Raw genomic sequence first — 115,343 nt, 5'->3', positions numbered from 1 at the left:
TATATACCATTTGTACCATCAAATATTAAAATGCCAGAAATGACAGTATATTCTTTAATTTTAGGTGTAATTTTTGCTGTTATATTTGCTTCGGCAAATACATATTTGGGTCTTAAAGTAGGACTTACAATATCTTCAGGAATACCAGGGGCTATACTTTCAATAGCCATATTTAAAACTTTATTTAAAAGAAATAATATATTAGAAGCAAATTTAACATCTGCACTTTCTGCATCGGGTCAGTCAATAGCAGCAGGTATTATATTTATATTACCAGCGGTTATTTTATTTGGTATGGATCTTTCTATATTAACTATAGTTATAATTACTATAATAGCTGCTTTAATGGGATGCTATTTCATTACACCAATAAGGAGGTATTTAGTTGTAGAAGAGCATGGAAAGTTAATATATCCTGAGGCTATGGCACAGTCAGAAGTTTTAGTTATAGGTACTGAGGGCGGAAAGGGATTAAAATATGTTTTAATGGGTTTGTTTTCTGGTTTTATTTATAAATTGCTTTCAGGAGGATTTGGTTTCTGGAAGGAGAAGGCTAATTATATAATACATTCATACCAGAACACTATGATAGGTGCTGATACATTGATTTCGCTTCTTGGTCTTGGATTCATTATCGGTATAAAAAGTTCTTCTATAATGTTTGCAGGCGGTATTATGTCATGGCTTGTATTTATACCATTAATAAAATATTTTGGATCAGATATTAATATGACGGCACAGGAAGTATGGAGCAGCTATATCGTTTATATTGGTGCAGGAGCTTTGGCTATGGGAGGTTTTATATCATTAGGCAAATCTATACCTACTATTATAAGCTCATTGTATAAATCAATAAAAAATATAAATAATAATTCATCTAATATTGATAGAATAAATAGGGATGCTCCTATTACAATTATTCTATTGTCGGCATTGATTGGTTTTGCAGGAACATGCCTTATTCCAAGTATAAATGGCGGTATATTAGGAGGATTATTAGCTGTAGTATTTTGCTTCTTTTTTGCTGTTGTATCTGCAAGTATAGTAGGTATTGTAGGTGCAAGCAATAATCCAGTTTCAGGCATGACTATAGCAGCACTTCTAATAGCGGCATCCTTATTCAAACTTACTGGACATATAGGAGATGATGGAATAAGAACTGCACTTTTGGTTTGCGGTGTTGTATCAATTTCTACTTCAGCATCAGGGGGCACAACTCAGTCATTAAAATCTACGTTTATAATAGGCGGTACACCAAAAAATATTCAATTAGGTGTAGTTATATCTTTGATTACGGCATCATTTGCTTCAGGTGCAACCCTCATTCTTATGCATAATGTTTACGGACTTGGAACTGAGTCTGTACCTGCTCCTCAGGGCGTATTAATGAAGCTTATAGCTGAAGGTATAATGTCCTCTCAGCTTCCTTGGACTCTAGTAGTGATAGGGGCTTTTATAGCCGTATTTTGCTCTATGACAGGATTGCCTGTTCTTGCTGTTGCTTTAGGTTTGTATTTAAATATAACATTAACAGCATCAATATTTATAGGTGCTTTAATTAGACAAGTTGTTGAATATAAATTTAGAAATGATAATAATTCAAATGAAAAAGCTATAAAGAAAGGAATATTATTATCATCTGGCTTGGTTGCAGGCGATTCTATAACTGGAGTAATTATTGCTGTAATGGCTGCTTTTAATATACATATTAATTTTGCTGAAAATTTATTTGGTTTTGGAAATTTAGCGGCATTTATTATGTATATTTTATTTTCTATATTAATGTATTTATATATTGTAAAAAGATCAAAAGAGAATAGATATGAGTAATATAAATAAATATAATGATAATTTTGTTATGTATGTTCCAAAAATAATACATGATAATTGGAAAATAAATGATGAAGGAAAAGTTTTATTAATATTGGATAAACATAATATAATTACAAAATTTTCTTCTTGGATGTTAAACAAGGATATAAATAAAGATATAGAATTTGATGAACTTTCCACATCTGCTTGGCTTAATATAGACGGGGAAAGAAGTATATTAGAGATAGCCTTATTGCAAAAATATAATACAGATGACTCTTTTGATGATGCACTTACAAGGCTTGTTTATTTTATGAATTATATTTACAAGAATAAATGGATAGCATATAAAAAGATAAAAAATATGGATAATATTGATATTATTAATATAATAGATAAAATATAACTGTATTTATTATTTTTGAATCTTTATATGTTGTTTTTATTATGATATTAATGTATATTAACTGATACGTATATATTTTGGGAGATTTTTAATGGTATATAACAGCATACTTGATTTAATAGGAAACACTCCTATTTTAAGATTAAAAAACATAGAATCAAAATTTGGTTTGAAAAGTAAAATAGAACTTTACGGAAAAGTTGAAAAGAATAATCCAGCTGGTTCTATAAAAGACAGAGCCGTTAAGCAAATTATATTGGATTTGTTTAAAGATGGTAAATTAAAAGCAGGTTCTACAATAATAGAACCTACATCAGGCAATACAGGTATAGCTATGGCTGCTATAGGAAGATATTTAAAATTCAATGTTATAATAGTAATGCCTTCTTCTATGTCTGAAGAGAGAAGGAAATTAATAAGAGATTATGGTGCCATATTAGAATTAGTTGATGGAGGCATGAGTGCTGCTGTGGAAAGGGCTAATCAATTAAATAAAAAAATTCCTGATTCTATTATTCCTGGACAATTTGTAAATTCATCCAATGTTATGGCACATTATCTTACAACAGCTGTAGAGATATTTAAAGATATTCCTAATCTTGATTATGTTTTTTCTGGTATTGGTACAGGCGGCACTATAACAGGAATAGGTCAGTATGTAAGAGATAATAATAAAAAGACTAAAGTTATAGGTGTTCAGCCAGAATCTTCTCCTTTGCTTACAAAAGGAAAAGCAGCAGCTCATAAGATACAAGGAATAGGACCTAATTTTGTTCCTGAAATTTTGGATTTGAGTGTTGTAAGTGAGATAATGGATGTATCAGATGATAATGCTATTAATACAGCAAGAGAGATATGTTTTAATGAGGGCTTGCTTGTTGGAATATCATCAGGAGCCAGTGTATATGCTGCTGTAGATTTTTCTAAAAAACTGGAAAGATCAGAAGAAAATATTAAACTTCTTTGTATTTTACCAGATACAGGAGAAAGATATTCTTGGAATTAATTTATTATTGGATATAATTATGAAATTAAAAACTTTTAGCGAATTGCCAAATCAGAAAGATATTAAAGAAATAATTAAGCTTGTCAGAGATTATGTTTTCCCAAATTTTTTTAGGGAATCTGAAAACAAAGATATGGTGAAAAAAAGCATAGCAAGACTTTATATGAAAGTGGTTACAGATGATTCTGCATTGCTTGATTTTATAGAGCAGCTAGATGATATTGCCGTAAGTTTGGAAAGAGATTTAGAGTTCTTTTTTCAATCAGACCCTGCATCAAAATCTTATGATGAAATAGTATTAACATATCCTGGTTTTAGGGCTATATTTAATTATAGAATAGCACATATATTTTACAATCAAAAAGAGTATTTAATAGCAAGAACAATATCTGAATTTGCACATTCAAAAACAGGTATAGATATTCACCCTGGGGCATCTATAGGAGATTACTTTTTTATAGATCATGGAACAGGTATTGTTATAGGAGAAACTACTGTAATAGGACATCATGTTAAAATGTATCAGGGTGTTACATTAGGTGCTTTATCTTTAACTAATGGAAGAAGTTTAGAGGGGCAGAAAAGGCATCCTACTGTTTGTGATTATGTTACAATATATGCTAATGCTTCAATATTCGGCGGAAATACGGTTATAGGAGAAAATGCTATTATAGGTGCTAACTGTATAGTATTGGAATCTGTTGAAGAGAATAAAAAAATAACTCTATAGTTTAAAGTATTTTTTATATTTAAGAATAAGAAAGGAGAAGAAATATTAACTTCTCCTTTTTGTTATTTAAAATTATATTATTTTATAATAAATATGATTTATTTGATTGAAATAATTATTAACATAATATAATATTATGTTAATAAAGTTATGTTAATAATATAATAAAGGAATTTTTTATGTCTTCAGTTATAACTTTTGGTGAAATAATGTTAAGATTATCACCGCCTTCAAATTTAAGATTTGTTCAGACTGATTCTTATGATGCTAGATTCGGAGGCGGAGAAGCTAATGTTTCTTTTGCGTTATCAAATTTTGGTATAGATACTTCATTTGTTACAAAACTTCCTAATAATGATATAGGGCAGGCTTGTATTAATGAGCTTAGAAGGTATGGAGTTGATGTTTCAAATATAATTTTGGGAGGAGATAGAATAGGGATATATTTCTTGGAAAAAGGTGCAAGTCAGAGGGGATCTAAAGTAATATATGACAGAGCTAATTCTTCTATATCAAAGTCCAGCAAAGAAGATTTTGATTGGGATAAAATTTTTAATAATGCTAAATGGTTTCATTTGACAGGTATAACTCCTGCACTTGGAAAAAATGTTGCTGAAATTTGTATTGATGCTTGTAAGAAGGCTAAAGAAAAAGGTTTGACTATAAGTTTGGATTTAAATTTCAGAAAAAAATTATGGACATCCAAAGAAGCCAATGAAACTATGAGTAAATTGATGCCTTATGTTGATATATGTGTTGCTAATGAAGAAGATGCTGATAAGGTTTTTGGAATAAAGGCAAAGGATTCAAATATTATAGAGGGAAAATTATCGCATGAAGGATATAAAGATGTGGCAAGAGAGATTGTAAAAAGATTCAATGTAAAAAAAGTAGGAATTACTTTAAGGGGTTCTATTTCTGCAAGTGAGAATTTATGGTCATGCATGCTTTATAACGGCGATGAATATTTTTTTTCAAAGGAATATTTAATAAAGATAGTTGATAGGGTAGGCGGAGGAGATAGTTTTGCTGCTGGTTTGATATATTCATTTTTGAATGGAAAGGATGACAGAGAGGCATTAGAGTTTGCTGCTGCCTCAAGCTGTTTGAAGCATTCTATAGAAGGTGATTTTAATGTTGTAACTGTTGATGAAGTTATGACTGTTTATAATGGTGATGCTTCAGGACGAATACAAAGATAATTAAGTTTATAATTTTTTATTTGGTGTTGTAAAATGATTTTTAATTTAAATAAAACGTATATAAAAGTACTAAAGAAACAAAATATTTTAATACTTGGTGCTGCTTTAAGAAGCGGAGTAAGTATTGCCAATGTTATATATGATATTAATACTTCTATGAATATTAATATAAAATATGCATTGAGCGATAGTAAAAGTGAAAGCGAACTTCAAGAGAGTATAAATGCATTAAAAGATAAAAAAGTAAAGATTTTTTTTGGCAAGCAGGAATTATCTATTTTGGATGATATTACTCTTATAATAATTTCTCCTGGAGTACCGCGTACTATTCCAATAGTTGCTGAGGCTGAGAGACGCGGAATAAAAATTATAGGTGAAATTGAGTTTGCATATAACCTTCTTCCTAATAGAAATTATATAGCTGTAACTGGTACAGACGGAAAAACTACAACAGTTACTCTTATTCATAAAATAATAAGTTCATACAAAAAGGCTAAACTTTTAGGGAATGTAGGAAATACATTTACTAAAGAGATTGAAAATATAGAGGAAGGTGAAGATGTTGTATTAGAGCTTTCAAGTTTTCAATTAGAAACAGTTGAAAAATTTCATGCACATATAGGTGTTATACTAAATATTGCTGAAGATCATCTTGACAGATATAACAGTATAGAAGATTATTTCAATGCCAAAAAAAATATAAGTGTTAATCAAAATAAAAATGATTTTCTTATACTTAATTATGATAATATATACACCAATATATATTATAATGAACTGCTTAATAACTGCAAGATGAAGCTTTTAACATTTTCTATAAAAAGTAAATTTGCGGATATTTATTATAATGAAGAGGATGAATATATATATTATAATAATGAGAAGCTATTTTCTATAAAAGATAGGAAGATATTAGGTAAGCATAATGTAGCAAATATATTAGCTGCTGTGCTTGTATGTTTGAAAGATGGAATACCTATTGAGCATATAGAGAATACTGTTAATAATTTCAATGGAATAGAGCATAGATTAGAATTAGTTTCTGTTATAAATGGGGTGAAATATATTAATGATTCTAAAGCCACATCAATGAATGCTGTTATGAGTGCTTTGAAGTCTTTTGATAAAGATATTATACTTATAATGGGAGGACGTAATAAAAATATAGATTTTACTTCTTTAAATAATATTATGGAAAACAGACTTAAAAAACTTATACTTATTGGTGAGGCTGCTGAGTCGCTTGATTCTATGCTGCATTTTGAAAATAAGATTATAGTAAAAGATTTCACTGATGCTTTTAATTATGCTTCTGCTATATCTATAGACGGTGATACTGTGCTTCTTTCACCTGGATGTGCCAGTTTTGATATGTTCAAAAATTATGAGGAAAGAGGGAAGTTTTTTAAGAGTTTAGTATATAAGCTAAATAATATTTCTTAAAAATTATTGTATTTTTGTATTTGAATATTTTTTAAAATTATTATAGAATTGTAGACTAATAAAAATAAAAAATGTTTAAGTAAAAATATGGCTAGAAGTATTATAAACATAGTAAATATATCCAAGAGATTTGTTCATAAGGTTTTGCTTGATAATGTAAATTTGCTTATAGAAGAAAAATCTAAAATAGGCATGATAGGACGCAATGGTGCGGGTAAAACTACGCTTTTAAAAATTCTTATGGGGCTTGAGGAGCCTGATGACGGAGAGATAATACTTTCTGATGATGTAAGAATAGGTTATTTGCGTCAGCAGGGTGATTTTGATGAAAATGAAAAAGTTATAGATTATCTTGTAAGAGTTACAGGAAAAGAGTCTTGGAAATGTTCTAAAATAGCCAGCAGATTCGGAATAGATCATATAAAAGTTAATTACAATTTAGGAAGTTTGTCAAGCGGTTATAGAATGAGGGTTAAGCTTTCTGAGATGATGCTTTATGAACCAAATTTTTTGATATTAGATGAGCCTTCAAACTTTTTAGATTTAAATACATTGATAGATTTAGAGAATTTTTTGATGGATTATAACGGAGGATTTTTAATAGTTTCGCATGATAGGGAGTTTTTAAAAACAACATGCGAAAAAACTATAGAAATGGAAAATGGAAAAATAACATATTTTCCGGGTAATATAGAAGATTATTTTGAGTACAAAGAAGAAAAAGAATATACAATAAAGAAATATAATAAAAATATCGAAGAGAGAAAAGCACATTTAGAAAGATTTGTTGAGAGATTCAGATATAAAGCTACAAAGGCAAAAGCTGTTCAGTCGCGTATAAAGCAGATAGAAAAATTAAAGACTATAGAGATAAATCATCCTTCCAAAAATGTTAGAATTAAACTGCCTGAAGTACCTGAAAAAAAAGGTTTTGCTCTTATTTCTGATGATTTGGCTGTAGGATATGGTGAAAAAATAGTTGCAGAAAGCGGACGTATTGAGATACCTAGAGGAAGCAGAGTAGCTGTTCTTGGGCAGAATGGAGAAGGTAAAACTACTTTTTTAAGGACTATAGCAGGAAGACTGGAGCCTGTATCTGGAAGCTATAATTATTCATACGGCATAAAAATAGCATATTTCGGAGAGGATACATATAAGAATATTACAGCGAATGATACTGTATTGTCATATTTAAAAAAGAATGCTAAACAGGGGCTTCTCAGTCAGGAATTGTTAACACTTTTAGGAAGTTTTTTATTTTCTGGGGAGGATGTTAATAAGGATGTTAAAGTTTTAAGCGGAGGAGAGATGGCTAGGCTTTCGCTTCTTGCAGCTATAACTCAATGTGCTGATGTACTTATTTTGGATGAACCTACAAACCATTTAGATTTTGAAACTGTTGAGGCACTTGCTTCTTCTCTCAGAGATTACGGCGGAACAATATTTTTTACTTCGCATGACAGGACTTTTGCCAGTATGCTTGCCAATTCCATTATAGAAGTGAAAGATAAGAAACTTTCACTTTATCCTTCAGATTATGAGGCTTATGTTTATAGGGTTAGGCTTGATGCTTTGGAAGAGGAGGAAAGAGAGTTAAAATATCAGGAGAATAATAAAGAGGCTGTAAATAAGGATAATAATTCAAATAGCAATGAGGAAAAAAATAGTTATGAAGAGAGAAAAAAGATGAGAAATAAACTCTCTAAATGTGAGGCTTTACTTAAGAAGCATGAACAGCAGATTGAAGATTATAAAAAGGAAGAGGCTGAAATATTAAAGTTTTTTGAAACTTCATCAGGATATGATGATGAAAAAAGCAGGAGGCTGCTTGAGGTTAAGAAGTTAATTGAGGATACTGAGAATGAATGGCTTTTAACTAATGAAGAAATAGATAGTATAAAGTCTGCATTATAAATACTTTTATAAAGGGAGAAAAGTAATGAGAATTTTTAAAAATGCCAAAATTTATTCTATGGATAAAGATGATAACATTTATGAAGCTGTTGCTGTTGATAATGGCAGAATAGCTTTTGCAGGAAGTAATGAAGAGGTATTAAAAAAGTATGCCGATGCAGAAGAGATAATAGATTTAGAAGGCAGAACTGTTATACCGGGATTTAATGACAGCAATGTAAATTTTGTTTCTTATGCACGTTTTAATACTATGCTTGATTTAAGCGGATGCAAGTCTATAAGAGAAGTAATAGAAATTTCACAAGCAGCTGAAAGATATAATGATTGGATTATAGGAAGAGGATGGAATCAGGATTATTTTGAAGATAAGAGAATGCTTAATAAATATGATTTGGATAATATTTCCAGAGAATATCCTGTTGCTTTTAGAAGATGCTGCGGAGAGATGATAGTGGCAAATAGTAAGGCTCTTGAGATATGCGGAATTACAAGTGATATGCAAAGCGATACTATAGATTTTGATAATGGCTTAATAAGTTCAAAAGCTATGACTTTAATTTTAGCTAAGATTAAATCATTTGAAATTGATACATTAAAGTCTTTAATACTTGATACTCAGGAAATATTTTTCAAAATGGGTATTACTTCTGTTCAGACAGATGATTTGAGAAGTTTGCCTGATTTAGATTATAGAAAAATTATAGATGCATATCAGAAACTTCATAGAGAAAAGAAATTAAAAATAAGAGTATGCGAGCAGGCACAGTTTATCAGTAAAGAAGATATTGATGATTTTAGACAGTATTATTACTATCAGTATATAGATGATGATAGATTTAAAGTAGGGCATATTAAATTGATAATAGACGGAGGCATAGGCTCAAGAACTGCTCTTTTGAGGGAGGATTACAATGATTCAAAAGGTTTCAGAGGCGTTACACAATATAAGCAGGATGAACTTGATGAGTTAGTTGAATATGCAAACAGTTTAGATTATTCTCTGGCAATACAGGCTACTGGAGATGGTGCTATTGATATGGCATTAAAATCTATAGAAAAAATAAAAGATACTAAAGATTTTAAATATAGAAGAAATGGATTAGTACATTGCCAGATTACAGATAAAGAGTTATTTGAAAGAATGAAAGAATTGAATGTAGGTATATATTATCAGCCTGTATTTCTTAATTATGATATGCATGTTGTTGAAAATAGGGTAGGTTATGATAAGGCTTCTACGAGTTATGCTTATAAAACAGCTATGGATATGGGAGTTAATATAGGATTTGGTTCTGCTGGTCCTGTTGATAGTATTAATGTTATGGAGGGTATACATTGTGCTGTTAATAGGGAAGATTTAAAAGGATGGCCTGAAGGAGGATGGATGCCTCAGGAAAAACTCACTGTAAAAGAGGCAGTTTATTTATATACTATGGGAAGTGCTTATATGTCTTTTGAGGATGGTGTTAAAGGAAGTATTGAAGAAGATAAACTTGCTGATTTTATAGTTTTAGATAGGGATATATTTGAGGTTGACACTAAGGAAATAAAAGATATTAAGGTGTTAAAGACTATAGTTGATGGGGATATAGTTTACAGTATATAGTTATTATACTGAGATACTAAAAAAGGATTTGGATATATATCTGAATCCTTTTTTATTTAACAAATATGTTTTATAAATTTATTAGACTTATTTCAAAACTCATTTTATTTATAATTGTTGGAACTACTACATATTTATTTTGCTGCCAAAGTATGAACATCCGCCAAATGACTGCATATTTATATATAAAAAATAATTAACTATACAACATATAAAATATTATGTTTGTAATTAATCTTGTAGAGTAGCTCTAATATATTATATTTATTTAGCTATTTCATAGCAATTATCATATTCTATATCATTTTCTTTTAATATATTTATTAAATTATCTTTCAAATTGGTTTCACTTTCCCAAGACATACCGCATCCTGCAGATATTTCACTTGGTATAGATATTATTTTTCCAAGTATTTCATTAGTTTTTGACATAATATCTTTAAAAGCTTTTTCTGCTCTCATAACATCTGTTATAGTATTGAAAGTTATAACTAATTTTTTTTCTTTATTCTCTTCTTTTTTTATATTGCTGTTTTCAGAGGTATTTTTTGTAATATTTTTATTATTAGAGTTTTTTTCAAATCCGATAATAGCTGCTCCTATAGCACCTGCATACTGACCTCTGCTGTCTGTAATAACTTTACCGCCTAAAGTTTTTTCTAATGTTTTAACTAAATAATCGAATACGCATAATCCTCCTGTAAGAAAATAAGTATCATCTTTAAACTTTCCGCAAAGTGAAGCAACTTTATTTGCAACAGAATTTACTATAGCATAAGCAATCTCGCTTTTTTGTTTTCCGCTTGATTTAAGACTTATAACTTCAGTTTCTGCAAATACTGTACACATTGAGCTTATAATAACATCTGTTTCCTTACATTTTTCTGCTTCTTCTAGAAGGCTAGGTATAGAACATCCTAAAGAATTAGACATTAACTCTATAAATCTTCCAGTACCTGCAGAACATTTATCATTCATAATAAAATTATCAACTTTTCCATTTTTTATGCTTATTATTTTAGTATCCTGTCCGCCTATATCTATTAAAGTGCCATTCAAATTATTAAATAAAAAATTAGCACCCTTAGCATGACATGTAATTTCTGTTACAGTCTTATTAGCATACTCTATTGATACTCTTCCATATCCTGTACCCACAAAGTATGAATCTTCTATATTTATATTTTTCTCTTTCAGCATATCCAAAATTTTTGAAGCTGCCTCAATTCCAGACCATCCTGTAGGAATCATAAATAGTTCTCTTAAATCATTAATATTATCATCATAAACTGCAACCTTTGAAGCTGTTGAGCCTATATCTATACCAATATAATACATTTTAATTTCCTTTAATTTTAATTTATTTTATAAAAATTTTTTACTAATTTGTTTTACTGCATTAATACCTTTTTCAATTTCTTCTTCAGTATTAAAATAAGAAAAGCTAAATCTTACAATACCCTGTTTAACTGTATTCAATGATTCATGCATAAGAGGGGCACAATGTCCGCCTGATCTAGTAGCTATATTATATTCATTTGCAAGTATGTCAGAAATCTTTGCCGAATCTATTTCCCCAATATTTAAAGCAACTATTGATGTTCTATTTTTCGTATTATAATTACCATAGAGCTTTATATTTTCTATATCTTTAATTCCATTATAAAAATAATCTGCCAAATCTTTTTCACGTTTTCGTATTTTTTCAACAGTTTCATTTTCTATAAATTCTAATGCCGCATTAAGTCCAGCTATAGAATGACTATTTAAAGTACCTGCTTCAAGTCTTGTTGGCATATTTTCAGGCTGTGTTTTAGAATATGTTTTTATACCAGAGCCTCCGCTTTTCAATGGCTTTATTTTAATATCTTTTTTTATACATAATCCTCCAGTACCTTGAGGTCCCATTAAACCTTTATGTCCTGTAAAGCATACTATATCAATATTGCTTTTCTTCATATCAATATCTATTGAACCTGCACTTTGTGATGCATCCAAAATAAATAATATATTATGTTTGGAGCATAAACTTCCTATAAAATCTATATCTAAAACATCTCCTATTACATTAGAGGCATGAGTGCATACAATAGCCTTAGTATTTGATTTTATGCTCTTTTCTATATCTGAATAATTTATTTCACCTTTTATATTTGCTTTTATTATAGTTAGTTCTGCACCAAGTTCCTGCATCTCATAAAGCGGTCTTAATACGCTGTTATGTTCCAAAGAAGTTGTTATAATATGAGTATCTTTATGATTTTCTATTGTTCCTTTAATCGCAGTATTTAATGCTTCTGTGGAATTGCTTGTAAAGGCAGCATAATTAGGGCTGTAGCCATTAAAAAGTTTAACAATTCTTTCTCTTGTATCTAATATGACTCTTTCACTATTTAAAGATGATTCATAAGACCCTCTTGAAGCATTTGCAAAACTATTTATGGCATTGAAAACTGCTTTAGCAACAGTTTCTGGCTTTTTTAATGTTGTTGCTGCATTATCAAAGTATATCATATTCCTTCCTATTATTGCTAATAAAAATTGTTCGCTTTAATTATACAGCTAATAATTTCCGTATGCTCACAATTTTCATATTGTTATTGCTAATAAAAATTGTTCGCTTTAAATATATCGCTAATAAATTTACCGTATGCTCATAGTTTTATCTTTATTCCAATTATAATTAAAGCTATAATTTTATTTGTGTTAATAAATACAGTTTCATTTTTTATCTAATAAATGAATTATTAAAAGTTTACAATTTTTATGATTATTATTGCTAAAACTAACTTATTTAAAATATAAAGTATTTTTAATAATTTGAGTTTATAACCTAGTTATAATATAATTATAACTAAAGCTATAAACTCATAATTTATATTATTTAATTACAGCATTTCAACAAATGCTTCTAATCTAGTTCTAATTTGAGGAGCATCGCTATTAGAATAATTTGTTTCTATAGCCAAATATGATTTTCCGCATCCTTCTACAGTACGTCTTACTTTTTCTGTTTCTATAGCGTAAGTATGACATGCTGTGAGTGTAACATCTATAACACCATCAACTTTATATTCATCTATATATCTTTTTATTCTTTCCATCCTCCCGTCATTATTAACCATAATAGAACAAGGGATATTTAAATATCTTTCAGCAATGGCTTCTATTGGGTCTTTATTTTCATCAACTAGCATTTCATGATTTTTTGTTCCTGAACAATTTTCTATACATACAACAGAACCGCCTATTTCTTCTATTTGTTTTATTACTTTATTTACAACACCTCCAGTAGGACATCCTGTTATCAATATTCTAGGAGTATCTTCAGTAAATGGAGTTTCTCCTCTTTCATATTTTGCTTTTGTATCTGCAATAGCTTTTTTAATTTCTTCAAAGAATTCTTTTTTATCAAATTTAAAGCTTGATGAACTCATAACATCATGCAGTTCTGTTCCTTTAACAGGAGAAGGTACTAATTTAGCAAGAGAGAAAAATTCTTTCATAAGAGTTCTCTCTTCATTGAATAATTTTATAGCATCTCTTAATTTTTCTTCTGTTATTTTTACATTAAACTTTTCTTCTAATTTTTTTATAAGTATATTTAATTCATTTTTCCAAAGCTCAAAGGAATAATAATTTTTTGTATGAGGCAATTGCATAACATGAGTATCTTTTACTTCTCCCAAAAGTTCATACATCTTTTTCTTTCCGTCGCATGTAGTTTCTCCTACTATTAAATCAGAGAAATACATATAGGGACATTTATCTGTTATAGCAAAACCGTAGCTTGATTTTATTAACGGACATAAGTTTTTAGGCAGATATTTTTCAGCTTCAGGTATAGTTTCATCACTTGTAGAACATAATGATACAGATACTGCATTAGCAGCATATATTAATTCTTTTGGCGTATAGGTACAAAAAGTCCCTACTACGTTTCTTCCCTTATCTTTTTCTGCTTTCATAGCAAGAAAACCTTTTTTACGTGCATCGGCAAATGTTTCAAAAATTTCTGGTAAAGCGTTATTGGACATTGCATTACTCCCTAAAATATATTTGTTTTATAAAAATAGAAATGAAATTCTATATCCTATAGAATGAATATTATATTATATGTCTTGTATATTTTTTAGATAGATATGAAATGGATACTATCAATTTGTTTACAGCAAAATTAGTAATCATAACCGAAATTATAATAAAAATGTAATTATTTGTCAATTAAATAATTTATTTTTCTAAAAAAAATATAGCTATAACATTTCAATAAATGCTTCTAACCTAGTTCTAAGCTGAGGAGCATCACTGTTAGAATAATTAGTTTCTATATTTAAATATGATTTTCCGCATTCTTCTACAGTACGTCTTACTTTTTCTGTTTCTACAGCATAAGTATGACATGCAGTAAGTGTAACTTCTATAACCCCATCTATATTATATTCTTCTATATATTTTTTTATTACATCCATTCTGCCGTCATTAGGACTCATAACTGAACAAGGTATATTAATATATTTTTCAGCAATGGCTTCTATTGGATCTTTATCTTCATCAACAAGCATTTCAAAATTTTTACTTCCTAAACAGCTTTCAAAACAAACAACACTTCCACCCACTTCTTCAATCTGTCTTATAACTTTATCAACAAGTCCTCCAGTAGGACATCCTGTTATTAATATTCTAGGTTTATTTTTATCAGATTCTTTTTGTTCGCTTTGCAAATATGTTTCTTTTATACTCTTTACTAATTGTTTTATTTCATTTATGTATGCTATTCTGTTAAATTTATAATTAGATGAATGCAAAGCCTCATGCATTTCACTTCCTCTTATAGGGGAAGGATTAAGTTTTCCTAATTCATATAATTCTTTTATTGCCCTTCTTTCTTCGTTAAATAGTTTTATAGAATCTCTTAATTTTTCTTCTGTTATTTTTATATTAAATTCTTTTTCTAGTCTTTTTATAAGTTCTGATATTTCATTTTTCCAAAGTTCCAAAGCATATTCATTTTTTGAATGAGGCAGCTGCATAACATGAGTATTTTTTATTTCTCCTAAAAGCTCATACATCTTTTTCTTTCCATCACATGTGGTTTCTCCTACTATTAAATCAGAGAAATACATATAAGGGCATTTATCTGTTATAGCAAAACCATAGCTTGATTTTATTAACGGACATAAGTTTTTAGGCAGATATTTTTCCGCTTCGGGTATAGTTTCTTCATTTGTGGAGCATAATGATACTGATATGGCATCAGCAGCATATATTACTTCTTTCGGCGTATAGGTGCAAAAACTTCCTACTACATTTCTTCCCTTATCTTTTTCTTCTTTCATAGTAAGAAAACCTTTTTTACGTGCATCTGTAAATGTTTCAAAAATTTCTGGTAAATTCTTATTAGACATTGTATTACTCCCTGAATATATTTGTTTTATAAAAATAGAACTCTATATATTATAGAGTTCTATTTTTGAATTCTATATTTTTAGATATATGCTATTATTTTTAATTAGCATAAGTCTTTTATTATTTCAGTTTTTAATATCTCCATATTCCCCAAACATCCAATCCGCCTCCAAATGCATTATTTATATTAAAATCAGCATTTTTTCTTGCTATATATTGTCCTTCAGCATAAGCTGTTAATCCAAATGTTAAATTTTCGATTAAAGTAAGCTGTAACTCTCCTTCCATACCATAATGCAGATTATAAATTCCATCAGTTTTATATATACTTCCTTCAAACATTAATCTAGGCATTACATAAAAGTATATAGCACCTAATTTTGACTCAAATTTGGCTGGCAATAGTACATAGAATCTCATACTGTCTGTAGCCCTTTCCGTTTGTTCAGTATCACTATATAGATAATTTATTAAAGTATCTTCTACATATCCTGCATCTATAGTAGCCCATCTAGCTCCTATACCATAATAGAAAGCAACTTTGGCAGGTATGCTGATTTGAACTGGATAATTATCAAATCTCGTAAGCATTATATCTCCATACAAAGAACCTCCTATAACCATAGGTGCTATATTAGTACCTCCTACAGGATTTGTAACGGTAGAAAGCTGAATTCCATAATGGAGCGATATTGTAAATTCATCCAGTAATCCGCTTCTAAACATAAATGAAAACTTAGGAGTTGTGCTTATAGATGCTTTTCCTCCATAGTAGTTAGGGTCTGACAATGAGAATGAAACAGGGAGAGATAGTCTATATCTGTCATTAGCGAACCCAAATGAAAAAGAATGGCTATGTGATATAGGATTACCTCCTTTTGTAATATCATTATATAAATTAAATTGATAACCAAAAGCGAACATTCCATAACTTAAGCCTACAAAACCTTTAGGCAAAAATGCTAGTTTTCTTTTTCCATCTGTTCCTATTGTTTTATTATCAACTATATGTGTTAAATCTAATAATGATACTCCCAATTTAAAAGGGGTATTATGATTCATAAGCGGAGCAAAGTCATATATTGTACTAACTCTGTCTGTACCAAATCTTGTTGATGTTACTCCTTCTATTAAGTTATGCATATTATCTTTATCTACAATATCATCTATAGCAAATACAAAAGAATTTAACAGCAGCAATAAACAAATAATTTTTTTCATTTCTTCTCCACTTATTATTTTTTATATAAAAATATATTTTTCAGGATAGTTTATAGTAGAAATACTATTTTTTCAAGTGTTTATTAAATCATGTATTATATATTTTTACATTAATTAAAATTTTTTTCTTCCGATAAATCTAGCAATGATAAAAGATTTTTTATATTTTATAATAATAATATTTTCTAAAACTGTAATTGATCTATTTCAATTATTCGGCAGTATTATAATATTCGGATTTGTTTTATATGTATTATCTTCTATTACGAGAAGAATATTTGCTAAAACATTAGGTTCAAAAATAGAGGTTTATATTACAGGATGGATAGGAACTCCTATACATGAACTTTCACATGCATTATTCTGTTTATTATTCAGACATAAAATCAATGATATTAAACTTTTCAATACCAAATCTGATACTATAGGATATGTTTTGCATAGCTATGATTCAAGAAGTTGGTATCAGCAGATAGGAAATTTTTTTATAGGAGTAGGTCCTATTATTGTAGGAACATTAATAGTATATTTGCTTTTCCTATTATTAGCACCAGAATTAAAAGAGAATGTATTTGCAATGCCTAGTATAAAATATAAACAGGTATTTAATTCAGAGATTTTGTCTATTGTATACTACACTATATCAAGTATTTTTATATATACATATAATATTTTTGTTAATATAATAAAAAATATTATTGTAAACTCTTCATTTAAAAGCATAACATTTTGGATATTTTTATATTTTTCAATAGCAATAGCATCTCACATGGAATTAAGTCCTGCAGATATTTCTCATGCTTGGAAGGGTATAATAGTTATTTTTGCTGTTTCATTAATATTTAATACATTTTTAATAATTATGAAAGTATTTTTTAAATTTGATATTCCAAGTTCATTTTATGTATTTATCAATAGGATTCTTACTACTTATAACATGCTTTTGATATTTTCATGTATTATATCATTATTTAATGTAATAGTATCATATATAATTCTGACGCCTATTAATGTAATAAGAAATGGAAGTTTTATTAATCCATTCAGTAATTAAAATGATTTAAATAAAGAGTAGGGGATTATTTATTATTTTTTCCAAATTTATTTTTTACAAAACTTGTTAATATATTCAATTTATCAGCTGTAGCTTCTTTAGATGCTTCTAAGTTCTGACTTTCTATTTCTTCATAAACTTCTTTTCTAAAGATTTTTACATTTTTAGGGGCATTGATTCCAAGTTTAATTTGATCTCCCCGTATATCAACAAGCATTATTTCTATATTATCACCAATTACTATGCTTTGATTTATTTTTCTAGAAAGTACAAGCATTTTATGAACTCCTTTCATGCGTATTATTTTCAGATTCTTCGGATAATATGAAATGTCTTGTGGTGTATTTATCTCCAGAAACAGTACATTGTTTTGCTTTATGATTTTTTATATTAAAAACTACGGGTGCTATTAGATTAGCACTCATAGTTTTAAAATCATCATTTGGTATGCTGACTATTGTTAATAGGTATAAGTCTTCATGGTTTTCTATACCTAAATATTTTATATCATCATCATGCACATCAGGTTCATAATCTTTAAATACCAGAAATGGATCTATAAGAATAAAACATATATTTTTGTCATCTTTGGATTGAAGAATCTTAAAAGTACCTTCTTCATCCATATTAACAAGATAAAACTCATCATAGTCTTCAAAGGCTAGTATAGTTCCATTTAGATGATAAAGAGAATCATCTGAAACCTCAACTTTTCCTAATATCCTAGATTCTATTTCAGGCATAAATTATTTCCTTTATATATTATAAAATTAATTATCTTTTAAGCATTAAACTATAAACTTATTATCTTAAATAGTCCATAAGAGTTCTGCCTAATATTCTTCCAGCAGTTTGTAATGAAGCATTATGAGCATACTGCCACATATTAAAGTTAACAATTTCTTCAGCATAATCTATATTTTCATTTTTAGCTAAAGCCTCTTGAATGGATAATTTTTGATTTTCAAAGCTGGTATAACCCATATCAAGTCTTGTTACTTTAGAAGAAGCATTAGCCTGTATAGTTGCAACATTATCCAAAGAACTATCTATATAACCTAAAGCCTCACTTCCTATAGCTCTTACATCATCATTAAGCATAGCATCTCTTAAATATATTAAAGTTTCAAATACACTTTTACCAGTTACTAAAGCACTAGGTTCATAGTTATTTTCAGGATTATTTGCTGATCCTACTCTAACCAAACCTATATCCTGTAATACTGTTCCTCCTGCTAAATCCTGTAAAAGTATTTTATGAGGTGTTCCTGTTTTTAATTGTATAACTTTAGCACCGCCTCTTAAATCTCCTATAGTTGCACTTACATTTCCATTAGCATCATTTATTCTTTGAACTATAGCTTCAATATTATCGCCTTGTTTAATATTGATAACCATATCATCTATCATAATATCCTGATTTTCAGCAGCTATATATGTAGAAGCATCTGTAGTAGATATAATTTCCATATCAGTTCCCCAGAATGCATAATTACCCGGAGTTGCTACATTAATAACCTGTCCGTTTTCTACTTCTCTGTTTTGAGCATTGCCGTCGCCTTCATATATAACAGATCTTATTATTGAGCGTCCTGCTTTTTCATCATATCCGTAAAGAGCTCTGAATGGGGCAGTTTTAGTGCTTGTACCAGAAAATACAAATTCTCCCTTACTTTGAGTTTTGGAGATGTCATATATTCTTTCTATCATCTCTTCAACTTCCATAGCCATTTTAGCTCTGTCATCGGCACCGTAAGTACTGTTTGCACCTTGTACTGCTAAATCCCTTGCTCTATTTAAAGCTTCAGTTATTCCAGACATAGAATCATGAGCAACGCTTAATTTTTCTTTTCCATCAACTATATTGTTTTGATATCTATCAACGGATGACATTCTAGTTCTGTAATAGATAGAATTAATAGTTGATGTAACATTCTGGTGAGGGTACTGCACCCTTTGACCAGTAGATAATCTAGTTTGAGAAGCTTCCATCTCACTATAGTTTCTTTTTATTGTACTAACTGTTCTATTAAATTGGGCTTGTTCAGTAACTCTCATTTTTTATCTCCTGTTTTTAATATAGAAGTGATTATTATATCGTTATCATTCTCGTAATAATCTAAAATCTTTTTATAATTTTTTTATTTATATAATTATTTTATTATTAAAGATACATATTAATTATCGGAATGTATAAGCATAAAAAACATTATGATTAAATTTTATTTATTTACCGTTAATATTTACACGGAGTATTAATATTATGATAATTATTAAAGAAAGTATAAAAATTGATGAAGTAAAAAATATGCTTGGAAATTTTTTTACAGATATGGTTAAAGGAGTTGTTGATATTAGAAAAAAGGAACTGGCATTGGATGCGGAGCTTCATAGCGATTTGGAATCTTTATTAATAGAGAATGGTTCTTTGCAAAATGACCTATGGGGCATTAATATTTATCCTAATTTAGATGGCGAAGATTTTTTGGAATTTGATTCTTTAATAAATATACGTCCTTCAGATAATAATAAAAGCAGATATGTAGAAGATGATGATATTAGAAAAGAAATAATTAATATAGTAAATAATTTAATAATTAGATGATTATATAAAGGTAGATTTATGAATTATATGCATAAAGATTTATCAAAAGGAAGATGGAAAACTTTAAGTCTTGCAGAACAAATGGCAAATATTGGAAGCGAAGTTTATAGAGCAATAAAATTTAAAAATAAAAATAATTTAGAATATTCTATAAATTCAGCCTACAGAGCATTGGAATTGATAGATATAACAATAGAGGCACAGTATAAAAAACACAGCATAAAAGAGTTTACAAGATTAAGAGAAGTATTATGCGATTATTTGCTTGGAGATAATGAATATAATACAGATGAAAGAATTATGAAATATTTTGATAATTTTGCATATATTCTTGCCAGCAGAAAAGGAAAATAGTTTGAAATAATTATAATTTTATTGTATAATATACAAAAATTAGGGGAGCTTTAAAAGGCTGAGAGTAAGTTTTAATTCATCTGAATAACTTAGACCCTTATAACCTGTTGGATAATGCCAGTGTAGGGAAATATTTTTTTAAGTTTTCTAATATTATATTCATTTTTTATTTTTATACACTCATTATTTTCATTAAGGTTTCTCTAAATTATAATCTATATTTAAGGAAATTTTTATGAACTCAGAAAACGTTTTAAATAATACTAAATTATATACCAAATCATCTTATTTAAAGTTTATTGTATTTAGTTTTATAGGCGTATTTGTATTATTTATACCTATTCAAATAGGGAATGTTAAATCCATACCAATAGATCATTTGGTAAGTTTTATAAGAAAGATTCCTTTTGTTGATCCCTATTATGGTATTTTAATAACTATGTTTGGGGGTATATATCCTTTTATTAGTAAGTCTTGGAATAAGAATAAAACAGAAATATTTTTTTCATTTATAAAATTATTTTCTATTCCTTTTATTATAATGGCTTATTTCGGATTAGGACCTTCTGATTTTCATAAACCTAATATGCTTCTTTTTTCTTATAATCTTCTTACTCAAATAGCATTAATTAATAGTGTAGGTTTTATATTTTTATCATTTTTAGTAGATTACGGACTTATGTCATTTGCTGGTATATTTATGCGTTGTATAATGAAGCCTATATGGAAAACTTCAGGCAGGTCTTCTTTAGATGCTATAGCTTCATTTGTAGGCAGTTATTCTATTGCTCTTTTGATGACAAGCAAAGTTTATAAAAAAGGTTATTATTCAAAAAAAGAAGCCTGCATAATAGCCACTGGATTTTCTACTGTATCTACAACATTTATGATAGTAGTTGCTAAAATGTTTGGGGTTATGGATAAATGGAATATATATTTTTTTGGTACTATGTTAATTACATTTTTGGTAACTGCTATAACTGTAAGGCTTTATCCTTTAAGAAGCAAACCTAATAATGGATATATGGATAAAGAAGTTAAAGAAGAGCCTGTATATAAAGGCGGAAATATTTTTAAGCTTGCTTTAAATGAGGCTGCTGATACTGCTAGTCATGCGGATAATTTTTTCAGCAGTGTTATTAAAAACTTAAAAGAGGGGCTTATGGTTTCTATTTCAGTTATGCCTAATTTTATGGCTATAACTTTTATTGGACTTTTAATAGTTAATTATACGCCTATATTTGATGTTATAAGTTATATATTTCTTCCTATTACAAAATTATTAGGTTTAGGAGATGAGGCTTATATAGTGGCAAAGGCTTGTTCTGTTACATTAGTAGAGATGTCATGCTCTTCTAGTATTGTAATGTATGCTAGTCAATTTGCTAAGTCTGTTGTCGCTGTAGTTTGTGTTGCTGAGATTTTATATTTTGCTGCTCCTATACCAGTGATGCTTGCTGTGGGAATACCAATAAGTATAAAAGATATGATGATAATATGGGTTGAGAGAATAGTGCTTGCTTTATTATTTGCTGTGCCTTTTGCTTATTTCTTTTTAAGTTAATAAAATAATGGGAGTTTTTTATTTATGAAATGTTATATTATAGATGCTTTTGCTGATAGTGTTTTTAATGGTAATCCTACTGCTGTTTGTATATTAGATAAAGAAATTTCACATGAACTTATGCAGAATATTGCTTCTGAGAATAATATTTCAGAAACTGTATTTACTATAAAAAATAATAAAGATAATAATTATGATGTTTATTGGTTTACTCCAGAATGTGAAATAGATTTCTGCGGACATGCCGTACTTGCTGTAGGATATGCTATATTAAATTTTGCTGAAAAAGGTTCTAATGAAGTTAGACTGAACACTAAAGAGGGTATATTAACTATTAAAAAAAATGCTGATTTATATGAAATGGATACTCCGAAATATAATTTAAAACCTATAAATATTACAGATGATATAATAGAAGCTATAGGAGGTATTAAACCTATTGAAGCATATATGGGACGTGATATAGTATGCGTATTAGAAGATGAAAATCAGGTAATTAATGCAAAAGTAAATTTAGAAAAAATAAAGCAGTTAGACGGATTATTATTTCATATTACTTCTATTGTGAAAGATAAATCTAATATCAATTATGATTGTGTAACTAGAACTTTCGCTCCGAAATTAGATGTTGATGAGGTTGATGTATGCGGTTCTGGGCATTGTCATATTATACCTTTATTATCTTCTAAATTAAATAAATATTATTTTGAGGCATTTCAATATTCTAAAAGAACTGGAGTATTATACTGCAATATAAAAGATAATAAACTTACTATATCAGGCAAAGCATGTTTATATTGTATTTCAGAGTTATTTGTTTAGTAAAATAATTAGTAAAAATAAAATAAAAGAATAAAAAATAATTAAGAATAAAATTATAAGGAGAGAATATATGAGTACATTAAAAGATGAAATATTTAAAGCAATTACTGATATGAAATCTAAAAACCCATTAGTTCATAATATAACAAATTTCGTAGTTATGCAGATTACTGCTAATGCCTTGCTTGCTGTTGGGGCTTCTCCAGTTATGACATTTGAAAAAGAAGAGTTTGAAGATATGCTTTCTATTGCTTCCTCACTTGTTATTAATATAGGTACTTTAACTAAAAGTTCTATAGAGGCTATGCATAGTGCATGCGAGATAGCAAATAAAAAAAATGTGCCTTTTGTACTTGACCCTGTAGGAGCAGGAGCAACAAAATTAAGAACTAAAACAGCTGTAGATATAATGAAAAATTATAATCCCAAAGTAGTAAGAGGTAATGCTTCAGAGATAATGGTTCTTGCTGGTGAAAGTATAAAAACTAAAGGAGTAGACAGCACGGCAAATGTTAATATGGCATTAGAAGCTGGCAGACATTTAGCTAAAGAGTATAATACGGTTGTAAGCATAAGCGGAGAAACAGATATTATAACAGATGGAAATAGAGTTTTATATGTAAATGGAGGTTCTCCTTTAATGCCTCTTAATACTGGTATGGGCTGTACTTCTACTGCAATTACTGCTGCTATGCTTGCGGTGTCCGAACCTTTAATTGCTGCTTCTTCTGCTATGTGCATAATGGCTGAGGCAGGTGAAGAGGCTTCAAAAAAGGCAGATGCTCCTGCTAGCTTTGCTGTTTCATTTATTGATGAGCTTTATAAACTTAATATTAATAATGCTTCTAATAGGGTAAAAGAGTAATAATTATATAATTTTGTATTATGCAAAAATTTCTTTTTAGTATATAATCTATAAATACATTTTTATAATTTAAAAAAGGATTATATAAAAAATGAATATTAATAGGCTAAACAGAGTTATTAAATCAATGAAAGATAAAAATATCTATCAATTTGTAATAACTGATAGAATGTCCATATATTATCTTACAGGTATTAATATACATTCAGGTGAGAGATTTTTAGGGCTCTATATTAATCAGGATAATGAGATTCATCTTATTAACAATCAGCTTTTTCCTTTAAATAATGATGATATAGATATTTTATACTATTCTGATACAGAAAGTGCTGTAAAAAAATTATCGAAATTTGTTCATAAAGATAAAAATATAGGTATAGATAAATCAATGACATCTAATTTCTTATTAGAGATGATAGAGATTGATATTGCTGAAAATTACATAAATGCTTCGCCTTGCATAGATTATGTCAGAATGCAGAAAGATGAGGAAGAGATAAAAAAGATGATTAAGGCTTCAGAGATTAATGATAAAAGCATGAATGATATTATTAATTTTGCTGAAGTAGGTATGAAAGAGATTGATGTTTTAGAAGAGTTAAAACTTACATATAGAAGAAACGGAGCTGATGATTCTCTTTTTTCATTTGAGCCTATTATAGCATTCAGAGAAAATGCTGCTAATCCTCATTATTCTACAGGAAATACAATAATAGAAAATAACGGATGCTTGGTTATAGATATGGGATGCATATATGATGGCTATTGTTCTGATATGACTAGAACTATATTTTTTGGCAATCCTGATGAAGAGTTTAAAAAAATATATGATATAGTTAAAACTGCAAATGAAAGAGCTATTAATAAAGTTAGTGAAAAAGTTAAATTTTCTGATATAGATAATGAGGCACGTTCTTATATAACAGAAAACGGATATGGTGAATATTTTACTCATAGAACTGGACATTGTATAGGTATGGATGTACATGAATATGGGGATGTAAGTTCTATTCATCATGCCCAATTAAAAGAGGGTATGATATTTTCAATAGAGCCTGGAATTTACTGTCATAATAAAAAAATAGGTGTTAGAATAGAAGATTTAATACTTGTAACTAAAGACGGACATGAAAATTTGAATAGCTTTACAAAAGAAATGATAATAAAATAATATTGATATGAAATTAACATAATAAAAATCTTTATTTGACTTTAATTAAAATTTACAATATATTTGTTATATAGTATATTAGTAAGGTTTTTTATATGTCGTATGACTCTATTGATAAATTACAATTGGCTTTAGCAAATACTACTTTTAAAAATAGAAAAGATAGTAAAAAAGCTGCTGGCAGAGCTTTAGGTACATTTGTTGAAATTATAACATACTATTTTTTAAAACTTATTGGTTTGCAACATAATATATGTATAGAATATAAAATACCAGAATATGCCAATATGAATATTACCCATAATGTAGAGTTTACATTGCATGGTTCTGAATTAGTTTATGAGTATAAATATAATTTGGAAAAATTACCTATAAAAGCAAATAAAATTTTTAATGACAATAAAAATATTTTAAAAATTAATAATGTTAATCTAATAGATAAAAATAATATTATATATAATGCTAAAAGACTATGTTATGATGATAAATTTATTTATAATGCTTATGTAAATACAGATGAGCAATTTATAAAAATATATAAATTAGTAAATAGACCATTTGCTATGTTTGAGTGTAAAAGAGTTGGAGTAGAGGCAGGTAATAAAAAAGGTCCTCAAACAATAGAGAAAGCAAAGCAAGGTGCTTATGTATCGAGAGTTGTTTCTTCTTTTCAAAAAATAAGAAATTATGATGGAACTCTTTTAGGTGTTTTATCTAATAATAATAGCGGCTTTAGTTTATTTAATTATTATGATAAACTGGATGAAATTATATCTACTTCTAAATTAGAATTATTAAAAGATTTCATATTGACAATTGGTATTGTAAGCAATCATGGTAATTGGTTCATTAGTGATAATCCAAATAAAGAGTTAAAAATTTTATCGCAATCTTATGATTATTTATTATTTTTAACAGACAATGGAATAACACAATTTATAGAAACTTTATTACTGAGTAATAAAAAAGAATATGATGATATAAAGTATGCTTTTAAAGAAAGCTATTCTCCTAGTATTAAAAATGTGAATATATTTACTAAGTCAAAAATATATTTAAAAGCGGATATTGCTTTAAATAAATATTTTTATAATTATTTTGAAAATATAAAAAAATGGTTCAATGTAATATCTCCTAAGGGTTTAGATTTAGATTCTATTATTGTTAATATAAAAAAATTATTAGAAAAAGATTGGAAAGAGGTTTATAAATGAGTGCTGGAAGAAATGTAAATTCTCAATCTCAGGATTGGTGTACCCCATTAAAATATGTAAAAGCTATAGTTGAAATGTTTGATGGCAACATAGAACTGGATCCATGTTCCAATAAGTATTCTATAGTAAATGCTAAGACAGAATTTATGCTTCCGTCAGACGGATTAAGTAAATTATGGAATTATAGAACAATATATGTAAATCCTCCATATGGAGCAGATAGAGTAAGGAAAACTACAATAAAAGATTGGATTAAAAAGAGTTATGAATCTTATATAGAATTTGGTTCAGAAATTTTATTATTAGTTCCTGTTGCTACAAATACTTCTCATTGGAAAAATTATATTTTTGGAAAAGCAGTTTCTATATGTTTTTTATATGATACAAGATTAAAATTTATAATAAATGGTAATGATAATAATAAAGGTGCTCCAATGTCTTGCTGCTTTATTTATTATGGAAAAAATATTGACAAATTTCAAAATATATTTATGAAATTTGGAGCAGTTGTAGATATTAGTAATTTAATAAATAAAGATATAGGATATTATAGAGAAGTATATCAAGAAACTTTTTTAATTCAATAAAATACTTAAAAATCTTTATTTGACTTTAATTAAAATTTACATTATTATTAATATTTGTATTATAATATTTTTTATTTATAAAAGGGTTAATCATTATGGAAAAATATACTGTAGAAGAATCTATGGAATTAATTACACGCGGTATAAGCGAAGTTATAGGACTTGAAGAGATAAAAGAAAAATTAAAAAATGGAAAACAATTAACAGTAAAAGCAGGTTTTGACCCTACAGCACCTGATATACATTTGGGACATACTGTACTTTTAAGAAAGATGCGACACTTTCAATTATTAGGTCATAAGGTTGTATTTTTGATAGGAGATTTTACAGGAAGAATAGGTGACCCTTCTGGAAAAACTAAGACAAGACCAAGACTTACTTTAGAGGATGTTTTAAAAAATGCTGAAACTTATAAACAGCAGGTATTTAAAATTTTAGACCCTGAAAAAACGATAGTTGAATTTAATTCAAAATGGCTTGAAAAAATGAGTTTTGCCGATGTATTGGGATTGACTTCAAGATATACGGTAGCACAGATGATAGAAAGGGATGATTTTGCTAAGAGATATAAAAATGGTCAGCCTATAAGTATGATGGAATTTCTTTATCCATTGGCTCAAGGCTATGATTCTGTTGCCTTAGAATGCGATGTTGAGCTTGGAGGAAATGATCAAAAGTTTAATTTGCTTGTTGGAAGAACTTTAATGAAAGAGTATGGATTATCACCTCAGGCAGTTATTACTGTGCCGTTATTAGAAGGTTTAGACGGTGTTGAGAAGATGAGTAAATCTCTTGGTAATTATATAGGAATATATGACAGTGCTAAAGATATGTACGGTAAGGCTATGAGCATACCAGATAATTTAATATCTAAATATATGGAGCTTCTCACTGATATACCTATAGAGAATATTAAAGATTATGTTAAGTCTATGGAAAATGGTGAAAACCCTAGAAACATAAAGGGTATATTAGCTAAAGAGATAGTAAAAATATACCATGGAGAAGATGAGGCTAATAATGCTGAGGAAGAGTTTAAAAGGATATTTAGTTCTAAAGGACTTCCTGATGAAATTGAAGAGGTAGCAGTTAAAAAGGATGATAATATTTTAAATATATTATCTGTTTGCATGTCTTCTGAAAGCAAATCTAATTTGAAAAGACTTGTTTCTCAAGGCAGTGTTAGTTTAGATAATGAAAAGATCAGCGATATAAATTCTGTAATTTCAAAAGAAGGTATTTTAAAAGTTGGCAAACGCAATTTCTTTAAAATAAAATTTTCTTAAAATAAAAATGATAATTGAGTTTTAGAGGATATAATGCGAATCTTAATATTATTATTTACATTATTTATATTAAATGTGTGTTTATATGCACAGGATACTAATATAAATACTAATATGGTAAATAATAATATTCCAGCAAGTGAAAATGCAATAATGCAGATAAATAGATTTGATGCCAGAAGAAATCCAGTATCATTTATTAATTTGGTAAATTTTACTCCTTTCTATGTTCTTAGAGAATATGCTAGAGTCAATAACATAGAAATATATCCTTATGATACAGAGGCAACTTTAAGGGCAAGAATTATAGAAAGACAGGTTAATGTTAAAGCAGAGATGGTATCAGGCAGCGAGCAAGTAAAGGAGGTAGCAAGAACAACTATTAATAGGGGAGGAGCTCAAGTTGAATTGATAGGAGCAGATTTTGTAGAGCGTTATGAGATAAAAGAAGCAGATGAGGAACTTATATCGCTGTACGGCAATGTTACTATGCGTATGTATAATAACACTTTAATTGCTGATAAGGTTGTTTATAGTTTAAAAACAGGTGAGGTTTTTGCGGCTGGAAATTTGACTGTAAATGCAGGTGAAAGTACTCTTACTGGCGAATGGTTCATGCTCAATAGAGATGATAAAAAGGGAGTTCTATTCGGAGGCGGTACTAAGTTTCAGGTATTTACAGTTAAAGGCGATATAATTAAATTTAATGATGAAAGATTTTTTGCTGAAAACAGCAGCGTTAGCTTTTCACGTTTAACACCAGTAGCCCATGATTTTTTAACAAGCCGTGTTTATTTATGGGATACTAAAAAAATGATGATATTTAACAGTATTTACAGAGTAGGCAGACAGCCTGTATTTTATTTTCCTTTGTTTATGCAAAACTATATGGGTACAGGTATTATATCTTCATTTGGGGAATCCTTAAGAGAAGGCGTATATATGCAGAACTCTAAAATATTTGATATATATGGTGTTCAGCATAAAATAAGATTTGATGCTTATCAGAAATTAGGTTTTTTAATAGGCGACGAGATAAGATATACAAGCCAATATAATGATTTTGCTTTAGATGCCATGTTTGCTTTGGGAAGGCAGTATTATTTGCTGGATTCATATATCACTTCCAGCATAGGATATGGAACTAGATATGTTAACTATTTTGCAAACGGGCAGTCAGGTAAATTTGTACCTAGATATAAATTTGAATATGATCATACTCTGCAATTATACAGCAGTGAAAATATTAATAGTTATGTTACTGGTAAGTTAAATTTAAATAGTGATTTATATTTTAAATCGGATTTTTATAATCAAAGAGGACGTTTTGATATATTGACGTTTTTCACTTCAGTTACTGGTAATTTGCAGGATATTGGAGATTCTTATCCTGAAAGTTATATAGAAAATTCTGTTTATATAAATAATAATATATACGGTGTAAATTTAAAAGCAGGTGCTGAATGGGATTTGGAAGCTGTAAGAAATATATCGGTTGATGTTAATACAAATTTTGATTATTATATGCCTAAACCCTATAAACTTGTTCTGCCGTCTATTGAAGCGAGCTACAGTTCAGTATTCGGAGATGAAACTTCTTATTATTTCCCAGATCTTAGATTAAATTATGATTTAAGAGCCAGCTATAATCATACTATTAATTATAAAACATCTGAAGGTATTGCTTTTTATAATAATCCTATGTTAGATGATCAATTAAATGATAAGCTTGCAGAAAGAGATTATTTAGATTTATACGGCGGATTATCAAGAACTTTTACTAATGATTTTTTGAGATTTGTACCTAGCGTTAATATAGAATATTCTTATCAAAATAGTATTGATCCTTCAGCAGAAGATTTAATTTATGATAAGGATAATACATATTTAGGATTGGGGGCAGGCGTAAACTTTTCTATGTTTTTGCCTTATAATATTTTACCTTATAACTTTACTCATTATTTTGAACCTATTGTAAGATGGGATACAACTTATAGTTTAGGATACAGATTTAAAGAAAAATATATTGATACAGATTCTCTTAATTCTCAAAATGGGGAATTTAATTCTCATAATTTAACCACAAAATTGACTGTAGGAGGTACAGGATATAGTTTATTTTTCCTTCCAGATTTAAATCTCAATTTGGAATCATTCATAAGAACAGGATACGATTTCAGACCTACATATAACCCTGAAACTCAGCTTTATGAAGTGGAGTTTTCTACAAACAATATGCTTACCACAGAGGTTGGTTCTTCAGCTAGGCTTTATTATAATCAGTCTTATATATCTTATGATATTTCCAGAAACATGCTTGGTACGAATTTAACACTTAATCGTATTACTTCATACTTTCATTTTCCTATACCTCTTGGAAAAATAACAGATTGGATACTTATAAAAAATAATAGGAAGCCTTTTTTTGATGGTGTTATTAATGATTTTAATTTGTATTTTGGTTTTGCTTTTACGCATGATTTTATCAATTATAAATATAATACAGCGGCATTTACATTTGGTATAGAGTTGCAGGTAATAGATCAATGGAAATTTAGAATAGCTACTACAAGTGCTAATGAAAAGGCTTACAGATATATAAAATCTTATGCTGAGAGAGAGAATGAAACATGGGTAAATCCGTTTTGGGATATTATAGACTCATTTAATTTCAAAAATTCTCAGAAAAGAACAGAGAGTTTATTTAAGCTGCAGTCTATAGAGGCTAGTATTTGGCATGAATTAGACGGATGGCAAATAATGGCTAGTTTTGCTGTAAGACCTTCTACTCTCCCTTCAGATATTACCAGCGGTTCAGTTAAAGGAATTTATTGGAACAAGGAGTTTTGGATTGAATTTACTCTTACAGACTTTCCAGGTGTTGGTTTGCCTAGAAAAGAATATGATCTTAACAGTACAATTACTGATTTACAGGATAGTGCTGCAACTACTGTTACACCATAATAAATAGTATTTAATAGGATTATTTTATGAAAAAAATTTTGTTTGCAATTTTATTTTTTTACTCTTTTATATATGCACAGCAGATTGAAGATACTAATGAAACATTTATAAATATTAATAATGACAGAGGAATAAGTGTATTATATGATGCTATAGATAACAATGATATTGAGTATATAAAGGAACTTATAACAAATAATATAGACTTAAATGTTAGGCTTCCTGATAATTATGATAATAATTTGTCTGGGGCTACTCCTCTCTTATATTCTATATATAAAAATAATTTAGATATAACAAGGCTTTTAATAGAAAACGGAGCTAATTTAAATATTAAAGATTTTAAAACTTGGAACAGTATAATGTATGCTGCTGCTTTTTCTGATATTAATACACTTTCTTTGATAGTAGAAAAAGATGAAACTTTGATTGAATCTAAAACAGAATTTGATGTTAATGCTCTTCATATAGCAAGCGATCATAATAATCTTGATGCGATAATGTATTTATGCACTAATTCTAATATAGATATAAATGAAAGGGATATAGACGGATGGACTTCACTTTATCATGCTGCCAATTCTAAAAGTATGGAGGCATATAATCTGCTTATAAGATTGGGGGCTGATACTAATATAGGAGATAATAATGATGTTTTACCTTCAGAAGTTTTAGCTAAAAAATTAGAGAATGAAGCTAATCAGATTAGAGAAATTGACAGGGATTTATTAAAAGCTATAGAGGATAATAATATTAAAGGCATGAGAGATTTAATACGTTCTGGTGCTAATATAAATACAAAAGACGGATACGGATTAAGTGCTTTGCATTTTGCAATAAAAAATAATAATCCTGATGCTGTTAGACTTCTTCTTGCAAATAGAGATATAAATTTAGAAGCAGAACTTCCTGAAGGATACTTTACTCATTTAGTTAATGATCAGGCAGATGCCATCTATATAGGTAAATCCACTCCTCTTTTATATGCCATATTTAAAAGCAGCGGCAATAATGATATAGTAAATATGCTTATAAGAAAAGGGGCAAATGTAAATGCTAGGGATGAAGAAGGGTGGAGTACTTTTTTATATGCTGCTTCTTTTGGAAATCCTGATATACTTAGAAGGCTTTTATCTAAGAATAGAAGACTAATAAATACAAAGACCAAAAATAATTCCACAGCTTTGCAGATGGCTGTTGTTTACGATAATTTAGAAAATATTAAATATTTAGTAGAGAGATTAAAAATAGATATAGATGCACAGGATGATGACGGATGGACTGCTTTGTATTATGCTGCAGCAAATAATAAGAAGGATGCATATAAACTTCTTCTAAAATTGGGTGCTGATAAAAGTATTACAAATAATGACGGATTAAAACCTGCTGATGTTTTGAAATAAATCATATTTTTTATATTGTCATTAATCAATTATAGCTGTATAATTATGTTTACTGGAGGAATTAAGGTTTATTATGAAAAAAATATTATATGCTGTTATATTAATTATTTGTTTTAGTATAAATATATTTGCTCTTACTTCAAAGGAAGAGGAATTTTTTAATGCCATAAAAGAAAATCAATATGAAGCACAATTAAAAAATCTTTTAAGATATAAAATTGATTTAAATGCTACAAATGAGAGAGGATTAACTCCGCTTTTGTATGCTATTGAATGCGGTAATGAGAGGGCTATAAGAGTATTGCTTGAGTATAAAGATGTTAATATAGAATATAAACTTCCTAATGAATATGCAGATTATCCAAATATAAATAAATACGAAGGCGACAGCTTTAATATAGGAGGAGCTACTCCTTTAATGTTTGCTATATTCAAAGCTAATTCAAAAATAGTTAAGCAGCTTATAGATAAAGGGGCTGATGTTAAAGCTAGGGATAATGAAGGAACTTCTGTATTTTTGTATGCATGCAGTTTTGGTAATGGCAATATTATAAGAATGCTTCTTGTAAAAGATAGAACTTTAGTTAATGACAAAACTCCTAATGACAATATTAATGGACTTCATTATGCAGCTTCTCTTAATAATTTAGAAAATATAAATTTTTTAGTTAAAAATGTTAATATGAATATTAATGACAGAGATATAAACGGATGTACTGCTTTATATTATGCCGCTTATCATGGAAAAATAGAGGCTTACAATCTTCTTATTAAACTTGGTGCTAATAAGGATATAGGAGATAATTACGGAGTAAAACCAGAATATGTTTTATCAGGAGGAAGTTCTACTGTTGATTTAGGTGATAATTCTGATAACAATAATGATAATTCATTTACAAATACTTATGAAGAAAATATGCTTATTGTTAAAACTATTCAAGCATCAGATATTAATACTTTAAGAAATATAATGATGTATTCTAATTTTAATATGAACTCTGTGATTATAGCTTATGAAACTCCTCTCACTTACGCTATACATCTTGGTAAAGACGATATGGTTAATGAACTTTTAAAATATAGAATTGATAATACTAATATTATAAATATAGAAACTTCTTTTATGCCTGCATACGAAGTATATTTTGATGAAAGCAGGGCAGAGTTTACAGGCAATGTATATTTGGGAGATGCAAGTCCTTTGCAGTATGCAATATTCAAATGCAATACTAATATAATAAATACTCTTTTAAAATACGGAGCAGATATAAGCAGAAAAGATAGTTTAGGAAATAATGCTTTAATGTATGCATCCAGCTATGCAAATGCTGAAGTTATTGATACGCTTTTAAATTACAGCAGCAATTCTTATAGAGTTGTTGATATATATGGTGATACTCCTTTACATAATGCCGCATTATTAGGAAATACTAATACTTTGACTGCGCTTATGAATAGAACTCCTATAAATATAAATGCTCAGAATATTGACGGTAATACTCCTTTGCATTTGGCTGTAAAAAATCATAACAGTAATACATACAGATTTTTACTGTTAAAAGGTGCCGATTATACTATAAAAAATTATGACGGCAAAACAGCTTCTGATTTATTATATGAAGATGGTATAGAGAGTATAGAAAGTATTACAAATTCATTTAATAATAATACTATTCCTTATAATGATACTGAACAAAATAATGATGCCAATTCATATAATTTTAACAATAATGAATTTAATGAGGTTAGAGTTGCCTTTGCTGATGATTTAATATACGAGTATAGCGATGAGGGCAGTTTGGATGATGATTATGTAGAACCTGATACGGATGATGATTATTCTGAAATTTATGAGGCAAACAAATCTATTTTTGATGCTATATACAATGATAATATAGCTGGTATATTAAAAGCAGTTTCAAATGGTGTTAATATAAATTCTAAAAATAAAGAAGGTTTTACTCCTTTGCTTTATGCTATTAACTATGATAAACTTGAAGCTGTAAAAGCACTTCTAAGTTTCAGCAATATTGACATAGAAATGCCTTTAAATAATTATTCTAATACTTATTCTCTGAAAGGAAAAAATTTCAGCGGAGAAGTATTATTTAATGGAACAACTCCATTGCAGTATGCCGTATATAAAGGAAATACTAATGCTGTAAACTTGCTTATAGAAAACGGAGCGGATACAAGAAAAAAAGATTATAACGGATACAGCAGTTTATTTTATGCTTCAGCTTTTTGTAATCCTGATATGATACACTTTTTACTTACAAAAGATGCTAGTTTAACTAGAGAAAAATCATTAAGCGGAAGAACTGTCATCCATTATGCTGCTATGTACGGAAATGATGAGGCTATATCATATTATTTATCTAATACCTTTTTGAGTATTAATGCTCAGGATAATGACGGCAATACTCCTTTGCATTATGCTATAGAAAAAGGCTATAATAGTACTGTAAATTTACTTGTAAGACGCGGAGCAAAAATGGATATAGAAAATAATGCAGGCATAACAGCATCAGATTTATTAAAGCAGTAAATGTTTGATATGTATTATAATTGTTTTGTTTTTTGATAATCACATATAATTATATATTATATATCTGTAAATTAATTATATTGTGAAATTGAAATATATTACATCTTGTATATACTATATAGTAGTATGAAAAATCATAATATTTGAAGGAGTTTTGAAATGAAGCCAGAAAAAAGTAATCTTTTTACACCTTTAAAAATAGGTAATCTTGAAATAAAAAACCGTGTAGTAATGCCTCCAATGTGTATGTACAGTGCTGAGGACGGATATGTTAATGATTGGCATATTCAGCATTATTCTACAAGAGCTATAGGAGGAACAGGACTTATTATTGTTGAAGCTACTGGAGTACTTCCTTATGTAAGTTCTATTACTGATAATGACTTAGCTATATGGGATGATAAATATATTGATGGTTTAAGCAAACTTGTTAAAGCTATTAAAGATAATGGAGCTGCTGCTGCTATACAGATTAACCATGCTGGAAGAAAATGTGAATCTGTAAAAATTGATAAAATATATGCTCCTAGTGCTATAGCATTTAATGATAAATACAGAACGCCAGTTGAAATGACTAAAGATGATATTAATGAAGTTGTTGATGCATTTGTTAAAGCATTTGTTAGAGCTAAAAAAGCTGGTTTTGATATGATAGAAGTTCATGCTGCTCATGGTTATTTGATTTCTACTTTCTTATCACCATTATCAAATAAAAGAACTGATGAATACGGAAAAAACAGGGCTAAAATATTAGAAGATATTTTAAGAAAAGGAAAAGAAGCTGTAGGCAAAGATTATCCTATACAGATAAGAATATCATCTTATGACTGGAAAGAAGGCGGAAATACTGTAAAAGATTTTGCTGATATGTTAAAACCTTTAGAAGATGAAGGATTATTTGATGCTATCAATGTTAGTACAGGTGCTGTTACTGCTGACGGTAAAATTATTCCTTATGACGGATATCAAGTTCCTTTCTGCAGAGAATTAAAACTATATATGAAAGTTCCTTGCATAGGCGGAGGACTTATATATGATCCTAAAATGGCTAATATGATGGTAAGAAACGGAGCTGCTGATGCTATTTATATAGGAAGAGAAATGTTAAGAAATCCTTATTGGGCATTGCAGGCTGCTAGAACTTTAGGTATAGATGTTCCATTCCCTAAACAATATGAAATGGCTAAAAGATAATTAAATATATTTTATTAGCATATTCAAGCCTAATTATGCATTATTTGTATAATTGGGCTTTTTTATTGTCTTGTTAATAATAGAAATAATAATATATTATTTCTATTATATATAGATATGAAAAAATTATTTATTATATTTGTTTTATTTATTGGTATATATTCTGTCATATATACATTTACTCAGGATGAAAATGATTTGCTTATGGCTGCTGAAACTTCAAATGTTGTTATGGTTAGAAGGATATTAAATGAAAAAAATGTTAATGTTGATATATGCGATAAGTACGGAGTAACTCCTTTAATGCATGCTGTACTTAATAGAAATATATATATACTGGAGTTATTATTAAAAAATAATGCTAATCCTGATATGAAAAATGACAGCGGTAAGACGTCTTTGATGTATGCATGCCAGTTGGAGGAGTATGATATAATAGAGATGCTTTTATGGTATAAGGCTGATATTAATATAACAGATAATTATAAATCTACAGCTTTAATGTATTCTGCAAACAGCAGTGCTGATATTATAAAACTGCTTTTAGAATATGGTGCTGATATTAATGCACAAAACTTGGATGGTAAAACTGCTTTAATGTATAATGTTTTAAATAGTGCAGATGCTGATATGATTAATACATTTATTGATTTAGGAGCTGATATTAATATTCAGGATATTCATGGTTATACTGCTTTAATGTATGCTGCTATTTTAGATTATAGAAATTTTGCAGAGATATTTATAAAAAGCGGTGCGGATGTTAATAAAAGAAATAATTATAATAAAACAGCATTAACCATGGCAGAAGAGAATAAAAATTATAAAATGGCTGAGATTTTAATAAAAAATGGAGCGGTGAGATAAATTTTATAATATTGACAATTTTTATTCTTAATACTAAAATTATAATATAAAAAGTTATATAACTAGGAGGAAAATCGCATGAAAGATGTTGTTATAGCAATAGATATTGGAGGAACTTCTATGAAGGGGGCAGTTATAGAAGAAAGCGGAAATATTTTATATAAAGATAATTATGATGTAAATCCTAGTTATAATACTCAAGAGCATAAAGAAGCTATATCGTGGTTTGTAGAAAAATTAAAAAATAATATACCAGATGGATATAAAGCCGTAGGTTTAGGTATAGATTGTCCTGGTGTTATGAATAGAGATACTTTACATATTGGAGGAGCTGAAAATATACCTGGTCTTAAAGGATTAAAATTTTCTGATATAGGCGATAGATTTAATCTTCCTACACAAACTGCTAATGATGCTAGTATGGCGGCATTAGGAGAGGCTAAATATGGTACGGGAAAGGAAAGAGATTATCAGTCTGTAATGCTTGTTACTTTAGGTACTGGGGTAGGAGGAGGATTAGTTCTTAATGGAAAATTATTTACTGGTTCTTTAGGAGGTGCTGGAGAAATCGGACATGTATCTGTAGTACCTGATGGAGATAAATGCAACTGCGGTTCAAGCGGATGTATTGAGCGTTATGCATCTGCTACTGGTTTTATTGCTATGGCTAAACAAAAGATACATAAAGGCGTTATTCCTACATCTTTAACTTATGAAAAATTGGACACTGGAAAAGCTAAGGCTTTATTTGATGCGGCTAAAGAGGGTGATATTCTTGCTAAAGAAACTATTGCTGAATGCTCATATTATTTAGGCATGTCTATAGCACAGGCTTTGAATATGCTTGATTTGGATTTAGTTCTTATAGGAGGGGGATTATGCAGGGATTTTGATATGATGATAGAGCATATTAAAAGAGGTGTTAGAAATTACGGACTTAGAATGATGGTTAATAATGTTGAAATAAAACCTGCTTCTTTGGGTAATGATGCAGGTGTTTTTGGATGTGCAGCTTTATTTTTTAAATGATAAAATAAGAATTAATAGCCTATACTATTTTAGTATAGGCTTTTATTTTATATTTGTTTTTATTAATCCCACCAAAAATACCAAACACTTGATTTTAATAATGTACCTGCTAATTTTCCAATATCATAATTTTCGCTATATTGATCAACCCTATCCAAACAAAAATAATAATGCTCTATAGCAAGTTCTCTAGCTTCTTTTTCTGTTTGAGGCTGTTTTTCTACAAAAAGCTCCCAAGTATCATAACCTACTACCGCAGGATAGGCATTATATTTTTTATACCAATATTTGAAAATAGCGGCTTGAGTTTCAGGGTTAGGGCAGTCATTGAATCCGCCCATAGGTATATAGCATGCCAATTCATAAGGATTTGTAGTAGGAATTTTTGCTAATATTAAATCAACAGTTTTTTCTATTTTAGAATCATAATAAGATTTATAATCATAATAAGAACCAAAACTATCAAATACTTCAAAATCTTCTGCTATAGGAGCATTGAATGATTTTTTTATTTCTTCGATATACTCTTTATCATCATAAATATCTTCAATATTCTGATTTAAATATTGTTTATAATCTATTTCTTTGGATTTTTCTATATATTCTGAAATGAATTTTCTTGAATCTTCAATTTCGCAGTCATTATCTTCCAAAAAAAAATATAACTGTTCACTTAATGTATCTGTAGGTATTATAATTAGAGGAGTATATCCTTCTTTTTTCCCTTTTTCCAAATTTTCTTTATACCAATTCATTATTTTACTATCATCTTCAAGTCCGCCTTCAAGTATTTCATAATCGCATTTTAAAAAATCTGTTATAAATTTTATGTCTTCATTCATACGTTTTCTCCAAGATATTTTGATTATTTAATAATATATATTAAATTGTCAATTATTTCTAGTTATAAGATTATTTGAGAATATGGTGAAATTTAATTTATAGTTTTTGAGTATATATGAATTATTAATAATGCTTTTTATTTTTTTTGGTAATTTTTATCATTTTATAATATTTTCTACTTGACAAAAAGTATTATATAGTATATTGTTAGAATATACAAACATGAATAAAAGGAGTTATATGATGAGCTTAATTAATAAGAAACTTGTAGATTTTAAAGTAGAAGCATATCAAAACGGAGAGTTTAAAACAGTTGAAACAAAAAATGTATTAGGTAAATGGAGTGTATTCTTTTTCTATCCTGCAGACTTTACATTTGTATGTCCTACAGAATTAGCTGATTTAGGAACAGTTTATGATGAATTAAAGAAAATTAATTGTGAAGTATATTCAGTTTCTGAAGATACACACTTTGTACATAAAGCTTGGGCTGATGCTACTGAAACAATTAAAAATCTTAAATATACAATGCTAGGAGATCCAACAGGAGTATTAGCTAGATTTTTTGAAGTATATGTAGAAGAAGAAGGAAAAGCATTACGCGGCAGTTTCATTGTAAATCCAGAAGGATTAATTAAAGCTTATGAAGTACATGATATGGGTATTGGAAGAGATGCTAATGAATTATTACGTAAAGTACAGGCTGCTCAATATGTAGCTGAACATGGCGGTGAAGTTTGTCCTGCTAAATGGAAACCAGGTGCTAAAACATTAAAACCAGGAATTGATTTAGTTGGTAAACTATAAATTATAATACCATAAATTAAAAGGGCATATAATTAATTTTATATGTCCTTTTTTTGTTATATATTATATTTTTTAATTATACAAATGATAAAAAATTTTCGGATAGATTCCTTTGTATTTAGAGTAACTATCTATGATTATTTTTTTAATGGATAAATGAAAATGTTACATTTATAATTTTAAATAATTTTCATATATAATCTTATCAAGTAGTTTTAAAACAAGTCTAATATTTTAATTTTTAATAATTATACCGTAATATAATTTTATTTTTTGGGTTTAAATATTAATGATATAGAGTTTACACAATGCCTTGTATTTTTATCTGTAAGATGTTCTCCTTGAAATACATGCCCCAAATGTCCTCCGCAGTTGTTGCATGTGATTTCTATTCTATATCCGTCTGCATCTAAAGAACGTCTTACAGCCCCTTTTATCTCATCATCAAAACTAGGCCATCCGCAATGAGATTTAAACTTATCTTCTGAACGGTATAACTCAGCACCGCATTGTTTGCAGCAATAAATACCTTCTTCAAAAAAGTCATTATACTCTCCTGTAAATGGATATTCTGTTCCTTTAAATATAATAACATTTTTTTCTTCTTCTGTAAGTTCTCTTTTTTCCATAATATATTCTTAATCTCCTTTTTATTTGATTTAAAATTATAAAAAACTATTTATAATATTTTTTATTTTATCATTTGAAATTTCTTTTATATTTATAATATCTTTAGGTTTATCAATATTTGAGTATATTTCTTTTTCAAATATTCCTACATCATGCCAATTATTATTTTTATATCCTGCATTATGATAAGTTCCTATAAGATTAAAGCCTAATGAATAATGCAGTTTTTCACTTTTATCATTTGGTATTGTAACTTTAGAATATATATTTTTTATTCCTTGATACTTTAAAATTTCTATAATTATAAAGCATAATTTTTTTCCTATGCCTTTAGAAGTGTTTGAATTATCTATATATACTGACAGTTCAGCATTCCAGTTATATGCCTCTCTATCCATAAACTTATTAGCATAAGCATATCCTATTATTTTATTTTTATCGTTTTCATCTTCGCATACTAAATACGGATATTTTTGAGTTATATTTTCTATTCTTTTTTTGAACTCTTCTTCTGTTGGAAGTTTGTATTCAAATGTTACAGATGTTTCAATATATTGGGAATATATTTTTAATATTGACAAAGTATCTTCAGTATTCGCTAATCTTACTTTCATTTTATTCCATCCCATAATAATATTATATATAATTTATTCTAGTTTTCAATATTTAAATAGGTTATAGTATTGACTTTTTTTTATTATATGATACCATCTATTAAACCGATTATATTGGTAAACTTTTCCATAATAGCAAAACGTTCTTAAATTATTCATCCTTTTATAGAATATAAAAAAGACGTTGTTACTTTAATTTTTAAGTAATCAAAGCATTATGATTTTTATAATACTAATGTTTTTTAATAATGTATGAAATTTATGGATAGGGTGCCGTAGTCGGTACTCTATTTTTATTTTAAAGGATATGATTATGTCATTACCAGTTATGAAAGACCTTTTAGAGGCAGGCGTACATTTCGGACACCCAACTAGAAAATGGGATCCTAGAATGAAACCATTTATTTTCCAAGAGAGAAATGATATCTATATCATTGACCTTATGAAAACTTTAACTTATGTTAAAAAAGCTTATGATGCTGTTAAAGAAATGGCTAGAAACGGAGGAAATGTTCTTTTTGTAGGAACTAAAAAACAAGCTTCGCAAAGTATAAAAGAAGCTGCTGAAAAATGCGATATGTACTATGTTAATAATCGCTGGCTTGGCGGTATGCTTACAAATTTTGCTACTATCAAAAAAAGTATTGCTAGACTTAAAAGAATAGAAAAAGAAGAAGTTGACGGCACATTCGATAAATTACCTAAAAAAGAGGTTATTTTACTTCTTAAAGAAAAAGAAAGATTAGAGAAAAACTTTGCTGGCATAAAAGATATGGAAAACTTACCAGATATGCTTTTTGTAATAGATCCAATGCAGGAAGCTATTGCTGTAAGCGAGGCTAGAAAACTAGGAATACCTGTAGTTGCTGTAGTAGATACTAATTGTAACCCAGAAGTAATTGATCACCCAATACCAGGTAATGATGATGCTATCAGAGCTATTAGTTTATTTGCAGGTGTTGTTGCTTCTGCTGTTATAGAAGGACAAAATGAGGCTGGAAAAGAAACATTATCTAAAACAGAAGCATCTTCTGAAATAGCCGAAGAAGTTTATGATAACAGTGCTACAGAGGCTGCTGAAGCTATTGCTGAACAGTATGGTGTTTCTGAGGAAGATGATAATTAATTATTAAAAATAATATAAAAAATAATATAAAGGATAAATTTAATGGCAAATATTAGTATGGACACTATCAAAGAACTTAGAGAGCGTACAGGCGTTGGTATAATGGATTGTAAAAAGGCTCTTCAGGAAACTGATGGTGATATGGATAAGGCTATTCGCCTTCTTAAAGAAAAAGGTGCGGCTGTTGCTGCTAAAAAAAATGAACGTACAGTTAAAGAAGGTTCTATAGGTTTTTGTGTTAATGATGACAGAACTAAAGCTGCTTGTATAGAACTTCAATGCGAAACAGATTTCGTTGCTAAAAATGAATTATTTATTAATTTAGCTAAAGCTATATCTAATACTGCTATGGGACTTGATGAAGTTTCTGTAGATGCACTTTTAAATGCTAAAGGTCCTAATGGGGATACTATTCAAGGTATGATTAATGAAGGCATACAGAAATGGGGTGAAAAAACAGTACTTGCTGAAGCTAAAGTTATGAAAACAGATGGTTTCTTTGGTACTTATGCTCACTTCAATAATAAACTTGTTGCTGTGGTTGAATTCGATGTTAAGCCTAAAGGAAAATGTATTGAAATAGCAGATCAAATTGCTATGCATGTTGCTAGTGAAAAACCTTTAGCATTAAACAGAGAGGGCATAGATCCTAATGCTGTAAAAGAACAAAAAGAAATATTTGAAAAGCAAGTAAGAGAAGCTGGAAAACCAGAAAATATGATAGAAAAGATAGTTGATGGTAAAATGAGTTCTTGGTATTCTGAGTCCGTTCTTATAGACCAAAAATTATTTACTGACAATAAAATCTCTATTAAAAGTTTAATAGATAAAATTTCTAAAGAATCTGGTTCTAATGCTAGTATCAAAAACTTTGTAATAATTTCTTTAGGTTTATAATAAAATAATATTTGATATGCTTTTATCTAAAAAAGGTTATGATAATAAATATCATAACCTTTTTTATAATAGAGTATAATAAATGAGCTAATCTTAACTTACATTAATCGCTGAATGATATAACACCTTCAATGATAGCTTCAAATCTTTCTGGTTCTATGATCATTACAGTATCATCAATTTTTAAGTTAGGGGCAAAATCACCTATACTTATTAAGAATGAGTGAGCACTCTTATATACTCTTGCATATTCCATAAATTGATCCACTGTTTCCTGTCGCATAGGATATCCTGAAGTATCTAAAGCAAATGTACTCTTATATGACTGTCCTTCAGAACCAAATTTCTTAATAGTAACAAAGAATACCAATGTATCAGATTTCTTAGTATGATCTGTAACTACATATCCATTCAATGTTAATATTCTATAGAAATATTTTTCCAAATATTCTATAATATCCATTTCCAAAGCAGTTCTGAATGCATTGTTGGCAATAATAGAACTATATGTTTTTAATTTTTGATCAACATCCAAATATATATTTCTAACAGACTTAATTATTTCCCATTGTTTTACAGCAGCCTCAAACTGTTTATTTTTAACTAAAGTTTCTGCATATCTGTATCTTTCATCTACAACTTTTTCATTTGGTACATTTTCTTTGTTCAATACCTGTCCGTAATACTCTCTTGCTTTAGTATAATTTCCAAGCTCATAATATGAATTGGCAAGATTTAAGGATATAGCATCCTTATCTGATATTTCATTACTGTCATAAGCAATTTCCAATTCTTTAATGGCATTTTGGAAATCCCTGCTTGCTGATAATATTTCACCAAGCAATAGGTGATACTGAGCATTAGAAGAATCTAAAGCAATAGCCTTTTCTATATTCTGCTGAGCAGCATGGTATGAACGTATTTTATAGAAACAATATGCCAACATATATAATAACTGCGGATTGCTGTCATTATGTGCTACGGCTAATGAAAGGTATTTTTGAGCCTGCACCCATTCTCCGTATTGATAGCATACGCTTCCTGCTTTAAATAGAGAGTCGTAATCATTATCTCTTATTTTTGTTATCATATCATATTCATCTATTGCTTTTTTGGTATTTCCTGTCTGTTCATATATCTTTGCTAAAAATTCTCTTACAGTTAACTCTGTTAATTCTTTAGAGAAATATGCTCCATCTATCATATTCTGCAGTGCCGCCATAGCGAGTATATATTGCTGCTGTTTATAATACATATTAGCACTCATCCATAATATATTAGTATCTTTCTTATATTTAGGGTCTAAAGTATTAATCTCTCTCATGGCTACATCATAATTTTCTTCATTATAAGCCTGAACAATTTTTTTGAGTTTTATAGGGTATGACCCGCTTTTTATAACATAGTTAGTTGCAAAACCTAATAAAACTATTAGCACTAATATTACAATTAATGAAGCTTCCACGATTCTTTTCCCTTTTTATTATTCATAATATATAACTGGACTTCCAGTTTCTTCTGATTCAGTTAAAGCATCTTTGATTTTTTTCATCAAATTGTCTTTTATAACATAAACAGACATTTTATTTGATTTATTATTTGAAAAATCAAATCCGCTTACAGCCATAGATATATTAATATCCATGCTTTCACCATTATATTCAAAGTTATAATTTTTTAATGCCTTATAATATCTTTTAGTAGCTTTCCAAGATTCCTCTTCATTAGCATATATCATAGAGTATATAATATTTTCTTTAACTAAACACTGATTTTCACCTATTCTGGCATTTTTCTTTATTGCTTTAATAAGTTCCTCTTGAATCTTATTGTATCCTTCCTCTCCAAAATCTTCAATTATTGATTCATAATTTGATATTTTGAATGCTATTACTCCGATAGCATGCTTATATCTTTGAGAAAATGCTATAATATTTTTTATAGTATTAGAAAATATTTCATATTCTGAATTTTTTACTTTTGTAACTTGATAATTATTCTCATCTTCTTCATCATCTAATATTTCATCTTCTATACTATATCCCAAATTATATAATATAGTTTTATACATGAATATAATCAATTTTTTCATACTGTATGCTAACTGTATTGATATGAAAAATAATCCTACAGATAGTATAGAAGTATAAAAACTATAATCCTTTTTATATAAAAGTTTTTGTATTTCTGGTACATAACTAAGTGATAGTATTATTATTAATGATGTAACTATAAAGAAAAGCAAATTTTCTATAGTTTTACTCAAAGAACTATATGTTTTTGTAGGCTGCATTAATACTATTATAAAAGCATATAATATAGATATTCCAATCCATATCCATACCCATACATCAAGAGCATACAATAAATACACCATAAAATTTTGCTGATTTGATGATATAAGAAGTATATAAATAGGTATAATAACAGCACTGTATATTAATGTACTTATCATAGCAGCAAAAAAGCCGTATATATATGATTTTGATAAGTTTATTTGTTTAGCTTCCATATAATTACCTAATTTTTATGCCATATTGTATTATCATACTTAGGAGCAGCTTGTCCAAATACTTTCATAATCTTTTCTAGCTCTAATCTATTGGAGTATAGAACATATTCCAGCCCTTTTCTGCCTTTACTTATAGCCGCAATAAAACTTTCTTCTGTTACGCAAACAGCATTAGCTCCCAATGTATAATATTTAAAGGCATCAGCTCCATATCTAGGGGATTCTGCAAGTATGGTTATTTGCATTTTATGATTATTATGCAAATTAAACGCCACTCTATTTATAGTATCGGCAACTTTTTCTATACCTTTTAATGCATACTTGTTATTATTTGAAAAATATATACTATTTGCATGAGATGAATTAGCATTATGAATATCATTATCGCTTGATATGCCTTTTATTATTACTGGTATATCTATTTGTTTTATCATTTTAGATAATTCTTTTTCACTTTTTATATATACTTTATTTAAATAGTTCAAATTATAGCAATATGAGAAATCTATACCTACAGCACATGCACCGTTTTTTTCAGCTTCTCTTAATCTCTGAGATAACACTTCCTGAGGATTATTAGCATCAAGCATTATTATTCCTCTTTTATTTCCTTTAATAGTTCTTATAGATAATTCAAACAATTCTTCATTATTAAAGTCATTCAATATAGTTAATACCTCGCAGTTTGAGGCTGTATCCATTAATATTTCATAATATTCTCTTATATCTATAATTCCGTCTATCACTTCTTTCAAATTATGAATGGTATCTATTATTATAGGCTGGGATACATGCATATTAAATAGAGTAGTTTCTAAATTTACATCTTTTTCTTCATGTATAATACTTGGAGTAAAGCAATAATTGGATAATCCTGTTTTTTCATCAGCATTAATTTTGAATATATATCCTGCATCATGTTTGGATGCAAGTTTTTCCTGAGCAATTCTTTTAATTTCTTCTATTGTTATATTTTTTTCATCGGTAAGCCTAAAATGAACAGCACTCATAGCTTTATTTGCTATTGCTATTGCTTCGTCCCTTGTACTTCCTACAGTTATAATATTTCCAGCTTTTTCCAAGTTATTAGTAGGCGTAACTAATATATCTCCTGCTTTCGTTTTTATGAATACCTCTTTAACGCCTTCTATTTTTTTGGCATTTTCAACACCGTCTATAGATTCTATTATGCCGGTTCCAGGAAGAAATGCTTTTTCTACAGAAACTTTATTCCATTTTGGTTTTAAATCGCTTGGAGGGTTGCCTAGTGCTATCTCTATTGCATTTTTTATCAAATTTACACCAGTAGAAAGAGGGTAGGTATATGCACTCATAAATCCGCCTGAAAGTCTAGCAGCAATTTCTCCAACCATAGCACCATTTTTAGTTACTTTTATATCACCTTTTGCAGCACCAATCTTTAAATTCAGTGCTTTTATTCCATGCTTCATTACATTTACAGCATCTTCTATCTTTTCTTTTTCCAAAGCAGAAGGCATAATATGTCCTGTTTCTATAAAAAATGGAGGAAATTCTATTATCCTGTCAGCAACACCAGTAACATGTATTTCATCATTATATATAAGCATATCAATAGAAAGCTCAGGTCCGTCCATAAACTCTTCTATTATAACCTCTCCAGAAGGCGATGCACTTTTTGCTCTATTGAAAGCTGCTAATATATCATTTTCATTAGCTACTTTCATTACTCCTCTTGCCCCCATATTATCAGCAGGTTTAACAACAACAGGCTTATTTAAATGCTTATATGCCTCCATAGCCTCTTCATAATTCCATACTGGGAAAAAATCAGGCTGCGGAACATTATTTTTCTTAAATCTCTCACGCATTCTAATCTTATTTGAAGCAGCATAAGCATCTTCAAATCTGTTTCCAGGTAAACCTAAAGCATTTGCAACAGCAGCAACAGTTGTAGAAGCATCAGTTCCTACAGTAATAACTCCATGAATTTCCATTTTTTTGCTTAAATCTCTGGCAGCCCTAACACTACCATCAACATCTCTAGTGGATACAACCATTGGATGATCTGCTATTTTCATTCCATGTGCATCTTTATTATAATCAAAAACTATCGTATAGAGTCCCATTTCCTGTGCGATTTGTATAGCTGGAACCTGCAATAGTCCAGCTCCTATTATTATTATACGTTTGCCTTTCATCGAATATTGCCTTTTTATTTAGTTTAAAATATTCCTTAATAGTGTTATTAGTATCGAAATTTAAATACTAAACTAAAGAACTTTATGTTTTTATATAATTGACAATTTTTACTATATAAATAAAATATTATAAATAATTTTATTTTGGAGATTCTAATGGAAATAGAAGGTAAAAAAGAAGAATGCAGTTTTGATAATTTTATGGCACTGGATATTAGAACTGGTACCATAATAGAAGCAGAGGATTTTCCTAAGGCTAAAAGACCTGCGTATAAATTAAAAATTGATTTCGGACAATTAGGTATTAAAGTATCATCAGCTCAGATTACTAAATTGTATAAGAAAGAAGATTTAATAGGAAGGCGTATAATAGCCGTTGTTAATTTTCCAAAAAAACAAATAGCTAACTTTTTTTCCGAATGCTTAGTATTGGGGGCTGTTAAAGACAATGGAGAAGTAGTATTATTGACCACAAAAGAAGAATGTGAAAATGGTGTATCTATAGGTTAAATTATTTATTGAAAAATATTTATAATTTATATATAATCGGTTACATATATTCTAAATTATAGAGGTTTTTTATGGAACTAAATTATAAAAAAATAGCAGAGGATATAATAGCTAATGTTGGAAAAGACAATATAACATCAGCTAGCTTCTGTGCTACAAGATTAAGATTGATGGTTAATAACAGAGATAGTATTAAAGATGCTGATATTGAAAAAATAGAAGGCGTTACGGGTGTTTTTTATAATGCAGGACAGTATCAGATAGTATTAGGTAAAAATGTTAAGCCTGTTTATGATGAAATTATAAAACTTGGAGTTACAGCTCTGTAAATTTATCTATCTATAATAATTAAAGTTTAATGAATATCTATTATTTGTTAAACTTTAATTATTAAATTCTAACTCTTCAAATGAATCCTTATCAAGAAGCTCATAATGATAGCCTTGTTCTGTTAGGAATAATTGTCTTTTATGTGCAAAATCTTCTTCTTTAGTATCAGTAGTGATAATAGAAAAGAAGTAGCTTTTATTTTCACCTTTTTTAGGACGCAGAACTCTTCCAAGTCTTTGGGCTTCTTCCTGTCTTGAACCGAATGTTCCAGAAATTTGTATTAAGACATTGGCATCAGGTAAATCTACAGCTAAATTAGCAACTTTGCTTACTATAAGAGTTGTAATTTTCCCAGTTTTAAATTTTTTATATATTATATCTCTTTCACTTTGAGGCGTCTTACCAGTGATTATTGTATATCCTGTTCTATTTTTCATCTCATCAAGCTGATCCAAATACTGACCTATAATAAGTATATTTTTACCTTTGAGTTTTTCTATTATTTTTTTTACTATAGTATATTTCAGTACATTTTCACTTGCTATTCTAAACTTTACCTTATCGCTTGATACAACATAATCGGATCTGTGGCTGTCATCTAAAGGTATCCTTATATCATAACAATATGCTTCAGCAATAAATTTTTTTTCTTCTAATTCACGCCATGGTATATCAAATTTTTTAGGACCTATTAAGCAAAATACATCTTTTTCAAGTCCGTCTTCTCGTACAAGAGTTGCTGTAAGTCCGAGTCTTCTCATACTCTGAATTTCACTTGTAAGTTTAATTATAGGTGCAGGAAGTAAATGCACTTCATCGTATATAATAAGTCCCCAATTATGCTGGAAGAATAATTCAAAATGAACAAAAGGGGATTCTTTATTCTTCCTATATGTGAGAATTTTATATGTTGCTATAGTTATAGGCTTTATTTCTTTGCTTAATCCATTATATTCGCCTATATCTTCAGGAGGAATATCTGTTTTATCCAATATTTCATCCCTCCATTGTCGGCATGCTGTAACTCCTGTAACTATAATAAGTGTTTTAGTTTGAGTTTTATGCATTGCAGCAATACCTACAACAGTTTTACCAGTACCGCATGGTAGTGCTATTACACCAGCACCTCCTTCTGGTTTTCCGTCAGCATAGAATGCCTCTACGGAGTTTTTTTGATAATCTCTTAAAGCAAATTCATCTCCGCTTGAAGCTAATTTTTCTCTTAAATTAAAGTGATATGGTTCTCCTGTTTTATAGCCTGCCAAATCCTGTACTGGATATCCTATATTTATAAGTGCTAATTTTATATGACCTCTGTATGTAGGGTCTATCTCTAATTTGTTTTCATTAACCTCTGATTTTATATATTTTATCATGGCTTTATAATGAAGTATTTCATCTATAATATTTTTATCTTCACTTATTAAATAATATCTTTCATCTTCCTTTATTATTTTAATTCTTCCGTATTTTTCTATACTTGATTCTATCTGTTTAATTATATTTTTTGGTATTTCATAAGATGTATATTTTTTTAAAAAACCTATTATTTGTTCGGAAGTGTAATTTAAACTTGCGGCATTCCATAAGGATACTAATGTTATTCTATAAGTATGTATATACTCAGGGCTTTTTACAAGTTCTGCAAATACCAACATAAAATTTCTGATTTCTTCAAAATATTTTGTGCTGACATCCAAAAGAATAGTACCATCGCCCTGAACTATGAGCGGAGCATTTTTATCCAATTTTTTTTCCTTAATAATAATTATTTTTATTAATTAATAAATATTATTTTCTATAAGAGTTATAGTTTCTTTAAATTTATTCAAATATTGAGTATCATTTGTATTCTGACTCATCCATGTTTTTAGCACATTTACTGATTTTGTTTTATCATTTTGAGCAAGATAAACATCAGATAATGTTAAAGCAGCCTCTGGGACAAGATAGCTTTTAGGATATGCTTTTATAAAATTTTCTAAAGTAGAGGCAGCCTGAGTATAATTAGTTAAATCTATTTGAGTATTAGCTAAGTTGTATATTGCACTTTCCTGTAAATAGAACCCTCTTGAATTGGCAACTTCCTGATAGTATTTTTCTGCTTCTTTAAAATTTTCTACATCATAATATATACAACCCAATGCATAAGCACTTCTTAATTTTAGATTTTTGCCTTTTGCAGCATTATATACTTTTTGGAATCTTGTAGTTATATCTATTACTAATCCTGGGTTATTTAATTGTTCTTCTGGCAATTGTGAATTTTGATATACATTGTATAATGCTAATGCTGATTCAAATTCTATATTAGTTTTTTCATCCTGACTTTCTATATTCATTCTATATACTAGAATACCCGCTATTATTACAATAATCAATATAAAAGCCGATATAAATATTATTCTATTGTTGTAGATATATGTAATTATTAATTCAGCATTTTTCTGCATTTTACTCATAATATCCTCTTGAATTAAGAAATTATTTTTTAATAGTCAATTATAATAATTAAAGCAAAAAAAATCAAGTGTTTATTCAAGGATATAATTAATTTTTACTCTTGTTTATTATATCAAGTTATGATATAATGAAACAAGTTAATTTTAATAGGTGCAAACTTTATGGCGTCTCAGAAAATAAATGCAGAAAAAGAAGTTTTAGCTGTAAGAATATCAGCGGAATATAGTGATTTAGATAAGTATATTTATATGGTATTTTTTATAGACAAGTTTTACGGCAAACTTATAGATATTGCTTTTGTTATATCGGCTGACCATAAATTATTAAAATTTTTAAACTCATATACTGATTTATTAGAATTATATAAGCATATAGAGATGTATAATAAGATTAACTCTGTAAGCGGATCTTATTATGATAAATTTAAAGAAGCTATAAATAATATTTTGTCAGAAGATAGAAGCATTAATAATATTATTCTATATCATAATAATAATAATATAATTTCTATTATAGATATGTTTTCTAGTGCAATGAACAGATTTATGGATTTTCATATAGGAACATTTGATATAGTACGCAGTATAATAAGTATAGATGATCTTAATTTAACTATAGAAAATCTGCATAAAGAATTAGAAAATATGTCAAGTCATGCATCTGTAAGCGGTTCTGAAAATAATAATATAAGCGGAGAAAATAAAGAAGAGAAGCCTGTACCAAATTATAAACTTATAAATGCATCGTTCATAGTTGATCCTATAGCTGGAAAATCTATTAATGATATACAGCCCGGTGATAAGGTTATTGTAAGCATAAACTCCAATACAGTTGAAGAAAATATTATATATCTTGAGCTTAATGGGAAGCAGGATAAATATTCAAAGTATTTAGTTCCTGCTGAGGTTTTAGAAAAGCATATTGAGGAGAAATCCATAAAAATTTTGTTAAAATTGATAGAAGGATATTGCTGTTTAATAGAAGAGTCTGAACCTATAAAACTTAAGATATTTAATCCTAATAAAGATTTATATACAATACCTGAAAAAACTGATGAAAAAGATAGTGATAATGAAAATAAATCTTTTTTCAAAAAATTATTTCCCAAAATGGATACATTTAAATTGGCTATGATAGGGCTTGGTGCTGTAATAATAATTGTTTTTATTTCTATTGTTTATGTTTTCTTTTTCCAAACATAAATGCAGTTTTTATTATTTATTCTAAAATAAATTCATGTTTTAAGGTTTATATTATGAAAATTACTGTATATTCTGTTTTAGAAGATGAGATAGATGCTTTTAAATTAATGGAGCAAAAATATAATATTAAATTAAACTTAAATAAATATTATTTAAATATCAATAATGTAGAAGAAACTAAAGGCTATGATGCTGTATTATTTAATGCTAGAGATGAGATAACGGATAAAGTTATTGATAAACTTAAAGAATATGGTATTAAATATATGAGTACTAGGGCTGTAGGTTTTGATAATGCAGATATTAAGCATGCTAAAAAGGTTGGCATGCGAATTGCCAATGTTCCTTCATATTCTCCTAATTCTGTGAGTGAGTTTACAATACTTTCTTTACTATCTCTTATTAGACATTATAATAATTTGCTTATTAACGGCTATAATAGAAATTATGTACGCAATGGACTTATAGGCAAGGAGATTAGAAATTTAAATATAGGTGTTATAGGAAGCGGAAGAATAGGCTCTTTAACAATAAAGCATTTAAGCGGATTTTCCCCAAAAAATATATTTGTATATTCAAGAACTCAAAAAGATGAAATAAAAAATTATGCTGAGTATGTTTCATTAGATAAATTATATGCAGAAAGCGATGTTATAATATATCATGTTCCTGCTACAAAGGAAACTGATAAAATGTTATGTAAAGATGCTATAAATAAGATGAAAAAAGGAGTTTATATTATTAATGTAAGCAGAGGTGCTATAGTTAATAATGCTGATCTTCTTGATGCTATTAAAAATAAGCATATAGCTGCTGCTGCATTGGATGTTTATACTAATGAAATACTTTATGCTAATAGAAATATTAAAGATAAAGTTTTGGAAGATAGTATAATAGAAGAATTATTTAAAATGGATAATGTTATAATAACGCCTCATGCTGCTTTTTATACTGATGAAGCAATATTCAATATGGTAAGTATTTCTATTGAAAATATATTTGATTTTTATAATACTGACAAATGTAAAAATGAGATATTGTAAGGTATATAATAGGCTTGTTCCATAAGTACTTGATAGAATTACAAATACGATGTTTTACATGTTGTATAATTTATAGTTTTATGTATATAAATATGCAGTCTTTAGCATCATAAAGTTACAGAATCTAGTAGGCGTAATTATAAATAAAATTAGTTTTGAAATAAGGATATTATTTGACAGAACTTTAGAATTGATGACAATATTATATATTTTTTATATGCTTTAATTATATTATGATGGACAGTATATTATACCTATATAAAAACATTATTCATCTTCAGTTTTGCCAAAGTTGATTTTTTGAAATCTATCATACTCTTTCATAAATTTTTTTATATCAGGAATTATTATATTTCCATCACTATCAATTTTTATTGTCTTTATTTTTTTAATTTCTCTTGATGAATATTCATTATATTGAACGCCTGTTATACTCAATATATCATAAACATTATATTTGAGATTTAAAGTATTTGTTTCTTTAAATAAAACTTCTTTTTTTACTATGCTTTCTAATACCAGCATGAATTTTCCAATTATATTTTTTATTTTGAAACTATTAATACTTCTCATAATATTATATATTCTCATAGAAAAAAACTTTATAGAGTATTCTCTCAATGCTCTGTCCGTTTTTACTAATTCCAACATATCTTCTCTTTTTAATATTTTAATTATTGTATCTTCTAATGCTATTGCTGTAGTTAATAATAAATCATTATTTTTATTAGAACCATATCCGCTGAACACTTCATTATCTGAACATATAATTCTTGTAATTTGTTTAGAGTTAAATATGCTGTATATTCCTATTTTTCCAGACATAACCATATATAGTTTTTCTGTAGTTTCCAGTTCTGTAAATATACAAGTTCCTTTATCTAATTTGTATATACCTTCTATTACAAGACATGCTGTATTTGATGGTTTTATTTTTGATATAATCTTTTTTAACTCTTCAGTTTCTCCATTTTCTTCTATGTACTTATTATATAATTTTAATGCTGCATCATCAAATCCATTATTCTTATATATTTCTGCCATCTCTAATATTGTATTTTCTTTTTTACAGTTTATATTTTTTTCTTTACTAAAGATAAAATAGTATTGATTGAGCCATAGCTCCATTAATGTTGATATATGATTATATATTTTTTCCATTATATTTACATTGTCAATTTTATCTAATTCAGCTATATTTATTTCTATAGCCTCGCTATCTTCTTCTGCTTTTGAAGTTGCAAAATATGGTGCATTTATAGCAGAATTAACCAGACCTATAATATCTCCATTTTTATGATGTATGTCGTAATCTTCAGTAAAATAATTATATGATATTATGCTTCCTTTAGTAATTATATAAAAATAATTTTTTGCTTCCTGTCCGTCAATAAATATTATAGATGATTTTTTAAATTGAACTTTATTATAATTTATCATTTTTAATCCTAAAATAAATCTTTTTCTATTTTGTCAGAGTTTCTTTTTTTATATCTGTCATATTCTTTAAAGAAATTCTTCACATTACCTATTATAATATTTTTTTCATTTGTAATGTTAATGCTTTTTATTTTTTTTATTTCTCTTTCAACATAATCACTATCATTTATAAAAACCATACTCAATATATCATCTATTGTGTATATTAATGATATATAATTTGTTCTTTTAAATAATAGTTCTAATTTTACTAAGCCTTCTATAACTGTAAAAATTTTTAATATTATATTACTAGTATTTATAGCCTTTATTCTTAATATTGTATTGTATGTTCTAGCAGACATCATTTTTATAAGATATACTCTTATAGATTTATCAATATGTATCATACTTTCAAATTCTTTTTTATCTACAACTTTTATAATAGAGTCTTCAATAGCCATAACTGTTGTAGATACTAATTTTTTACCGAATATATCCTTATATCCAAAAATATCATTTTCAGAATATATTACTCTAGTTATAATTCTGCCGTTAAAGTAACTATATACACCAACAGCACCAGATTTAATAATATAAATATGCTCGCTTAAAGAAGTTTCAGCAAATATACAGCTTCCTTTTTTATAATTGAAAACACCTTTAGATATTTCTTTAGGCTCTTCTATTTTTTTTATTTTTCCTATGCTTTTTTCTATATGTTTATTATTTTCACAAATTTTTAAAACAGCATCATCAAATCCTGCATCCTTATATGCTTTTGCCAATTCTTCTATATTGACTTTAGAAGAGGTATCAATTTTTGCATACTTTGATAAGAAATAATAATATTTTTTTGCCCATATTTCCATTATGTCTATGAGATGCTTATATATTTTATTTAATATTACAGAATTATCAATTTTTTCTATTTCTTTAACATCAATTTCGAATGCTTCTACATCTTCTATTACTTTTGCTGTGGAGAAATACGGCTCATTTAGAACAGCACTTATTATACCTATAATATCACCTTTTTTATTTTCATGTTGAAAATTATCTGCAAAATAACTTTCAAACAGAACCTTTCCATTTTTTATAATATAAAATTTATCATTTGGATATTGATCTGATATAAATAGAATAGAATTTTTCTTTAAAGTTACTTCTTTATAGTTCAGCATTTTATATACCTTAAAAATAGATATTGATTTTTTTTAAATATTAATGTAATATTATTAATTGTTAAATATATAGCGGATAACATTTTTTAACTCCTAACTGTAAAAAACATATATTAATTATATAACAATTAATATTATATGTTAATAATTTTTACAAAAAAACTATTATAGACATATTTTTTATTTAGTAAATTTACAAATCTAAGTTTATTTTTTTATACATATAATACTATTTGTAGAAATTATAAATTAATGTTTTTTATTTGCAGAAAATAATACAGCTGATTTATAATACCATAGCCATATATATTGATTTTTTCACATTCTAGTATATCTTAATAATAAATAAAATTAGTTTTGAAACAAGTATAATTTTTGATTATATACATAGTTTAAAATTACTGTAGATAATTGTTAAAATAGTTTTGCAATAAGTATAATTTAATTGTTACAAGTGAAGTGGTTTTTATATACAATAATTTTTTCATGTAATGCACGGTAAATAAAGTTTAATACATAGACAAAATTATTATTACACCAATTCATTATAATAAAAAATAAATTAAGTGTGTGGTAAGTTGCAATAATTTTAAAAAACACTTGGGTGGCTATTTTAAACTAAAAAGAAAAAATCACAAATGATGTTTAAAGCCTAAAGGAGAGGGAATGTAAGTAAATTAAAAATTCTTTAATTTACTATTAATAATATAATACTAATACAATTTACTTGGTTTTCAAACAAATGCATTTTTTATTCCAAAATATATTAACTATAAGCCAATATACAATCTCATTATAGTTTTTCTATTTCTTCTATACTTAATCCTGTTAATTCGCTTATGAGGTTTAAATCCATATTTTTATTTTTCATTCCTTTGGCTATTGCAATTTGCTCATCTTTTTTACCCTTTTCTATACCTTTTTCCATACCTTTTTCCATACCTTGTTTAAATCCTTCTTCTCTTTCATACTGAAACATTACAGCTTGTCCGTAAAGAAAAGTATCTCTTTCATTATAGGCTTCCATCTCTTTTTCATCGGCTACAAATCTTTTATATTTATCTATTACTTTTGACATGATATTATTACCTCCTATAAGTTTTTCAATATCTTTTTCTAAATCTTTTGTAGTGAAAAAATCTATCCAAGATAAAAGTTTATTTTTATTGTATTCATCTATGCTAGTATTCTTTAGTATATCTTTAAATCTTTTTATTTCTATAAAATGCATTTGAAATACATCTAATCTAAGATTATGATTATTAATATCAGTAGGAGTAAAACATTTGTGTTCTCGCTTTATATCAGTTTCGCTTCCCATATTTAGATTAAAATTTATGAAACTAATACTAATCATCTGACTTACATTTATATAGTCTTCATTCTCTTTTAAATCTAAAACTATATTTTTAGCTATATAATATAAAATTCTTTTTACAAAATTATTATTTCCTACCAGCTGTATCTCAATAATTATTTTTTTACCGTCTTTTGTTTTTGCTTTAACATCAAGGATTGATTCTTTTAAATTCTCATTTTCAGGCAAGTTATATGGATTAATAATTTCAAGGTTGCTTACAGATTCAAAACCAGCATTATTTAAAACAGCATTAACAATATTTTCTAATATATCCTCGTCGCCTTCTTTGCCGATTAGATACCGCATAAATAAATCATTAAGTCTGTTAATCTCTTTCATAATTTAATTATAACAGAACTTGATTTAAAGTAAATGGTATTTTACGCACGGTGAATAGTATTTTTATATTAAATAAAATTCTCATCATAAATATTCACTCATAATAAAAACTAATTAAGCGTGCGGTTAGTTAGTAATAAATTAAAAAAACGCTTGGGCGGGCAGTTAAAATAACAAAGCCGATTAAAAAATAAAAAATGTATAAAAATAACAAATTAAGATTAAAAATATAGAGGGTGGGAAAATGAAAATAAATTTTAAAATTTAATTACATACCACCCCCTTAAAATCTTGTTATTTAAAATTAATACTATTGTTAACGCATGTTTAAATAAATTTCATATGTAATTTTAATTTGTATGATAAACTTGTTTCAAAAGTACTTGAAAAATTATTTAATTTTTATAATTTTTTACATGTTATGTAAATTATTATTTTAATATATAAATATCAGTCTTTAGTATCATAAAGTTACAGAATCTAGTAGTCGTAATTATAAATAAAATTAGTTTTTAATATATCCATTAATTCCTGCTTTTTTGGTTTTTAAGCAATGTATTTTAGGGAGTTTGTTATATTTTTATTGCATATGAATCTGTAAAAAATGAGGTAGAGTTCATTTGCAAACAAATCAAATTCACTATTATTTTTTATATTAAATTTATTATTATCTTTGACTTTTTTGCTTATACCCTCTTGATTATTTTGACAATACCACTTTGTCAATTTTGTCAATACCCTGCGAATATTTTTCTTTTTTCGATGTTATTATTTTTTATTTCATAGTATATTTTTATGTAACCGTTCTCTTTTAATTGAGATACAATAAAGCTCGGTAAAGCAGGGATCATTATGTTTTTTATTATTCATTATTACTATGCCTTAAAAAACTTTATACTATACTAAAATTTTATAATATTTTATAAGTTTGAAATATTATCTTATAATCACTTATATTTTTTGTTTTATATAAAGAGTACTTGTTGTTAATATTATTTTAAAAGTAATTAAAGTATTTTTAATGCTAATAAAAATATTAAAGATAAAGTTTTGGAATATAGTATAATTATTTAAAATGTATTATGTTATAATAACGCCTAATGCCGAATTTTATACTGATGAAGCAATATTCAATATAGTAAGTATTTCTATTGAAAATATATTTGATTTTTATAATACTGACAAATGTAAAAATGAGATATTGTAAGGTATATAATATTTATATATTTTTTTTATTTTTTGTTGACTAAGTTTTGTAAATTGTTTAAAATAATATTACAAAATAGTTTAATTTTAAGGGGTTTATTTATGAAAGGTATGAGGGTTATTTTTTCGTATATTATAGTATCATGTCTTGTATTTTTTGTATCTTTTTTCTCTTTATCATGTTCCAAAAATGTTAATGATACTGATAGAGGAATAATTGTTAATTTAAGTGTTGAGCCTAAGACTATAGATCCTAGTTTAAATGCTCAAATATACGGAGTTATTTATATATCTCATGTATTTGAAGGATTAACTATAAGGGACAGAAACAATAAAATAGTACCTGGTGTTGCTGAAAGCTGGGATATTAGTGATGACGGAAAAACATATACATTCTATCTAAGGACTAATTCTATGTGGTCAGACGGCAAGCCTGTAGTTGCTTCAGATTTTGTATACAGTTGGAGAAGACAGGTTGATCCCAAAGTTGCAAGCGAATACAGTTATCAGCATGAACCTGTAAAAAATGCTATGGCTATTACAAGAGGAGAATTGCCTGTAGATGCATTGGGAGTTAGGGCTGTTGATGATCACACATTGGTTGTAGAATTAGAAGCTCCTACAGCATATTTTTTAGAGGTAGCTGCTTTCCCTACATTTTCGCCTTTAAGAGAGGATATAATATCTGAATACGGAGATAAATGGACTTTAAGCCCAGAAACATATATAGGCAATGGTCCTTATGTTATGTCTGAAAGAAATATAGATGAAAATATAATATGGTAAAAAATGATAAATATTGGAATGCAGATGAGATAGTTGCCAATAATATAACATTTGTATTTATGCAAAATGGTGCAGCTGCTGTGGCAGGTATAAAGGACGGAACTCTGGATATGGCTTATGAGCCTCCTCAGCAGGATATTCCTACACTTTCATCTGAGGGATTAATACAAATAAAACCTTTAATAGCTACATATTATTATCCTATTAATGTAACTAATGAATATTTGAAAGATCCTAGGGTTAGAAAAGCATTATCTCTTGCGATAGATAGAAATTACATAGTTGAAAATGTTACAAAAGGAGGTCAAAAACCTGCAGGCGGATGGGTTCCTTATGAAGTTAGCGATATTGACGGAGATTTCAGAGTAAACGGGGGCAATTTCTATGATATATCTGAGGGTGGGTATTCTAATAATATTGAAATGGCTAAGCAGCTTCTTGCTGAAGCAGGATATCCTAACGGAGAGGGTTTTCCAGTTATAGAGTTTAAAACAGATCCAGGCAATCATGTCGGCATATTTGAGGCTGTTCAGCAGATGTGGAAAGAGCATCTTAATATAGATTCTACTATAACTCAGATAGATAATGCCTTACTTGGTCAGACTTTATTAGAAAAGAATTTTATGATAGGAAGGCTTTATTGGTCTGCTGACTATTCTGATCCTATGTCTATGATGAGTTTATTTACAAGCTACAATACTCAAAATAATGGAGGATACAGCAATAAAAGATATGATGATTTAATAGGACAGGCAATGTCTACTGATGACAACAACATAAGAATGAAAGCTATGCATGATGCTGAAAAAATTCTTATAGAAGAAGATATGGGAGCTATACCGCTTTATTTCTTTACAGAGCCTTTGCTTGTTAGTCCTAAATTAAAGGATGTTGTTTATAATCCTTTGGGATTTCATAAATTCTTTTATGCTTATTTAGAAAAATAATTTTAATTGATTAAGATATAGAGGCAGTATTTTTATACTGTCTCTTTTTATTTTTGGTATTAAATTATTATATATAATATCCGATTTTTAAAAATGTAAAAATAGCTTGAAAATCTTTTAATAATATTGTTAAATATATAAAAAATTTAAAATAGGCGGGTAATTGTATTAAAACTGTAAAAAAAGTTATAGTAGTTATTTTTCTTATAATAATAATGTTATTTGTAAGTTCCTGCGATACTTTTGATATGTATATAAGAAAGGCATTGGAAGGTGTCAATCTTTATGAACTTAGTGTATTCGGAGAATCACTCGGACGCGATATTAAGGTTGTTGAACTTCGCGGTTTTGATGTAAATAATTTCAGAAGCGATAGGGTTTCATATTATATTAATATGTATCAAGGTAACTGGAAACCTTATATGCAGACTATAATTGACAGGGCACAGATATATTTACCCTATATAAAAGAAGTTTTTAAAGAAAAGAATGTTCCAGAAGATTTAGTTTATCTTCCTATTATAGAAAGCAGCTTTAATCCTCAGGCTGTATCTCATGCTGGTGCTGCGGGTCTTTGGCAGTTTATGCCTATGACTGGAGCTATATATAATCTTAAGGTTAATTATTGGTCTGATGACAGATTCGACCCTGAACGTTCTACAAAGGCTGCTGCGGATCATTTAGTGAGGCTTGATAAGAATTTTAAATCTTGGGTAATTGCATTAATTGCATATAATGCAGGAGGCGGAAGAATATCAAAGGCTATTAGAGAAGTTAAAAGTAATGATTTTGAGGATTTACTTGAAGCAGGGGTACTTCCTAAAGAAACACAGGAATATATACCTAAATATGTTGCTGCTGTAATAATAGCTAAAAATCCTGAGAAATTCGGTTTTAAAGTAAATAAGCCCAAAGTTGTGTTTCCTCAAGGCGATTTAGTTTATGTTGATGATGCGGCTGATTTATCTATTATTGCAAAGATGATAGAGGTTGATATTGCCGATTTGAAGGCTTTGAATCCTCATTTGGCAAGAGGTGTAACTCCTCCTGGTATGGTTAGATATCCTTTGAGAATTCCTGAGGGCAAAGAAAAATTATTCTATGATACATTTGGGAAAATAAAACCAGAAGAAAGAGTAACATTCAGAAGGCATGAAGTAAAAATGAATGAAACACTTTCACATTTGGCTAGATTTTATAATGTGCCTATGAATGCTATAGTTGAGATAAACAAATTAAAATCAAGAAATTTAAATATAGGTCAGCAGGTTATGATTCCTATTCAGGGTCTTGATAATGCCAAGCAGGTTGATTTGGCACAGTATGAAGAGGAGCAGGAAAGAATAAGAGAGGGTAGATTTGTATATTTTGAATCTCTGCCTCCTCCTGATTATGAATATAAAGATATAATGTATCATGTTAGATCAGGCGATACTCTTTGGATTATTGCTAGAAAATTCAAAATAGATATATCAGAAATAAAAGCATGGAATAAATTAAACAGCAATGTGCTTTCTATTGGTATGGAAATATTTTTGAGAATACCTGTTAATAGATAAATAGATAAAAAATATTATTTTAATCTTTCATTAATAAGTTCTTCTAATCTATTTAAAATTTTAGTTCTTCTCTCCCATAAATATTCAACCATAGAGTCATATATTTTTATTTGATTTTGAAAAGAATTAAATAATTTATCATCTTTATTTAATTTATCTATTTCTTTTATAAGTTCTGTATTGTCTTCATCTTTTTTGAAAAACAGCAATGCATTTTTATTGACCAAATCTAGTTCTATATTTTCATCACCATTATATATAGGTATGCATCCTGCCTTGAATGCATCAAAAAGTTTTTCAGTTATATATCCGCCGCTTATAGTGTTTTCAGGGCATATATTAAATTTGAAATCTTTTAAATATTCTATTTTATTATTATTAAAATCCTTTTTTAAAGTATCATCATTATGAAATAATTTGCTTGGGCATGATATATTATCTATTTTAGAAATTTGATTATACATTTGTGTTCTTATTCCAGATTCATCATGACTGGCTACTAATGAAGCAAATTTATTTTTTTTATATTTGGCATTATTAATATCATCTATCACTTTTTTTATATTATCTTTAGTATAATTTTTATTATCTAATAATCCGTGAAAGTGATAAAATATCCAAATAGGAAAACGTACATAATTTGTATATTTATCTTCATCTAGTCTGTCAAAACTAAGTGATAAATCGACATCATTAATGCAATTATCTGAATATTCACTCCAAGTTTTGTTAATGGCATGTTTAGATACGCATTCTCCAGTATAGAAAATTTTTATTTTAGCTTTAGAATTTTCTAAAAAATATCTTTTTCCAATAGGACCAAAAAAATCTATATCAGCATTATAACTAATTTCTAAATCATTAATATAATTATTTTTTATCAGCTTATAGAAATAGTTATTAGTAAAGTCTTTCTCATTAACATCCCAGTTATTTTTTGAAAAGAAAGTTTTTTTATTTTTTATATTATTTTTATAATGATTATAATTTATCCTGTATCCTAAATCTTTTAAATAAATTGAATTGATTCTTATTTTATTTCTTATGCTTTTTATTGGTACAAGCCATACTAAATATTCTATTAAATTTTTTTTTAATAATAGTTTATTGTTCATAAAATTCAATTTTTGAACTTATCTAAACTTAAGCCGACACTTTTTAAATCGTACTCAAGCATTATTTTTACTAATTCTTTAAATGTAGTTTTAGGTTTCCATCCTAATTTTTCTTTAGCCTTAGCAGGATCTCCTAATAGCAAATCAACTTCCGCAGGTCTGTAATATCTAGGGTCTATCTCAACATATTTTTTCCAATCAAGTCCCACAAGTCCGAAAGCTTCATCAAGGAATTCACGTACAGAATGTGTTTCTCCTGTAGCTATAACATAATCATCAGCCTTTTCCTGCTGAAGCATAAGCCACATAGCCTCTACATAATCTTTTGCATATCCCCAATCCCTTTTGGAATCTAAATTTCCTAGGTATAATTTATCCTGTTCTTTATTTAATATTTTAGCAATAGCATGAGTAATCTTTTTTGTAACAAAAGTTTCACCGCGTCTTGGACTTTCATGGTTAAATAATATACCATTACATGCATACATGTCATAACTTTCTCTATAATTAACAGTAATCCAATATGAATATAATTTAGCACATGCATAAGGGCTTCTAGGATAAAAAGGTGTTTTTTCTGTCTGAGGAGTTTCAACTACTTTTCCGTATAATTCACTTGTTGATGCCTGATAGAATTTAGTTTTAATCTGTGTTTCTTTTATAGCATCAAGTATTCTAATCGTTCCAAGCCCTACAACATCAGCTGTATATTCAGGCATATCAAAACTAACCCTTACATGGCTTTGTGCGGCCAAATTATATATTTCATCAGGCTCTATTTTTTCTAATAATCTTGATAGATTGGAACTGTCTGATAAATCTCCGTAATGGAGAAACATTTTTACATCATTAATATGCGGATCTTTGTATAAATGATCTATTCTTTCAGTGTTAAAAGATGAACTTCTTCTAATGATTCCATGTATTTCATAACCTTTTTCTAATAAAAGTTCTGCTAAATATGAACCGTCTTGTCCTGTAATTCCTGTAATAAGTGCTTTTTTCATTAAATTTTCCTTATATTTTTTATTTATTATTATAATTATTTAAAAAATCATTGTACGCTATTTTTAATCCGTCTTCCAATTCTGTTTTGTATTTCCATCCCAAAGAATTTATTTTTGATACATCAAGCAGCTTTCTCATAGTGCCGTCTGGTTTAGAACTATCTAATTTTATATTGCCTTCAAATCCTATAACTTTTTTTATTAAATCTGCAAGTTCTTTAATAGTAACTTCTTTTCCAGAACCTATATTTATAAATCTTCCTATATCTTCAGCATTTTTATTTTCCATTAGATAAAGACATGCTTCTGCTAAATCATCAGAAAACATAAATTCTCTTAATGGAGTGCCGCTTCCCCAAATAACAGTTTCTTTTAAATTATTTATTTTTGCCTCATGAAAACGTCTTATAAGCATTGGTATTACATGAGCATTTTCAGGGTGATAATTATCATTTATTCCATATAGATTGCATGGCATAACAGCTATATAATTTGTATTATACTGTCTGTTATAAGCATCACATAATTCTATACCTGCAATCTTTGCCAATGCATAAGGTCTGTTTGTACTTTCCAAATATCCTGAAAGCAGATATTCTTCTTTAATAGGCTGAGGACATTCTTTAGGATATATGCAGCTTGAACCTAAAAACATTAATTTTTCTACATTGTTTTCATAAGATGCTTCTATTATATTGTTCTGTATCTGCAGATTGTAAAGAAGAAAATCAACTGGATATGTATTATTAGCATATATTCCTCCTACCTTTGCCGCTGATAAAAATACCCAATTTGGTTTTTCTTTTTTAAAAAAATCGAAAACTTCTTCTCTGTTTCTTAAATCTAATTCTGAATGAGTTTTTCTTATTATATTTGTGTAAACGTTTTTAGTAAGTACTCTGTCTATTGCACTGCCTACTAAACCTTTATGTCCAGCTATATATACTTTTTTCAAAATAATTATCCTTTTATTTTATTTATCTTTTCCTGTTATAGCTTCTACTATATTAACAAGATTAGAAATAGATCTATTAAAATAAACTAATACATCTCCATATAAATGTGCATTTAAAGCTGGTATCAATGATTTATCTACATTATCATAATGTCTTTGTCTAGCTTCATAGTAAAAGCCTTTTATTTCATGGTATTTCTGCATGGCTTCTTCATAAGTTTTTTCTTTATTTAGAGAGTAGTATTCAAGTATTAAACTTGATAAATAATCTATAAATTTCATATTATTATCAAGCATTGTTAATATGTCATGCTTCTGAGTATCATTAAATAGTGTCTTTTTTTCATTTCCTTTGATTATTGCTTTTGCCAAGTCTTTTAAATTATCCCCTAAATTTTCATAATATGTGCTTATATTAATTAATGAGGCAATATCTGCAGAATTTAATGTGTTTTTTCCAAGTAACTTAAGTAAAAATGTATGTATTTCATTATCAGTATTATCCAGCATCTTTTCATGATCTCTAATCTTATTTAATATTCTCTCGCTTGGATTATCAAATAATTGCTGTATTCTAGCTATCATTTTTTTAGCAGTTTCACCCATATAGGCAACTTCTTTTCTTACTTCTATTTCTGCAGATATAGGCATATTTAAAAGTCTGTCTACTAATACGCTTATATGTTTTTCAGAATCTTTATCTTTTATAATAATGCATACTATTTTTTCTAATTTTCCTGTTAGGAAATAAAAGACTATAACGTTTACTATATTGAAGATAGTATGTGCCGCTGCTATATAAAAGGATATGTTTATATATTTATTATTAACAACTAAATCAGGAGCCCCTATATTCATAAATCCAACTACAATATTTACTAATTTAATATAGTATGGGAATAGGAAAAACATATATATAACACCAATTATATTAAATAAACAGTGAACTAAAGCCGCTCTTTTGGCATTAGTTGATGCTCCTAATGTGGCAAGAACTGCGGTTATTGTAGTACCAATATTTTGTCCAAGTATCAATGCAACAGCTGTAGGATAATCTATTAAACCAACAGTAGCAAGAGATATTGTAACGCCCAATGCAGCACTGCTCGATTGTATTATTGCAGTAACCACCATACCTATGACTACGCATAAAAATCTTCCATACATAGTATCTGCATTTGCCATTAGAAATACTTTTTCAAAGTCTTCAGAACCTCTTACTCCTTCAAAAGCCATTTTCATAAGTATAAGTCCGTAGAAAATCATACCAAAACCCATTAGTATTTCACCAAAGAATCTTAGCTTTCTATTTTCAGAACCGAATATTACTATAATTGATCCTATGCCGAGAGATGGCAATGCAAGAACATCTATATTTAATGATATTATCCATCCTGTAACAGTAGTACCTATATTAGCACCAAGTATTATATTTATAGCCTGAGAGAGGGTAAGTATATTGGCATTTACAAAACTCACTACCATAACTGTAACCGCACTGCTTGATTGTACTATAGCCGTTATTAAAAAACCTAAAGCTATTCCAAATATTTTATTTTGAGTTACCTTATGCAGAATTTCTTTTAGAGCATTTTCTGTACTTTCTTGTAATCCGTCTGAAAATACTTTCAAGCCATACATAAAAAGCCCAAAACCGCCAATTAATGAGAAAGTTAGGTTTAAAAACATATATTTATCCGCAATTAGTTTATTAATTTAATTCATAAATAAAAATTTTTTTAAAGATATCATATAGCATTAAAAAGTCAATATGATTATTTTCTTAGTTTTCTTCCTTCTTTATCAGTGAATTTGTCTAATAATATCATTACAATGTCTATTATATACCATATACCAAATCCTCCTGCTGTTATCCAATACAATATACCAGTCCATATTTTACCTACATAAAATCTATGAAATGGTAAAAATATAGCTAAAAGTAATGTAACAAGCCAGCTTCTATCTGATACTTCCATAAATACCTCTTTTTAATTAGTTTTTTATTTATTAAATTATACATTATACGTAAAAAAAATAAAGTTATTATTTCTCTAAAATGCATATTTATGTTATTATAAACTAATTAATAATTTTTTTTAATAAATAATTTTTTTATTGAAATATATTTTATTTTTATTAAAATATATTTGTATAATTATAAGGGAAAATCATATGTTTAAAAAATTGAGCTTACAATTAAAAATAACTATTGCTATATTAGTTCCAATACTGATTATGATAATAATATCAAATACTTTTATCATATCTTATGTTAATAAAATAAGCAAAGAGCTTTCTTATAAAGTTTTGCTTGAAAGTTCCAAAGGCGAAGCTAATAATATAAAAAGCGAAATAGAACAAAACTTACATGATATGATGGGGCTGAAAATTGTTTTTGAAAATTTATATAAAGATGGAATAAGAGACAGGAAGGTTTATGAGAAACAGACATACAATTTTTTTAATTCTCTTTCTAGTTCTATAAGTGCTCTTTCTATTGCATTTGAACCTAATATAATTGGAAATGACGCTGATTTTATTGCTTTAAATGAATATGGAGTTGGAAATGGAAGATTCACTTATTACATATCTCAAAATGGGGTTTCATATCTTCCGACAAATAGTTTTAGTTTAGATTATTATACTGAGCCTAGGAGAATAGGAGATAATTATATGACAAGTATATATGAGTCTGCTGTTACTAAAGGGAAGGTTTTATTTACATGGTGTATTCCAGTAAATGATAATAACAATAAATTTATAGGTGTTATTTTAGCAGATATTTTTGTTGATTCTATAAGCAGCATATTAAAAAATGTAAAGCCTTTTGAAGGTACAGAAATTGCTCTTTATGATGATGCTGGTTATACTATCTATGATGGGCAAAATGAAAATAATATATTAAAAAATATTTATGATGTTTATCCTTATTATAAAAATTATAGTATTCTTGAAAAAATAAAGTCTGGTGAAAACACTATATTACAGGCATATAGCGAAAAACTTCAAAAAGATGTTACATATATCTTTTTTCCTATAGAAATTACAAAAGGCAAATATTGGATTTTGAAAATATTGGTTCCAAATGAAATTTTATTTAAAGATAGTTATATATTAAGAAATATAGTATTGGCTGTACTTATTATAATACTCATTGTAGCTTCTATAGTAACACCTTTTATTATAAGAAACAGAGTATCAAAAATAATAGCGATGCTTTCTAAAGATATATTGGGTATGGCAGACGGAGATTTGACTATAGAGATACCTAAAGGATTTAGCAAGAGAAGGGATGAGTGGGGAGATATTGCACGCGGATGGGAAAAGGCTATGAATAATTTTAATAGTATTATTAATACAGTAAGAAATTCAGCTGAAATGGTATCGAATGCTGCCAATGAGGTTTTGCTTGGAAATAATGATTTATCAGCTAGAACAGAATCTCAGGCATCAAGTTTGGAGGAAACTGCTGCTTCTATGAATCAAATGGCTAGTGCTATAAAAGAATCGACTGATGGAGTTTCTAAAAGTACTTCTATTGTTTCTGATGCTAAAATATATTTAGATAAAGCAGGAGCTATAGTTGAAGAGAGTGTAAATAAGATGGATCATGTTTATGAGTCTAGTAAAAAGATAATGGATATTACAAAACTTATAGAAGATATTGCTTTTCAAACTAATATACTTGCTTTAAATGCTTCTGTTGAGGCTGCACGTGCTGGAGATCAGGGAAGGGGATTTGCTGTTGTAGCAAGCGAGGTAAGAAACTTAGCACAAAATACTCAGGAATCTGTAAAAAATATCACATCACTAATAACAGATAGTAATGAAAAAATACACTTAGCTGCTAAAAGCGTACAAGAGTCTAAAAATATATTCATAGAGATATCTGAGAAAATGGATAATGCTTCTAGTATAATGTACAAAATAAATGCTGCTTCTCAGGAACATGAAAAAGGTATAGAACAGGTTAATGCCGCTATAAGCAATATTGATTCTTCATTACAAAAAAATGCTGCTTTAGTTACTGAAGCAACTTCAGCATCTGAGGCATTATTAAATGAATCTAAGGAATTGATTAAGGCTATAGATTATTTTAAATTGAAATAATTTAATAATTGATTATATAATTTAGCAACAGACTTATTTCAAAAGTAATTTTATTTATGATTGTGGGGACTAGACCTGCATGCCGATGAAGTCTGCCTTTGGTGTCGGCAAGTAAATAACTATATATTTATATATTGAAATAATATACTGTATAATGTATAAAACATTATTTTTATAATTTATGAAAATTTTATATATAATATTTTTAAGTATTTTTGAAACAAGTCTAGTTATATTCATATATAAAATCTCGGCATGAGTATATAAAGCTTAAAATAAAATGATGATTAGAACTTTTTATTTATTTCCAAACATCATTCCTATTCCTAATGTAAAGCCTATGGAATGATAATCTTTAACATTATATGAGTTAAAAAGTTTATTCATATCATTTTTATTGAAGAACATATATTCATAAAACATATCTAGTGAAACTAAGAATGCATATTTTTCAGTTTGATAAAACCTGTCTTCTAAAGTAAGTCTTACATAAGCTGATATTGGTATTCTATTTAAGTTTAAATCTTTTCCTGTTAGAATACCATATTTTGCACCTGATGCAATACCTATAGCCATATTTGTAGGCAAGGCTAAATTGCTTTTAAAAGCATTAAATTCAAATTTCAAACCAATTCCTGTGTACAAAGATAATATATCTATTTTATTAACCTGATATGTATACGGATTTCTTATAGATATAAAAGTTCCGTCAAAACCAGTATCAAATAATAAACTTATGCCGTTTAATATATTGTTATTAATTTTAAATTTATATCCTAACTGCAAATTAATATCTAATTTAGGTTCTAAGCTCATATAATTGTTTAATTTATATTCTGATGAAACTGTATTAGGAAGATTAATCTGAAGACCGAATTTAGGAATTAATGATAACTCAAATGCTGGAAAAAGATAAGATGAAAATAAAACTGTGAATAATAGTGCGGTAATTAATATTTTTTTCATTTTTATATCCTTTTTTTAAAATTACAATAAATCAACCGATTGATTGATTGATTGATTGATTGATTGATTGATTGATTGATTGATTGATTGATTGATTGATTGATTGATTGATTTCAATCTATTCATAATACTATTATAACTATGATATATATAATTGTCAATATACATATATTTAATAATTTATTACCGTAGTTTTTTAATATTTATAAAATTATTATACATAAAAAACTTAATTTTATAATTTTTTGTTTTTTAATAATTTGTCAGCAAAATATTCTATATATCCTAATACAGCGAAAAATAAAGTAATAAAAAATACATTTCTCATAACAATTTTTAAACCGTATTTATCTATATCTACAAAAAAGTAAGGATAATAACTTCCGTCTGAAAAAGGATTTCCAGTTTTAGCTCTTATTAATATAAAAGCAAAATATAAAATAGGTATCAAAAGCCAAAGCAGAGGATCCATTATTTTATAAATTCCTTTAGCATCAAAAATTATATAATCAAGAATTGTCATAATAGGCACTATATAATGAACTATTAAATTCCTAATATAATCTAATCTTTTTAATTCTTCTGATGTAGGACTCAATAAAAAATGATAAACTAAAAATGTAACTGTTATAGACATTGTAACAGCACCTTTAAATCTTGGATATAATGTTTCTTTTTTCTTTATTATATTTATTGTATCAAGAAAAAAATAAATTATTACAAGCATATTGCTTTGATATGTGAAATAATACAAAGTTTCTATATTAAATTTAAAATTACCATTATCATAAAAAAATCCATGAAATACAGCAAAACTTCCTATTATAATTATTATTAGCTTGTATATTATAGATATAGAATTATTTTTATTCATATACTGCTCATTATTAAAAAATTGTAAATAATTAATTTAAGAACTTATCACAAATTGAAATTATAAGTTCCTTATTAATCAGTTTATCTATCCATTCATTAGGAATATTATCAATACCATAGTATAACCCTGCAAGTCCTCCTACAACAGCAGCAGTAGTATCAGTATCATATCCCAAATTTACAGCCTTTAATACGGCATCTTTATAGTTTGAAGTATTTAATAATACCCATAGAGAAGCCTCTAATGTATCTGAAACGTATCCGCTGCTTTTTATTTCATCTTCGTCCGTATTTTTAAAATCATTATTAAATATTCTGCTGTAATGATTAATTTCCTTTTCATTTTTATAATAACTATAAGAATCTTTCAAGGCTTTATTAACAGCCTCTTCTATATTAATATTATCAATTAAATTTAAAGCTATTGCCGTATATATAACGCATGCTATTAAACTTCTTTTATGTCCATGAGTAAGAGAAGAAACATTGTATATAATATTTATAATTTCATCGCTTTCAAATAATACGCAGTCAAAATATTTTTTTATATAGAAAGCAATAGGAAGTATTCTCATTAATGAACCATTGCCGTTGCTGTACTCATCTATTAATCCTGACTGAGTAGGGCTTTTTCCTTTTTTATAATTATTTATAGATTCATTTGTTGTTATGCCTATATCAAATACATTTCCGTCAGCAGTATAAAGGGATTTATCATACCATAATACAAAATTATCCATAATATTATTATAATTTATATTTTTATCATTAATACTATCAAGTAAACATAATGTTAAACTAGTATCGTCAGACCAAGTTCCTGCTTCCTTATTATGCGTTCCATGTCCAATCATGTCATAGGCGGGTTTTAATCTCATTCTTATTCTTGGTATAAACTCATAAGGTACACCTACAGCATCTCCTATTGCAAGTCCTAATATTGCTGATTTTAATTTGTTTTCTAAATTCATTTTATAATTTCTCCTAAATAAATTAATTAAAATTATATTGAGTATAGAAATACTGCCAATCTATTATATCATAATTTTTATATACTTTATTTATTTCATCTCTTACTTCCATTAAAGCAAATCCCAATAGATTTTCTCCTTTCCATAAAAAAGGGTTTTCTATATTCTCATTATCATACTTCATTTTAATTCCCCATACTTTGTCATAGGGACTTGATTCAGCTAATACTTTGTTTTTTGTGCTTAATAAAAAATTCCTTAAATCAGAATTTTGTGAAAACTTATAATAATTTCCTGTAATGACTATAGTATATTTTATTTTATCCCATACATCACCATTAAAATTATTAACTTTTCTTCCAAGTTCTTTTATAGCTTTAGGCTGATTGCTTTTCAAAATCTCATAAGCTGTTTTTTTATCATCAAACAATAATGCCTTATTATACATCATATATTTTTCCATACAATTAAAAGTAATATCATTTATCTTAAAATCTTTAATATACCATTGACTTAATGATGATTTATTTATTTCTTTTTTATCATTAGTATGTCCGTAAAAAAATAAAAAATCTATTTTCTTTCCTTTATTAAAATCTTTTTGAAGTTTTTCTAATGAATATTTTTGTTTTCCTTCTTCATTCCAATATGATATTTTATAATCATTATTTGAAAATACATTATCATTAGTTAAATTATTATCATAAAACTTTGGCTTTTCAAATAGTTTTTTATATTCTTCTTTATCATCATTTGAAAGTTTATTAAAATAATTGTTAAATATTTTATTATAAGAATTATTATTTACAAACCATATAGGAGGCATTATATTTTGCATAAAAAATCCTTGTAAAAGTTATATAAGAGTATATCATTAAATAATTAAAACATCAAAATAATATAATTAGGAATGTAAAATGAAAGGCTTAGTATATTTAGGAAATAAAAAAATAGAGTTAAAGGAAATAGAAAATCCAAATATTACAGACTCTAAAGATGCAATAGTAAAAGTGGTATTATCAAGTATATGTACAAGCGACTTTCATATAATAAACGGACAAGTACCTAGGGCAAAAGAAAATATTGTACTCGGACATGAGTTTGTAGGAGAGGTTATTGAAATAGGAAGCGGGGTAAAAAAATTAAATAAAGGAGATAGGGTTTCTGCTAACTGCATAACTTTCTGCGGTGAATGTTATTATTGTAAAAATGGTTTTATTAATAATTGTGAGAAAGGCGGCTGGGAAATAGGATGCCGTATAAACGGATGTCAGGCGGAATATATAAGAGTGCCTTATGCTGATATGTCATTGAATATACTTCCAGAAAATGTAAGCTATTATAATGCTTTATTTGTAGGGGATATTTTAGCAAGCGGATATTTTGGTGCTGAGCTTTGCGGTATAAAAGATAAGGATACCGTTTCTGTAATAGGGGCAGGACCTGTCGGACTTTGTGCTATGATTAGTGCAAGAGTTTTAGGAGCTGAAAAAATAATAGCTATAGATATAAATGAAGAGAGATTAAATATAGCAAAGAAAAATAATTTAGCTGATTTTTTTATTAATCCTATTAAAGTTAATAATATAGAAGAATATATAAAGGATATAAATAAAGGCAGACTATCTGACGGTACTATAGAAGCTGCAGGAGGTGAGAATACATTTGAATTGGCTTGGAAAATAGCCAGACCTAATTCTGTTGCTGCTATAGTTGCAATGTATGAGAAGCCTCAAATACTTCCTTTAAATATAATGTATGGAAAAAATTTAATATTTAAAACAGGAGGAGTTGATGCAGTTCATAGCGATGAAATTTTAAAATTAATATCAGAAGGTAAAATAAATACAGATTTTCTTATAACTCATAGAGTAAAATTAGATGATATATTAAAAGGCTATGAAATATTTGACAAAAAAGAAGATAATTGTATTAAAATAGCCGTTAAAAATATTAATTAATTATACTGCCTTTATACTGTTTCAAAATGTGATGTGCTTTCTTTTCTTGATATAATAGACTTGTTTCAAAAGTATTTTACGATATTATACATGAGATTATTTAACTTAAAAAATTATAGATATAATATTTTGTATAGTTTATTATTTTAGTATATAAATACGCATTCTTTCACTGCAGGAGTACTAAATAAATAAAATTAGTTTTTAAACAAGTACTATTATAACAGAATACTATTTTTTTGTTAAAAAATGTTAAAAAACCCATACGGATGTGAAAATATAATATTTAATTAAAATATTGATTTTTAAAATATTCATAAAATATAAATTATAATTATTGATTTTTTATGTTCTTACAATTATAATATTTTAACAACAATAATTTTTAAATTTATGAGGCTTTTTATAGATGGATAATATATTTAGTTCGGATAGTCTTCTTAATTCAGCTATGACAGTTTGTTGGATTGGTTTGCTTATATCTTCAATATTGGCACTTACAATAATAGTTGATAGATTTATATATTTTACCAGAGTCAAATCTCAGGATGATTCATTAGCTCCAAAGATAGTTTCATTGATTAAGGATAGTGAAATAAAAGCAGCTATTGCATTATGTGAAACTAATAAATCTCCTTTATCTAATATACTAATTGCAGGATTAAAAAATACTAATATGCCTAAAGAGTTTATGCAAAGTCAGTCTAATAAAGAGCTGCCTAAATTGGAAAGGTTTATTTCTGCCCTTTCTACGATATCTACAGTTGCTCCATTGCTTGGATTATTAGGAACTATATTGGGTATGATACAATCCTTTGCTGTTATATCTGTTGTAGGAAGCGGAAAGCCTACAGCTTTGGCAGGAGGTATTGCTAATGCTCTTCTTACCACAGCGGCAGGTCTTATAATTGCAATTCCGTCTGTTGTTTTTTATAATTATTTTGTTAATACAATAAACTCAAGAATTTTATTTATGGAAAATTTGTCAAATGAGGTTTCAGAATATATAATCAATTCATCTAATAATGATAAATAATTAAATTAAACTTGTTTCAGAAGTACTTGACAAGATTATATATGAAATTTTAGTAATTTATCAATTATAAAAGTTATGTTTTATATATTGTGTAAGTTTATGTTTTTAGTATATAAATTGCATATTTCCGCAAAGTGAGGGTGCATCAAAAGAAGTGTGGGCATTGCTAGTACAAAAATAATAAATAAAATTAGTTTTGAAATAAGTCTAATGTTTTAATATATAAATATGGTTAGCATCACAAAAGAAGTTATGGTTGTGTACTTCATGCTTCTTAGGTATAATTTTATTTTTATAAATATAATGTTTGTATTTTTTTAAAATAGTATATATAATATATAAAAAAATATTATTAACATAATAAGGCTTTTATTTTATGAATTCATCAATATTATTATCATCTATAATAATCATATTATGTATAATAGTCAGTAAAATTTCTGTAAAAGTAGGAGTTCCCTCTCTTTTACTTTTTCTTCTTTTAGGTATGGTTTTTGGAAGCGACGGACTTTTAAAGATACAGTTTGACGACTATAGAATTGCTGAACAATTATGTACAATAACTTTGATATTTATAATGTTTTACGGCGGATTCGGAACTAATTGGAATGTAGCAAAACCAGTTGCCAGTAAGGCGTTTCTTCTGTCATTTATAGGTACTTTTATTACATCTATGGTAACAGGTGCATTATGCTATTTTGTTCTTAAATTTGGCTTATTTGAGAGTTTCCTTATAGGCTCTGTAATAGGTTCAACAGATGCTGCTTCAGTGTTTTCTATACTGCGTTCAAGGAGTTTGAACTTAAAAGATGGTTTGGCTTCATTGCTTGAGTTAGAAAGCGGAAGTAACGACCCTATGTCATATATGCTTACAGTAATATTTTTGGGGCTTATAGGAAAAACTCTCACTAGTCCTTTATCGATTATTTATATGATATTTGCTCAAATTACCTTTGCTTTAATTGTTGCTGCTGCTGTATCTTTTATGGCTTATAATATGCTTAGAAGATTTAAATTTCCAGTAAACGGACTCGATACCATATTTGTACTTGCTGTTGCTTTGCTTTCATATTCTCTTTCTTCTGTGATAGGAGGAAATGGATATTTAACAGTTTATATAGTTGGTATTGTTTTAGGTAATACAAGAATTAAAAATAAAGTTACTTTGGTTCATTTTTTTGATGGTATTACTGGTCTTATGCAGATGGTTCTGTTCTTTTTATTGGGACTTTTATCATATCCTTCGAGGCTTTTCAATGTTGCTCCTACGGCAATTTATGTAGCACTTTTTATAACATTTGTAGCAAGACCTATAGCCGTATTTTCAATCCTTGCCCCTTTTAAAATATCATTAAAGAAACAGCTTATAGTTATGTGGGCTGGACTTAGAGGGGCTGCTTCGATAGTATTTGCTATATTTGTAATAGTAAATAATAATTCTATAAGTTATGATATATTTCATATAGTTTTTTTCCTTGCTATAATATCTGTATTGTTTCAAGGTACATTGCTTCCTATAATAGCAAAAAAATTAGATTTAGTGGATTCTGATGAAAATGTACTTAAAACATTTAACGACTATGTTGATGATTCCGACATGGAGCTTATACAGATAACTATACCTCATAATCATCATTGGGTTGGCAGACAGATAATGGATATAGAATTTCCAGAGAATTCCATTGTAGTAACTATAGAAAGGGGAGAAAATACCATTATTCCAAATGGTAAAACTGTTATAGAAGAAGGAGATGTTGTTATACTTAATGCTAAAAGGACTAAATATTATGATATAAGTCTTAGAGAAATATATATTAACACTCATCATCCTTGGAGAGATAAAGAATTGAAGGATTTGAATTTACCTAAAAATAATCTCATAGTAATGATAAAAAGAGAGGGAGGAACTGTTATACCTAGAGGAAATACTATGATTAAAGATAAGGATATTGTATTGCTGAGAGATTTGTAAAATAATTTTTATAAAAAATAAAAAAAATATTAAAAAAAATATTATAATATTTTACCATATTTATAGTGAATGGTTATAATATATAGTATTTTTCATAAATAATCTCCCACTTTTATTTAGCTTTTATTTTTATAAAGCTAAATAAAAGTGACTTTTTTCATTAACTTATCATATAATTGACTTTTTTATTATTTAAAGTATACTCAATAAAAGAATTATAATTAAATAATATTTTGGGTACTTTATGTTAGAAGAATTTTTTAAAGATGATATGAAAGCTATAGATGCTAGATTTGAAGCTCAGAAAATAGCTTTTGCTCCTATAGTTTTTCAGGTTTCTAAATGCATGATAGATTTTAATGTGCTTAAAACTATAGAGGAAAGCGGAGATTCAGGAATAACATTTAAGGATATACTTAAAAAAGTTGATTTATCAGAATATGCATTATCAGTTTTATTGGAATTAAGTTTAGGATTATCATTAATAAAAATAGCAGAAAATTCTAATCCATATAAATATATGTTAGGAAAAATAGGATTTTTTCTTTTAAATGATAAACTTACTAGAGTTAATATTAATTTTATTAATGATGTATGCTATAATGGGATGTTTTATTTAAATGATAGTTTAATAAATTCAAAACCCGAAGGATTAAAAGTATTTGGAGATTATGAAACTATATATAAAGGACTTTCTTCAATACCTGATAATTCAAGAAAGAGCTGGATAGAGTTTGATAATTATTATTCTGATAGATGTTATGAAAGCTCTCTTCCTATTATTTTTGAGAAGAGCAGAATAAATATAATGGATATAGGAACTAATACAGCCAAATTTTCTATATCTGCTTTGAAGTATGATAATAATGTGAAATGCTCATTGATTGATTTAGATGGTCAGATTAAATTGGCTAAAAAAAATATTGAAAATAATGGATTCGATAATAGGGTAGATTATTTTCCAATGAATATATTAGATGAAAAAAGCGAACTTCCTTTGAATTGTGATGTAATTTGGATGAGTCAATTTTTAGACTGCTTTTCTATTGAAAATATTAAATTAATAATGAATAAGATAAAAAAGTGTATAAACAATGAAACAGATATATTTGTTTTAGAGCCTCTTTGGGATAAGCAGAAATATATATCCTCTGCATTTTCTATTCAGGCAACATCATTATATTTTACAGCAATGGCAAATGGAAACAGTAAAATGTATACTTATATGCAGCTGGTTGATGCTATAGAAGAAGAAGGATTTAAACTTATAAAAGAATATCATAATATAGGCGATACTTATCATTCATTGCTTAATTTTAAATTAAAATTATAATATTACCGATTTGTTTCTGCCTGTTTCTTTAGCATTATAAAGGGATTTATCTGCCTTATTTATAAATTCGCTTAGATTCATATTATATTCTTTTACCGCACCGCCCAAAGAAGCTGTTGCTTTTAATGAATATTGATCTGTTGAAAAATCCGTTTCTGATAATTGATTTCTTATAATTTCCATAGAATCGTAAAGGTCTTTTTTATTATCTATATCAAAATATATAATAAATTCTTCTCCTCCATATCTTGCTAGTACAGATTTGAAGCTTATTTTTTTTAATGCCTCTTTCATAGCTTTGCAGGCATTTTTTAATATATGATCTCCTATATTATGTCCGTAAGTATCATTATAATGTTTGAACTTATCCAAATCTATTATAACAATGGAATATGTTTCATCCAAATTTTCTTTTTCATATAAATATTTAAGTATATATCCTCTGTTATAAAGACCAGTAAGTTTATCTCTATTGGCAAGGAATGATAATTTTTCACTGTATAATATTATTGAGAGATAATTTATTAATATGGATATAATTTCATCATCTTTATCACTGTTAATTATTATAAATCCGAATTTATTTCCTCTTGCAAATAGAGTGTATTTTTTATTGTTATCTTTTTTATCTATAACAGACTTATTTTCAGAAATATACCATAATGATGCTTCTTTGCTTCCTTCTTTATAAAAATAAACAGCAAAACTTTTTATTATTTTTTTAGAACTAGCTTCAAAAGTTTTTATTATGCCGTCTACAGAAAAAGGCTCTGGTATTTTATTTAATGTGTTTATAATTTTTATAATATCATTCATAGCAGATTAATTATACTGAAAAATATTTTGTAATATATTAATAAAAAAGGAGGAATTAAATCCTCCATATTTATTTAATTTTATATTTTTTATCTTCTTCTAATGAATTTTTTAATAGGTATGAAGTCAGCAGGGTTCAATGCTACGCCATTTCTTCTAACCTCAAAATGTAAATGGCTTCCTGTAGATCTTCCAGTGCTTCCCATTCTTCCTATCATAACTCCTACACCTACATTAGCACCTGCTCTTGTAGTTATAGAGTTAAGGTGTCCGTAATATGTTGTATATCCTTTGTCATGGCGTACTATTACTAAATTTCCGTATCCGCCGCTGTATCCTGCAAATATAACTTTTCCTTTTCTTGAAGCATATACAGGAGTATTAAGTCTTCCAGGTATATCTACACCCATGTGTTTAGTTCTTACTCCAGTAATAGGATGTATTCTATATCCGAATACGCTGCTTATTCTAGTTATTGTTGTAGGCAGACTGAACATTTGTCCGAATTTATCTATTCTTTCATCCAAAGTATATTTAGCTCCTGGAAGGAATATATCATCGCCTTCGCGTATAGAATGAACATCATCTATTTTATTAAATGTTAAAACTCTAGTTAAAGATACATCATATCTGTCTGTAACATCAGCTAAAGTTTCGCCTTTCTTCATTGTATATAAAAGTCCGTTACGGTTTGGAACTACTATTTTTTGTCCTGGTCTTAATCTGTTGGCATTGCTTATTTTATTAACACTTACCAATGTATCTAAATTAGCACCTATTTTCCTTGATATAATTGTAAGATTATCGCCTTCTTCTATTACATATTCATCATATTTCATTCCTATTGTACCATCTCCAACCAAAGTATTATCAGAAGTTATTAAATTATAAAATACATCAGTAGAGTTTTCTAATGATACAGCAGATGTTGTTACAGTAGGAACATCAGATATATTTGAAGGCACTGTACTGGATTGTTCAGGAGCCATTTCATCTAATATTTTATTATATACGGTTCCTGTAGTTACAGGCATTTTTTCATCAGGAAGCAATGCGGCATTTGAAGTTTGACGCATATTTATTATTAAAAAATTAGCTAAAAATAGAAATAATGAAAATGAAACTACGCTTATAGCAAATTTTTTAATAATATTTGAGAAAACGTTATTTTTATTTTCGCTGTTATATCTTGTAGAATGAACATAAGTTGTTCTTATTCTATTAGAAGAATTACCCTTAATATATTCTATGAAATTATAAAATATATTCCCTTTTTTACGTATTCTTGTGTACTTAAAATTTTTATTTTTCATATTGCTCTTGTTAAATTAATACTAATAAATAATTTCTTCTAATATACAAACATTTTTTAGTATTGTCAAGTATGTAATTTTCTTTTTTTGAAAGTTAATTCACACTAAATAATCGGCAACTTCAAAACAATAATTTAAGTAATAATCGTTTTTTAAATTTAAAAGGATATTTTTGTCTGTTATACCGTATAATGCCAATAATACCTTAATTTTAGCATTCATAGCAAATTCATAATCAGCAATTCCATCTCCAACCATAACAGTATCATTTTCAAGTAAATTATAGTCTTTTTTTAAATGATTCCAAATATTAACATCAGGCTTTCTATACGGATAAACCCCATCTCCAATTACAGCTTTGAAAAAGTTAAATATGTCAAGTTTTTTCACAGTTTTAATTGCTATTTCGTTAGGCTTATTAGTAATAATAAACATATTTATATTCAAATTATATAATTTTTTCAGAGTATCATAAACACCGTCATAAAGTTTGGTATTATCTATACAATGCTCTTCATAGTATTTAACATAGAAATTATATACATCATTCTCAATACTTTCTAAATATTCTTTGCTATGCTTATCCTTATTAACGGCTCTTTTTATTAGCATTCTAGCACCATTGCCTACATATTTATGTGCTTCTTCTATTGATATATTTTCTAAATTGAAATGCGTCAGAGTATAATTAACACAGCAGTATATATCATATATAGAATCTACTAAAGTACCATCTAAATCGAATATTATATTTTTAATCATAATTAACTGTTTTTTAATGTTTCTCTATTTTGAATCTTTTTTATATTACGTACAGTGCTGTTTCTAAGTTCTTTTAATTCTTTTTTTAATCTTCTTTTCTGATATGATTCAAGCCTGTCTATGAAAGATATTCCGTTTGTATGATCTATTTCATGCTGAAGTACTTTAGCTATATAATCCTCTGCTTCTAATATTTGTTCATTTCCTTGTTTATCCAAGTATTTTACTTTTATCTTCTGATATCTTGCAACATCATCCCTTATTTCTGGAAAAGATAAACATCCTTCTTCCAGTATTTCCATCTCATCAGAATGCCAAATTATTTCAGGATTTATAAGTGCTAATTTAAAATCAGGTTTTTTTTCATCATCTAAATCAGGCACAGATATTACTATTAATCTTTTCAATATTCCAATTTGAACAGCAGCAAGCCCCACGCCGCGTTCTTTGTACATTGTTTCAAACATATCATCTATTAAAGTGAGTATTTCATCATCTACTTTTTCTATTTTTTCTGATACTTGCTGCAGTCTTTCATCTCCGTATATAACTAATTCTCTAAGCATATTTTCTCCTAATATATTATAACTCAATATAATATTAAATTTTTTATTTATAGTCAAGCCATTTTCTTTATAGGTTTACATAATTTTTTGGCTTAAATTTATTAAATTCCTTTGACAAATGTTTTTTTTGTAGTAGAATAAATTATATATGAGAATAGCATTTTTTGATTTAGATAAAACTATATTAAATAAAGATTCAATAGTTCCATTTATGAAATTCTATTTAAAAAAGAATCCTAAAAGTTTAATATATTATCTTCTCTTAATACCATATTTTTTATTGTTTGCTTTTAGAATAATAGATAATGAAAGCATCAAATATAGAATAGCACATATATTCAAAAATATTGATATAGGTTTTGGAGATAAAATAGGAAAGGAATTTGCTGATACTGTTGTGCCTTCTCTTTACTATAAAGATGCTTTGGAGGAGATAAAGAAACTTAAAAGCAAGGGATACACTTTAGTTATGGTAACGGCAAGTTTTGAAATATATGCCAAATATATAGCATCTAATTTAAATTTTGATAAATGTTTCGGCACAGAATTATGGACTTTTAGGGGAAAATACACTGGATATATGTATGGTAAAAATTGCTACGGCAAGGCTAAAAGATACAGATTATTCACAGAACATTTATTTCCTAATCATAGCTATAAAAATATTGCATATAGTGATTCTATAAGTGATTTACCTCTTTTTAATTTTGCCGACACTAAAATATGTGTAAATCCCGATAATAAATTAAGAGAGTACGCATTAAAAAATCAAGATAAAGGCTTTATAATAGCTGAATGGAGATAGATTATGCCAGTTAGTAATTTAGATAATGAAATTAAAGATATATTAAAAGAAAATAACGAGATTGTTGTTGAAAAGATAAATAATTTAATAGATTTAAATAATATTGATTATGCTAAAAAATTGGCATTAGAATTAATAAAAAAAGATAATAAATATAAATACGGCTATTTGGTTTTATCAGATATTTTTTATGAAGAAGAAAATTATAAAGAAGTGGTGAAATTGATTGATAAAGCACTTGAGTATATAAAAGATGATAAGGATTTGCTTGAAAACAAGATAGAGGCACTTATAAGCACTCATAGATACAATGAAGCAAAAGAAGTAATAGAAAAACTTATAGAACTTGGAGATGTAAATTCCAGTGTTTACGGAGAGTACGGCATTATTCTATCTATGGAAGGCAAATATACAGATGCTATAGAAAAATATAAAAAAGCTATATCCATAGATAATAATGATATATTGTCTATGATTAATATGTCAGTTTCATACAAGGCTGTATACAGATATGATGATGCTCTTGATATTTTGGAGAAAGCATTGAATATTAATAATAATGATATTAATATTATCAATAGAATAGGGGATATTAAGTATTTAAGAGATAATTCTAAATTTAATATAGGCAGTCTTGTTTCCATTCAAGCCAATCCAGACAGATTTCATTTATTAGTACCTGAAAATTTTGATGCTTCTATAGACGGATCATTATTAAAAATAGAGAGTTCTGATAAAAGAATATCAATAATAATAAGCTACAGCGATAAAAAATATGATGAAAAAGCTATAAAAGAACTTTTTGACGGTTTTAAAAGCAGAATAGGGGAGCTTTACTCTATAATTACTCCTATATCAATAAAGACTAGAGAAGAATATAATGATTTATTTGCCGAGTTTATATTCACTTCAAAAATAAATAAAAATGATTTCTTTAATGCTATAGCAGTAGTTGGAAAAGGAGAAGAGTCAATAATACTTACTATTTCATCTACGGTTACAATCAGCAGTAATTTAATATCATTTGCTAAAGAAGTTATTAATAGTTTGTATTTTAAGTAAAAAGACATAAAAATTAGTATTTACAAAGTTTTAAAAAAATGTATACTAATTTTTATTATATGAATAAGAAATAAAGGTTAATATATAAAAAATGTTAGTTAAATTTTCAGTGGAAAATTATAAATCTGTTTATGATAAAATAGAATTAGATTTTAGAATAAATCTAGAAAATTATGATAATAAAGAAAGTATTGATAATAATCCTTTTGTGTTAAAAATAAATGATGATTATATTTCAAAATTATGCCTATTTTATGGGCATAATGGTTCAGGTAAAACAAGTATATTTGAAGCTTTATTGAATATATGTTCCTCAAATTTGGATAGTAATTTTTTAAAAAAATTATATAAACCTAATATGATTTATGGTGAAGATGAAGAGTCTAAATTTGAAATAGAGTTTTATTCTAATGTATTGAATGAAAATAAAAATGAATATTCATTATATAATTACAAATTAAATATAAAAAATAAAGAAATAGATGATGAATATAAAAAAAGCATACAAATTACAGAAGAAATTCTTACAGAAAATGGCAATGTAGTTTTTAAAAGAACTAATAATGATTTAGTAAAAAATGAAATAACAAATGATGAAAAAATTACAATACCTTCTAATAAAACATTTATATTATTTTTAATGGATATTTACACAAAAGAAAAAAAGGAGTTTAATAATATATTAATATATAGAAAACTTATGACTTCTATATTGACAACTAATATGGGAATAAACTATCTGGAAGTTCCAAATTTTACAAAAGTTTTTTTAAATAGAATATATAATAATTTGGATAAATATAGATTATTAGATTTTTATATAGATTTAATAAAAATAGCTGATGTTGGTATAGATAATATTGCTTTTGAATTAGATGAAAATGATAAGAATATTTATGATGTAAAAAAATCTATTGGTTTATTAAAAGAAGATGAAATAAAATCAAAAAAAAATATTTCTAAAGAAACAAAAGCTATTATTGCTATATTAAAGAATTTAGAATTTTTAAGCAGTAAAAATAATGATTTTATAAAGAAACGTAAAAAAGTTATTTCATATAGAAATGGTAAAAAAGCTCCTTTTGATGAGATAGAATCTGATGGAACAAAAATATATGCTTTTCATATGTTTAATATAGTTACATCTTTAAAAAACGGTTCTTTATCTTTACATGATGAATTTTACGGGGTCCAGCCTGATTTGATAAAAACTGCATTTTTTTTATTTAGAAAAAATATGTATAAAGAAGTAGAGCAGACAGCACAGTTGTTTATGACTACTCATGATATAGTACTAATGGATTTTAAATATTTGCTTTTAGAACAAGTTAAATTTGTTGTAAAAGAAGAAAATAAAACTTATGTATATTCTGCTTCTGATATAGAAGGATTAACAAAAGAAAATTTAATTGAAAATTATAAAAATAATAAATTGGGTGCAAAATATTTCCCTAGAGCCTATGATTTACCTATTAAGATGTACTCTAATAGTAATGATGAGTGATAAGTTATGAGTTTTACTATTCCAAACATAAAAAATAAGAAAACTACTCTTATATGTTTTTCTACTGGTATTTATGAGAAGAAATATTTATCTGCTATATTAGAAAATAATAAAAATGTAGATTATTTTGATAATTATAGCGAATTAAATCAATTAGATAAGCGTCATAAAAATGAAGATAAGGCTGATAAAGCAATAGAAGAAATATCTCAGATTATAAAAATGAGATTAGATCCTATATTATCTTTTGGAGAACAGAATTCTAATTATATATTAGTTATAATAACAGATTGTGATAAAGCACCTTTTAATGCTTTTAATAAATTAAATAATAATATAAAAGAATTAAAATGTTATATTGAAAATGAGATTGATATTCAAATTGATTATTATTTTATATTTTCTTATAGAGGATTTGAGGATTGGATGAAATTCTATCTTGAAAATGGAGAATGTATTTCTAATCTGCAGAATATAAAAGATAATATTAAATCTATGATAAAAGAAAAACATTCTGATATTTTCAGCAGACATAAAGAAGCTGTAAATAAATATAAACAATTTACAAATTATAATTCGCCATTAAATGATTATCAATATATAAATAAGTATCCATATTCTGACTTTCCGTATTTTTTAGAATATTTAGAACAGCAATATAATTTACATAATATAATCTAAAAAAATTATTAAAGCACTTTTTATAAAAACCGACAATAGTTGTAAGTATTATTTTATTATATAGGACTTAAACTATGAATATGTTTGCTGATACAACTTATGCTAAAACTATGACGGTGGCTAAAAAGCTTTTGAATGTTTACGGACTTAGAGCTGAAGTTATAGCGGATAATATAGCAAATGTATCTACTCCGAATTTTAAAAGAAGCGATGTAACTTTTGAATATCAGCTTGCAAGAGCTTTAGACAGTGAGAAGTATGACGGCATGGAAGCTAAAAGAACAGATTCCAGACATTTTCCTTTCCATATGCCTATGGATTATAAACAGGTTACGCCGAATCTTACAGTAGATTATGACACAAGCTATAGAAATGATAAAAACAATGTTGATATAGATAAAGAAATGGCAGAGGAAGCTAAAAACACTTTACGTTATCAAATGTTTACTCAAATAGTTAATGCTCAGTACAGAGAAATTAGAAGAATGATAGGAAATGCATAATTATATTTATCATTCTTAAAAAGGAGAAAGTAAATGGGAATATTTTCAATTATTAATACATCAGGAAGCGGATTAACAGCTCAAAGAACAAGATTAGACGTTATAGCTGACAATATAGCAAATGTTAATACAACAAGAACAACAGAAGGCGGAGCTTTCAGAAGAAGCAGAGTTATATTTAAGCCTAGAGATGACGGCAATAAATATAGAAGCCCATTTTTACCAGAAGCATTACAGCCTAATGTAGGAACAGGAGTAAGAGTATTCAGCATAGAAAAGGATATGGAAACTGCTACAAGATTCGTTTATGATCCTTCACACCCAGATGCTATTAAATACGGCGAAAAGGCTGGTTATGTAGAAATGCCTAATGTTAACCCTGTTACTGAAATGGTTGATATGATGGAGGCTTCAAGAGCTTATGAGGCAAACTCTACTATGATTCAGTCTGCTAAAACTATGTTCGGAAGTGCTTTGAATATAATAAGATATTAATTATAAAAGGATATTTTTATGAATATTAATAATGTAATGAACTCCTATAGTGTTAATACAAAAACTGGAAATGTAGGCGATAATTACGGATTTATATTAAAAACTACAGATCCAAGACATTACGGACCTGCTCAGCAGATTAGAAGAAGTTCAGGAAATGATTTAATAAGCAATTTCGGTACAATGCTTAGCGATGCTATTGATGCTGTTAATCAGAAACAGGTTGACAGAGATAATATAATAGTACAGGCTGGTATAAGACCAGATCAGGTTGATGTATCTGATGTAATGAACGCTATTGCTGAAGCTGAATTATCACTCAGCTTTACAAAAGCAGTTGTTGATAGAGCCGTTAGAGCCTATCAAGAAGTAACAACTTACAGATAATAAATTAATTATAAAGTAATAATGAACAATAATAAGCTGTTCTCCTTCAAAAAAGAGTTATTAAGGGCAAGCGTTTATGGTTTAATAGCCGTAGCGTTTGCCAACTTAATTTTCTTTTCAATTTATAATAAAAATCAAATATATATTACAATCTCTCTTATAGTGCTAGAAATTATTACTCTTGTCTTTATGTATATTGATGTTTCAGGCATTAATAAAAGAAAATTAAACTTCATAAAATATAATTCTATATTTGAACATGATTTAAAAAAAACAGTTTCTAAAGATCATATAATAGACAGATTGAGATATTTCGGATATAGCATGTATTCTGTAAATTCATCAAGAGTTTTTATTAATGCTGATGTAATAAAAAATAAAAAATCTATAATAATACATGCCTATTATTTCTTTTTAATAGATATTGATAAAGACGGAGAGGCTATTTTAAATACTATCAAAAATGAGATAAATGAAATATTCGATTTGTATATAGATGATAATCAAAAACTTTTCAAAAAAGATGATAATGATAAAGAAAAAATACTAAAGGCTAAATTATATAATCATGCCGTATTTATTTTTATGGGTGATAATATACCAGAACGTATAATAGAAATGTCTGAGTACGGATATACAAAAGAAAAATTATTAAACAGCAATGCTCAAATATTTAGTGTATCATATCTGCCTAGTAAAAATAAATTATATTTTGCAGATGCTGCAGAAAATATTATCAATATTCAAAAGTTTCCAAAGAATGATTTTATTTATATAATAAAAGATATATTTTCAATAATCTAAATTAATATCAAAGTTGTCATTTAATAAAGGTATAATATTTATAACAGGCTCTTCATAGGGATGAACTTCTTTTATAACTTTTATAATGTTTTGTATATTTTTAGCATCAGTTGAAAATCCCACCATATCTTCATCTGCTTCAGATATCTCATTAATTTTTCCGTCAAAAGGATTAGCTCCTTCAAGTGGACGCCAATATCCTGTGATTTTTGTAACTGTCATTACATTATCATAATTTCCAACTCCTAATGCTCCTATATTATTTAATGCCTCTCTTAGCTTATGAGTATATTCTTTTGGTATATATATTTCTATTTTTACTTTTTTGAAATTCATTTAATAACTCCGTATATATTTATAATATTATAATATACTTGAAAATATTTTAAATACTGTCTTGACATAAATGTATAAAATTACTATACTGATTTTTATATCCAATAAAATTAAAAGGAGGTATTAAAATGTCTTTATGCTTAAAATTATTAATAGATATTTTTATATCTTCTTCATTTCCATTAAGGCATTACTAATAATTAATTTATTATTCTGTGTATGATTTTCTGCTTTCATCTTTAAGGAATAAAAAAATGGAGCTTAATAATAAAACTTTAATAGAAAATACCAGCATATCTTTATTTTCAAAATTTGCTGTGCCAAGCATATTAGGCATGATAGCAGGAAGTGCTGCGGTATTTGTAGACGGTTTTTTTGTAGCACATTTTATATCCCCAGAGGCTTTTACTGCTATTAATATAGTTTGGCCTATAACGGCATTATCATTTGGGATATATGTAATGCTTACAATAGGCTCCGTTGCTCTTGCTGGAAAATGTATAGGTGAAAATAATATAAGAAGAGCTAATTTAATATTCACGCAGACTTTAATTGTAGTTCTCACAATAGCAAGTTTTCCTCTCATAATAGTATATATATTCAGAGAAACTCTTCTTCCCATTTTCGGAGCACATGGAGAAGTTTATAATTTATCATTAGATTATGTAGAAGGCGTTTTGCTTGCTACGTTCTTTTGGGGTATGGCTTATGTATTAAGTCAATTTGTAAGGCTTAACGGATCTCCTAAATTTGCCTCATCCATGTTTATAATATCTTCTATAGTGAATATTATATTAGATCCTCTTTTTATTATAGTATTTCATTTAGGCATATCTGGTGCTGCTTGGGCTACTGCTATATCACAGATAACGGCATTTATAATGGGGTTATTATATTTCTTAAAACCTAACTGCAGATTAAGGCTTATAAAAGTTTATGGAGGATGGGTATATATAATTAAGGCTGCATTTAACGGCTTTTCTGAGTTTTTGAGCAACGTTTCTTCTGGGCTTATACCTTGGCTTTTTAATATAACAGCATACAAAATTTCTGGAAACAGGGGAATATTAGCTTATTCTGTTGCCAATTATGCTGTAATGTTTTTTATAATGCTTGCATATTCTGTAGGGGAGGCATTGGAGCCTTTGGTTAGTGTTTCTTATGGTGCTAAAAATAAAAATAGAATGAAATATTTTTTAAGAATATCTATCTTTTTAATTTCTTTCATATCGGTTCTTGCTTCCGTTATAGTTTTAATTAATCCTAGCTTGCTTGTAAATATGCTTTTAAAAGATGTTGATAATCAAACATTTGAGGATGCTTTATTTTTTGTACGCACTTCAATACCTACATTTATAGGAGTAGGCATCAATATAATAATGAGTGCTTATTATACATCGGTTCAAAAGGCTGGAGCTTCAGCATTAGTTTCGGCATTAAGAAGTATGATTCTGCCTATTTCTTTGGTATTAACTCTTCCGAATATATTAGGCTTTATTGGATTAGTATTAATTCTACCTATAAGCGAGATTATAACTTTAATAGTATCAATAGCCTTATACAAAAATAGAAGTGCTGATATTTTAATTAAAGATTGAAATATCAGTTTTAATCGGCTTTGTATATATTGCGTATAAAATATAAAATTAAATATACAAAGCCTATAAAACAATTAAATCTTTATAATCTATACTTGAGGCAGATACCAATTTATACCAGTTGCCGATCTAAAATTAACAGGTATTGAATTGTCTGAACTATTTATACCCATTTCAAAATACCATTCCAAATCTTTTACAGGATGTATTCTAACTTCTGAGTAAGCTCCCCAAGTAAGAGTATGCTTAAGATTATTTGATCTTCTTCCGTCATATATTATTTTATAACCAATACTAGGTTCAAAGTATAACGTGGCAAATTCTGAATCAGCATACAATGATAGGGCAGGAGTTATTCTTACAATATAAGGATTAGATTGATATATTTCATTAGCATTATGAGAGGTATATGATATTCTATTATATGACTTTATATTTACTAAAGTATCTGTACTTTCATTGATAATATCTTTACCCTCTGCATCCAATGATGAATAGTACAGCACTTTTATAAAAGGATTAACCCAAACAGAGTTAATAGTTGTAGGAAGAAAATAAAATCTTAATTCCAATCCGAAAGAAGATGCACTATTAGAATTATAATTATTTTTACCATAATTGATATAAAGTCTTACGGCATTAATAGAATCTAGTCCTGTATAATATCTGATTTCAGTATCCGTGCTGAATCCTGAATAATGAGAGTTATCTTTAGAATATGCTATTTGAAAAGGTATGCATATTCTTAAATTATTATTCATAGCATTAATCATTAAAACAGGAGTATGAACATCTAATTGAGAATCTATATAAGTATAATTATATCCAAGCCCCGCACTTATAATGTCAGAAGTATATGCCAAACCTAGAGAAACAGTTGCATCTAATGATGATTTTCCATTATTAACATAACTCATTATACTGCCGAAAGAACCAGTATCAGCCTTAAACCCCAAAGTGCCTTTAACTATTCCGTTGCCTAATACAAAACCTAATTGATCCGTTCTTGCTCTAAGATGACTGCTGTCCGTGAGAAAGTCCATCCAATCATTATTGTATCCGTACATACCAAATACCAATTCCGACGATACGGCAAAACATAAGATTGCTGTTAATAAAGTTTTCATTTTTTTATGTTTTCCTTTGATGTTTTTATTTTTGAAGGGCTGATTATAACATAATATGAAAATAAAGTAAACAGATATATAGCATGGAATAAATAAGGTTTCTAATTATATAATTAAAAAATTATGTGCTATTGTATTTTAATATTTTTACAGATATAATTTCATTAAATAATAATGGAGTGTAAAATGTCAGAAGTAACTATTAAAATTGATGATAAATTAAAAAATGAAGCTGATAAACTTTTTAATGATTTAGGATTAGATTTTAATACGGCTATTAATATATTTTTGAGAACCTCTATAAATACTCAGTCAATTCCGTTTAAAATAGAAAAGAATAAGCCATTAGATATAAACAGTGATGATAATTTTTACAATGAAGAAAATATAAAATTTTTAAAAGGAGGATATTTGGAATTAAAATTAGGATTAGGTCATAAAAGAGAGTTATTAAATGAAGACAGTAAAAAAAATAATAATACTAAAAAAATAAATAATACTAAATGAGTAGATTTATTTAATTATATTCATACATATTTATAAATAAAATATTTTTAAATAATACTATACTATTTAATATATTACCTATAATGATTTTGTATATAATCTTTAGCAGCCAAATTTATAAACTCACTTCTATTACTTGAAATACTATCTATCATATTAATTAAGTTCTCATCTAATGTTATATCAATTCTCCTCTTTTTCTCTCTTGATACTTTAACTTCAATAAGCATTCTTATATCTGGTTTAGTATCTCCTGTTTCTTTTATTATTTTATCTAAACTTGAAGCTTTAGGAAGTTTCTCTCCATCTTCAAGCATACCGTCAATATGCATTTGAAGTGCTATTTTTGCATTATGAGTAGTTTCCTCTAAAGTTTTTCCAGAACTTACACATCCATCAAAATCATAAAATACAGCATTATATCCAGACTTAACTTTGTATATATTTACTACGAATGTTTCCAAACTTTTTTTCATAACTTTTAACCCTAACCTAAAATATAAAAATTTATTTTTTTAGAAGTTTTATACCAGCTTGTTTTTCTATACTTTTTAAGATAAATATTCCCAAATCTACATTATTATGGCATGGAACTGTTACTCTTCCTTTTTTATCTTTATGCTTAAATTGTTTATGACTTCCATTTTGAGCAACTTCAAACCAACCATCCTGTTTTAATAATTTTATAACTTCTGAAGCCTTCATAAAAACCTCTTAATAAAAATTTTTCAAACATATAATACTCCCACTAATCAAATCTATATAATACACATAATTATACACATAATATATTTAATGTCAACTTTTAATTATTTAAAATAAAAAACTTGACCTATAAACATAAGCCAAGTTTTTAATTTTACTTTTATTAAAAATATTATTTAAGCATTATAAAAATTATAAAGAAGATAAAACCTCCTCTATACCTTTTAATTTATCTTCAAACTCTTTTTTCTTTCTGTTTTCTGTGTCAATAGCTTCCTGTTTAGCTTTCTTCATAAAGTTTTCATTAGAAAGTTTTTTATTTACTGCTTCCAAATCTTTTTTGTATACTGATGCTTCTTTTTCTAATCTTTTTTTCTCAGCTTCTAAATCTATTATGCCAACAAGATTAACATTTATCTCTCCGCCTTCAAATACTTTAACGAATGATCCTTTATTTCTTTGCGTATCTTTTGATGAAACTATATTTAATGCTTCAGTAAGTGAAAGCGATGATATAATATCTTTATAGCTTTCTGCAGTATTTTTGAAATAGTCTGAAGTATAACGTATTGTAACATCAAGTTTTTTATTAGGAGGCAAATTAAATGATGAACGTGAGTTTCTTATTCCAGATACTATATCCTGAATTAAGTTAAAGTCTTTTTCTATATCTTCAAATATATATTTATTATTAGCTTTAGGATACTCTCTAATCATCAATGCTTTTGAATCAATATTATGTTTTGGCAGATTAGAATAAATCTCTTCTGTGATAAAAGGCATAAATGGATGAATCATAGCCATTGACTCTTCAAGCACATACAATAATACAGCAATAGTTTTTTCTTTTTTACTTTCGTCTTTCAAATCGAATTTGCTTATCTCTATATACCAATCGCAGAACTCATTCCAATAGAATTTATAAATAGTCTGAGAAGCCTCATCAAATCTGTACTCTTTTAATTTTTTAGCAGTATCATCAATAGCCTTCTGAAGTCTTGATAATATCCATTTATCTTTATTTTCAAGAGAGTAATTATCTAAATCTTTTATATTAGCATTATCTTCAATGTTGCCGAAAATATATTTAGCACTGTTGTATATTTTGTTAGCGAACTTTCCTCCCATTTTGAAAAGCTCTCTGTCAAGCCAAATATCCTGACCTCCTAATGAAGTTATAAATGATAAAGTAAATCTAAATGCATCAGCTCCATGCTCTTCTATTATTTCTATAGGGTCAATGCCGTTGCCTAAACTTTTAGACATTTTCCTTCCGATTTTATCTCTTATAAGTCCGTTAAGATAAACATCTTTAAAAGGTACATCATTCATAAAATGAGTTCCTGCCATAATCATTCTAGCAACCCAGAAGAATAATATATCATATCCAGTAACGAGTGCAGTAGTAGGGTAGAAATATTTTAAATCTTCATTAACTTCAGGCCAACCGAAAGTAGAAAAAGGCCATAGCCAAGAAGAAAACCAAGTATCAAGCACATCTTCATCCTGATGAATATTTTTAGATTTACACTTAGTACATTCTGTAATATCAGTTTTTGACACCATCATCTCTCCGCAGTCATCACAGTACCATACTGGAATCCTATGTCCCCACCATAATTGTCTGCTTATACACCAATCTCTAATATCTGTCATCCAGTGATTATAAGTATTAATCCATCTTTCTGGGTAAATCTTTGTATTGCCGTCATTAACTGCCTTGTATGCTTTTTCTGCTAAAGGCTTCATTTTTACAAACCACTGATCGCTGTAATAAGGCTCTACAACATTATGACATCTGTAGCAGTGTCCTACTTGGTGCTTTATATTATCCTTTCCAACGAAAGCACCTAATTTTTCAAGTTCCTGTATAATTAAAGCTCTTGCCTCTTTTACTGTTTTGCCCTGATAATTAGAAGGGGTATTTTCATTGAATGTTCCGTCTGGATTTAATATATTAATAATCTCTAAATTATGTCTTTGAGCTATAGCAAAGTCATTAGGGTCGTGTGCTGGTGTAATTTTCAAAGCTCCAGTACCAAAATCTTTGTCAACATAAGTATCTTTTACAAGTCTTAATTTTCTGCCTACTATAGGAAGTATTAAAACATTCTCTTCTGTAAGATTGGCATATCTTTCATCATCTGGGTGAACGGCAATAGCAACGTCTGCTAAAATAGTTTCAGGTCTTGTAGTAGCTATTTCAATATAATCATCAGTGCCGTCTATTTGGTATTTAACATGATACAAAGCACCAGCAACCTCTTCATGTTCTACCTCATCATTAGCCAAAGCAGTACCGCAGCTAGGACAATAATTGATAAGATATTTTCCTCTGTATATTAAACCCTGATTATAAAGCTCAACAAATACCTCTCTAACAGCATTGCTTAAACCTTCATCAAGTGTAAATCTTTCTCTCTCCCAATCACATGAACATCCTATTTTTTCCAACTGTTTTACTATTATAGAGTGATGTTCATTAGCTACTTCCCAAGTTTTTTTAACAAAAGCCTCTCTTCCCAAATCGTATTTATTTTTGCCTTCAGCTTTCAATCTTCTCTCAACAACATTCTGCGTAGCAATACCAGCATGATCAGTACCCGGCATCCATAAAGTGCATTTGCCAAGCATTCTATGAAATCTTATAAGTATATCCTGAAGCGTATTATTAAGTCCATGTCCCATGTGAAGAACGCCTGTAACATTTGGAGGAGGTATGACTATAGAATATGGTTCTTTATTTTTATCCATAACAGCATGAAAAAATCCGTTTTCCTTCCAGAAACTATATAATTTGTCTTCAATATTTTTAGGAGTGTATGCTCCATCTAAAGTGTGTTTCATATTCTTTTTTCCTCAATTTTTATATATTATTTTTTTACATCTAATTTTTTTAATATTTCATTAAATTTATTTATTATATCTTTTTTAGAATGATTTTTTAATTCTAAATATTCTATATTTTCACTCTTTAATTGTTTTTTATTTTGCTCACTTAAAGTATCCGCAACAAAAATATCAGATTCACGAGCCATTATTGAATCAGCTGATTCTGGGTTTCCTTTACCCATTAGTTTTACTTCACATCTTAACCATCTATTATTTTTTGTCAAAATTTTAAAATCAACTTCTCTATCAAAATCCAAATTACTATCTTTTTTAAAAACTTCGGAATTAATACTACTCTTTTTAACATCACATAACTCACATAATTTTAACATCAAGGGTTTTTCTACTTTTTTTCCAATTGAAGACCAAGCACCACCACGTATAGCTATTTTTTTTGTAGCTAAAGCATTTATTACTAATAAACTTTCAGTTAATGATAGTTCTACAGATACATTATTATAAGTGATTTTTATCTGTACATATAATGCCTCATTATCATCTATACTTAATTCATCTATTAAAGATGTAAGATAGTCAAAATTTGATTTTGATACATCTAATACAATTTCTTTTGTTGCACTTCCATGTATATTGTTTATAGTTTTTTTATTCATACCAGCGTAAATAGCTATATCTTCAGTTTTCAAATCATCTCTAACTATAAAATATTTTTTATACCATTCTAAATCAATTGAATTACTGTTTAATTTTGCTGCAACTATATCTTTAAAAAACTTTATAGAAAAATCAAAAAAATGGGCATTTATAGCATTTATTATTTCACTACGATAATCATCGCCATTAATAAGTTTTTCTACAGTATCATTTATTATCTTATCTTCAAATTTCATCGTAAAAACCTCCATCTAATATGATATCATAATATTTTTTATTTATTTCACATAGTATTGGTAATCTTTCCATTTCTAAAGCAACTTTACCAAAAGTACCTATACCAGCAAATGGATCTAATACTGTGTCATATTTAAAAGAATAATATGTTAAAATTTTCCTACATAATTCTTCTGGAAAAACTGCAGGATGTACTTTACTTGATTTTGGAGATATATACCAACAATTTGATGTATCAATAGGAATATTTTTATCATTTGCTAATGATTTACTATATTTTTTTATATTTTTATCCAATAAAAAATTAGAATTTTTGCGATATACCATAATGCTTTCATTTATACAATTTGGCTTATAAGATAAAGGCATTCTAGTTTGTTGATAACCGCCATTTCTATTTTTTACAGTAACTTCTGGTTTTATCCACTGTATTTCATCAACAAAATAAAAATTTGATTTTAATAACAAATTATGAAAATCAAAATGTATAGGATATCTAATACTTTCAAATTCTCTACCAACTCTTTTTGTTATAACAGGAGAAATATTAATTATTATAAATCTTCCGTCTTCTAAAACTCTATTACACTCCTTTAATGTTAAAAACATTTTATTTAAATATTCTTTATATGATTTATAATTTGAATATTCTCTAGCATTATAATATGGAGGGGATGTAAATATGAGTTGTACTTCACCATCTGGAATTTTTTTTATAGTATTTATATTATCTCCACACAACAAAGTAGGTTTGGTTATTTTTTTAATTCTATTTGTATTAGATGATGAAGATTTACTTTTATATTTATAATATTCTTTCATTTTTATTAAAACTTCATTATCAAAATAATTATAAATATCATCTCCTAATTTATGAAAGTTATAATTATTTTTTTGTTTATATAAACATGTACGATACATCTGATATACTAATTCCATAATATTACAGGAATATACATTATTTTTTATAAAGTTTAAAATTTTTTCATCGTTCTTCTGTCTACCTATAGAAGATACTATTTCTCTTTTTAATTCTATATTATAATTAGAAGAATTAAACATTGATATTAATAAATCTAAATTTTCTTCTGATTTTTTTAAACCTAATTCTTTAATATCTGATAATGTATATTTATTTTTTATTATACTGATATTATTAATCATAATTCCCTTTAATTTTTTAATTATAATATTTTATACTATATACAATATTTTTCAATTATTAATTTTTATAAGAAATACTAAATTAGTTTAAATATTACATAAAAATGAAACTATTTTTTTATTTACAAAAATTAAATTATATTTATAATTTAATTAATTTTGTATCTAGAGGCATTATGATGAAAATATATTATAATATAATAATTTTATTATTTTTTATAAATTCATGTTCAACCAAAGTAAATACAATAAAAGATGATTTTTATGGAATCACATATTATCAAACAGATTATATTAGTGTAAAAAACTGGGATACTACTATAAATTTAAGATTGGTAAGTAAAGAAAAAAATAATATAGTATTAGAAGCACAATATATTAGTAGTTCAGCTTTTACAATTACAGAAGAAAATAAAATAGTATTAAAATTTAGTGATGATAGTTTTATATATTTAAATTATACAGATAATGTGAAAAAATTAAATAAGGAGGAAGTTTATAAAACTATTAAAGGATGGTTTTTTGATACTGATTATATAGATACATATCTTGTTAACGCAAGTTCAGAAATATATAATCTTGGTATATTAACAGATATAAGATTGGAAAATAGTGAAGCTTTTAAAAATATAAAATTTCCAGAAGATAAAGCACATAAATTATTAGAGCTTTTTAATGAAATAAAATCTATTAATTGATTAGTTATATATAAAAAAATAATTATGCATTTAAATATTTTATAAACACATAATTATTTTTTATATCAAATTAATTAAATTTAGTCTTTTATTTTTGCACCTTTATATTATGCCATATGCCTTTTTAGTAAAATGTGCTACAATTAAAAAGTTATGTATTCCCGCTTATATTGATACATCCTGCATTAATCTTTGTGAATCATCATACAAAGAAATTGCTTATTTGTTTTAATGTTTTCATTTTGTTATCCTTAAATTATAATTATATTTTTATTATTTTATATATTGACTATTATTGTATTCTTCTAAATCTATAATAGCCTTTAATAGCATTTCTTTATCAGCTTTATACGAACTTATATTTAAGTCATTAAGAGCAAGTGTTCCATCTAATGCTATATTAATATCTTCATCTTCTAAACTTAAATTATTTATTCCTATGTCTTTTAGGCATGTTGGAAGCGACATAAATTTATTAAACTTAAAAATATCCTCTCTGGCATCGTATTGTTTGTCCATGGTAAGAAGCAGTAATATTCCATAAGATACTAATTCGCCATGCAGCAGTTTTTCTCCTATTCTTTTTAATTTTGTTAGTCCATTATGCAAAGAGATATGATAATTATCTTTTATCATTACAGATGTTAAGCCTACTGTGTATATTATATGAAGTATGACTCTGTTTAAAGCATCTGTTGATTTTTTATTTCTGAAATCATTTACAGCTTCTGAATAATATTTCAATATATCATTAGAACAGTTTTTTATAACCTCAATACCTAAAAAATTTCTATAATTTAAATTTTCATTTCTTGTGTATAATAATGCTTCATACTGTTTGGAAAGTGCATCTGATATACCAGCTATGAAATAATTTTCAGGAGAGTTTAATATAATATCAGTATTTATAAATGTATGCAATGGAGGTCTTTTTACATTGTACATTTCTCTAAAACTTCCGTCATTATAATATACAACAGATAAAGAAGTTACAGCAGCACAGTTTGAAGCTAATGTAGGAAATGTAAATATGGGTTTATCTATCATATCTGCTAAAACTTTTGATGTGTCTAATGCTCTTCCTCCTCCTACAGCGAATATCATATCGGCTTCCATAACTGCTTTTTTCTCTTTAAGGAACTCAGCATTTTCAAAAGTAGAATTTCCTCCGTAATGAAGCATTCCAGTTATACTTATGTCTTTTATATTGTTTAATATAAGCTCTATTGATGCCTGAAGAGATTTTTTACCAGATATTATAACAGCTTTTTTTCCATAATTTGAACATATATCATATATATTTTTATAAACATCCCTTCCTATACTAAAATTAGGTAAAAATAAATTTTCTGTACTCATTTTTCAATCCTTTTCCTTTTAATTAATATTATTATTTAAAATTTTAAGTAAGTTGTTTCTTTAATTCATTAAATTTAATGTTTGTATTTTATATCATATCTATTAATAATTAATAATCATATTTTTCTCCTTTATAAAAAATTTTTATTTAAAATAAATTTAGTCTATGCTTATATCAGCTATAAACTAAACAATTTTTATCCTGGCTTAAAAGATAGGTAACCAAGCAGTCTGTAATTAATTTTATATTTTATGACTTTTAGATTATCAGTGCTTTTATTTGATGTTATAGTCAAACAAATGAACTATAACATCAATTATTTTCATTAAAAATTATTTTAATATAGCACCAGTATTAGCAGACTGAACAAGTTTTCTATATCTTCCAAGCCAGCCTCTAATTTCTTCTAAAGGTTTAATAGCAATCTCTTTTCTTCTTTTTTCCATTTCTTCATCAGAGATTTCTAAATTGATTTTATGATTAGGAATGTCTATACTAATGATGTCATTTTCTTTTATAAAAGCTATTTCTCCTCCGCTTGCAGCCTCTGGCGAAACGTGTCCTATAGAAGCACCTCTTGAAGCACCAGAAAATCTTCCGTCAGTGATTAAAGCAACATCTTTATCAAGCTTCATACCAGCAAGAGCAGAAGTAGGGTTAAGCATTTCACGCATACCAGGTCCGCCCTTAGGTCCTTCATATCTTATAACTACAACATCACCTTTATTTATTTTACCAGCATATATAGCAGCTATTGCAGATTCTTCACTGTCAAATACTCTTGCAGGTCCTTTATGTACAAGCATTTCATCAGCAACAGCAGAACGTTTAACAACACATCCGTCTTTAGCTATATTGCCCCAAAGTATAGCAATTCCTCCTGTTTTGCTGTAAGGATTTTCTATATTTCTTAAAACATTATTATTTTTATTAACAGCATCTTTTATATTTTCAGCTATTGTTTTACCTGTAGCAGTAAGAAGCGAAGTATTTATAAATCCGCCTTTATCAAGCTCTTTCATAACAGCAGGTATTCCTCCAGCTTTATATAAATCTTCTATATAGTTATGTCCCGCAGGTGCTAAATGACAAAGATTAGGTGTGCGGTCGCTTACTTCATTTATAGTTTTTAAATCTATTGGTATTCCAGCCTCATTAGCTATAGCAAGCAAGTGAAGTACACTGTTTGTAGAACATCCTAATGCCATATCTACAGCAAGAGCGTTTTTGAATGATTCAGGAGTTATTATATCCAATGGTTTTATATCTTTTTTTAATAATTCCATAACCTGCATACCAGCTTTTTTAGCAAGCAAAGTTCTGGCAGAATATACAGCAGGTATGGTTCCGTTTCCCGGTAAAGCTATACCTAAAGCCTCAGAAAGACAGTTCATGCTATTTGCAGTATACATTCCCGCACAAGAACCGCAGCTAGGACAAGTATTTTGTGCATATTCTTCTAATTCAGCATCATTTATAAGATTAGCCTTTTTTGCTCCTACTGCCTCAAATATATTAGATAAACTTATTTTCTCATCTCCATGATCACCCGGAAGCATAGCTCCTCCGCTTATAACGATGCCCGGTATATTCATTCTTAAAAGTCCCATTATCATACCCGGAACTATTTTATCGCAGTTAGGCACTAGAACAACTCCGTCTAAACCATGAGCTATAACCATGCTTTCAACAGAATCAGCTATTAACTCTCTAGAAGGAAGAGAATACTTCATACCCAAGTGTCCCATAGCTATACCATCACAAACGCCTATTGCAGGTATAAGTATAGGTGTGCCTCCTCCTATTAAAACTCCAGCTTTAACAGCCTGAGAAAGTTTATCAAGATGTATATGTCCTGGTACAATTTCACTATATGCAGAAATAATTCCAATCAGAGGTCTTTTTAATTCTTCATCTGTATAACCCATAGAATAGAATAAAGATCTGTTTGGTGCTCTTTCATCACCTTTTAATACTCTATCGCTTCTTAAAGAACTATTTTCTCTGAAACTCATAATTATTTCTCCATTTAATAAAATTGTTTAAAATGTATTTACCCATTCTATTAGTAGAATGATAAAAAATCAAGCATTTTTTTTATCATTAAAATGATGCATGCTTGTATTTTTTATTTTTTTACTATATATTATATAATGTTAGGGTTTATTTTTGTATACCCCCTATCCTAATTATCTTAATCAAAATTATTTTATTTTGAATCAATAATTTTATTTGGAGTTGCCATGTTTAAAAAAGTCGGATTGAAATTTCAAATCACAGCCATTATATTAGTACCTATTATAGTAATTATTATATTAGCAAATACTGTAATTATGTTGTATGTAGGTAATATAACTAAAAATTTGTCTTATAAAATATTACAGGAAACCTCATTAAGAGAAGCTAATGATATAAAATTTAATATAGAAAAACATCTATATAATGTTATGGGGCTTAAAGTTAATATAGAAAATATTTATAACAGAGGAATAAGAGATAGGGTAACATATAAACAATTAACATCGGTATTTTTTAATAGCCTTCCTGATGATATAAATGGCTTATCAATAGCATTTGAACCTAATGCCTTAGATAATGATGCAGATTATACCAATTCAGAATATAGAGCCGCTAATGGAAGATTTAATTATTATATATCAAGAAACGGAGAAGCATATTTAGGAATAGATACTTTTAATGTAGACTATTATACAGAACCTAAAAGAACAGGAGATGTATATGTATCAGGAGTTTATAATTCTACAGTTAATGCTGATACAGTATTATTTACTTTATGTATTCCTATAACTCCTCAAAATAAATTTATAGGTGTTATATATGTTGATATTTTTGTAGATTCTATTACTGCTTTGCTTGGAAATATAAAACCTTTTGCAGAAACAACAGTTGAATTATACGATCAGCATGGATCTGTTATATATGATACTTATAATGTGGCTAATGTTTCTAAAAATATTTATGAAGTATATCCTCATTATAAAGAATATAGTGTCTTTGAAAATATACAGTCTGGTAAATTCTCAATAATAGAAGCCTATGGAGCAATAGCAAAAGAAGATTATACATATGCTTTTACACCTATAGAAATTTCTAAAGGTGTATATTGGGGACTTTGTTTATCTACTCCTAGAGATATAATATTGAAAGATAGCAATGTTATGAAGAATGTTTTTCTTATAATTTTGATTTTGATAATTGTTATGCTCTTCTTAATTATCCCGTACATCATAGGAAGAAAAGTATCAAATGTTATAAATGCATTATCAAAAGATATTTTAGCTATGTCTGAAGGTGATTTGACTAGAGAAATACCTAAGCATTTTGATAAGAGAAAAGATGAATGGGGTGATATAGCAAGAGGCTGGGATAAAGCTATGAATAACTTTAACAATGTAATAAATACTGTTAAAAATTCTGCAGAACAGGTTTCTACAGCAGCAAATCAGGTTTTGATAGGAAACAATGATTTGTCTGAAAGAACAGAATCTCAAGCTTCTAGTTTGGAAGAAACTGCTGCATCTATGAATCAGATGGCTAGTGCTATTAAAGAATCTGCTGAAAATGTAGCTACAAGTACTTCTATGGTATCAGAGGCTAAGGAACATTTAACTAAGGCAGGCGAAATAGTAGAAGACAGTGTAAGCAAAATGGACGATGTTTATGAGGCAAGCAATAAGATTATGGATATTACTAAACTTATAGAAAATATTGCTTTTCAAACTAATATACTTGCTTTAAATGCTTCTGTAGAGGCGGCACGTGCTGGTGAGCAAGGGAGAGGTTTTGCTGTAGTGGCAAGCGAAGTAAGAAACTTAGCACAGAATACTCAGGAATCAGTAAAAAATATCACTTCATTAATAACAGACAGTAATGAAAAAATTCATTTAGCTGCTAAAAGTGTTAAAGAGTCAAAAGATATATTTATGGAAATATCTGAAAAGATGGATAATGCTTCTTCTTTGATGGACAGAATAAATACAGCAGCTCAGGAACAGGAAAAAGGTATAGAACAGATAAATATAGCAATTAATAATATGGATTCTGCTGTTCAGAAGAATGCGGCTTTGGTTACTGAGGCTACTTCAGCGTCAGAATCTTTATTAAATGAAGCTAATGAGCTTATCAATGCTATAGAATATTTTAAATTAAGAAATTGATAGTCATTACATAAATAATAATTTGATGATTTAATTTAAACAGCAGGCTATTGTCTGCTGTTTATTTTTTATAAAAATTGTCATAAATGTTTTATTTACTCTAAAAATTAAATAATATAATAGTGTTTGATTCATTTTATTTTATAAAATCATATTGTAATTTTTGTTAGAATTATATAATATTATATTATATAATTCTAACAAAAAGGAGTTTATTATGTCTATAATTAAAGAGGAAACTGTAAAACTATTAAATGAACATTTAAATTTGGAGCATTATTCTGCAAATCTTTATTTTAATATGGCTGGATGGTGTGATAAGCAGGGATTAAAAGGATGCAGCAAATTTTTATATAATCATTCATCAGAAGAGCATACTCATTTAGAGAAGTTCAGAGAGTATATAAATAAGGCTGGAGGTCAGGCTATCATGGGAGAGATGAAAGCTCCTGAATATAATTTTAATTCTGTTGAAGAGTTATTTGAAAATATTGTTAAGCATGAAGAATATATTACTTCCTGCATCAATAAACTTGTAGGCATATCAATGGATAATAAAGATTATGTTACATTGAAGTTTTTAGAATGGTTTGTTGAGGAGCAGCTTGAAGAAGAAGAGTTGTTTAATGATATACTTGATAAGATTAAAATTTTAGGCGACTTAAAAGGCAGAAATCTTTATACATTTGATAAATTTGTAGGTAATTTGGATACTGAGGAACATGGTTCTTAATTTAGCATAAAAATTATAGGGTATGTTTTATTTAAATATACCCTAATTTCTTAATCTTACATTTTCTTTTATTTTTCAATATAAATTCAATAAATTTCTAAAAAGTATGTTATAATTTTAGATATATCTAATTTTTTATTTGATAAATTTAATATGGTATTATAAAATAATATCAGGTTATAAAATATATAAAAAGGAGTTTATTATGTCTATAATAAAAGAGGATACTATAAAATTATTGAATGTACAATTAAATAAAGAGCTTTATTCTGCTAGTCTTTATTTCAATATGTCAAGCTGGTGTGATAAACAAGGATTAAAAGGATGCAGTAAATTTTTATATGGACACTACAAGGAAGAAATAGAACATTTTGAAAAATTTAGAGATTTTATTAATAAAGTAGGCGGACAAGCTGTAATTAGCGATATTCAGGCTCCTCAAAGTGATTTTAAATCTGCTGAAGATTTATTTGAAACTATACTTAAGCATGAACAGTATGTAACATCATGTATAAATGAATTAGTTGGAAATGCTATGGATAAAAAAGACTATATTACTTTAAGGTTCTTAGATTGGTTTATACAAGAGCAGCTTGAAGAAGAAGAGTTATTTAATGATATACTTGATAAGATTAAAATTTTAGGCGATTTGAATGGCAGAAATCTTTATACATTTGATAAAGCTATAGGCAATTTAGATACTGAAAAACATGCAAGCAGCATAAGTTTATAATTGATAAAAAATATATTATATAGAGAGGGTATATGATTGGTAAATTTTTAAATATTTTCAAAAAAAACGAAAAGATAAATACTGATAATATACCCCCTGAAGAAAAAATAACAGCAGAAAATTTCTTTAATTATGACAAATCAAATCCTTATGAAATACGTGCTGTTAATCTCACAAAATATTACGGCAAGAGAAAGATTATAGGCGATATTTCCTATAGCGTTAAGCAGGGAGAGGTTGTAGGGCTTTTAGGTCCTAATGGTGCTGGAAAAACTACTAGTTTTTATATCACAGTAGGATTCGTTACTGCAACTTCAGGAAATGTATACTTGAACGATTTGGATATAACAAAACTTCACATGCATGAGAGAGCTACACTTGGTATAGGTTATTTACCTCAGGAGGCATCTATATTCAGAAAACTTTCAGTTGAGGATAATCTTCTTGCTATACTCGAATATAATAAAAATCTTACTCAAAAAGACAGAATGGATATAACTGATATGCTTCTTGCAGAGTTTAATATTACTCATGTAAGAAAGCAAAAAGGATATACGCTTTCTGGCGGTGAAAGAAGAAGATGCGAAATAGCAAGAGCATTAACTGTTAATCCTAAGTTTATATTATTGGATGAGCCGTTTGCAGGAGTTGACCCTATAGCCGTTATTGATATACAAAATATTATAGCATCATTAAAAGAAAAGGGATTAGGCATATTAATTACTGACCATAATGTACGCGAAACTTTAAGAATTACAGACAGAGCATATATTATGGGCAATGGACAGATATTGGTAAAAGGAACTCCTGAAGAGATAGTTAACAATCCATTAGCACGTAAAGTTTATTTAGGCGAATCTTTTACTATGTAATGCTTTATTTATATTTTTTATACTAAAGCTACATCAAGAACCATCATTACTACAAAGCCTAATATAAATCCGAATACTCCGAAATGATTATGTTCATCAGCAACAGCTTCAGGTACAAGTTCTTCTATAACAACATATATCATAGCACCCGCAGAAAAAGATAAAGCAGCAGGAAGTATAAATGTAAGTTCTGTAACAGCTAAAGCACCAATAACGGCAGCAATAGGCTCTACTATACCTGATACAGCTCCGAATAAGAAAGATTTAAAATTTGATACACCATTTGTTTTAAGCGGAAGAGATACAGCAGCCCCTTCAGGAAAGTTCTGCAAGCCTATGGCTAATGCAAGCACCAAAGCGGCATTGAATGTAACTCCGCTGTTTCCTATTGAAAATGCTCCGAATGTTATTCCTACAGATAAGCCTTCTGGTATATTATGCAAAGTAACGGCTAGAAATAACAGTATATTTTTTGAAAGTTTGGTATCTGTTCCTTCTTTTTGTTCGCTTCCGTTTATTATATGCATGTGAGGAAGTATTCTATCTAGCACCCATATAAAAAATGAACCGAATAAAAATCCTGCAGCTGGTATAATCCAATTAGGCAGATTTATATTTTTTGATAGTTCTATTGAAGGTGCAAGCAATGACCAGAAACATGCAGCTGTCATAACACCAGCGGCAAATCCATACATAGATGAAAGCACTTTAGATTTTACTTCTTTAGCAAAGAAAAATACAAGTGCTGAGCCTAATGCTGTAAAAGAAAATGTTATGCCGCCTCCTAATAATGCTAATGCAACTGGTGATAAATTTTCTGTCATTTATTTAGCCTTTTTAGTATTATTTTTTATCATCAATTATATATTCTATTATAGTAATTTCAATATGATAATTTTAATACTTATTAGTAATAATTGTTAATAATATTTGATTATTTTTTAAATAAATTATAATATATATGGATTAATTTTTTGTTTTAGTTTATATTATTCAAATAATTTTTTGTTCAGGAATAGGAGATTTTTATTATGAGTAATTATAGTGAAGATAAATATTTTGATAAAGACTGTATATTTTGTAAAATAATAAAGGGAGAAATTCCTTCCAAATTTATAAAAGAAAATGAATACTGCGTAGTATTTGCAGATTTAAATCCTAAAGCTAAAGTACATTTACTTGTTGTTCCTAAGCCTCATGTTAAAAATATATTAGAGATAGATGATTTTTTAATGGGCAAAGTTTTAGAAACTATAAAAGAAACAGCAAAAGAGCAGGGATTAGATTCATTTAGAGTTATAAATAATTGCGGAAAAGGTGCAGGTCAGACAGTATTTCATGTGCATTTTCATTTACTGCATGATGATAATTTAGAAGAATAAAAATTATAAAAAATAATTATTTTGGAGTTAACATAATGATAGACAGTCATTGCCATCTTACATATATATCGAAGAAGAGTAAGGAATTAAGCGAAGTTTTGGAGCGAGCTAATAAAGCTGGTATATTTTATTTTATTGATATAGGCGTTCATCCTAATGATTTGGATGAGCGTATGTTTATACTATCAGATGCGGAGGGTGTTTTTTTTAGTATAGGCTACTATCCCGATTATGCTAATGAAAATGATGAGGATACTATAAAGGCTTTTGAATTAAAAATAAAAAATCTAAATAAAAAAACTTTAAAAAATAAAAATAAAACTTTATATGCTGTAGGTGAAATAGGGCTTGATTATAATCATGATGATTCGAATAAGAATGAGCAAAAAGAGTTTTTCAGTGCTTTATGCGAGGCAGCAAAGAATACTGATTTGCCTGTATTAATACATACAAGAGATGCTTTTAAGGATACTTTTAGAATATTGAGAGAAGCTGATATACCAAAAAGAGGAATAATACATTGCTTCAGCGGTAATGTTGAAGATGCAAAAAATGCTTTGGATTTGGGATATATTCTCTCTTTTTCAGGTTCTTCTACATATATGAAAAACGATTTTATAAGAGAGGCAGCCAAATATGTGCCTAAGGATATGTTTACAATAGAAACTGATGCTCCGTATCTAACTCCGCAAAAGGTAAGAGGAAGAGCCAATGAGCCTGCTTTTATACCATATACTGTGGAGGTTCTTGCCGATGTAAGAGGAGAAAGTTCTGAAGATATTATGAGAACTGCTTTAGAAAATACTGTAAGGGTTTTAGAACTGCCTATAGATTTAAATAGAATTTAATTTGATAAAATAAAAAACTCTCTGTAATAATAATTACAGAGAGTTCCATTAATTAAATGACTAATGAAGTTATAATGCTTTCACAATTTCTTTTAATTTATTTAAATCATCTGCATTAGGGTGTCCCATAGCATTTCCATGATTTGCTAATTTAGATTGTATAACTTTTTTCTCATCTTCAGAAGCAGCTTTTTCAAGCATATTTTCTAAGTTTTTCTTCTGACCTTCTATCCATTGACCTTGACAAGCATAAGTTCCAACTAAAGTATTAGAAGAGTCTAAGAATGTTTTTACAGGATTAAGCATTTTATCATAATAAGTCTGATTATCTCCATAGCCTACGGTCATAAATAAGAATACTTTTTTATTTTTTAATGTCTGCATGAATTTTCCTGCAGCTTCATCGCATGTTCCTTTATAGCTTCCAGCTCCTACAAATACCAAATCAGATTCATTAATTTTGGCATTGTCGGCAGAATCAGCTTTAACGCATTGTAAACATTCTCCATTAGCAGATTCTTTTATAGCTAAAGCCAATTTTTCAGTATTGCCGCTTTTACTTGTATATACAATAGAATATTTCATTTTAATTTCTCCTTTGTTAGATTAATCTAATAAATTATAACATTTTTATAAATAATTGCAATATACTATATTACCGTATAATGTATTTTTTATAGGTTTAAAATACTTGCTATTATATGAATATTATGTTATAATAAACAAATTGTAAACTAGCAATTAATTTATTTTTAATAGAGTATTATATCAAGGAGAAGGCAAATGGAAGTTATCTTAAAAAAAGATTTTATATCATTAGGTTATGAAGGTGATATATGTAAAGTAAAAGACGGCTATGCAAGAAATTACCTTATTCCAAGAAATATAGCAGTAATCAAAAATGCTGCTAATTTAAGAACTTTAGCTCAAATGCAGAAAAGTTTAGAGAAAAAAAGAGCTAAAAGAAAAATGGAAGCTGAAATACTTAAAGGTAAAATAGTTGATATCAGTGTAGTTATACCTATGAAAGTAGCTGAAAACGGTAAATTATATGGTTCTGTTAGTCAGCAAACTATAGTTGATGCTTTAAAAGAAAAAGAAATTGACATAAATAAACGCGATGTTCACATGGAAAAACATATTAAAGAACTTGGCGAATTTGATGTTGAAATAAAATTATATCATAGCGTTAATGCTAATATCAAAATTAAAGTTGTTAATATGGACGCTGCTGCAGAAGAAGTAGTAAAAGAAGAAAATGCAGAAGTTAGTCAGGAACAATAATTATCCAAATACTTAATAATAGGCATAATATTCAATGAATAATACACCATGCTCAATAGAGGCTGAAGAGTCTCTATTGGGTGCAATGCTTCAAAACTCACAAGCTATATCCGTATCTCTCTCAAAAATAAAATCCGCTGATTTTTACAGCGAAAGAAATCGCATGCTCTATGAAAGCATAATAGAAATGCATAATAGAGGAATAGCGGTAAATGCAGAAACAACTTTAAGATATCTTAAAGAGAATAATTTATTTGAAAAAATTATTCAAAATGATGAAGCATATTTGATGCGTATTATAGACGGTACGCCTTTTCATCAGAATGCAAAATATTATGCTGAAATAATTGCTGAAAAATCATTGCTTAGAGATTTAATAACTGCAACTCAGGATATACAAAAATCAGCCTATGAAGCTAAAGATGCTGAAACAAAAGAAATAGCTGATTTTGCTGAAAAAAAGATTTTTGAGATTACTCAAAGAAGATTAGATAATGATTTTATACATATCCGCGACTTGCTTTATGAGGCTTTAACTACTATAGAAAGCAGAAAGAAACATAAAGGTACTGTTACAGGAGTTCCTTCTGGTTTTATAGGATTGGATAAAGTAACTCACGGATTTCAGCCTTCGGATTTGATAATACTTGCTGCAAGACCTTCTGTAGGTAAAACAAGTTTTGCTCTTAATATAGTGGAGCATGTTATCACTAATATTGAAACTGCAGGATTTGGAATAGGATTTTTTTCTCTTGAGATGAGCAGAATGCAGCTTGTTGAAAGATTAATAGCAAGCAAGGCTAGAATAGATTTATCAAGAATAAGGTCTGGTAATTTAGAAAAACAGGAATGGGTTAAACTAGGACAGACATTTAATAGCTTATCTCAGGCTAATCTTTTAATAGATGATTCCAGCCAATTAACTATAATGGAGATACGCGGAAAAGCTAGGCAGATGAAATATAAATTTGCCGAACTTAGTAAGACTTCAGGAAAAAATATTGATTTAAAACTTGTAGTTGTGGATTATTTGCAGTTAATACATTCAGGTACACAAAGCAGAAGAAACGGTACTAGAGAGCAGGAGATAGCAGATATTTCAAGAGGGCTTAAGGCTTTGGCTAAAGAGCTTAATGTACCAGTTATATCTTTAGCACAGCTTTCAAGGGCTGTTGAGCAAAGACAGGATAAGCCTAGACTTTCTGATCTTAGAGAGTCTGGTTCTATAGAGCAGGATGCTGATATCGTTATGTTTCTTCATAGACAAAGACCAAATAAAGAAAATAAAGAGGATGAAGTTATAGATGACAGAACGAATCAGGTAGAGGTTATACTTGCAAAACATAGAAATGGTGCTATACTTGATGGACTGCCTCTTAATTTTATAGCAGATCAAACTAGATTTGAAAATATAAAACCTTATGAGAAGGAGTAATTTTATTATGGAACTATTTGATGTAAAAATAGAATTATGCAAAGGTATAAAGAATAAAATTAATTATTTCTTAGCAACATTAGGAGAATTTGCCAGTTTGCAAATAGAAATATTAAAATATACTTTCAGACCTAATTTTTCTTTTAAACTTTTAAAAGAGCAAATTGTAAGAATGGGTGTAGATTCTTTTATTGTAGCTGGTGTTACGGTTCTTTGTACTGGTATGGTTATGTCTTTGCAGATAGCTGTAGTTCTCGACAGTGTATTAAAGGGTATTTCTCAGTTTGTAGGTTCTATGGTTGGTAAGGCTATGGTTAAAGAGTTATCTCCTATGCTTCTTGCTTTAATATTTGCGGGCAGGGTAGGAAGTTCTGTTACAGCTGAAATTGGAACTATGCAGGTAAGTGAACAGCTGGATGCTTTGAAAACTCTGTATACTAACCCTATAGAGTATGTTGCTGTGCCTAGGTTTTGGGCTGCTGTTATATCTCTTCCTATGCTTACTGTTTCTGCCGATGTTATAGGTGTTTTGGGAGGAGCAATAGTTACAGTATTTGTTTTGCATAGCGATCCTATGCATTATTTTGACAGGGCAATTGCAGTTATCACTGTAGGGGATTTTATAGGAAGTTTGATTAAATCAACTATATTCGGTGCTGAAGTTATGCTTATATCTTGTTTCTATGGATTTAGAACTTCAGGCGGTGCTGAAGGTGTAGGAAAAGCTACTACTACAAGCGTTGTTTACAGCTTCATGATAATACTTATAACTGACTATTTATTGGTTTCAATACTTGGTATGTTTGGAATGTAATATTTATAATAGACTTATTTCAAAAGTACTTGACAAGATTATATATGAAATTTTAGTAATTTATAAATTATAAAAGTAATGTTTTATATGTCGCATAAATTATTATTTTAGTGTGTAAATATGCAGTCCTTTTGCTTCTCGCCGCAGGCGTACTTCGTATGGGGCACCACCGAGTAGGTGCCTTGACGGCAAAAGAAGTGGGGGTTGCCGAAGGCACGCAGAGCGGGCACGACTGTGTGCTTCGCAGGCTAGTCCCCACAATTAATAAATAAAATTAGTTTTGAAACAAGTTTAATAATTTATATATAATAAAAAGAGAATGCTTTTATATAGCTTGCTCTTTTTTATTTTGTGTTTTTATATATCTTTATAAAATTCTTTTAAAGCCTCTCTTGCAATTTCTCTGTCATCAAAATGTATAGTTTTATCAGGGAATATCTGATATGTTTCATGCCCTTTCCCTGCTATTATAACTATATCATTTTCTTTGGCCTCTTTTACAGCTTCAAATATAGCATCTTTTCTGTCTATTATTTTTTTATAATTATTGTTTTTAAATCCTTTTTCAATATCATTCATTATTTGATTAATATCTTCAGTTCTTTGATTATCTGTTGTAAGTATAGCTTTATCAGAGTATTTTTCTGCAATGGCAGCCATTATAGGACGTTTTTTTCTATCTCTGTCGCCTCCGCATCCGAATACAACTATAACTCTATTAGGATTTAGTTTTCTAGCTTCTACTAGTATATTCTCCAAACTGTCTGGGGTATGAGAATAATCAACAGCGACTATAAATGGATGTTTTTCTTTTGTTACTATTTCAAATCTTCCTGCTACCTGAACTTTTTTCATTGCTTTTATAGATTTTTCTATATCTAGTTTGTATTCATAACAATAGGCTAAAACTGATAATGAATTTAATATATTAAATCTTCCGAGCATTGATAATTTTACTTTTGATATAAATTTGCCCTTAGCATAGAATTCATATTCTGTATTCTTTGAGTTTAAAGAAATTATTTTTCCGTAATAATCAGCTTTTTCATTTAATCCGTAAGTAACCATTTTTATATCAAGTTTTTTTATATAATTAGATATTTTTTTGAAATTATCAGTATCTATATTTATTATTGCAAGCTTTTTCTTTTTGCAGCTGTCTTTTAAAAGAGAGAATAGCTTTAATTTTGCTTTAAGATAAGTATTCATATCACCATGATAATCAAGATGATCTTCAGTTATATTAGTAAAAATAGCAGTGTCATATTGAATATAATCGCATCTGTTCATAGCAAGTGCCTGAGATGATGCCTCCATTACAATATGCGATACATTTTTATTTAATGATTTATCAAATATGTTTTCCAAATCTATTGATTCAGGAGTAGTTAAATTTGTTTTAATTTCTGTTTTTCCTATCATATTTTTTATTGTACCTATTAGAGCTGTTTTATTTTTATTAGCTTCTAATACAGATTTTAATAAATATGTAGTTGTAGTTTTTCCATTAGTTCCAGTTATTCCTATAGTATTTATTTTTTTAGTAGGCTCATCATAAAAATTGGCTGATATATAAGCTAAACATTCTCTAGGATTTTTAACTGCTGCAAAATATATATTATTATATTTGTTTTCTAATTCCTTTATAAAGTTTTTATCAGCAGAAATATCATATATTATTATAATAGCTTTATTGTTAATTGCACTTTCTATATATTTATGCCCATCATCTTTTAAGCCTTTTATGGCAACAAATATATAATCTTTTTTTATTAACCTTGAATTATAGGCTATTCCTTTAACTGCAGTATTAAGACATTCTTTTGTTAATGGTTTTTGAGTTTTATAATTTTTTATAAGTTCTTTAAAAAGTTTCATCTTTTTATTCCATTTTGTTATTTTTCATGTACATATTATATACTAAAAATAATATTAATGGTAAAAGATATTATTAATTTTTTGCTTCTTTATTATTTTTAGATTCTATTTTTAAATATAAAATATCGTTATTGTTATTATCTCCTGCTGATGTAAAACCGTTCATTATAGCAGTTTCTATGAATCTATTCGGAGATGAATATTCTGCCTCTTCTGCACTCAATACTTTTACCTCTTTTTCCAAACGTTCTATTTCTTTATCCAATTTAGATATTTCAACAAGTATTTCATTTGCTTTAACATTTCTTGCAAAGGTGAATATGCATATAACAATTACAAACAAAACCATAATAATAAATAATGATCCGATAGAGTATGTATTTTTTTCTTTATGATTATCCATAATCTTCTCCATAAAAATAAAAAATAGTTTATATTAATTGAGCTGTTCTCATTTTAGCACTTCTGCTTGCTGGGTTTGATTTTATTTCTTCATTTGTCGGAGTTATAACTTTAGAATTTAGCAGTTTAAATATTCCTTTTTTATTTTTTGTATTTTCATTCTCTTTGAAAAATTTTTTTACTATTCTGTCTTCTAATGAATGATAGCTTATTATAACAGCAACTCCATTATGTTTTAATATATTCGGTATCTTAGATATAGAATCTTTAAGTATATTAAGTTCATCATTAACTTCTATTCTTACAGCTTGAAACACCAATGTTGCAGGATGAATTTTTCCATATCTTTTTGATTTATCAGTATTATGAAATATTATATTTTCCAATTCTCTTGATGTTTCTATATTTTTTTTGTTTCTCTCTTTTACTATTATATTGGCAATTTTGGCAGCATTATGAATTTCACCGTATTCTTTAAATACCCTCTCCAGTTCTTTTTCACTGTAAGAATTAATAACATCATAAGCACTTTTTTCATTTATTCCAAGCCTCATATCTAGTTTTGTATTATCTTTAAACGAAAAACCTCTTTCAGCTTTTTTAAAATGAAATAAAGAAACTCCTAAATCATATAGAATAAAATCTGCATTTCCTATTATGCTTTTATCAAGAGATTCCAGCATTTTATTGTATGTATTATTATAATAGTGAAAATTGCTGTATTTATTTAATCTTTTTTTGGCAATTTCTAATATAGTTTTATCTCTTTCAAAACTATGAACCTCAAGATTTAAATCCAGCATAGCCTTTGTATGTCCGCCTTCTCCTAAAGTGGCATCAATGGCTATTTTGGCATCATTAGGAATGAATCTTAAAACTTCTTTTAACATAACAGGAGTATGTACTATTTCTAATTCATCATCACCGCAAATCATCTGTAATATTATCGGAATAATGATTTACTAAAATTATCCTGCTATATCTCCGTATTCTATATTTGTTTCTCCGTCAACATAAACTATTAAGGAATGATGTTTAAAGTAATCAGGCTCAAACAGTATATGCATGGTTGTATCTGGTCTGCTTTCATCTTCATCAAAGTCTATTAATAATGTATCTATATACATAGCATCAAAGAATTCTTCTTCTTTTATAGGAATATTTATTATTTCCCCTAATTGATTTTTATATGTATTTTCTTCTAACTCTTCACATGTTATAACCCATTCCTCTGCTAAAGTCAGACACTGTTTTGAAATAAGAAATTCTGAAATATTTTTTTTATGCCCCTCAATCCATTTTAATATTT

At 27.7% G+C, this 115,343-nt stretch carries 104 protein-coding genes, 1 pseudogene and 1 riboswitch (2 of these 106 running past the window's edge); of the genes and pseudogenes, 58 read left to right on the top strand and 47 right to left on the bottom strand.

All coding sequences use genetic code 11. From position 1 onward, the window contains the following. From Q0J69_RS04470 to Q0J69_RS04435, 8 genes are all read left to right on the top strand, one after another. Positions 1-1,830, top strand: the 3' portion of a protein-coding gene (locus tag Q0J69_RS04470) for an oligopeptide transporter, OPT family (RefSeq protein ID WP_297204678.1). 99 nt of this gene lie to the left of the window's left edge; only the last 1,830 of its 1,929 coding nucleotides appear in the window; its start codon lies off the left edge, out of view; it ends in the stop codon at positions 1,828-1,830. Beyond that, complete coding sequence (locus tag Q0J69_RS04465; protein WP_297204676.1) at positions 1,823-2,218, top strand: PqqD family peptide modification chaperone; 396 nt, start codon at positions 1,823-1,825, stop codon at positions 2,216-2,218. Before Q0J69_RS04470 ends, Q0J69_RS04465 begins: the two co-directional genes overlap by 8 nt. A gap of 91 nt (positions 2,219-2,309) precedes the next feature. Further along, the gene (locus Q0J69_RS04460; RefSeq protein WP_297204674.1) at positions 2,310-3,224 is read left to right on the top strand and encodes a cysteine synthase family protein; all 915 of its coding nucleotides are present in this window, start codon (positions 2,310-2,312) and stop codon (positions 3,222-3,224) included. Positions 3,225-3,243: 19 nt separating this feature from the next. Then, positions 3,244-3,954, top strand: coding sequence for a serine O-acetyltransferase EpsC (gene epsC, locus Q0J69_RS04455; RefSeq protein WP_297204672.1), 711 nt, complete (start codon positions 3,244-3,246; stop codon positions 3,952-3,954). 179 nt (positions 3,955-4,133) lie between these two features. After that, positions 4,134-5,156, top strand: a complete 1,023-nt coding sequence (locus Q0J69_RS04450) for a sugar kinase (protein ID WP_297204670.1) — start codon at positions 4,134-4,136, stop codon at positions 5,154-5,156. Between the two features lie 33 nt (positions 5,157-5,189). Then, a complete protein-coding gene (gene murD / locus Q0J69_RS04445) occupies positions 5,190-6,599 on the top strand; it encodes a UDP-N-acetylmuramoyl-L-alanine--D-glutamate ligase (protein ID WP_297204667.1) in 1,410 nt (469 codons plus the stop codon). A gap of 87 nt (positions 6,600-6,686) precedes the next feature. After that, complete coding sequence (locus Q0J69_RS04440; RefSeq protein ID WP_297204664.1) at positions 6,687-8,513, top strand: ABC-F family ATP-binding cassette domain-containing protein; 1,827 nt, start codon at positions 6,687-6,689, stop codon at positions 8,511-8,513. Positions 8,514-8,538: 25 nt separating this feature from the next. Further along, complete coding sequence (locus tag Q0J69_RS04435) at positions 8,539-10,119, top strand: amidohydrolase (RefSeq protein WP_297204662.1); 1,581 nt, start codon at positions 8,539-8,541, stop codon at positions 10,117-10,119. Positions 10,120-10,383: 264 nt separating this feature from the next. On the opposite strand, the gene Q0J69_RS04430 is transcribed toward Q0J69_RS04435, so the two are convergent. The 5 genes from Q0J69_RS04430 to Q0J69_RS04410 form a co-directional block, all read right to left on the bottom strand. Then, entirely contained in the window at positions 10,384-11,457 is a 1,074-nt protein-coding gene (locus tag Q0J69_RS04430; protein ID WP_297204659.1) for an acyl-CoA dehydratase activase, read from the bottom strand. 27 nt (positions 11,458-11,484) lie between these two features. Next, a complete protein-coding gene (locus Q0J69_RS04425) occupies positions 11,485-12,633 on the bottom strand; it encodes an aminotransferase class V-fold PLP-dependent enzyme (RefSeq protein WP_297204656.1) in 1,149 nt (382 codons plus the stop codon). 374 nt (positions 12,634-13,007) lie between these two features. After that, positions 13,008-14,156, bottom strand: coding sequence for a double-cubane-cluster-containing anaerobic reductase (locus Q0J69_RS04420; protein ID WP_297204653.1), 1,149 nt, complete (start codon positions 14,154-14,156; stop codon positions 13,008-13,010). Between the two features lie 219 nt (positions 14,157-14,375). Continuing rightward, positions 14,376-15,527 carry a double-cubane-cluster-containing anaerobic reductase gene (locus tag Q0J69_RS04415; protein WP_297204651.1) on the bottom strand — a complete coding sequence of 384 codons (1,152 nt, stop codon included), beginning with the start codon at positions 15,525-15,527 and terminating at the stop codon, positions 14,376-14,378. A 133-nt stretch (positions 15,528-15,660) separates the two neighbouring features. Continuing rightward, positions 15,661-16,749 carry a cell surface protein gene (locus Q0J69_RS04410; protein WP_297204649.1) on the bottom strand — a complete coding sequence of 363 codons (1,089 nt, stop codon included), beginning with the start codon at positions 16,747-16,749 and terminating at the stop codon, positions 15,661-15,663. 145 nt (positions 16,750-16,894) lie between these two features. Between Q0J69_RS04410 and Q0J69_RS04405 the strand changes: the two genes are divergently transcribed. Then, a complete protein-coding gene (locus Q0J69_RS04405) occupies positions 16,895-17,803 on the top strand; it encodes a hypothetical protein (RefSeq protein WP_297204647.1) in 909 nt (302 codons plus the stop codon). A 25-nt stretch (positions 17,804-17,828) separates the two neighbouring features. On the opposite strand, the gene csrA is transcribed toward Q0J69_RS04405, so the two are convergent. The 3 genes from csrA to Q0J69_RS04390 form a co-directional block, all read right to left on the bottom strand. After that, positions 17,829-18,080, bottom strand: a complete 252-nt coding sequence (gene csrA / locus Q0J69_RS04400) for a carbon storage regulator CsrA (protein ID WP_297204643.1) — start codon at positions 18,078-18,080, stop codon at positions 17,829-17,831. A gap of 1 nt (position 18,081) precedes the next feature. Continuing rightward, positions 18,082-18,546, bottom strand: a complete 465-nt coding sequence (gene fliW / locus Q0J69_RS04395; protein ID WP_297204640.1) for a flagellar assembly protein FliW — start codon at positions 18,544-18,546, stop codon at positions 18,082-18,084. 61 nt (positions 18,547-18,607) lie between these two features. Beyond that, a complete protein-coding gene (locus Q0J69_RS04390; protein WP_297204637.1) occupies positions 18,608-19,861 on the bottom strand; it encodes a flagellar hook-associated protein 3 in 1,254 nt (417 codons plus the stop codon). A gap of 205 nt (positions 19,862-20,066) precedes the next feature. On the opposite strand from Q0J69_RS04390, the gene Q0J69_RS04385 reads away from it, so the two are divergent. The 15 genes from Q0J69_RS04385 (at position 20,067) to Q0J69_RS04315 (ending at position 38,276) form a co-directional block, all read left to right on the top strand. Next, positions 20,067-20,408, top strand: a complete 342-nt coding sequence (locus tag Q0J69_RS04385; RefSeq protein ID WP_297204636.1) for a DUF5674 family protein — start codon at positions 20,067-20,069, stop codon at positions 20,406-20,408. Between the two features lie 18 nt (positions 20,409-20,426). Then, positions 20,427-20,762 (top strand): hypothetical protein, encoded by a 336-nt coding sequence (locus tag Q0J69_RS04380; RefSeq protein WP_297204632.1) that lies wholly within the window; start codon positions 20,427-20,429, stop codon positions 20,760-20,762. Positions 20,763-20,793: 31 nt separating this feature from the next. Continuing rightward, positions 20,794-20,908: riboswitch (TPP riboswitch) on the top strand. 89 nt (positions 20,909-20,997) lie between these two features. Beyond that, complete coding sequence (locus tag Q0J69_RS04375) at positions 20,998-22,326, top strand: YjiH family protein (protein WP_297204629.1); 1,329 nt, start codon at positions 20,998-21,000, stop codon at positions 22,324-22,326. 24 nt (positions 22,327-22,350) lie between these two features. Continuing rightward, positions 22,351-23,148, top strand: a complete 798-nt coding sequence (locus Q0J69_RS04370) for a PhzF family phenazine biosynthesis isomerase (RefSeq protein ID WP_297204626.1) — start codon at positions 22,351-22,353, stop codon at positions 23,146-23,148. Between the two features lie 70 nt (positions 23,149-23,218). Then, the gene (thiM, locus tag Q0J69_RS04365; RefSeq protein ID WP_297204624.1) at positions 23,219-24,013 is read left to right on the top strand and encodes a hydroxyethylthiazole kinase; all 795 of its coding nucleotides are present in this window, start codon (positions 23,219-23,221) and stop codon (positions 24,011-24,013) included. Between the two features lie 91 nt (positions 24,014-24,104). Further along, a complete protein-coding gene (locus Q0J69_RS04360; protein WP_297204622.1) occupies positions 24,105-25,184 on the top strand; it encodes a Xaa-Pro peptidase family protein in 1,080 nt (359 codons plus the stop codon). A gap of 95 nt (positions 25,185-25,279) precedes the next feature. Beyond that, on the top strand, positions 25,280-26,398 hold the full coding sequence (locus Q0J69_RS04355; protein WP_297204620.1) for a hypothetical protein: 1,119 nt from the start codon (positions 25,280-25,282) through the stop codon (positions 26,396-26,398). Further along, on the top strand, positions 26,395-26,985 hold the full coding sequence (locus Q0J69_RS04350) for a DNA N-6-adenine-methyltransferase (RefSeq protein ID WP_297204619.1): 591 nt from the start codon (positions 26,395-26,397) through the stop codon (positions 26,983-26,985). Before Q0J69_RS04355 ends, Q0J69_RS04350 begins: the two co-directional genes overlap by 4 nt. Positions 26,986-27,080: 95 nt before the next feature. After that, positions 27,081-28,271, top strand: a complete 1,191-nt coding sequence (tyrS, locus tag Q0J69_RS04345) for a tyrosine--tRNA ligase (protein ID WP_297204618.1) — start codon at positions 27,081-27,083, stop codon at positions 28,269-28,271. Between the two features lie 33 nt (positions 28,272-28,304). After that, on the top strand, positions 28,305-31,235 hold the full coding sequence (locus tag Q0J69_RS04340) for an LPS-assembly protein LptD (RefSeq protein ID WP_297204617.1): 2,931 nt from the start codon (positions 28,305-28,307) through the stop codon (positions 31,233-31,235). Positions 31,236-31,261: 26 nt separating this feature from the next. Then, positions 31,262-32,638: an ankyrin repeat domain-containing protein gene (locus Q0J69_RS04335; protein ID WP_297204616.1), complete on the top strand. Its 1,377-nt coding sequence runs from the start codon at positions 31,262-31,264 to the stop codon at positions 32,636-32,638. A gap of 73 nt (positions 32,639-32,711) precedes the next feature. Next, entirely contained in the window at positions 32,712-35,186 is a 2,475-nt protein-coding gene (locus Q0J69_RS04330; RefSeq protein WP_297204615.1) for an ankyrin repeat domain-containing protein, read from the top strand. A 159-nt stretch (positions 35,187-35,345) separates the two neighbouring features. Next, positions 35,346-36,380 (top strand): NADH:flavin oxidoreductase/NADH oxidase, encoded by a 1,035-nt coding sequence (locus Q0J69_RS04325; RefSeq protein ID WP_297204614.1) that lies wholly within the window; start codon positions 35,346-35,348, stop codon positions 36,378-36,380. A 117-nt stretch (positions 36,381-36,497) separates the two neighbouring features. Then, entirely contained in the window at positions 36,498-37,247 is a 750-nt protein-coding gene (locus Q0J69_RS04320; protein ID WP_297204613.1) for an ankyrin repeat domain-containing protein, read from the top strand. Positions 37,248-37,325: 78 nt separating this feature from the next. After that, complete coding sequence (locus tag Q0J69_RS04315) at positions 37,326-38,276, top strand: ROK family protein (RefSeq protein WP_297204612.1); 951 nt, start codon at positions 37,326-37,328, stop codon at positions 38,274-38,276. Between the two features lie 62 nt (positions 38,277-38,338). Here the strand turns inward: Q0J69_RS04315 and Q0J69_RS04310 are convergent, their stop codons facing one another. Beyond that, entirely contained in the window at positions 38,339-39,118 is a 780-nt protein-coding gene (locus Q0J69_RS04310; RefSeq protein ID WP_297204611.1) for a DUF4253 domain-containing protein, read from the bottom strand. Between the two features lie 244 nt (positions 39,119-39,362). Here Q0J69_RS04310 and ahpC point away from each other — a divergent pair, with 244 nt between their 5' ends. Then, on the top strand, positions 39,363-39,926 hold the full coding sequence (ahpC, locus tag Q0J69_RS04305; protein WP_297204725.1) for an alkyl hydroperoxide reductase subunit C: 564 nt from the start codon (positions 39,363-39,365) through the stop codon (positions 39,924-39,926). A 266-nt stretch (positions 39,927-40,192) separates the two neighbouring features. On the opposite strand, the gene Q0J69_RS04300 is transcribed toward ahpC, so the two are convergent. Next, positions 40,193-40,555, bottom strand: a complete 363-nt coding sequence (locus tag Q0J69_RS04300; RefSeq protein ID WP_297204610.1) for a methionine-R-sulfoxide reductase — start codon at positions 40,553-40,555, stop codon at positions 40,193-40,195. Between the two features lie 36 nt (positions 40,556-40,591). Then, positions 40,592-41,170, bottom strand: coding sequence for a GNAT family N-acetyltransferase (locus tag Q0J69_RS04295; RefSeq protein ID WP_297204609.1), 579 nt, complete (start codon positions 41,168-41,170; stop codon positions 40,592-40,594). 313 nt (positions 41,171-41,483) lie between these two features. Between Q0J69_RS04295 and rpsB the strand changes: the two genes are divergently transcribed. Beyond that, positions 41,484-42,296 carry a 30S ribosomal protein S2 gene (gene rpsB, locus Q0J69_RS04290; protein WP_297204608.1) on the top strand — a complete coding sequence of 271 codons (813 nt, stop codon included), beginning with the start codon at positions 41,484-41,486 and terminating at the stop codon, positions 42,294-42,296. A 42-nt stretch (positions 42,297-42,338) separates the two neighbouring features. Continuing rightward, positions 42,339-43,193 carry a translation elongation factor Ts gene (tsf, locus tag Q0J69_RS04285; protein WP_297204607.1) on the top strand — a complete coding sequence of 285 codons (855 nt, stop codon included), beginning with the start codon at positions 42,339-42,341 and terminating at the stop codon, positions 43,191-43,193. Positions 43,194-43,296: 103 nt separating this feature from the next. On the opposite strand, the gene Q0J69_RS04280 is transcribed toward tsf, so the two are convergent. From Q0J69_RS04280 to Q0J69_RS04270, 3 genes are read right to left on the bottom strand one after another with little or no spacing between them, the layout of a single operon-like run. Further along, positions 43,297-44,658 carry a tetratricopeptide repeat protein gene (locus Q0J69_RS04280; RefSeq protein ID WP_297204605.1) on the bottom strand — a complete coding sequence of 454 codons (1,362 nt, stop codon included), beginning with the start codon at positions 44,656-44,658 and terminating at the stop codon, positions 43,297-43,299. 18 nt (positions 44,659-44,676) lie between these two features. Continuing rightward, positions 44,677-45,705, bottom strand: a complete 1,029-nt coding sequence (locus Q0J69_RS04275) for a hypothetical protein (RefSeq protein ID WP_297204603.1) — start codon at positions 45,703-45,705, stop codon at positions 44,677-44,679. An 8-nt stretch (positions 45,706-45,713) separates the two neighbouring features. Beyond that, entirely contained in the window at positions 45,714-47,885 is a 2,172-nt protein-coding gene (locus Q0J69_RS04270) for an alpha-hydroxy-acid oxidizing protein (protein ID WP_297204601.1), read from the bottom strand. Between the two features lie 156 nt (positions 47,886-48,041). Between Q0J69_RS04270 and Q0J69_RS04265 the strand changes: the two genes are divergently transcribed. Both Q0J69_RS04265 and Q0J69_RS04260 read left to right on the top strand, forming a co-directional pair. Next, complete coding sequence (locus Q0J69_RS04265; protein ID WP_297204599.1) at positions 48,042-48,395, top strand: tRNA-binding protein; 354 nt, start codon at positions 48,042-48,044, stop codon at positions 48,393-48,395. 71 nt (positions 48,396-48,466) lie between these two features. Beyond that, complete coding sequence (locus Q0J69_RS04260; protein WP_297204597.1) at positions 48,467-48,724, top strand: PTS transporter subunit EIIB; 258 nt, start codon at positions 48,467-48,469, stop codon at positions 48,722-48,724. A gap of 54 nt (positions 48,725-48,778) precedes the next feature. On the opposite strand, the gene Q0J69_RS04255 is transcribed toward Q0J69_RS04260, so the two are convergent. Continuing rightward, positions 48,779-50,473: a DNA repair helicase XPB gene (locus Q0J69_RS04255; protein ID WP_297204594.1), complete on the bottom strand. Its 1,695-nt coding sequence runs from the start codon at positions 50,471-50,473 to the stop codon at positions 48,779-48,781. A 33-nt stretch (positions 50,474-50,506) separates the two neighbouring features. After that, complete coding sequence (locus Q0J69_RS04250; protein WP_297204593.1) at positions 50,507-51,187, bottom strand: tetratricopeptide repeat protein; 681 nt, start codon at positions 51,185-51,187, stop codon at positions 50,507-50,509. Positions 51,188-51,349: 162 nt separating this feature from the next. Between Q0J69_RS04250 and Q0J69_RS04245 the strand changes: the two genes are divergently transcribed. Both Q0J69_RS04245 and Q0J69_RS04240 read left to right on the top strand, forming a co-directional pair. Further along, positions 51,350-52,390 (top strand): hypothetical protein, encoded by a 1,041-nt coding sequence (locus Q0J69_RS04245; protein ID WP_297204591.1) that lies wholly within the window; start codon positions 51,350-51,352, stop codon positions 52,388-52,390. 53 nt (positions 52,391-52,443) lie between these two features. Further along, a complete protein-coding gene (locus tag Q0J69_RS04240) occupies positions 52,444-53,433 on the top strand; it encodes an NAD(P)-dependent oxidoreductase (RefSeq protein WP_297204589.1) in 990 nt (329 codons plus the stop codon). Between the two features lie 267 nt (positions 53,434-53,700). On the opposite strand, the gene Q0J69_RS04235 is transcribed toward Q0J69_RS04240, so the two are convergent. From Q0J69_RS04235 to Q0J69_RS04225, 3 genes are all read right to left on the bottom strand, one after another. Further along, the gene (locus Q0J69_RS04235) at positions 53,701-54,873 is read right to left on the bottom strand and encodes a cyclic nucleotide-binding domain-containing protein (RefSeq protein WP_297204587.1); all 1,173 of its coding nucleotides are present in this window, start codon (positions 54,871-54,873) and stop codon (positions 53,701-53,703) included. A gap of 8 nt (positions 54,874-54,881) precedes the next feature. After that, a complete protein-coding gene (locus Q0J69_RS04230) occupies positions 54,882-56,036 on the bottom strand; it encodes a cyclic nucleotide-binding domain-containing protein (protein ID WP_297204586.1) in 1,155 nt (384 codons plus the stop codon). Between the two features lie 793 nt (positions 56,037-56,829). Continuing rightward, on the bottom strand, positions 56,830-57,735 hold the full coding sequence (locus Q0J69_RS04225) for an Rpn family recombination-promoting nuclease/putative transposase (RefSeq protein ID WP_297204584.1): 906 nt from the start codon (positions 57,733-57,735) through the stop codon (positions 56,830-56,832). A gap of 1,308 nt (positions 57,736-59,043) precedes the next feature. On the opposite strand from Q0J69_RS04225, the pseudogene Q0J69_RS04220 reads away from it, so the two are divergent. Then, positions 59,044-60,674, top strand: a pseudogene (locus Q0J69_RS04220) (peptide ABC transporter substrate-binding protein). 215 nt (positions 60,675-60,889) lie between these two features. Then, positions 60,890-62,233, top strand: a complete 1,344-nt coding sequence (locus Q0J69_RS04215; RefSeq protein ID WP_297204582.1) for a LysM peptidoglycan-binding domain-containing protein — start codon at positions 60,890-60,892, stop codon at positions 62,231-62,233. 14 nt (positions 62,234-62,247) lie between these two features. Here the strand turns inward: Q0J69_RS04215 and Q0J69_RS04210 are convergent, their stop codons facing one another. From Q0J69_RS04210 to Q0J69_RS04190, 5 genes are all read right to left on the bottom strand, one after another. Then, on the bottom strand, positions 62,248-63,348 hold the full coding sequence (locus Q0J69_RS04210) for a glycosyltransferase family 10 (protein WP_297204580.1): 1,101 nt from the start codon (positions 63,346-63,348) through the stop codon (positions 62,248-62,250). Between the two features lie 5 nt (positions 63,349-63,353). Next, the gene (gene gmd / locus Q0J69_RS04205; RefSeq protein ID WP_297204578.1) at positions 63,354-64,355 is read right to left on the bottom strand and encodes a GDP-mannose 4,6-dehydratase; all 1,002 of its coding nucleotides are present in this window, start codon (positions 64,353-64,355) and stop codon (positions 63,354-63,356) included. Positions 64,356-64,374: 19 nt separating this feature from the next. Then, complete coding sequence (locus Q0J69_RS04200) at positions 64,375-65,310, bottom strand: GDP-L-fucose synthase (RefSeq protein ID WP_297204576.1); 936 nt, start codon at positions 65,308-65,310, stop codon at positions 64,375-64,377. Between the two features lie 18 nt (positions 65,311-65,328). Continuing rightward, positions 65,329-66,999 carry a Na/Pi cotransporter family protein gene (locus tag Q0J69_RS04195; RefSeq protein ID WP_297204574.1) on the bottom strand — a complete coding sequence of 557 codons (1,671 nt, stop codon included), beginning with the start codon at positions 66,997-66,999 and terminating at the stop codon, positions 65,329-65,331. 86 nt (positions 67,000-67,085) lie between these two features. Continuing rightward, positions 67,086-67,289, bottom strand: a complete 204-nt coding sequence (locus tag Q0J69_RS04190) for a TM2 domain-containing protein (RefSeq protein ID WP_297204572.1) — start codon at positions 67,287-67,289, stop codon at positions 67,086-67,088. A gap of 196 nt (positions 67,290-67,485) precedes the next feature. On the opposite strand from Q0J69_RS04190, the gene Q0J69_RS04185 reads away from it, so the two are divergent. Next, a complete protein-coding gene (locus tag Q0J69_RS04185; protein WP_297204570.1) occupies positions 67,486-69,423 on the top strand; it encodes a methyl-accepting chemotaxis protein in 1,938 nt (645 codons plus the stop codon). A 297-nt stretch (positions 69,424-69,720) separates the two neighbouring features. On the opposite strand, the gene Q0J69_RS04180 is transcribed toward Q0J69_RS04185, so the two are convergent. The 4 genes from Q0J69_RS04180 to Q0J69_RS04165 all read right to left on the bottom strand — a co-directional run bounded on the left by Q0J69_RS04180 (position 69,721) and on the right by Q0J69_RS04165 (position 73,074). Continuing rightward, positions 69,721-70,389 (bottom strand): hypothetical protein, encoded by a 669-nt coding sequence (locus Q0J69_RS04180; RefSeq protein WP_297204568.1) that lies wholly within the window; start codon positions 70,387-70,389, stop codon positions 69,721-69,723. 235 nt (positions 70,390-70,624) lie between these two features. After that, on the bottom strand, positions 70,625-71,263 hold the full coding sequence (locus Q0J69_RS04175) for a Pr6Pr family membrane protein (protein WP_297204567.1): 639 nt from the start codon (positions 71,261-71,263) through the stop codon (positions 70,625-70,627). Between the two features lie 31 nt (positions 71,264-71,294). Beyond that, positions 71,295-72,236 carry an ADP-ribosylglycohydrolase family protein gene (locus tag Q0J69_RS04170; RefSeq protein ID WP_297204566.1) on the bottom strand — a complete coding sequence of 314 codons (942 nt, stop codon included), beginning with the start codon at positions 72,234-72,236 and terminating at the stop codon, positions 71,295-71,297. Positions 72,237-72,258: 22 nt separating this feature from the next. Then, positions 72,259-73,074 (bottom strand): NADAR family protein, encoded by an 816-nt coding sequence (locus Q0J69_RS04165; RefSeq protein WP_297204565.1) that lies wholly within the window; start codon positions 73,072-73,074, stop codon positions 72,259-72,261. Between the two features lie 79 nt (positions 73,075-73,153). On the opposite strand from Q0J69_RS04165, the gene Q0J69_RS04160 reads away from it, so the two are divergent. The 4 genes from Q0J69_RS04160 (at position 73,154) to Q0J69_RS04145 (ending at position 78,538) form a co-directional block, all read left to right on the top strand. Next, complete coding sequence (locus Q0J69_RS04160) at positions 73,154-74,197, top strand: alcohol dehydrogenase (RefSeq protein ID WP_297204563.1); 1,044 nt, start codon at positions 73,154-73,156, stop codon at positions 74,195-74,197. A 409-nt stretch (positions 74,198-74,606) separates the two neighbouring features. Then, on the top strand, positions 74,607-75,233 hold the full coding sequence (locus Q0J69_RS04155) for a MotA/TolQ/ExbB proton channel family protein (protein ID WP_297204561.1): 627 nt from the start codon (positions 74,607-74,609) through the stop codon (positions 75,231-75,233). A 376-nt stretch (positions 75,234-75,609) separates the two neighbouring features. Next, positions 75,610-77,205 (top strand): potassium/proton antiporter, encoded by a 1,596-nt coding sequence (locus Q0J69_RS04150; RefSeq protein ID WP_297204559.1) that lies wholly within the window; start codon positions 75,610-75,612, stop codon positions 77,203-77,205. A gap of 244 nt (positions 77,206-77,449) precedes the next feature. Next, positions 77,450-78,538 carry a methyltransferase gene (locus Q0J69_RS04145; RefSeq protein ID WP_297204558.1) on the top strand — a complete coding sequence of 363 codons (1,089 nt, stop codon included), beginning with the start codon at positions 77,450-77,452 and terminating at the stop codon, positions 78,536-78,538. On the opposite strand, the gene Q0J69_RS04140 is transcribed toward Q0J69_RS04145, so the two are convergent. The 4 genes from Q0J69_RS04140 to def all read right to left on the bottom strand — a co-directional run bounded on the left by Q0J69_RS04140 (position 78,533) and on the right by def (position 81,995). Further along, complete coding sequence (locus Q0J69_RS04140) at positions 78,533-79,354, bottom strand: GGDEF domain-containing protein (protein ID WP_297204557.1); 822 nt, start codon at positions 79,352-79,354, stop codon at positions 78,533-78,535. The two genes, Q0J69_RS04145 and Q0J69_RS04140, sit on opposite strands and share 6 nt — an antisense overlap. A gap of 89 nt (positions 79,355-79,443) precedes the next feature. Continuing rightward, complete coding sequence (locus Q0J69_RS04135) at positions 79,444-80,667, bottom strand: M23 family metallopeptidase (protein ID WP_297204556.1); 1,224 nt, start codon at positions 80,665-80,667, stop codon at positions 79,444-79,446. A 99-nt stretch (positions 80,668-80,766) separates the two neighbouring features. Beyond that, a complete protein-coding gene (locus tag Q0J69_RS04130; RefSeq protein ID WP_297204555.1) occupies positions 80,767-81,429 on the bottom strand; it encodes an HAD family hydrolase in 663 nt (220 codons plus the stop codon). 2 nt (positions 81,430-81,431) lie between these two features. Further along, the gene (def, locus tag Q0J69_RS04125; protein ID WP_297204554.1) at positions 81,432-81,995 is read right to left on the bottom strand and encodes a peptide deformylase; all 564 of its coding nucleotides are present in this window, start codon (positions 81,993-81,995) and stop codon (positions 81,432-81,434) included. Positions 81,996-82,143: 148 nt separating this feature from the next. Here def and Q0J69_RS04120 point away from each other — a divergent pair, with 148 nt between their 5' ends. The 8 genes from Q0J69_RS04120 (at position 82,144) to Q0J69_RS04085 (ending at position 88,236) form a co-directional block, all read left to right on the top strand. After that, the gene (locus Q0J69_RS04120) at positions 82,144-82,800 is read left to right on the top strand and encodes an HAD-IB family hydrolase (RefSeq protein ID WP_297204553.1); all 657 of its coding nucleotides are present in this window, start codon (positions 82,144-82,146) and stop codon (positions 82,798-82,800) included. A gap of 3 nt (positions 82,801-82,803) precedes the next feature. Then, the gene (locus Q0J69_RS04115) at positions 82,804-83,862 is read left to right on the top strand and encodes a tetratricopeptide repeat protein (protein WP_297204552.1); all 1,059 of its coding nucleotides are present in this window, start codon (positions 82,804-82,806) and stop codon (positions 83,860-83,862) included. A gap of 91 nt (positions 83,863-83,953) precedes the next feature. Further along, a complete protein-coding gene (locus tag Q0J69_RS04110) occupies positions 83,954-85,366 on the top strand; it encodes an AAA family ATPase (RefSeq protein ID WP_297204551.1) in 1,413 nt (470 codons plus the stop codon). Positions 85,367-85,372: 6 nt separating this feature from the next. Beyond that, positions 85,373-86,047: a hypothetical protein gene (locus Q0J69_RS04105; RefSeq protein WP_297204550.1), complete on the top strand. Its 675-nt coding sequence runs from the start codon at positions 85,373-85,375 to the stop codon at positions 86,045-86,047. A gap of 74 nt (positions 86,048-86,121) precedes the next feature. Next, a complete protein-coding gene (gene flgB / locus Q0J69_RS04100) occupies positions 86,122-86,550 on the top strand; it encodes a flagellar basal body rod protein FlgB (protein WP_297204549.1) in 429 nt (142 codons plus the stop codon). 33 nt (positions 86,551-86,583) lie between these two features. Beyond that, positions 86,584-87,045, top strand: a complete 462-nt coding sequence (gene flgC, locus Q0J69_RS04095) for a flagellar basal body rod protein FlgC (RefSeq protein ID WP_008724603.1) — start codon at positions 86,584-86,586, stop codon at positions 87,043-87,045. A gap of 18 nt (positions 87,046-87,063) precedes the next feature. After that, the gene (gene fliE / locus Q0J69_RS04090) at positions 87,064-87,432 is read left to right on the top strand and encodes a flagellar hook-basal body complex protein FliE (protein ID WP_297204547.1); all 369 of its coding nucleotides are present in this window, start codon (positions 87,064-87,066) and stop codon (positions 87,430-87,432) included. Positions 87,433-87,453: 21 nt separating this feature from the next. Continuing rightward, on the top strand, positions 87,454-88,236 hold the full coding sequence (locus Q0J69_RS04085; protein WP_297204546.1) for a hypothetical protein: 783 nt from the start codon (positions 87,454-87,456) through the stop codon (positions 88,234-88,236). Here Q0J69_RS04085 and cutA read toward each other — a convergent pair. Continuing rightward, complete coding sequence (gene cutA, locus Q0J69_RS04080; RefSeq protein WP_297204545.1) at positions 88,225-88,572, bottom strand: divalent cation tolerance protein CutA; 348 nt, start codon at positions 88,570-88,572, stop codon at positions 88,225-88,227. The two genes, Q0J69_RS04085 and cutA, sit on opposite strands and share 12 nt — an antisense overlap. Before the next feature lie 254 nt (positions 88,573-88,826). On the opposite strand from cutA, the gene Q0J69_RS04075 reads away from it, so the two are divergent. Continuing rightward, positions 88,827-90,170, top strand: a complete 1,344-nt coding sequence (locus tag Q0J69_RS04075) for an MATE family efflux transporter (protein WP_297204543.1) — start codon at positions 88,827-88,829, stop codon at positions 90,168-90,170. Between the two features lie 89 nt (positions 90,171-90,259). Here the strand turns inward: Q0J69_RS04075 and Q0J69_RS04070 are convergent, their stop codons facing one another. Next, a complete protein-coding gene (locus Q0J69_RS04070) occupies positions 90,260-91,297 on the bottom strand; it encodes a hypothetical protein (RefSeq protein ID WP_297204541.1) in 1,038 nt (345 codons plus the stop codon). Between the two features lie 186 nt (positions 91,298-91,483). Between Q0J69_RS04070 and Q0J69_RS04065 the strand changes: the two genes are divergently transcribed. Then, positions 91,484-91,804 (top strand): type II toxin-antitoxin system RelB/DinJ family antitoxin, encoded by a 321-nt coding sequence (locus Q0J69_RS04065; RefSeq protein ID WP_297204539.1) that lies wholly within the window; start codon positions 91,484-91,486, stop codon positions 91,802-91,804. A 74-nt stretch (positions 91,805-91,878) separates the two neighbouring features. Here the strand turns inward: Q0J69_RS04065 and Q0J69_RS04060 are convergent, their stop codons facing one another. The 5 genes from Q0J69_RS04060 to Q0J69_RS04040 form a co-directional block, all read right to left on the bottom strand. Continuing rightward, on the bottom strand, positions 91,879-92,280 hold the full coding sequence (locus tag Q0J69_RS04060; protein ID WP_297204538.1) for a type II toxin-antitoxin system HicB family antitoxin: 402 nt from the start codon (positions 92,278-92,280) through the stop codon (positions 91,879-91,881). Between the two features lie 31 nt (positions 92,281-92,311). Then, positions 92,312-92,509 carry a type II toxin-antitoxin system HicA family toxin gene (locus tag Q0J69_RS04055; RefSeq protein WP_297204536.1) on the bottom strand — a complete coding sequence of 66 codons (198 nt, stop codon included), beginning with the start codon at positions 92,507-92,509 and terminating at the stop codon, positions 92,312-92,314. Positions 92,510-92,701: 192 nt separating this feature from the next. Next, positions 92,702-95,356, bottom strand: a complete 2,655-nt coding sequence (locus tag Q0J69_RS04050) for a valine--tRNA ligase (RefSeq protein ID WP_297204534.1) — start codon at positions 95,354-95,356, stop codon at positions 92,702-92,704. Positions 95,357-95,382: 26 nt separating this feature from the next. After that, positions 95,383-96,252, bottom strand: a complete 870-nt coding sequence (locus tag Q0J69_RS04045) for a CfrBI family restriction endonuclease (protein WP_297204533.1) — start codon at positions 96,250-96,252, stop codon at positions 95,383-95,385. Beyond that, on the bottom strand, positions 96,242-97,417 hold the full coding sequence (locus tag Q0J69_RS04040) for a site-specific DNA-methyltransferase (RefSeq protein ID WP_297204531.1): 1,176 nt from the start codon (positions 97,415-97,417) through the stop codon (positions 96,242-96,244). The genes Q0J69_RS04045 and Q0J69_RS04040 overlap by 11 nt, the downstream gene beginning before the upstream one ends. Positions 97,418-97,593: 176 nt before the next feature. Between Q0J69_RS04040 and Q0J69_RS04035 the strand changes: the two genes are divergently transcribed. Continuing rightward, positions 97,594-98,115: a hypothetical protein gene (locus tag Q0J69_RS04035; protein ID WP_297204530.1), complete on the top strand. Its 522-nt coding sequence runs from the start codon at positions 97,594-97,596 to the stop codon at positions 98,113-98,115. Positions 98,116-98,388: 273 nt separating this feature from the next. Here Q0J69_RS04035 and Q0J69_RS04030 read toward each other — a convergent pair whose 3' ends face one another. Next, positions 98,389-99,474: an iron-containing alcohol dehydrogenase family protein gene (locus tag Q0J69_RS04030; protein WP_297204529.1), complete on the bottom strand. Its 1,086-nt coding sequence runs from the start codon at positions 99,472-99,474 to the stop codon at positions 98,389-98,391. 333 nt (positions 99,475-99,807) lie between these two features. After that, positions 99,808-101,490, bottom strand: a complete 1,683-nt coding sequence (gene ilvD, locus Q0J69_RS04025) for a dihydroxy-acid dehydratase (RefSeq protein ID WP_297204528.1) — start codon at positions 101,488-101,490, stop codon at positions 99,808-99,810. 228 nt (positions 101,491-101,718) lie between these two features. Between ilvD and Q0J69_RS04020 the strand changes: the two genes are divergently transcribed. From Q0J69_RS04020 to lptB, 4 genes are all read left to right on the top strand, one after another. Continuing rightward, the gene (locus tag Q0J69_RS04020; RefSeq protein ID WP_297204527.1) at positions 101,719-103,653 is read left to right on the top strand and encodes a methyl-accepting chemotaxis protein; all 1,935 of its coding nucleotides are present in this window, start codon (positions 101,719-101,721) and stop codon (positions 103,651-103,653) included. A 217-nt stretch (positions 103,654-103,870) separates the two neighbouring features. Then, positions 103,871-104,386 (top strand): ferritin, encoded by a 516-nt coding sequence (locus tag Q0J69_RS04015; protein ID WP_297204526.1) that lies wholly within the window; start codon positions 103,871-103,873, stop codon positions 104,384-104,386. A 205-nt stretch (positions 104,387-104,591) separates the two neighbouring features. Then, on the top strand, positions 104,592-105,119 hold the full coding sequence (locus Q0J69_RS04010) for a ferritin (RefSeq protein WP_297204525.1): 528 nt from the start codon (positions 104,592-104,594) through the stop codon (positions 105,117-105,119). 32 nt (positions 105,120-105,151) lie between these two features. Then, positions 105,152-105,991 carry an LPS export ABC transporter ATP-binding protein gene (lptB, locus tag Q0J69_RS04005; RefSeq protein WP_297204524.1) on the top strand — a complete coding sequence of 280 codons (840 nt, stop codon included), beginning with the start codon at positions 105,152-105,154 and terminating at the stop codon, positions 105,989-105,991. A 17-nt stretch (positions 105,992-106,008) separates the two neighbouring features. Here lptB and Q0J69_RS04000 read toward each other — a convergent pair whose 3' ends face one another. Next, positions 106,009-106,815 carry a ZIP family metal transporter gene (locus tag Q0J69_RS04000; RefSeq protein ID WP_297204523.1) on the bottom strand — a complete coding sequence of 269 codons (807 nt, stop codon included), beginning with the start codon at positions 106,813-106,815 and terminating at the stop codon, positions 106,009-106,011. 207 nt (positions 106,816-107,022) lie between these two features. Here Q0J69_RS04000 and Q0J69_RS03995 point away from each other — a divergent pair, with 207 nt between their 5' ends. Together Q0J69_RS03995 and Q0J69_RS03990 are read left to right on the top strand one after the other, a co-directional pair. Beyond that, a complete protein-coding gene (locus Q0J69_RS03995) occupies positions 107,023-107,373 on the top strand; it encodes a histidine triad nucleotide-binding protein (protein WP_297204522.1) in 351 nt (116 codons plus the stop codon). Between the two features lie 35 nt (positions 107,374-107,408). Next, a complete protein-coding gene (locus tag Q0J69_RS03990; RefSeq protein WP_297204520.1) occupies positions 107,409-108,221 on the top strand; it encodes a TatD family hydrolase in 813 nt (270 codons plus the stop codon). Positions 108,222-108,290: 69 nt separating this feature from the next. Here the strand turns inward: Q0J69_RS03990 and Q0J69_RS03985 are convergent, their stop codons facing one another. Beyond that, positions 108,291-108,806 carry a flavodoxin family protein gene (locus Q0J69_RS03985; RefSeq protein ID WP_297204518.1) on the bottom strand — a complete coding sequence of 172 codons (516 nt, stop codon included), beginning with the start codon at positions 108,804-108,806 and terminating at the stop codon, positions 108,291-108,293. Positions 108,807-109,004: 198 nt separating this feature from the next. On the opposite strand from Q0J69_RS03985, the gene rplI reads away from it, so the two are divergent. From rplI to Q0J69_RS03970, 3 genes are read left to right on the top strand one after another with little or no spacing between them, the layout of a single operon-like run. Then, the gene (gene rplI / locus Q0J69_RS03980) at positions 109,005-109,505 is read left to right on the top strand and encodes a 50S ribosomal protein L9 (RefSeq protein ID WP_297204517.1); all 501 of its coding nucleotides are present in this window, start codon (positions 109,005-109,007) and stop codon (positions 109,503-109,505) included. A 34-nt stretch (positions 109,506-109,539) separates the two neighbouring features. Then, positions 109,540-110,940, top strand: a complete 1,401-nt coding sequence (gene dnaB, locus Q0J69_RS03975; protein ID WP_297204516.1) for a replicative DNA helicase — start codon at positions 109,540-109,542, stop codon at positions 110,938-110,940. 7 nt (positions 110,941-110,947) lie between these two features. Continuing rightward, positions 110,948-111,754, top strand: a complete 807-nt coding sequence (locus tag Q0J69_RS03970; protein ID WP_297204514.1) for an ABC transporter permease — start codon at positions 110,948-110,950, stop codon at positions 111,752-111,754. Between the two features lie 357 nt (positions 111,755-112,111). On the opposite strand, the gene Q0J69_RS03965 is transcribed toward Q0J69_RS03970, so the two are convergent. The 4 genes from Q0J69_RS03965 to Q0J69_RS03950 all read right to left on the bottom strand — a co-directional run. Continuing rightward, the gene (locus Q0J69_RS03965; protein WP_297204513.1) at positions 112,112-113,632 is read right to left on the bottom strand and encodes a UDP-N-acetylmuramoyl-L-alanyl-D-glutamate--2,6-diaminopimelate ligase; all 1,521 of its coding nucleotides are present in this window, start codon (positions 113,630-113,632) and stop codon (positions 112,112-112,114) included. Positions 113,633-113,705: 73 nt separating this feature from the next. Next, positions 113,706-114,035: a LapA family protein gene (locus Q0J69_RS03960; RefSeq protein WP_297204512.1), complete on the bottom strand. Its 330-nt coding sequence runs from the start codon at positions 114,033-114,035 to the stop codon at positions 113,706-113,708. Between the two features lie 28 nt (positions 114,036-114,063). Then, positions 114,064-114,969, bottom strand: a complete 906-nt coding sequence (gene rsmH / locus Q0J69_RS03955; RefSeq protein WP_297204511.1) for a 16S rRNA (cytosine(1402)-N(4))-methyltransferase RsmH — start codon at positions 114,967-114,969, stop codon at positions 114,064-114,066. 33 nt (positions 114,970-115,002) lie between these two features. After that, on the bottom strand, positions 115,003-115,343 hold the 3' portion of the coding sequence (locus Q0J69_RS03950; protein WP_297204510.1) for a DUF2262 domain-containing protein. Its footprint extends 160 nt past the window's final position; 341 of the gene's 501 nt are visible here — the last part of the coding sequence; its start codon lies beyond the right edge, outside the window — the gene reads right to left on this strand; it ends in the stop codon at positions 115,003-115,005.

The organism is uncultured Brachyspira sp. (assembly GCF_944388875.1).
Classification (GTDB): domain Bacteria; phylum Spirochaetota; class Brachyspiria; order Brachyspirales; family Brachyspiraceae; genus Brachyspira.
This window is presented reverse-complemented; position numbering and strand designations above follow the sequence as displayed.

Coding starts and splice junctions, on each gene's coding strand:
- dnaB (WP_297204516.1), top strand. CDS start 109,540: ATGAATAATACACCATGCTCAATAGAGGCTGAAGAGTCTCTATTGGGT.
- Q0J69_RS04465 (WP_297204676.1), top strand. CDS start 1,823: ATGAGTAATATAAATAAATATAATGATAATTTTGTTATGTATGTTCCA.
- Q0J69_RS04160 (WP_297204563.1), top strand. CDS start 73,154: ATGAAAGGCTTAGTATATTTAGGAAATAAAAAAATAGAGTTAAAGGAA.
- Q0J69_RS04150 (WP_297204559.1), top strand. CDS start 75,610: ATGAATTCATCAATATTATTATCATCTATAATAATCATATTATGTATA.
- Q0J69_RS04315 (WP_297204612.1), top strand. CDS start 37,326: ATGAAAGATGTTGTTATAGCAATAGATATTGGAGGAACTTCTATGAAG.
- tsf (WP_297204607.1), top strand. CDS start 42,339: ATGGCAAATATTAGTATGGACACTATCAAAGAACTTAGAGAGCGTACA.
- Q0J69_RS04075 (WP_297204543.1), top strand. CDS start 88,827: ATGGAGCTTAATAATAAAACTTTAATAGAAAATACCAGCATATCTTTA.
- Q0J69_RS03990 (WP_297204520.1), top strand. CDS start 107,409: ATGATAGACAGTCATTGCCATCTTACATATATATCGAAGAAGAGTAAG.
- Q0J69_RS04300 (WP_297204610.1), bottom strand. CDS start 40,555: ATGGAAAAAAGAGAACTTACAGAAGAAGAAAAAAATGTTATTATATTT.
- Q0J69_RS04260 (WP_297204597.1), top strand. CDS start 48,467: ATGGAACTAAATTATAAAAAAATAGCAGAGGATATAATAGCTAATGTT.
- Q0J69_RS04410 (WP_297204649.1), bottom strand. CDS start 16,749: ATGAAAAAAATTATTTGTTTATTGCTGCTGTTAAATTCTTTTGTATTT.
- Q0J69_RS04215 (WP_297204582.1), top strand. CDS start 60,890: ATGTTATTTGTAAGTTCCTGCGATACTTTTGATATGTATATAAGAAAG.
- gmd (WP_297204578.1), bottom strand. CDS start 64,355: ATGAAAAAAGCACTTATTACAGGAATTACAGGACAAGACGGTTCATAT.
- rsmH (WP_297204511.1), bottom strand. CDS start 114,969: ATGATTTGCGGTGATGATGAATTAGAAATAGTACATACTCCTGTTATG.
- ilvD (WP_297204528.1), bottom strand. CDS start 101,490: ATGAGTTTCAGAGAAAATAGTTCTTTAAGAAGCGATAGAGTATTAAAA.
- Q0J69_RS04295 (WP_297204609.1), bottom strand. CDS start 41,170: ATGAAAGTAAGATTAGCGAATACTGAAGATACTTTGTCAATATTAAAA.
- Q0J69_RS04405 (WP_297204647.1), top strand. CDS start 16,895: ATGATAAAAGATTTTTTATATTTTATAATAATAATATTTTCTAAAACT.
- Q0J69_RS04460 (WP_297204674.1), top strand. CDS start 2,310: ATGGTATATAACAGCATACTTGATTTAATAGGAAACACTCCTATTTTA.
- fliE (WP_297204547.1), top strand. CDS start 87,064: ATGAATATTAATAATGTAATGAACTCCTATAGTGTTAATACAAAAACT.
- Q0J69_RS04275 (WP_297204603.1), bottom strand. CDS start 45,705: ATGGAAGCTAAACAAATAAACTTATCAAAATCATATATATACGGCTTT.
- Q0J69_RS04245 (WP_297204591.1), top strand. CDS start 51,350: ATGGCGTCTCAGAAAATAAATGCAGAAAAAGAAGTTTTAGCTGTAAGA.
- Q0J69_RS04030 (WP_297204529.1), bottom strand. CDS start 99,474: ATGAGTACAGAAAATTTATTTTTACCTAATTTTAGTATAGGAAGGGAT.
- Q0J69_RS03970 (WP_297204514.1), top strand. CDS start 110,948: ATGGAACTATTTGATGTAAAAATAGAATTATGCAAAGGTATAAAGAAT.
- Q0J69_RS03985 (WP_297204518.1), bottom strand. CDS start 108,806: ATGAAATATTCTATTGTATATACAAGTAAAAGCGGCAATACTGAAAAA.
- Q0J69_RS04415 (WP_297204651.1), bottom strand. CDS start 15,527: ATGTCTAATAAGAATTTACCAGAAATTTTTGAAACATTTACAGATGCA.
- cutA (WP_297204545.1), bottom strand. CDS start 88,572: ATGAATTTCAAAAAAGTAAAAATAGAAATATATATACCAAAAGAATAT.
- Q0J69_RS04250 (WP_297204593.1), bottom strand. CDS start 51,187: ATGAGTAAAATGCAGAAAAATGCTGAATTAATAATTACATATATCTAC.
- Q0J69_RS04375 (WP_297204629.1), top strand. CDS start 20,998: ATGAACTCAGAAAACGTTTTAAATAATACTAAATTATATACCAAATCA.
- Q0J69_RS04320 (WP_297204613.1), top strand. CDS start 36,498: ATGAAAAAATTATTTATTATATTTGTTTTATTTATTGGTATATATTCT.
- Q0J69_RS04175 (WP_297204567.1), bottom strand. CDS start 71,263: ATGAATAAAAATAATTCTATATCTATAATATACAAGCTAATAATAATT.
- Q0J69_RS04435 (WP_297204662.1), top strand. CDS start 8,539: ATGAGAATTTTTAAAAATGCCAAAATTTATTCTATGGATAAAGATGAT.
- tyrS (WP_297204618.1), top strand. CDS start 27,081: ATGGAAAAATATACTGTAGAAGAATCTATGGAATTAATTACACGCGGT.
- Q0J69_RS04270 (WP_297204601.1), bottom strand. CDS start 47,885: ATGAAAGGCAAACGTATAATAATAATAGGAGCTGGACTATTGCAGGTT.
- lptB (WP_297204524.1), top strand. CDS start 105,152: ATGATTGGTAAATTTTTAAATATTTTCAAAAAAAACGAAAAGATAAAT.
- Q0J69_RS04310 (WP_297204611.1), bottom strand. CDS start 39,118: ATGAATGAAGACATAAAATTTATAACAGATTTTTTAAAATGCGATTAT.
- epsC (WP_297204672.1), top strand. CDS start 3,244: ATGAAATTAAAAACTTTTAGCGAATTGCCAAATCAGAAAGATATTAAA.
- Q0J69_RS04035 (WP_297204530.1), top strand. CDS start 97,594: ATGATGAAAATATATTATAATATAATAATTTTATTATTTTTTATAAAT.
- ahpC (WP_297204725.1), top strand. CDS start 39,363: ATGAGCTTAATTAATAAGAAACTTGTAGATTTTAAAGTAGAAGCATAT.
- Q0J69_RS04140 (WP_297204557.1), bottom strand. CDS start 79,354: ATGAATGATATTATAAAAATTATAAACACATTAAATAAAATACCAGAG.
- Q0J69_RS04180 (WP_297204568.1), bottom strand. CDS start 70,389: ATGAAAAAAATATTAATTACCGCACTATTATTCACAGTTTTATTTTCA.
- Q0J69_RS04155 (WP_297204561.1), top strand. CDS start 74,607: ATGGATAATATATTTAGTTCGGATAGTCTTCTTAATTCAGCTATGACA.
- rplI (WP_297204517.1), top strand. CDS start 109,005: ATGGAAGTTATCTTAAAAAAAGATTTTATATCATTAGGTTATGAAGGT.
- Q0J69_RS04210 (WP_297204580.1), bottom strand. CDS start 63,348: ATGAACAATAAACTATTATTAAAAAAAAATTTAATAGAATATTTAGTA.
- Q0J69_RS03995 (WP_297204522.1), top strand. CDS start 107,023: ATGAGTAATTATAGTGAAGATAAATATTTTGATAAAGACTGTATATTT.
- Q0J69_RS04380 (WP_297204632.1), top strand. CDS start 20,427: ATGAATTATATGCATAAAGATTTATCAAAAGGAAGATGGAAAACTTTA.
- rpsB (WP_297204608.1), top strand. CDS start 41,484: ATGTCATTACCAGTTATGAAAGACCTTTTAGAGGCAGGCGTACATTTC.
- Q0J69_RS04145 (WP_297204558.1), top strand. CDS start 77,450: ATGTTAGAAGAATTTTTTAAAGATGATATGAAAGCTATAGATGCTAGA.
- csrA (WP_297204643.1), bottom strand. CDS start 18,080: ATGCTTGTACTTTCTAGAAAAATAAATCAAAGCATAGTAATTGGTGAT.
- thiM (WP_297204624.1), top strand. CDS start 23,219: ATGAGTACATTAAAAGATGAAATATTTAAAGCAATTACTGATATGAAA.
- Q0J69_RS04420 (WP_297204653.1), bottom strand. CDS start 14,156: ATGTCCAATAACGCTTTACCAGAAATTTTTGAAACATTTGCCGATGCA.
- Q0J69_RS04050 (WP_297204534.1), bottom strand. CDS start 95,356: ATGAAACACACTTTAGATGGAGCATACACTCCTAAAAATATTGAAGAC.
- fliW (WP_297204640.1), bottom strand. CDS start 18,546: ATGCCTGAAATAGAATCTAGGATATTAGGAAAAGTTGAGGTTTCAGAT.
- murD (WP_297204667.1), top strand. CDS start 5,190: ATGATTTTTAATTTAAATAAAACGTATATAAAAGTACTAAAGAAACAA.
- Q0J69_RS04065 (WP_297204539.1), top strand. CDS start 91,484: ATGTCAGAAGTAACTATTAAAATTGATGATAAATTAAAAAATGAAGCT.
- Q0J69_RS04190 (WP_297204572.1), bottom strand. CDS start 67,289: ATGGAAGTATCAGATAGAAGCTGGCTTGTTACATTACTTTTAGCTATA.
- Q0J69_RS04230 (WP_297204586.1), bottom strand. CDS start 56,036: ATGCTGAACTATAAAGAAGTAACTTTAAAGAAAAATTCTATTCTATTT.
- Q0J69_RS04235 (WP_297204587.1), bottom strand. CDS start 54,873: ATGATAAATTATAATAAAGTTCAATTTAAAAAATCATCTATAATATTT.
- Q0J69_RS04110 (WP_297204551.1), top strand. CDS start 83,954: ATGTTAGTTAAATTTTCAGTGGAAAATTATAAATCTGTTTATGATAAA.
- def (WP_297204554.1), bottom strand. CDS start 81,995: ATGCTTAGAGAATTAGTTATATACGGAGATGAAAGACTGCAGCAAGTA.
- Q0J69_RS04130 (WP_297204555.1), bottom strand. CDS start 81,429: ATGATTAAAAATATAATATTCGATTTAGATGGTACTTTAGTAGATTCT.
- Q0J69_RS04055 (WP_297204536.1), bottom strand. CDS start 92,509: ATGAAGGCTTCAGAAGTTATAAAATTATTAAAACAGGATGGTTGGTTT.
- Q0J69_RS04135 (WP_297204556.1), bottom strand. CDS start 80,667: ATGAAAAATAAAAATTTTAAGTACACAAGAATACGTAAAAAAGGGAAT.
- Q0J69_RS04340 (WP_297204617.1), top strand. CDS start 28,305: ATGCGAATCTTAATATTATTATTTACATTATTTATATTAAATGTGTGT.
- Q0J69_RS04325 (WP_297204614.1), top strand. CDS start 35,346: ATGAAGCCAGAAAAAAGTAATCTTTTTACACCTTTAAAAATAGGTAAT.
- Q0J69_RS04265 (WP_297204599.1), top strand. CDS start 48,042: ATGGAAATAGAAGGTAAAAAAGAAGAATGCAGTTTTGATAATTTTATG.
- Q0J69_RS04045 (WP_297204533.1), bottom strand. CDS start 96,252: ATGAAATTTGAAGATAAGATAATAAATGATACTGTAGAAAAACTTATT.
- flgB (WP_297204549.1), top strand. CDS start 86,122: ATGAATATGTTTGCTGATACAACTTATGCTAAAACTATGACGGTGGCT.
- Q0J69_RS04060 (WP_297204538.1), bottom strand. CDS start 92,280: ATGAAAAAAAGTTTGGAAACATTCGTAGTAAATATATACAAAGTTAAG.
- Q0J69_RS04425 (WP_297204656.1), bottom strand. CDS start 12,633: ATGATATACTTTGATAATGCAGCAACAACATTAAAAAAGCCAGAAACT.
- Q0J69_RS04330 (WP_297204615.1), top strand. CDS start 32,712: ATGAAAAAAATATTATATGCTGTTATATTAATTATTTGTTTTAGTATA.
- flgC (WP_008724603.1), top strand. CDS start 86,584: ATGGGAATATTTTCAATTATTAATACATCAGGAAGCGGATTAACAGCT.
- Q0J69_RS04430 (WP_297204659.1), bottom strand. CDS start 11,457: ATGTATTATATTGGTATAGATATAGGCTCAACAGCTTCAAAGGTTGCA.
- Q0J69_RS04020 (WP_297204527.1), top strand. CDS start 101,719: ATGTTTAAAAAAGTCGGATTGAAATTTCAAATCACAGCCATTATATTA.
- Q0J69_RS04105 (WP_297204550.1), top strand. CDS start 85,373: ATGAGTTTTACTATTCCAAACATAAAAAATAAGAAAACTACTCTTATA.
- Q0J69_RS03960 (WP_297204512.1), bottom strand. CDS start 114,035: ATGGATAATCATAAAGAAAAAAATACATACTCTATCGGATCATTATTT.
- Q0J69_RS04240 (WP_297204589.1), top strand. CDS start 52,444: ATGAAAATTACTGTATATTCTGTTTTAGAAGATGAGATAGATGCTTTT.
- Q0J69_RS04335 (WP_297204616.1), top strand. CDS start 31,262: ATGAAAAAAATTTTGTTTGCAATTTTATTTTTTTACTCTTTTATATAT.
- Q0J69_RS04350 (WP_297204619.1), top strand. CDS start 26,395: ATGAGTGCTGGAAGAAATGTAAATTCTCAATCTCAGGATTGGTGTACC.
- Q0J69_RS04390 (WP_297204637.1), bottom strand. CDS start 19,861: ATGAGAGTTACTGAACAAGCCCAATTTAATAGAACAGTTAGTACAATA.
- Q0J69_RS04015 (WP_297204526.1), top strand. CDS start 103,871: ATGTCTATAATTAAAGAGGAAACTGTAAAACTATTAAATGAACATTTA.
- Q0J69_RS04225 (WP_297204584.1), bottom strand. CDS start 57,735: ATGAAAGAGATTAACAGACTTAATGATTTATTTATGCGGTATCTAATC.
- Q0J69_RS03965 (WP_297204513.1), bottom strand. CDS start 113,632: ATGAAACTTTTTAAAGAACTTATAAAAAATTATAAAACTCAAAAACCA.
- Q0J69_RS04170 (WP_297204566.1), bottom strand. CDS start 72,236: ATGAATTTAGAAAACAAATTAAAATCAGCAATATTAGGACTTGCAATA.
- Q0J69_RS04185 (WP_297204570.1), top strand. CDS start 67,486: ATGTTTAAAAAATTGAGCTTACAATTAAAAATAACTATTGCTATATTA.
- Q0J69_RS04120 (WP_297204553.1), top strand. CDS start 82,144: ATGAGAATAGCATTTTTTGATTTAGATAAAACTATATTAAATAAAGAT.
- Q0J69_RS04115 (WP_297204552.1), top strand. CDS start 82,804: ATGCCAGTTAGTAATTTAGATAATGAAATTAAAGATATATTAAAAGAA.
- Q0J69_RS04070 (WP_297204541.1), bottom strand. CDS start 91,297: ATGAAAACTTTATTAACAGCAATCTTATGTTTTGCCGTATCGTCGGAA.
- Q0J69_RS04195 (WP_297204574.1), bottom strand. CDS start 66,999: ATGTTTTTAAACCTAACTTTCTCATTAATTGGCGGTTTTGGGCTTTTT.
- Q0J69_RS04385 (WP_297204636.1), top strand. CDS start 20,067: ATGATAATTATTAAAGAAAGTATAAAAATTGATGAAGTAAAAAATATG.
- Q0J69_RS04360 (WP_297204622.1), top strand. CDS start 24,105: ATGAATATTAATAGGCTAAACAGAGTTATTAAATCAATGAAAGATAAA.
- Q0J69_RS04355 (WP_297204620.1), top strand. CDS start 25,280: ATGTCGTATGACTCTATTGATAAATTACAATTGGCTTTAGCAAATACT.
- Q0J69_RS04165 (WP_297204565.1), bottom strand. CDS start 73,074: ATGCAAAATATAATGCCTCCTATATGGTTTGTAAATAATAATTCTTAT.
- Q0J69_RS04450 (WP_297204670.1), top strand. CDS start 4,134: ATGTCTTCAGTTATAACTTTTGGTGAAATAATGTTAAGATTATCACCG.
- Q0J69_RS04010 (WP_297204525.1), top strand. CDS start 104,592: ATGTCTATAATAAAAGAGGATACTATAAAATTATTGAATGTACAATTA.
- Q0J69_RS04000 (WP_297204523.1), bottom strand. CDS start 106,815: ATGACAGAAAATTTATCACCAGTTGCATTAGCATTATTAGGAGGCGGC.
- Q0J69_RS04040 (WP_297204531.1), bottom strand. CDS start 97,417: ATGATTAATAATATCAGTATAATAAAAAATAAATATACATTATCAGAT.
- Q0J69_RS04085 (WP_297204546.1), top strand. CDS start 87,454: ATGAACAATAATAAGCTGTTCTCCTTCAAAAAAGAGTTATTAAGGGCA.
- Q0J69_RS04440 (WP_297204664.1), top strand. CDS start 6,687: ATGGCTAGAAGTATTATAAACATAGTAAATATATCCAAGAGATTTGTT.
- Q0J69_RS04370 (WP_297204626.1), top strand. CDS start 22,351: ATGAAATGTTATATTATAGATGCTTTTGCTGATAGTGTTTTTAATGGT.